The sequence below is a fragment of the Rubellimicrobium aerolatum genome, assembly GCF_017872975.1.
Lineage (GTDB): Bacteria > Pseudomonadota > Alphaproteobacteria > Rhodobacterales > Rhodobacteraceae > Rubellimicrobium > Rubellimicrobium aerolatum.
Window position 1 is genome coordinate 276,392 of sequence record NZ_JAGGJP010000001.1, and the last position, 109,487, is coordinate 385,878.

At 71.8% G+C, this 109,487-nt stretch carries 108 protein-coding genes and 4 tRNA genes (1 of these 112 cut by a window edge); 45 read left to right on the forward strand and 67 right to left on the reverse strand.

Annotated features, from left to right (window positions below; translation table 11 throughout):
- Positions 1-872: the 3' portion of an endonuclease/exonuclease/phosphatase family protein gene (locus J2Z33_RS01345; RefSeq protein WP_209837085.1), read on the forward strand. 223 nt of this gene lie to the left of the window's left edge; the window shows 872 of its 1,095 coding nt (coding positions 224-1,095); its start codon lies off the left edge, out of view; its stop codon occupies positions 870-872.
- 18 nt (positions 873-890) lie between these two features.
- On the opposite strand, the gene J2Z33_RS01350 is transcribed toward J2Z33_RS01345, so the two are convergent.
- Positions 891-1,928, reverse strand: a complete 1,038-nt coding sequence (locus J2Z33_RS01350) for an LLM class flavin-dependent oxidoreductase (protein ID WP_209837087.1) — start codon at positions 1,926-1,928, stop codon at positions 891-893.
- Positions 1,929-2,094: 166 nt separating this feature from the next.
- On the opposite strand from J2Z33_RS01350, the gene cls reads away from it, so the two are divergent.
- Complete coding sequence (cls, locus tag J2Z33_RS01355; RefSeq protein WP_209837089.1) at positions 2,095-3,531, forward strand: cardiolipin synthase; 1,437 nt, start codon at positions 2,095-2,097, stop codon at positions 3,529-3,531.
- Positions 3,532-3,544: 13 nt separating this feature from the next.
- Positions 3,545-4,264, forward strand: coding sequence for an endonuclease/exonuclease/phosphatase family protein (locus J2Z33_RS01360; protein WP_209837091.1), 720 nt, complete (start codon positions 3,545-3,547; stop codon positions 4,262-4,264).
- Positions 4,265-4,268: 4 nt separating this feature from the next.
- Here the strand turns inward: J2Z33_RS01360 and J2Z33_RS01365 are convergent, their stop codons facing one another.
- The 14 genes from J2Z33_RS01365 to J2Z33_RS01430 form a co-directional block, all read right to left on the reverse strand.
- Complete coding sequence (locus tag J2Z33_RS01365; RefSeq protein WP_209837093.1) at positions 4,269-5,738, reverse strand: mannitol dehydrogenase family protein; 1,470 nt, start codon at positions 5,736-5,738, stop codon at positions 4,269-4,271.
- A 13-nt stretch (positions 5,739-5,751) separates the two neighbouring features.
- Positions 5,752-6,543 (reverse strand): SDR family NAD(P)-dependent oxidoreductase, encoded by a 792-nt coding sequence (locus J2Z33_RS01370; protein ID WP_209837095.1) that lies wholly within the window; start codon positions 6,541-6,543, stop codon positions 5,752-5,754.
- Between the two features lie 3 nt (positions 6,544-6,546).
- A complete protein-coding gene (locus J2Z33_RS01375) occupies positions 6,547-7,314 on the reverse strand; it encodes an L-iditol 2-dehydrogenase (RefSeq protein ID WP_209837098.1) in 768 nt (255 codons plus the stop codon).
- A complete protein-coding gene (locus J2Z33_RS01380; protein ID WP_209837100.1) occupies positions 7,311-8,312 on the reverse strand; it encodes an ABC transporter ATP-binding protein in 1,002 nt (333 codons plus the stop codon). Before J2Z33_RS01380 ends, J2Z33_RS01375 begins: the two co-directional genes overlap by 4 nt.
- Before the next feature lie 11 nt (positions 8,313-8,323).
- Positions 8,324-9,154, reverse strand: coding sequence for a carbohydrate ABC transporter permease (locus J2Z33_RS01385; RefSeq protein ID WP_209837102.1), 831 nt, complete (start codon positions 9,152-9,154; stop codon positions 8,324-8,326).
- 10 nt (positions 9,155-9,164) lie between these two features.
- Positions 9,165-10,037: a carbohydrate ABC transporter permease gene (locus J2Z33_RS01390; protein ID WP_209837104.1), complete on the reverse strand. Its 873-nt coding sequence runs from the start codon at positions 10,035-10,037 to the stop codon at positions 9,165-9,167.
- A 163-nt stretch (positions 10,038-10,200) separates the two neighbouring features.
- Entirely contained in the window at positions 10,201-11,526 is a 1,326-nt protein-coding gene (locus tag J2Z33_RS01395) for an ABC transporter substrate-binding protein (protein ID WP_209837106.1), read from the reverse strand.
- Positions 11,527-11,633: 107 nt separating this feature from the next.
- Entirely contained in the window at positions 11,634-12,605 is a 972-nt protein-coding gene (locus J2Z33_RS01400) for a sugar-binding transcriptional regulator (protein WP_209837108.1), read from the reverse strand.
- Positions 12,602-13,297: an HAD family hydrolase gene (locus tag J2Z33_RS01405; RefSeq protein WP_209837110.1), complete on the reverse strand. Its 696-nt coding sequence runs from the start codon at positions 13,295-13,297 to the stop codon at positions 12,602-12,604. Before J2Z33_RS01405 ends, J2Z33_RS01400 begins: the two co-directional genes overlap by 4 nt.
- 102 nt (positions 13,298-13,399) lie before the next feature.
- A complete protein-coding gene (locus J2Z33_RS01410; protein ID WP_209837112.1) occupies positions 13,400-13,786 on the reverse strand; it encodes a DUF805 domain-containing protein in 387 nt (128 codons plus the stop codon).
- Between the two features lie 70 nt (positions 13,787-13,856).
- Positions 13,857-14,678 carry an RlmE family RNA methyltransferase gene (locus J2Z33_RS01415; RefSeq protein ID WP_209837114.1) on the reverse strand — a complete coding sequence of 274 codons (822 nt, stop codon included), beginning with the start codon at positions 14,676-14,678 and terminating at the stop codon, positions 13,857-13,859.
- Positions 14,679-15,032: 354 nt separating this feature from the next.
- Positions 15,033-16,082, reverse strand: a complete 1,050-nt coding sequence (locus J2Z33_RS01420; RefSeq protein ID WP_209837116.1) for a methyltetrahydrofolate cobalamin methyltransferase — start codon at positions 16,080-16,082, stop codon at positions 15,033-15,035.
- A 3-nt stretch (positions 16,083-16,085) separates the two neighbouring features.
- Complete coding sequence (locus J2Z33_RS01425) at positions 16,086-17,024, reverse strand: methylenetetrahydrofolate reductase (protein WP_209837118.1); 939 nt, start codon at positions 17,022-17,024, stop codon at positions 16,086-16,088.
- Positions 17,025-17,050: 26 nt separating this feature from the next.
- On the reverse strand, positions 17,051-17,347 hold the full coding sequence (locus J2Z33_RS01430) for a virulence factor (RefSeq protein WP_209837120.1): 297 nt from the start codon (positions 17,345-17,347) through the stop codon (positions 17,051-17,053).
- 160 nt (positions 17,348-17,507) lie between these two features.
- Between J2Z33_RS01430 and J2Z33_RS01435 the strand changes: the two genes are divergently transcribed.
- Positions 17,508-18,617: a Ppx/GppA phosphatase family protein gene (locus tag J2Z33_RS01435; protein WP_209837122.1), complete on the forward strand. Its 1,110-nt coding sequence runs from the start codon at positions 17,508-17,510 to the stop codon at positions 18,615-18,617.
- Between the two features lie 134 nt (positions 18,618-18,751).
- Here the strand turns inward: J2Z33_RS01435 and J2Z33_RS01440 are convergent, their stop codons facing one another.
- On the reverse strand, positions 18,752-20,422 hold the full coding sequence (locus J2Z33_RS01440; RefSeq protein ID WP_209837123.1) for an alpha-amylase family glycosyl hydrolase: 1,671 nt from the start codon (positions 20,420-20,422) through the stop codon (positions 18,752-18,754).
- Between the two features lie 162 nt (positions 20,423-20,584).
- Between J2Z33_RS01440 and J2Z33_RS01445 the strand changes: the two genes are divergently transcribed.
- Positions 20,585-21,574, forward strand: a complete 990-nt coding sequence (locus J2Z33_RS01445) for a glucokinase (protein ID WP_209837125.1) — start codon at positions 20,585-20,587, stop codon at positions 21,572-21,574.
- A 92-nt stretch (positions 21,575-21,666) separates the two neighbouring features.
- Here the strand turns inward: J2Z33_RS01445 and J2Z33_RS01450 are convergent, their stop codons facing one another.
- The 3 genes from J2Z33_RS01450 to guaB form a co-directional block, all read right to left on the reverse strand.
- Positions 21,667-23,991, reverse strand: a complete 2,325-nt coding sequence (locus J2Z33_RS01450) for an ATP-binding protein (RefSeq protein WP_342454101.1) — start codon at positions 23,989-23,991, stop codon at positions 21,667-21,669.
- 138 nt (positions 23,992-24,129) lie between these two features.
- On the reverse strand, positions 24,130-25,302 hold the full coding sequence (locus J2Z33_RS01455) for an RsmB/NOP family class I SAM-dependent RNA methyltransferase (protein ID WP_209837127.1): 1,173 nt from the start codon (positions 25,300-25,302) through the stop codon (positions 24,130-24,132).
- Positions 25,299-26,747 (reverse strand): IMP dehydrogenase, encoded by a 1,449-nt coding sequence (gene guaB / locus J2Z33_RS01460; protein WP_209837130.1) that lies wholly within the window; start codon positions 26,745-26,747, stop codon positions 25,299-25,301. The genes J2Z33_RS01455 and guaB overlap by 4 nt, the downstream gene beginning before the upstream one ends.
- 147 nt (positions 26,748-26,894) lie before the next feature.
- Here guaB and J2Z33_RS01465 point away from each other — a divergent pair, with 147 nt between their 5' ends.
- The 3 genes from J2Z33_RS01465 (at position 26,895) to J2Z33_RS01475 (ending at position 29,496) form a co-directional block, all read left to right on the forward strand.
- A complete protein-coding gene (locus J2Z33_RS01465; protein WP_342454102.1) occupies positions 26,895-28,946 on the forward strand; it encodes an ASKHA domain-containing protein in 2,052 nt (683 codons plus the stop codon).
- Positions 28,947-28,992: 46 nt separating this feature from the next.
- Positions 28,993-29,066, forward strand: a tRNA-Gly gene (locus J2Z33_RS01470).
- Between the two features lie 85 nt (positions 29,067-29,151).
- Positions 29,152-29,496 carry a RidA family protein gene (locus J2Z33_RS01475; protein ID WP_209837134.1) on the forward strand — a complete coding sequence of 115 codons (345 nt, stop codon included), beginning with the start codon at positions 29,152-29,154 and terminating at the stop codon, positions 29,494-29,496.
- 708 nt (positions 29,497-30,204) lie between these two features.
- On the opposite strand, the gene pgi is transcribed toward J2Z33_RS01475, so the two are convergent.
- From pgi to zwf, 3 genes are read right to left on the reverse strand one after another with little or no spacing between them, the layout of a single operon-like run.
- A complete protein-coding gene (pgi, locus tag J2Z33_RS01480) occupies positions 30,205-31,809 on the reverse strand; it encodes a glucose-6-phosphate isomerase (RefSeq protein WP_209837136.1) in 1,605 nt (534 codons plus the stop codon).
- Between the two features lie 23 nt (positions 31,810-31,832).
- Positions 31,833-32,504: a 6-phosphogluconolactonase gene (gene pgl / locus J2Z33_RS01485; RefSeq protein WP_209837138.1), complete on the reverse strand. Its 672-nt coding sequence runs from the start codon at positions 32,502-32,504 to the stop codon at positions 31,833-31,835.
- A gap of 51 nt (positions 32,505-32,555) precedes the next feature.
- The gene (gene zwf / locus J2Z33_RS01490; protein ID WP_209837140.1) at positions 32,556-34,010 is read right to left on the reverse strand and encodes a glucose-6-phosphate dehydrogenase; all 1,455 of its coding nucleotides are present in this window, start codon (positions 34,008-34,010) and stop codon (positions 32,556-32,558) included.
- Positions 34,011-34,210: 200 nt separating this feature from the next.
- Between zwf and J2Z33_RS01495 the strand changes: the two genes are divergently transcribed.
- On the forward strand, positions 34,211-34,417 hold the full coding sequence (locus J2Z33_RS01495; protein ID WP_209837142.1) for a hypothetical protein: 207 nt from the start codon (positions 34,211-34,213) through the stop codon (positions 34,415-34,417).
- 4 nt (positions 34,418-34,421) lie between these two features.
- Here the strand turns inward: J2Z33_RS01495 and J2Z33_RS01500 are convergent, their stop codons facing one another.
- The 5 genes from J2Z33_RS01500 to J2Z33_RS01520 form a co-directional block, all read right to left on the reverse strand.
- Positions 34,422-35,006: an HNH endonuclease gene (locus J2Z33_RS01500; protein WP_209837491.1), complete on the reverse strand. Its 585-nt coding sequence runs from the start codon at positions 35,004-35,006 to the stop codon at positions 34,422-34,424.
- Between the two features lie 137 nt (positions 35,007-35,143).
- Positions 35,144-35,821, reverse strand: coding sequence for an alpha/beta hydrolase (locus J2Z33_RS01505; protein ID WP_209837144.1), 678 nt, complete (start codon positions 35,819-35,821; stop codon positions 35,144-35,146).
- Between the two features lie 46 nt (positions 35,822-35,867).
- Positions 35,868-36,491, reverse strand: coding sequence for a DNA-3-methyladenine glycosylase family protein (locus J2Z33_RS01510; protein WP_209837146.1), 624 nt, complete (start codon positions 36,489-36,491; stop codon positions 35,868-35,870).
- Positions 36,488-37,240: a cobalt-precorrin-6A reductase gene (locus tag J2Z33_RS01515; protein WP_209837148.1), complete on the reverse strand. Its 753-nt coding sequence runs from the start codon at positions 37,238-37,240 to the stop codon at positions 36,488-36,490. Before J2Z33_RS01515 ends, J2Z33_RS01510 begins: the two co-directional genes overlap by 4 nt.
- Positions 37,237-38,292, reverse strand: a complete 1,056-nt coding sequence (locus J2Z33_RS01520) for a cobalt-precorrin-5B (C(1))-methyltransferase (RefSeq protein ID WP_209837150.1) — start codon at positions 38,290-38,292, stop codon at positions 37,237-37,239. Before J2Z33_RS01520 ends, J2Z33_RS01515 begins: the two co-directional genes overlap by 4 nt.
- A gap of 182 nt (positions 38,293-38,474) precedes the next feature.
- Here J2Z33_RS01520 and cobA point away from each other — a divergent pair, with 182 nt between their 5' ends.
- The 3 genes from cobA to J2Z33_RS01535 are packed head-to-tail and all read left to right on the forward strand — an operon-like array spanning position 38,475 to position 41,823.
- Positions 38,475-39,296, forward strand: a complete 822-nt coding sequence (cobA, locus tag J2Z33_RS01525) for a uroporphyrinogen-III C-methyltransferase (protein ID WP_209837152.1) — start codon at positions 38,475-38,477, stop codon at positions 39,294-39,296.
- Positions 39,293-40,594: a cobyrinic acid a,c-diamide synthase CobB gene (locus J2Z33_RS01530; RefSeq protein ID WP_209837155.1), complete on the forward strand. Its 1,302-nt coding sequence runs from the start codon at positions 39,293-39,295 to the stop codon at positions 40,592-40,594. Before cobA ends, J2Z33_RS01530 begins: the two co-directional genes overlap by 4 nt.
- Entirely contained in the window at positions 40,591-41,823 is a 1,233-nt protein-coding gene (locus J2Z33_RS01535; protein ID WP_209837157.1) for an MFS transporter, read from the forward strand. The genes J2Z33_RS01530 and J2Z33_RS01535 overlap by 4 nt, the downstream gene beginning before the upstream one ends.
- A gap of 2 nt (positions 41,824-41,825) precedes the next feature.
- Here the strand turns inward: J2Z33_RS01535 and J2Z33_RS01540 are convergent, their stop codons facing one another.
- The 3 genes from J2Z33_RS01540 to cysS all read right to left on the reverse strand — a co-directional run bounded on the left by J2Z33_RS01540 (position 41,826) and on the right by cysS (position 45,934).
- Positions 41,826-42,587 carry a squalene/phytoene synthase family protein gene (locus J2Z33_RS01540; protein ID WP_209837159.1) on the reverse strand — a complete coding sequence of 254 codons (762 nt, stop codon included), beginning with the start codon at positions 42,585-42,587 and terminating at the stop codon, positions 41,826-41,828.
- Positions 42,584-44,212 carry a citramalate synthase gene (gene cimA, locus J2Z33_RS01545; RefSeq protein WP_209837161.1) on the reverse strand — a complete coding sequence of 543 codons (1,629 nt, stop codon included), beginning with the start codon at positions 44,210-44,212 and terminating at the stop codon, positions 42,584-42,586. Before cimA ends, J2Z33_RS01540 begins: the two co-directional genes overlap by 4 nt.
- Before the next feature lie 264 nt (positions 44,213-44,476).
- Positions 44,477-45,934: a cysteine--tRNA ligase gene (cysS, locus tag J2Z33_RS01550; RefSeq protein ID WP_209837163.1), complete on the reverse strand. Its 1,458-nt coding sequence runs from the start codon at positions 45,932-45,934 to the stop codon at positions 44,477-44,479.
- Positions 45,935-46,152: 218 nt separating this feature from the next.
- Here cysS and J2Z33_RS01555 point away from each other — a divergent pair, with 218 nt between their 5' ends.
- Together J2Z33_RS01555 and J2Z33_RS01560 are read left to right on the forward strand one after the other, a co-directional pair.
- Positions 46,153-46,419: a hypothetical protein gene (locus J2Z33_RS01555; RefSeq protein WP_245218389.1), complete on the forward strand. Its 267-nt coding sequence runs from the start codon at positions 46,153-46,155 to the stop codon at positions 46,417-46,419.
- Between the two features lie 32 nt (positions 46,420-46,451).
- Entirely contained in the window at positions 46,452-47,654 is a 1,203-nt protein-coding gene (locus J2Z33_RS01560; protein ID WP_209837167.1) for a pyridoxal phosphate-dependent aminotransferase, read from the forward strand.
- Positions 47,655-47,684: 30 nt separating this feature from the next.
- Here J2Z33_RS01560 and J2Z33_RS01565 read toward each other — a convergent pair whose 3' ends face one another.
- Together J2Z33_RS01565 and J2Z33_RS01570 are read right to left on the reverse strand one after the other, a co-directional pair.
- Complete coding sequence (locus J2Z33_RS01565) at positions 47,685-48,314, reverse strand: outer membrane protein (RefSeq protein ID WP_209837169.1); 630 nt, start codon at positions 48,312-48,314, stop codon at positions 47,685-47,687.
- Between the two features lie 146 nt (positions 48,315-48,460).
- A complete protein-coding gene (locus J2Z33_RS01570) occupies positions 48,461-49,558 on the reverse strand; it encodes an anhydro-N-acetylmuramic acid kinase (protein ID WP_209837171.1) in 1,098 nt (365 codons plus the stop codon).
- 59 nt (positions 49,559-49,617) lie between these two features.
- Between J2Z33_RS01570 and tyrS the strand changes: the two genes are divergently transcribed.
- The 6 genes from tyrS to J2Z33_RS01600 all read left to right on the forward strand — a co-directional run bounded on the left by tyrS (position 49,618) and on the right by J2Z33_RS01600 (position 54,322).
- Positions 49,618-50,865 carry a tyrosine--tRNA ligase gene (tyrS, locus tag J2Z33_RS01575; RefSeq protein WP_209837174.1) on the forward strand — a complete coding sequence of 416 codons (1,248 nt, stop codon included), beginning with the start codon at positions 49,618-49,620 and terminating at the stop codon, positions 50,863-50,865.
- Between the two features lie 83 nt (positions 50,866-50,948).
- Positions 50,949-51,371: a Fur family transcriptional regulator gene (locus tag J2Z33_RS01580; protein WP_209837176.1), complete on the forward strand. Its 423-nt coding sequence runs from the start codon at positions 50,949-50,951 to the stop codon at positions 51,369-51,371.
- Entirely contained in the window at positions 51,368-52,264 is an 897-nt protein-coding gene (locus J2Z33_RS01585) for a DMT family transporter (RefSeq protein ID WP_209837178.1), read from the forward strand. The genes J2Z33_RS01580 and J2Z33_RS01585 overlap by 4 nt, the downstream gene beginning before the upstream one ends.
- Positions 52,265-52,319: 55 nt before the next feature.
- Positions 52,320-53,594 carry a phosphopyruvate hydratase gene (eno, locus tag J2Z33_RS01590; protein ID WP_209837180.1) on the forward strand — a complete coding sequence of 425 codons (1,275 nt, stop codon included), beginning with the start codon at positions 52,320-52,322 and terminating at the stop codon, positions 53,592-53,594.
- A 57-nt stretch (positions 53,595-53,651) separates the two neighbouring features.
- Positions 53,652-54,086 carry a cupin domain-containing protein gene (locus tag J2Z33_RS01595; RefSeq protein ID WP_209837182.1) on the forward strand — a complete coding sequence of 145 codons (435 nt, stop codon included), beginning with the start codon at positions 53,652-53,654 and terminating at the stop codon, positions 54,084-54,086.
- Complete coding sequence (locus J2Z33_RS01600) at positions 54,083-54,322, forward strand: sulfurtransferase TusA family protein (protein ID WP_209837184.1); 240 nt, start codon at positions 54,083-54,085, stop codon at positions 54,320-54,322. Before J2Z33_RS01595 ends, J2Z33_RS01600 begins: the two co-directional genes overlap by 4 nt.
- Positions 54,323-54,409: 87 nt before the next feature.
- Here the strand turns inward: J2Z33_RS01600 and J2Z33_RS01605 are convergent, their stop codons facing one another.
- The 6 genes from J2Z33_RS01605 to purC form a co-directional block, all read right to left on the reverse strand.
- Positions 54,410-57,274, reverse strand: coding sequence for an Rne/Rng family ribonuclease (locus J2Z33_RS01605; RefSeq protein WP_209837186.1), 2,865 nt, complete (start codon positions 57,272-57,274; stop codon positions 54,410-54,412).
- A gap of 425 nt (positions 57,275-57,699) precedes the next feature.
- On the reverse strand, positions 57,700-59,034 hold the full coding sequence (locus J2Z33_RS01610) for a sigma-54-dependent transcriptional regulator (protein WP_209837188.1): 1,335 nt from the start codon (positions 59,032-59,034) through the stop codon (positions 57,700-57,702).
- 14 nt (positions 59,035-59,048) lie between these two features.
- Positions 59,049-60,794 carry a sensor histidine kinase gene (locus J2Z33_RS01615; RefSeq protein ID WP_209837190.1) on the reverse strand — a complete coding sequence of 582 codons (1,746 nt, stop codon included), beginning with the start codon at positions 60,792-60,794 and terminating at the stop codon, positions 59,049-59,051.
- 46 nt (positions 60,795-60,840) lie between these two features.
- Positions 60,841-61,509: a phosphoribosylformylglycinamidine synthase subunit PurQ gene (gene purQ, locus J2Z33_RS01620; protein ID WP_209837192.1), complete on the reverse strand. Its 669-nt coding sequence runs from the start codon at positions 61,507-61,509 to the stop codon at positions 60,841-60,843.
- A 13-nt stretch (positions 61,510-61,522) separates the two neighbouring features.
- Positions 61,523-61,762, reverse strand: a complete 240-nt coding sequence (gene purS, locus J2Z33_RS01625; RefSeq protein ID WP_209837194.1) for a phosphoribosylformylglycinamidine synthase subunit PurS — start codon at positions 61,760-61,762, stop codon at positions 61,523-61,525.
- 11 nt (positions 61,763-61,773) lie between these two features.
- Positions 61,774-62,538, reverse strand: coding sequence for a phosphoribosylaminoimidazolesuccinocarboxamide synthase (purC, locus tag J2Z33_RS01630; RefSeq protein WP_209837196.1), 765 nt, complete (start codon positions 62,536-62,538; stop codon positions 61,774-61,776).
- A gap of 137 nt (positions 62,539-62,675) precedes the next feature.
- On the opposite strand from purC, the gene J2Z33_RS01635 reads away from it, so the two are divergent.
- From J2Z33_RS01635 to J2Z33_RS01645, 3 genes are all read left to right on the forward strand, one after another.
- Positions 62,676-62,993 carry a DUF1476 domain-containing protein gene (locus tag J2Z33_RS01635; RefSeq protein WP_209837198.1) on the forward strand — a complete coding sequence of 106 codons (318 nt, stop codon included), beginning with the start codon at positions 62,676-62,678 and terminating at the stop codon, positions 62,991-62,993.
- A gap of 138 nt (positions 62,994-63,131) precedes the next feature.
- Positions 63,132-64,148: a betaine--homocysteine S-methyltransferase gene (gene bmt / locus J2Z33_RS01640; protein ID WP_209837200.1), complete on the forward strand. Its 1,017-nt coding sequence runs from the start codon at positions 63,132-63,134 to the stop codon at positions 64,146-64,148.
- A 112-nt stretch (positions 64,149-64,260) separates the two neighbouring features.
- On the forward strand, positions 64,261-64,491 hold the full coding sequence (locus J2Z33_RS01645; protein WP_209837202.1) for a hypothetical protein: 231 nt from the start codon (positions 64,261-64,263) through the stop codon (positions 64,489-64,491).
- Here the strand turns inward: J2Z33_RS01645 and J2Z33_RS01650 are convergent.
- Complete coding sequence (locus J2Z33_RS01650; protein WP_209837204.1) at positions 64,473-65,552, reverse strand: PA0069 family radical SAM protein; 1,080 nt, start codon at positions 65,550-65,552, stop codon at positions 64,473-64,475. The two genes, J2Z33_RS01645 and J2Z33_RS01650, sit on opposite strands and share 19 nt — an antisense overlap.
- Positions 65,553-65,711: 159 nt before the next feature.
- Here J2Z33_RS01650 and J2Z33_RS01655 point away from each other — a divergent pair, with 159 nt between their 5' ends.
- Positions 65,712-66,407, forward strand: a complete 696-nt coding sequence (locus tag J2Z33_RS01655) for a corrinoid protein (protein ID WP_209837206.1) — start codon at positions 65,712-65,714, stop codon at positions 66,405-66,407.
- A 46-nt stretch (positions 66,408-66,453) separates the two neighbouring features.
- Complete coding sequence (locus J2Z33_RS01660; RefSeq protein ID WP_342454104.1) at positions 66,454-67,020, forward strand: DUF1638 domain-containing protein; 567 nt, start codon at positions 66,454-66,456, stop codon at positions 67,018-67,020.
- Positions 67,021-67,112: 92 nt separating this feature from the next.
- Here the strand turns inward: J2Z33_RS01660 and J2Z33_RS01665 are convergent, their stop codons facing one another.
- From J2Z33_RS01665 to purM, 4 genes are all read right to left on the reverse strand, one after another.
- A complete protein-coding gene (locus tag J2Z33_RS01665; RefSeq protein ID WP_209837211.1) occupies positions 67,113-67,523 on the reverse strand; it encodes a SufE family protein in 411 nt (136 codons plus the stop codon).
- Between the two features lie 327 nt (positions 67,524-67,850).
- Positions 67,851-69,014 (reverse strand): ribonuclease D, encoded by a 1,164-nt coding sequence (rnd, locus tag J2Z33_RS01670; protein WP_209837213.1) that lies wholly within the window; start codon positions 69,012-69,014, stop codon positions 67,851-67,853.
- Between the two features lie 42 nt (positions 69,015-69,056).
- On the reverse strand, positions 69,057-69,653 hold the full coding sequence (gene purN, locus J2Z33_RS01675) for a phosphoribosylglycinamide formyltransferase (RefSeq protein ID WP_209837215.1): 597 nt from the start codon (positions 69,651-69,653) through the stop codon (positions 69,057-69,059).
- Positions 69,650-70,684 carry a phosphoribosylformylglycinamidine cyclo-ligase gene (gene purM / locus J2Z33_RS01680; protein WP_209837217.1) on the reverse strand — a complete coding sequence of 345 codons (1,035 nt, stop codon included), beginning with the start codon at positions 70,682-70,684 and terminating at the stop codon, positions 69,650-69,652. The genes purN and purM overlap by 4 nt, the downstream gene beginning before the upstream one ends.
- A gap of 127 nt (positions 70,685-70,811) precedes the next feature.
- On the opposite strand from purM, the gene J2Z33_RS01685 reads away from it, so the two are divergent.
- Positions 70,812-70,887 (forward strand) — tRNA-Ile (locus J2Z33_RS01685).
- Between the two features lie 455 nt (positions 70,888-71,342).
- Here J2Z33_RS01685 and J2Z33_RS18620 read toward each other — a convergent pair.
- The 10 genes from J2Z33_RS18620 to J2Z33_RS01735 form a co-directional block, all read right to left on the reverse strand.
- Positions 71,343-72,029: a transposase domain-containing protein gene (locus J2Z33_RS18620; protein WP_280922864.1), complete on the reverse strand. Its 687-nt coding sequence runs from the start codon at positions 72,027-72,029 to the stop codon at positions 71,343-71,345.
- Positions 71,972-72,316 (reverse strand): hypothetical protein, encoded by a 345-nt coding sequence (locus J2Z33_RS01695; RefSeq protein ID WP_209837219.1) that lies wholly within the window; start codon positions 72,314-72,316, stop codon positions 71,972-71,974. The genes J2Z33_RS18620 and J2Z33_RS01695 overlap by 58 nt, the downstream gene beginning before the upstream one ends.
- A 228-nt stretch (positions 72,317-72,544) precedes the next feature.
- A tRNA-Ser gene (locus J2Z33_RS01700) sits at positions 72,545-72,634 on the reverse strand.
- A 412-nt stretch (positions 72,635-73,046) separates the two neighbouring features.
- A complete protein-coding gene (locus J2Z33_RS01705) occupies positions 73,047-75,485 on the reverse strand; it encodes a DUF3772 domain-containing protein (RefSeq protein ID WP_209837221.1) in 2,439 nt (812 codons plus the stop codon).
- A complete protein-coding gene (locus J2Z33_RS01710; protein ID WP_209837223.1) occupies positions 75,485-76,519 on the reverse strand; it encodes a cysteine synthase A in 1,035 nt (344 codons plus the stop codon). The genes J2Z33_RS01705 and J2Z33_RS01710 overlap by 1 nt, the downstream gene beginning before the upstream one ends.
- Positions 76,520-76,587: 68 nt before the next feature.
- Positions 76,588-77,700: an NUDIX domain-containing protein gene (locus J2Z33_RS01715; RefSeq protein ID WP_209837225.1), complete on the reverse strand. Its 1,113-nt coding sequence runs from the start codon at positions 77,698-77,700 to the stop codon at positions 76,588-76,590.
- A 132-nt stretch (positions 77,701-77,832) separates the two neighbouring features.
- Positions 77,833-79,041 carry an SAM-dependent methyltransferase gene (locus J2Z33_RS01720; RefSeq protein WP_209837227.1) on the reverse strand — a complete coding sequence of 403 codons (1,209 nt, stop codon included), beginning with the start codon at positions 79,039-79,041 and terminating at the stop codon, positions 77,833-77,835.
- 56 nt (positions 79,042-79,097) lie between these two features.
- Positions 79,098-80,549: a cryptochrome/photolyase family protein gene (locus J2Z33_RS01725; RefSeq protein ID WP_209837228.1), complete on the reverse strand. Its 1,452-nt coding sequence runs from the start codon at positions 80,547-80,549 to the stop codon at positions 79,098-79,100.
- Positions 80,546-81,787, reverse strand: a complete 1,242-nt coding sequence (locus J2Z33_RS01730; protein ID WP_209837230.1) for an aminotransferase class V-fold PLP-dependent enzyme — start codon at positions 81,785-81,787, stop codon at positions 80,546-80,548. The genes J2Z33_RS01725 and J2Z33_RS01730 overlap by 4 nt, the downstream gene beginning before the upstream one ends.
- Position 81,788: 1 nt before the next feature.
- Positions 81,789-82,766, reverse strand: coding sequence for an MDR family oxidoreductase (locus tag J2Z33_RS01735; protein WP_209837232.1), 978 nt, complete (start codon positions 82,764-82,766; stop codon positions 81,789-81,791).
- Between the two features lie 188 nt (positions 82,767-82,954).
- Here J2Z33_RS01735 and J2Z33_RS01740 point away from each other — a divergent pair, with 188 nt between their 5' ends.
- Positions 82,955-84,001 carry an ABC transporter substrate-binding protein gene (locus J2Z33_RS01740; RefSeq protein ID WP_209837234.1) on the forward strand — a complete coding sequence of 349 codons (1,047 nt, stop codon included), beginning with the start codon at positions 82,955-82,957 and terminating at the stop codon, positions 83,999-84,001.
- A 437-nt stretch (positions 84,002-84,438) separates the two neighbouring features.
- On the opposite strand, the gene speB is transcribed toward J2Z33_RS01740, so the two are convergent.
- The gene (speB, locus tag J2Z33_RS01745; protein WP_209837235.1) at positions 84,439-85,401 is read right to left on the reverse strand and encodes an agmatinase; all 963 of its coding nucleotides are present in this window, start codon (positions 85,399-85,401) and stop codon (positions 84,439-84,441) included.
- A 4-nt stretch (positions 85,402-85,405) separates the two neighbouring features.
- Entirely contained in the window at positions 85,406-86,566 is a 1,161-nt protein-coding gene (locus J2Z33_RS01750; RefSeq protein ID WP_209837237.1) for a M20 aminoacylase family protein, read from the reverse strand.
- A gap of 70 nt (positions 86,567-86,636) precedes the next feature.
- Here J2Z33_RS01750 and mazG point away from each other — a divergent pair, with 70 nt between their 5' ends.
- Together mazG and J2Z33_RS01760 are read left to right on the forward strand one after the other, a co-directional pair.
- The gene (gene mazG / locus J2Z33_RS01755; protein ID WP_209837239.1) at positions 86,637-87,416 is read left to right on the forward strand and encodes a nucleoside triphosphate pyrophosphohydrolase; all 780 of its coding nucleotides are present in this window, start codon (positions 86,637-86,639) and stop codon (positions 87,414-87,416) included.
- A gap of 93 nt (positions 87,417-87,509) precedes the next feature.
- A complete protein-coding gene (locus tag J2Z33_RS01760) occupies positions 87,510-88,514 on the forward strand; it encodes a Fe(3+) ABC transporter substrate-binding protein (protein WP_209837241.1) in 1,005 nt (334 codons plus the stop codon).
- A 36-nt stretch (positions 88,515-88,550) separates the two neighbouring features.
- Here J2Z33_RS01760 and J2Z33_RS01765 read toward each other — a convergent pair whose 3' ends face one another.
- A complete protein-coding gene (locus J2Z33_RS01765) occupies positions 88,551-90,377 on the reverse strand; it encodes an ABC-F family ATP-binding cassette domain-containing protein (RefSeq protein ID WP_209837243.1) in 1,827 nt (608 codons plus the stop codon).
- Positions 90,378-90,478: 101 nt separating this feature from the next.
- Here J2Z33_RS01765 and msrB point away from each other — a divergent pair, with 101 nt between their 5' ends.
- Positions 90,479-90,880 carry a peptide-methionine (R)-S-oxide reductase MsrB gene (gene msrB / locus J2Z33_RS01770; protein WP_209837245.1) on the forward strand — a complete coding sequence of 134 codons (402 nt, stop codon included), beginning with the start codon at positions 90,479-90,481 and terminating at the stop codon, positions 90,878-90,880.
- 344 nt (positions 90,881-91,224) lie between these two features.
- On the opposite strand, the gene J2Z33_RS01775 is transcribed toward msrB, so the two are convergent.
- Both J2Z33_RS01775 and J2Z33_RS01780 read right to left on the reverse strand, forming a co-directional pair.
- Positions 91,225-91,446, reverse strand: a complete 222-nt coding sequence (locus J2Z33_RS01775) for a hypothetical protein (RefSeq protein WP_209837247.1) — start codon at positions 91,444-91,446, stop codon at positions 91,225-91,227.
- Complete coding sequence (locus J2Z33_RS01780; protein ID WP_209837249.1) at positions 91,443-91,895, reverse strand: outer membrane protein assembly factor BamE; 453 nt, start codon at positions 91,893-91,895, stop codon at positions 91,443-91,445. The genes J2Z33_RS01775 and J2Z33_RS01780 overlap by 4 nt, the downstream gene beginning before the upstream one ends.
- 82 nt (positions 91,896-91,977) lie before the next feature.
- Between J2Z33_RS01780 and J2Z33_RS01785 the strand changes: the two genes are divergently transcribed.
- The 8 genes from J2Z33_RS01785 (at position 91,978) to J2Z33_RS01820 (ending at position 97,389) form a co-directional block, all read left to right on the forward strand.
- Positions 91,978-92,517 (forward strand): YceD family protein, encoded by a 540-nt coding sequence (locus tag J2Z33_RS01785; protein ID WP_209837251.1) that lies wholly within the window; start codon positions 91,978-91,980, stop codon positions 92,515-92,517.
- Between the two features lie 165 nt (positions 92,518-92,682).
- The gene (gene rpmF, locus J2Z33_RS01790; RefSeq protein ID WP_209837253.1) at positions 92,683-92,889 is read left to right on the forward strand and encodes a 50S ribosomal protein L32; all 207 of its coding nucleotides are present in this window, start codon (positions 92,683-92,685) and stop codon (positions 92,887-92,889) included.
- 20 nt (positions 92,890-92,909) lie between these two features.
- Entirely contained in the window at positions 92,910-94,049 is a 1,140-nt protein-coding gene (gene plsX, locus J2Z33_RS01795) for a phosphate acyltransferase PlsX (protein WP_209837255.1), read from the forward strand.
- Entirely contained in the window at positions 94,046-95,017 is a 972-nt protein-coding gene (locus tag J2Z33_RS01800) for a beta-ketoacyl-ACP synthase III (RefSeq protein ID WP_209837258.1), read from the forward strand. Before plsX ends, J2Z33_RS01800 begins: the two co-directional genes overlap by 4 nt.
- Positions 95,018-95,097: 80 nt before the next feature.
- On the forward strand, positions 95,098-95,400 hold the full coding sequence (gene ihfA / locus J2Z33_RS01805) for an integration host factor subunit alpha (protein WP_209837260.1): 303 nt from the start codon (positions 95,098-95,100) through the stop codon (positions 95,398-95,400).
- A 4-nt stretch (positions 95,401-95,404) separates the two neighbouring features.
- Positions 95,405-96,040, forward strand: coding sequence for a MerR family transcriptional regulator (locus J2Z33_RS01810; RefSeq protein WP_342454105.1), 636 nt, complete (start codon positions 95,405-95,407; stop codon positions 96,038-96,040).
- Positions 96,041-96,117: 77 nt separating this feature from the next.
- Positions 96,118-96,194: transfer RNA gene (locus J2Z33_RS01815), tRNA-Pro, on the forward strand.
- A gap of 127 nt (positions 96,195-96,321) precedes the next feature.
- The gene (locus J2Z33_RS01820; protein ID WP_209837264.1) at positions 96,322-97,389 is read left to right on the forward strand and encodes a 2'-deoxycytidine 5'-triphosphate deaminase; all 1,068 of its coding nucleotides are present in this window, start codon (positions 96,322-96,324) and stop codon (positions 97,387-97,389) included.
- A 62-nt stretch (positions 97,390-97,451) separates the two neighbouring features.
- Here the strand turns inward: J2Z33_RS01820 and J2Z33_RS01825 are convergent, their stop codons facing one another.
- The gene (locus J2Z33_RS01825; protein WP_209837266.1) at positions 97,452-97,715 is read right to left on the reverse strand and encodes a DUF2312 domain-containing protein; all 264 of its coding nucleotides are present in this window, start codon (positions 97,713-97,715) and stop codon (positions 97,452-97,454) included.
- Positions 97,716-97,842: 127 nt separating this feature from the next.
- On the opposite strand from J2Z33_RS01825, the gene J2Z33_RS01830 reads away from it, so the two are divergent.
- From J2Z33_RS01830 to J2Z33_RS01840, 3 genes are all read left to right on the forward strand, one after another.
- Complete coding sequence (locus J2Z33_RS01830; protein ID WP_209837268.1) at positions 97,843-98,058, forward strand: hypothetical protein; 216 nt, start codon at positions 97,843-97,845, stop codon at positions 98,056-98,058.
- A gap of 42 nt (positions 98,059-98,100) precedes the next feature.
- On the forward strand, positions 98,101-98,517 hold the full coding sequence (locus tag J2Z33_RS01835; RefSeq protein WP_209837495.1) for a protein tyrosine phosphatase family protein: 417 nt from the start codon (positions 98,101-98,103) through the stop codon (positions 98,515-98,517).
- An 81-nt stretch (positions 98,518-98,598) separates the two neighbouring features.
- Positions 98,599-99,147, forward strand: coding sequence for a DUF892 family protein (locus tag J2Z33_RS01840; RefSeq protein WP_209837269.1), 549 nt, complete (start codon positions 98,599-98,601; stop codon positions 99,145-99,147).
- A 61-nt stretch (positions 99,148-99,208) separates the two neighbouring features.
- Here J2Z33_RS01840 and J2Z33_RS18800 read toward each other — a convergent pair whose 3' ends face one another.
- From J2Z33_RS18800 to J2Z33_RS01865, 5 genes are all read right to left on the reverse strand, one after another.
- Complete coding sequence (locus tag J2Z33_RS18800) at positions 99,209-100,132, reverse strand: FliM/FliN family flagellar motor switch protein (protein WP_209837271.1); 924 nt, start codon at positions 100,130-100,132, stop codon at positions 99,209-99,211.
- A gap of 66 nt (positions 100,133-100,198) precedes the next feature.
- Complete coding sequence (locus J2Z33_RS01850; protein ID WP_209837497.1) at positions 100,199-102,883, reverse strand: ATP-binding protein; 2,685 nt, start codon at positions 102,881-102,883, stop codon at positions 100,199-100,201.
- Positions 102,883-103,158 (reverse strand): hypothetical protein, encoded by a 276-nt coding sequence (locus tag J2Z33_RS01855; RefSeq protein ID WP_209837273.1) that lies wholly within the window; start codon positions 103,156-103,158, stop codon positions 102,883-102,885. The genes J2Z33_RS01850 and J2Z33_RS01855 overlap by 1 nt, the downstream gene beginning before the upstream one ends.
- 2 nt (positions 103,159-103,160) lie before the next feature.
- Positions 103,161-103,529, reverse strand: coding sequence for a response regulator transcription factor (locus J2Z33_RS01860; RefSeq protein WP_209837275.1), 369 nt, complete (start codon positions 103,527-103,529; stop codon positions 103,161-103,163).
- Between the two features lie 72 nt (positions 103,530-103,601).
- Complete coding sequence (locus tag J2Z33_RS01865) at positions 103,602-104,942, reverse strand: XRE family transcriptional regulator (protein WP_209837277.1); 1,341 nt, start codon at positions 104,940-104,942, stop codon at positions 103,602-103,604.
- A gap of 147 nt (positions 104,943-105,089) precedes the next feature.
- On the opposite strand from J2Z33_RS01865, the gene J2Z33_RS01870 reads away from it, so the two are divergent.
- The 4 genes from J2Z33_RS01870 (at position 105,090) to aat (ending at position 108,225) form a co-directional block, all read left to right on the forward strand.
- The gene (locus J2Z33_RS01870) at positions 105,090-105,587 is read left to right on the forward strand and encodes a hypothetical protein (protein WP_209837279.1); all 498 of its coding nucleotides are present in this window, start codon (positions 105,090-105,092) and stop codon (positions 105,585-105,587) included.
- Positions 105,588-105,794: 207 nt separating this feature from the next.
- Positions 105,795-106,283 (forward strand): acetyl-CoA carboxylase biotin carboxyl carrier protein, encoded by a 489-nt coding sequence (gene accB / locus J2Z33_RS01875; RefSeq protein ID WP_209837281.1) that lies wholly within the window; start codon positions 105,795-105,797, stop codon positions 106,281-106,283.
- Between the two features lie 5 nt (positions 106,284-106,288).
- The gene (accC, locus tag J2Z33_RS01880) at positions 106,289-107,644 is read left to right on the forward strand and encodes an acetyl-CoA carboxylase biotin carboxylase subunit (protein WP_209837283.1); all 1,356 of its coding nucleotides are present in this window, start codon (positions 106,289-106,291) and stop codon (positions 107,642-107,644) included.
- Positions 107,641-108,225, forward strand: coding sequence for a leucyl/phenylalanyl-tRNA--protein transferase (gene aat, locus J2Z33_RS01885; RefSeq protein WP_209837285.1), 585 nt, complete (start codon positions 107,641-107,643; stop codon positions 108,223-108,225). The genes accC and aat overlap by 4 nt, the downstream gene beginning before the upstream one ends.
- Here the strand turns inward: aat and J2Z33_RS01890 are convergent.
- The 3 genes from J2Z33_RS01890 to J2Z33_RS01900 are packed head-to-tail and all read right to left on the reverse strand — an operon-like array spanning position 108,222 to position 109,344.
- Positions 108,222-108,626, reverse strand: a complete 405-nt coding sequence (locus J2Z33_RS01890) for a DUF2155 domain-containing protein (RefSeq protein ID WP_209837287.1) — start codon at positions 108,624-108,626, stop codon at positions 108,222-108,224. The genes aat and J2Z33_RS01890 overlap by 4 nt on opposite strands.
- On the reverse strand, positions 108,623-108,961 hold the full coding sequence (locus tag J2Z33_RS01895) for an MlaD family protein (protein ID WP_209837289.1): 339 nt from the start codon (positions 108,959-108,961) through the stop codon (positions 108,623-108,625). The genes J2Z33_RS01890 and J2Z33_RS01895 overlap by 4 nt, the downstream gene beginning before the upstream one ends.
- Positions 108,961-109,344, reverse strand: coding sequence for an NADH:ubiquinone oxidoreductase subunit NDUFA12 (locus J2Z33_RS01900; RefSeq protein ID WP_209837291.1), 384 nt, complete (start codon positions 109,342-109,344; stop codon positions 108,961-108,963). The genes J2Z33_RS01895 and J2Z33_RS01900 overlap by 1 nt, the downstream gene beginning before the upstream one ends.
- Positions 109,345-109,487 lie beyond the last annotated feature (143 nt).

Sequence of the window (109,487 nt, forward strand, 5' to 3'; positions counted from 1 at the left end):
GCATCCGGCCCTTCACGCCGCTCGCCCGGCGGCAGATGCGGTTCGCGCCCCGCCGCGACGACGGGGCGGAGGTCACGCTCATGGCCGCCAACGTGCTGATGGAGAACGACCGCCACGACCTCGTGCGCGACCTGATCGCGGACGTGGACCCCGACGTGCTCCTCCTCATGGAGACGGACGAGCGGTGGCTGGAGGCGCTGCGGCCGGCGCTGGCCCGCTACCCGCATCGGGTGGAGATCCCGAAGGACGACTATTACGGCATGATCTTCGCGACCAAACTGGAGGTCGTCGAATCCGAGGCCGCGCGCCTGACCGTCGACGAGACGCCCTCGGTCTTCGCCGAACTGCGGACGCGCGGGGGTCGGCTGTTCCGGTTCGTCGGGCTGCACCCGCAGCCGCCCGTCCCCGGCGTGGACACCGACGAGCGTGACGCCCAGATCCTGTATGCCGCCCGCTTCGCGCGGAAGTCGGACGTGCCGCTGGTGACCATGGGCGACTTCAACGACGCGGCGTGGTCGCCGACCTCGCGGCTGTTCAAGCATTACGGGCGCTACCTCGACCCGCGCATCGGGCGCGGGCTCTATGCCAGCTTCCACGCCAACAACATCCTGATCCGCTGCGCCATCGACCAGCTCTTCGTCACGGACGACATCGCGATGGTGGACTTCCGGCTCGGCCCCAAGGTCGGCTCGGACCACTTCCCGGTCATCGCCCGCGTCCGCATCGACCCCGAGGAGGCCCGCGCCCTGAACGTCCGTCCGCCCCCCATGACCGAGGAGGAGCGGGAGGAGATCGACGAGCGGGTGGAGGAGTACAAGCGCGGCCTGAGCCCCCTCGACCCCCGGCCCGAGCCGGAGGCCACGACGGTCTGAGCGGGCGACCTAGGCCGCCTACCGGCCCAGCGCCTTGCGGACCTCGGGCGCGACGCGGGTGGCGAACAGCTCGATCGCCTTCATCAGCTTGCGATGCTCGATGACGCCGATCGCCATCTGGATCACGAAGCGGTCGAAGCCCAGCACCTCGTGCATGGCGAGGATCTTGTCCGTCACCTCGGCGGGGCTGCCAACGAACAGCGCGCCCTTGGGGCCCCGCCCGATGTCGAACTGCGCCCGGTTCGTCGGCCCCCAGCCGCGCTCGCGGCCGATGCGGTCCATCACCTCGGCCTGCGGCAGGTAGAAGGTGTCGGCCGCCTCCTGCGAGGTCTCGCCCACGAAGCCGTGGACGTTGAGAGAGGTCTTCAGCCTGGAGCGGTCGTGCCCCTCCTGCCCCACGGCGCGGTCATAGAGCTGGAACAGCGGCTTGAACCGCGCGGGCTCGCCGCCGATCACCGCGACCGCCAGCGGCAGGCCCAGCATCCCGGCGCGGGCCACCGACTGCGGCGTGCCGCCGACCGCGATCCAGATGGGCAGGGTCCCGTTGAAGGGGCGCGGATAGACGCCCCGATCCTCGATGGCGGGGGTGTGGCGGGTCCCCGGCCAGGTGATCCGCTCGGCGTCGTTCAACTGCATCAGCAGCGCCAGCTTCTCGGCGAAGAGCGAATCGTAGTCGTCGAGGTCATGGCCGAACAGCGGGAAGGATTCGATGAAGGACCCCCGCCCGGCGATGATCTCGGCCCGCCCCTCGGTCAGGTTGTCGAGCGTGGCGAACTGCTGGAACACCCGGATCGGGTCGTCGGAGCTGAGCACCGTCACCGCGCTGGCGAGCCTGATCCGCCGGGTCCGCAACGCCGCCGCCGCCAGCGCCACGGCGGGCGCGGACACCGCGTAGTCGGGCCGGTGATGCTCGCCCAGGCCGAACACGTCGAGTCCCGCGTCGTCGGCCAGCGCGATCTCCTCCACGAGGTTGCGCAGCCGTTCGCTGGCCGTCACGACATGGCCCGTGTGGGGGTCGCGGCCCACGTCGCCGAACGTATAAAGACCGAATTCCATGCTGACCGCCCTTCCGCCACGCCGTTGGAGACGGAACGGAGCCCGGATGCGCCCCGAAGGCAAGGGCCCCACGCGCACAGCCGCTGTGAGCGGGGGTTGCGGCTGGCCCTCCGCTTGGGAAAGCATAGGTGGCAGCGGCCAACCGGGCGCGATCCAAGGACCACGAATGACCCCCTTCACGCTGGCCTACACGATCTACGTCATCGCCGCCGTGGCCTACATCGTCTCCGAGAACCGCCGCCCGCAATCGGCCTTCGCCTGGCTGTTCCTGTTTATCACCGTGCCGCTGGGCGGACTCGTCCTCTACATCCTGTTCGGCCGGATGCGCGGCGGCGTCGGCCGCACCCGCACCCTCGTCCGCCAGGACCGGCCCGAGCTTCTGGGCGACACGCTCGACCGCGCGGTGGCCGAGCACGAGCACGCCATGGCCCGCATCGCCGCGCGCCCGGCGCTGCTGCGCCAGCTCGCGACGCTCTGCCACGCCGCCTCCGGGGGCCTCGTCACCACCTCGAACCGCGTGGAGGTCCTTCAGGACGCCAGCCGGAAGTATCCGCGCCTGTTCGCGGATCTGGAGGCGGCGCGGCACAGCATCCACCTGCAATACTATATCTGGCGCCCCGACCGGCTGGGGATGCGCCTGATGGCGCTGCTGGAGGCCAAGGTCGCGGAGGGCGTGCAGGTCCGCCTCCTCTACGACCCCGTGGGGTCCTTCGGCATCAAGGGCGCGATCTACGTCCGCCGGATGCGGGCGCGCGGCATCGAGATGTGGCCCTCCTCGCCGCTCTGGCGCGTCCACACCATATCCTACCGCAACCACCGCAAGATCGCGGTGATCGACGGCCGCATCGGCTACACCGGCGGCCTCAACATCGGCGAGGAGCACCTGAAACCGGGCAAGGGCTTCACGGTCTGGCGCGACACCCATCTGCGGATGACCGGCCTGTCGGTGCGCGCCCTCCAACGGGTCTTCGCCGTGGACTGGGCCAACGCCACCGGCCAGGACCTGTTCGCGCCCGAGCACTTCCCGCCGCTCGACGACGCCGACGGCGACGGCCAGCCCGTGCAGCTCGTCACCTCCGGCCCCGATTCGGATTGGCGGGCGATCCGCACGCAATACTTCGGCATGATCTCCAACGCGCGCGAGAGGGTGCGCGTGCAGACCCCCTACTTCATCCTCGACGCCTCGCTGGCCGAGGCGCTGAAATGCGCCGCGCTCTCGGGGATCGACGTGTCGGTGATGGTGACGGCCGGCGGGCCCGACCAGAGGCTCGTCTACTGGGCCGCCCGCACCTATCTGGCCGAGATCGCGACGGCCGGGGTCGAGGTGCTGATGTTCGAGGGCGGCTTCCTCCATGCCAAGACGGTCGTGGCCGACGGCTGGGTGGCCTCGGTCGGCTCGGGGAACTGGGACATCCGCTCCTTCTCGATCAACTACGAGCTGAACGCGCTGGTCTACGACGCCGCCGTGGCTGCCGATCTGGAGGCCGCCTACGACCGCGACCGCGCCCGTTGCCGGCGGTTCGACCCCGACGCCTACCGCGCCGGCCCGCGCCTGCCGCGCTTCCGCGACTCGGTCGCGCGCCTCGTCTCGCCCGTGCTGTGAGGGGGGTGCTCTGATGGCGCGGCGTCCGGCGCGGGAATGGCGGCTGCGGCTCGCCTCCTACAACATCCGCAAGGCGGTCGGCCTCGACTGGAAGCGGCGGCCCGAGCGCATCCTGTCCGTGCTGGACGAGATCGACGCCGACGTGGTGGTGCTCCAGGAGGCCGACAAGCGCCTCGGCCAGCGCCCGGCGGCGATCCCGCTGGGGCTGCTGGCGGCGCATGGGCGCTTTGTCCATCTCGACCCCGGTCCGGGGCCGTCGCTGGGCTGGCACGGCAACGCGATCCTGCTGCGGCGGGGCCTGGGATGCGAGGTGGCGCAGCTCGTCGAGCTGCCGGGGCTGGAGCCGCGCGGGGCGATCGTCGCCCGCATCCGGCCCGAGATCGGGCGCGGCGAGTTCACGCTGGTCGCGGCGCATCTCGGGCTCCAGCGCGGCTCGCGGCACCGGCAGATGGCGGCGTTGCTGGAGGCGACGCGCGACGCCCGGATGCCCGTGGTCATCGCCGGCGACCTGAACGAGCGCGCGCCGGGCCGGCTGCTGGCGCCCTTCCCCCGCGACCTCCGTCTGGTGAGCCCCGGCCCCAGCTTCCACGCCTCGCGGCCCTTCGTGGCGCTGGACCACATGATCCTGGGCGGGGCGGTGCGGGCCGTGCGGTCGGAGGTCCACGCGAGCCCGCTGTCCCATGTGGCGTCCGACCACCTGCCGATCTGGGCGGATCTCGCGGTGGGGGCGTGACCCGCTAGCCCCTGACGTAGGCGGCGAGCGACGCCTCGACGCCGTTCGTCCACAGCGACCGGAGCTGCGCGCCGAACGCCTCGGCGAAGCGCGGATCGGCTCCGAGATCCCCGAACACCAGCGCGTTCGACAGGAAGGCGTCGGGGTCGTCCTTGGCCTTCAGCGCCCGCGCCCGCAGGTCCTCCCAGTTGTCGTCGTTGGGCGGGATATCGCGGCCCGCCTCGTCCGTCCCGGCGCAGTAGCGGCACCAGAGCGCCACCTCCAGCGCCAGCCCCTCGAACGCCCCACCCTCGGCCAGCGCGGCCTTGGCGGTCGGCAGGATGAACTTGGGCTGCCGGTTCGAGCCGTCGAGGCAGAGGCGCGGGATGGTGTCGCCGACCTCGGGGTTGGCAAAGCGGGACGCGATCAGCTCCCGGTAGGCGTCGTAGCTGACGCCCTCGATGGGGCTCAGCGTCGGCTGGATCTCGCGCCGCGTCAGCGCGTCGAGCCAGCCCGAGATGCGCGGATCGGCCATGGCGTCGTGCACGAAGTGGTGCCCGAGCAGCGCGCCGGGATAGGCGATGGCCGCATGGCCGCCGTTCAGGATGCGCAGCTTCATCAGCTCGTATTGCGCGACGTTGGCCACGAACTCGGCGCCGACCTCCTCCCAGGCGGGGCGGCCCTGCGGGAAGTTGTCCTCGATCACCCATTGCCGGAACGGCTCGCAGGCCACCGGCACGGCGTCGATCAGGCCGAAGCGGTCGGCGACCATCCGGCGCTCGCGGTCCGAGGTGGCGGGCGTGATGCAGTCCACCATGGAGTTCGGGAAGGCCACGTTCGCCTCCACCCACTCCGCGAATCCTGCGTCCTGCAACCGCGCGAGCCCGATCACCGTCCGCGCCGCGACATGGCCGTTCTCGGGGAGGTTGTCGCAGGACAGGAAGGTGAACGGCGGCAGGCCCGCATCCCGCCGGCGGCGAAGAGCGGCGAGGACCATGCCGAACACCGTCTTCGGGGACTCGGGGCTGGCCGCGTCATGCTGGATGTCCGGGTGGTCCGCCGCGAAGCCGTCCGTCTTGGCGTCCACGTAGTAGCCGCCCTCGGTGACGGTCGTGGACACGATGCGGATGGCGGGATCGCTCATCGCCGCGATGACCGCCTGCGCCTCCACCGGAACGAAGTCGATCATCGACCCGATCACCCGCGCGCTCAGCCCCGAGGGGTCCAGCTCCACCACCGTCGTCAGGCAATCCTGCGCCAGCAGCCGGTCGCGCATGCCGGCATCCGCCGCGCGCACCCCCGCGCCGACGATGGCGAAGTCGTGGTCCCGCCCCAGGCCGAACAGCCGGTCGAGATAGACCTGCATATGGGCGCGATGGAAGTTGCCGACGCCGACATGGAGGATGCCGGGCGTGAGGCTCGCGCGGTCGTAGGCCGGCCCCGCCACGCCCTCGGGCAGGCGGCTCAGGGCGGCGGCGTTCAGGGGGATGGACATGGGGAAGGACCCTTCAGATCGTGCGGAGCATTCCGCCGTCATAGAAATAGTTGCCGCCGACCGCGTAGGCCGCGCGGGGCGAGCAGAGGAAGACCATGAAGTCGGCCAGCTCCTCCACCGTGCCGAAGCGCTTGATCGCCGCGTGCTCGTCGGCGACGCCCTGGAGGTAGCCCTGCCAGTCGCCGCCCGTGGGCTCGGACAGTTGCCGCGCCGTCTTCACCCAGTCGGGGGTGAGGATCAGGCCGGGGCTTACTGTGTTGACCCGCACGTTCATGGGGATGAACTCGGTCGCCATGCACTTGGACAGCATGACGAGGGCGGCCTTGGTGGTGTTGTAGATGGGTTCGTACCAGAGCGGCTGCGTCGCGCAGATCGAGGCGTTGTTGAGGATCGCCCCGCCGCCGCGCTGCGCGATCAGGGGGGCGAGGCCCCGCGCCAGCCGCACCGCCGCCATCACGTGCAGGTCCCAGTAGGCCTGCCACTTGTCGTCGGCGGCTTCCAGGATCGTCTCGTTCGAGCCCGTGCCGGCGTTGTTCACCAGCACGTCGCAGCCGCCGAACTCGCGCCGGGCCGCGTCGATCAGCGCCGCGCAGCCCTCCGCCGTCGCCACGTCGCAGGCCTGCGCCACGACGCGGACCGGGAACTCCCCGCCCAGGGTCCGCGCCGATTCCTCGGCCCGCGCGCCGTCGCGGGCGGCGATCAGCACGTCCGCCCCCTCGCGCGCGAAGGCCCGCGCCACGCCGAGCCCGATGCCGACGCTGCCGCCGGTGACGACCGCGACCTTGCCCTTGAGACCCAGATCCATGGCTCAGGCCATCCAGTTCCCGCCGTCCACCCCGTAGGTCTGGGCGACGACGTAATCGGATTCAGGGGAGGCGAGGAAGATCGCCATGCCGAGCAGGTCCTCGGCGGTGCCCATGCGGCCGAAGGGGACGCTCTCGCCCACCAGCCGCTTCTTCTCGCCCAGCGGTCGGTTCTCCAGCCGCGCGAACTCGGCGTCCACGCCGTCCCAGTGCTCGCCGTCCACGACGCCCGGCGCGATGGCGTTGATGTTGATGCCGTGCTTGATGAGGTTCAGCCCCGCCGACTGGGTGAAGCTGATGACGGCCGCCTTGGTCGCGCAGTAGACGGCGACGAAGGCCTCGCCCCGCCGCCCGGCCTGGGAGGCCATGTTGATGATCTTGCCGCCCGTGCCCCGCGCGATCATGCCCTTGGCGACCGCCTGCGTCACGAAGAACACGCCCGCGACGTTCACCGAGAAGAGCTTGTCGTAGCTCTCGCGCGTGATCTCCACGATCGGCGCCGCCTCGAAGAGCGCGGCGTTGTTCACCAGGATGTCGATGCCGCCCAGCTCCTGCTCGACCTCGGCCACCGCCGCGTCGATGCTGTCCTGCCGGGTCACGTCCATCCGGACGGCGATGGCGCCGGGGAGGTTCGCCGCCGCCGCGCGGGCGCGGTCGATGGCGATGTCGGCGATGGCCACGCGGGCGCCCTCGCGCGTGTAGGCCTCCGCGAAGGCGAGGCCGATGCCGCGCGCCGCGCCGGTGATGAGGGCGCGCTTGCCTTGAAGTCTCATAGTCGGATTCCGTTCTGGTCGAATCTGTGAATCTTGGTGGCATCGGGCGTCAGGAACACCGTGTCGCCATGGGTCAGCCCCACCTCACCCCCCGCGCGCACGGTCATCATCGGCGCAAGGCCGGTGTCGTGGACGTGGAAGAAGGTGTCGCTCCCCAGGTGCTCGGACACCCCCACTACGCCGCGCCAGTCGCCCATGGTCGGGTGCACGCCGATGTGCTCGGGCCGGATGCCGATCGTGTGGGCGTCGAACCGCGCGGCCTCGGGGCCGGTGACGAGGTTCATCTTCGGGCTGCCGATGAAGCCCGCGACGAAGGTGTTGCGGGGCGCGCGATACAGCTCCAGCGGCGAGCCCACCTGCTCGATGCGACCGGCGTTCAGCACCACGATCTTGTCGGCCATGGTCATGGCCTCCACCTGGTCGTGGGTGACGTAGATCATCGTGGTCCTGAGCTTCTCGTGCAGCTCGCTGATCTCCATCCGCATCCCCACGCGCAGCGCGGCGTCGAGGTTGGACAACGGCTCGTCGAACAGGAACGCCGCCGGCTCCCGCACGATGGCCCGCCCGATCGCCACCCGCTGCCGCTGCCCGCCCGAGAGCTGGCCCGGCCGGCGGTCGAGATAGGACGACAGGTTCAGCACCTTCGCCGCCGCCTCCACCCGCCGGTCCTGCTCGGCCTTGTCCATCCCCGCCATCCGCAGCGGGAAGGCGATGTTCTTCCGCACCGTCATGTGCGGATAAAGCGCGTAGCTCTGGAACACCATGGCGAGGCCGCGCTTGGCGGGCGGCAGACCCGTCGCGTCCCTGCCGTCGATGCTGATGTGGCCGGCGCTCGTGTCCTCCAGCCCGGCGATCAGCCGCAGCAGCGTGGACTTCCCGCAGCCCGACGGCCCCACGAAGACCACGAACTCGCCGTCCCCGATCTGGAGGTCCAGCGGCGGGATCACCTCCACGTCGCCGAAGCGCTTGGTGACGCCCGAAAGGGTGATCTGTCCCATTGTCGTTCCCCTTACTTGACGGCGCCGAAGGTGAGGCCGCGGACGAGTTGCTTTTGCGAGAACCACCCCATGATGAGGATGGGCGCGATGGCCATGGTCGAGGCCGCCGAGAGCTTGGCGTAGAACAGCCCCTGCGGAGACGAGAAGCCCGAGATGAACTTGGTCAGCGGCGCGGCGTTGGTCGTGGTCAGCACGATGGTCCAGAACGCCTCGTTCCAGGCGAGGATGATGTTGAGCAGCACCGTCGAGGCGATGCCGGGGATCGCCATCGGCGTCAGCACATAGAGGATCTCTCGCCCCAGCGACGCCCCGTCCATCCGCGCCGCCTCCAGGATCTCGCCGGGGATCTCGCGGAAGTAGGTGTAGAGCATCCAGACGATGATCGGCAGGTTGATGAGCATCAGGACCACCACGAGGCCGATCCGGGTGTCGAGCAGCCCGAGCCACACGAAGACCAGGTAGATCGGCACCAGCACCGCCACGCCCGGCATCATCTTGGTGGACAGCATCCACATCAGCAGGTCCTTGGTCTTGGCGCCGGGCACGAAGGCCATCGACCAGGCCGCCGGGATGGCGATGACCAGCCCCAGCGCCGTCGATCCCAGCGCCAGGACGACCGAGTTCCAGAAGTAGTCGAAATAGTCGCGCTGCCTTTGGACATCGACGTAGTTCCGCACCGTCCAGTCGAAGCCGAACCACACCGGCGGCGAGGCCACGGCCTGCGGCTCCGGCTTGAACGAGGTCAGGAAGGTCCACAGGATCGGGAAGGCGATCAGGAGCGCCACCCCCCAGGCGAGAGCGGTGTTGACGGCCTTGCGTTGCGTGCTGACGGCTCGGGCCATGATGCGTTCCTTAAGCGTCGAGGTTCTTGCCGATCGCGCGCATCAGGAAGATCGCGACGATGTTGGCGAGGATGACGGCGACCACGCCCCCGGCGGCGGCGGTGCCCACATCCGAGTCGAGGATCGCCTCCTTGTAGACGAGGAAGGTCAGCGTCGTGGATTCGCTGCCCGGCCCGCCATTGGTCGTGACCAGGATCTCCACGAGGATGCCCAGCAGGAAGATCGTCTGGATCAGCACCACCACCGTGATCGCGCGGGCGAGGTGCGGCAGCATGATGAAGCGGAAGCGGTTCCAGGGGTTCGCGCCGTCCATCTCGGCCGCCTCCAGCCGCTCGCTGTCCAGCGACTGGAGCGCGGTCAGCAGGATCAGCGTCGCGAAGGGCAGCCATTGCCACGCCACGATCACGATGATCGAGGCGAGCGGCGCCTGACCCAGGAAGTCGAAGGGCGCCAGCCCGATGCCCCGGAGCGCCTCGGCGAAGAGGCCGTTCGAGGGATTGAAGAACATGTTCTTCCAGATCAGCGCCGCCACCGGCGGCATGATGAAGAACGGCGAGATCACCAGGATGCGGACCACCCCCTGCCCCCAGAGCGGCTGGTCGATCAGCAGCGCGATCAGGATGCCGCCCGTCACGGTGATGAGGAGGACGCCCCCCACCAGCAGCAGCGTGTTCAGGATGGCGAGCCAGAAGGCCGGCGAGGTCACGAAGGCCGCGTAGTTGGCGAACCACACGAAGCCCGAGCGGTCGGGCGTGAGCAGGTTGTAGCGCTGGACCGAGAACCACAGCGTCAGCGCCAGCGGCACGATCATCCAGACCAGCAGCAGGAGGACGGCCGGCGACAGCATCAGCCGGGCGGCGGAGCGGGACGCTTGCGTGGACATGGGCGCTGCACCTCGGGCGACGGCGGGACGGGACGGAACTGGGGGCGATGGCGGGGGGACGGCGGCCCGTCGTGCGGCACCGGACGGGACCCGGCCCCCGCGACGGGGCCCGGGTCGGGGCCGCGCCGATCCCCTCGGGGGGACCGGCGCAACGAGGTCGGCCTTACTGCTGGATGTAGCCGGCCTCGGTCATGGTCTGCGTGGCGATCTCCTGCGCGGAGGCCAGCGCCTCGTCCACGGTCTTCTGGCCCGCCAGCGCCGCCGAGAACTCCTGGCCGACGGTGGTGCCGAGACCCTGGAACTCGGGGATCGCGACGAATTGCACGCCCGTGTAGGGGACGGGCTGCACGGTCGGGCTGTTCGGGTCCGCCGCGTTGATGGAGTCGATGGTCATCTGCGCGAAGGGCGCCGCCGCGAGGTAGTCGGCGTTCTCATACAGCGACGTGCGGGTGCCCGGCGGCACGTTCGCCCAGCCCTCGGTCTCGGCCACGAGGTTCGCGTACTCCTTCGAGGTCGCCCAGGCGATGAAGGTCTTGGCGGCCTCGGGGGCGTCCGACGACGCCGGCACCGCCAGCGACCAGGCCCAGAGCCAGTTGGCCCGCTTGCCCTGCCCCGCGTCGGGCGCGAGCGCGAAGCCCACCTGCTCGGCGACCGTGGAGTTGTTCGGGTCGGTCACGAAGGACCCCGCCACGGTGGCGTCGATCCACATCCCGCAACGGCCCTGCTGGAACAGCGTCAGGTTCTCGTTGAAGCCGTTCGACGACGCGCCGGGCGGGCCGTAGCTGGTCATCAGCTCCAGATAGTCGGTGATCGCCGCCTTCCATTCCCGGCTGTCGAGCTGCGGCTGCCAGTTCTCGTCGAACCAGCGCGCGCCATAGCTGTTCGCCATGGTGGTCAGGAAGGCCATGTTCTCGCCCCAGCCGGCCTTGCCGCGCAGGCAGATGCCGTGGACGCCCGTCTCGGGGTTGTTCATCGCGGCGGCGGCCGCCTTGATGTCCTCCCAGGTCGGCTGGTCGGGGATGGCGATGCCCGCCGCCTCGGCGAGATCGCGGCGATACATCACGAAGGACGATTCGCCATAGAACGGCGCGGCATAGAGCGTGCCGTCCACCGACAGGCCCGCCCGGATCGGCGGCAGCAGGTCGTCCACGTCGTATTCCGCCGGCAGGTCGTCCAGCGGCGCGAGCCAGCCCTGGTTGCCCCAGATCGGGACCTCGTAGGTGCCGATGGTGATGACGTCGTATTGCCCGCCGTTGGTGGCGATGTCCGTCGTGACGTTCTGGCGAAGGGTGTTCTCCTCCAGGGTCACCCATTCCAGCTCGATGTCGGGATGCGCCTCGTTGAAGGCGTCGGTCAGGCCCTGCATCCGCACCATGTCGCCGTTGTTCACGGTGGCGATGGTGATCGTGGTGGTCTCCTGCGCCGCGGCGGCATAGCCCAAGCCGCAAAGCGCCGTCGCCCCCAGAAGGGCGCGGGTCGAGAATGTCATGAAGCCTCCCTTTGCCCATTCGGGCATTTGCTTAGGTCGTGGGCAAATACTCTACACCGCTCACGCACCTGTCAAGACGGCTTCCACGCCGCATCGCGGCGATGGCGCTAACGGCCCGGGGACGGATCGAGCAGCCGCTCGGCGGTGGCCTCGTTGGTCACGAGCCCGCTCACCAGCCCGCCGGTCAGCGCCGCGCGGATCGCCGCGACCTTGCCCTCGCCCAGCGCCACCGCGACCACCATCCGCTCGGCCGCGCGGGGCAGCGGCGCCGAGGCGACGCGCCGGTTGAACGGGCAGTCGATCACCCGCCCCGCCGCGTCGTAGATCCACGAGGTGATCTCGCCCGTGGCCCCCGCGGCCAGCAGCCCGGCCATCTCCTCGGGCGACAGGAACCCGTCCATCAGCAGCGGGGCGCCCGGCCCCATCTGGCCCACGCCCACCAGCGTCAGGTCGGCCCGGGCGCAGAGCGCCAGCGTGTGCCGCACCGGCTCCTGCCGCCGCAGCACCTCCAGCTCGGCCGAATCCCGCGCCAGCACCGGCAGCGGGAAGGGATAATGCGGCGCGCCCACGCGGTCGGCCATGCGGATCACGGCGTTGTAGGGCGTGGCCCGACCGTCCGCCATCATATTGCCCAGCAGCGACACGATGCGGTGCTGCGGGCAGTCCATCCGCGTCAGCGCCTCGACGGTCGCCTTCAGCGCCCGCCCCGTCCCCAGCGCGATCACCTTGGGCTCGGGGCTCCGCAGCACCTTCTCCAGCAGCCCCGCCGCCGCCCCCGCCACGCCCGCCAGCAGCTCCGGCGCGTCCGGGTCCGACGGCGCCACCTCGGCGAGCCGCAGCCCGAACCGCTCCGCCAGCGCCGCGCCCAGGTCCATGCAGCGCCCGATCGGATGGTCGAGCCGCACCTTCACCAGCCGCTCCGACACCGCCATGGCGACCAGCCGCTGCGCCGTCTGCCGCGACACGCCCAGCTTCTGCGCGATCTCGTCCTGCGTGTTGCCGGCGACGTAGTAGAGCCACCCCGCACGGGCGGCGTCGTCCAGTCGGGCGGGCGGGGCGTTGAAGCGCTGCGTGGTCACGGTCGCGTCTCGCAAGGGGACGGAAGCAGGATCGGGAAGGCCGCAGCGAGGTCCTCCCAGCGCCAGAATGGCGGCGGCAGGGGCTCGCTGTCAAACAGCCGCCGCAGCGCCCCCTCGTCCAAGCCCGCGTAATGGCTCCCCCCCGCGAACAGCGCCACCGCCATTCCCGCCGCCCGCGCCGCGATCACGCCGGGCCGGCTGTCCTCCACCACGAGGCAGCGCCCGGGCGCCACCCCCATCTCCCGCGCCGCCAGCAGGAACAGGTCCGGCGCGGGCTTGCCGCGCGCCACCATCGACGCCGTGAACACGCGCGGCAGCCGGCCATCGAGCCCCGCGATGGCAAGGCTCCGCGCCGCCCGCGCCGGCGAGGACGAGGTGGCCACGCAGGCCGGCACGGCCAGCCGGTCCAGCAGGCCCATGATCCCCGGCATCGGCCGCAGCTCCCGCTCGAACCGCTCCAGCAGCCGCCCGCGATAGGCCGCCTCGAAGCCCTCGGGCATCGGGCGCCCCGCCTCGGCCTCGATCCCCTTCAGCACGGTCGGAAAGCTCCGCCCGAGGAAGTTGTCCCGCACATGGGCCGCGTCGAAGGCGACCCCGGCCTCCGCCGCCACCTCGACCAGCACCTTCGCCGAGATCACCTCGCTGTCGATCAGCACGCCGTCGCAGTCGAGGATGAGAAGCTCGGGGATCATGGCACCGTCCAGTCCGGGGGGAGCGCCCCCGCTACCACGCCCCGCCGCGCCCGCCAACCGGCCCGTCGCCCGGCCCGTCGCCCGGCCCGCCGCCCGGGGGCCTCAGCCGAAGCGGTTGGGCCGGCTGTCGCCCCGCAGCGCGAACAGCACGATGAGCACGATCACGCCCACGACCGGCACCAGCCCGATCAGCAGCCACCAGCCCGACCTGTCGGTGTCGTGGAGCCGGCGCGCGCCCACGGCCAGCGACGGCAGGATCACCGCGAGCGACCAGAGCCCGCTCAGCACCGTCCGGTCCGCCCCGAACAGCCCGAGGTCCACGAGCCCGAGTCCGACCGAGACGAGGACGTTCGCCACCATGAACCACCAGTATTCGCCCCGGTTCGCCCGCCCCCGGAAGGTGGCGTAGTTGGCGAAGGCGCGGCGCAGCGCCTCGCCCGGCCCGACCCGCTCGTGGTAGTCGCGCGGCGTGCCCTCGTGGATCGACATCGCTGAGTCCCTCCCTGTCCGGGCGGGAGTGTCGCGCCGCGCAAGCCGTGGGGCAACAGCCAAGGCGGCGTCAGACGCCGCCGGCCTCCCCGCCGGCCTCCCCGTCGGCCTCCCCGTCGGCCTCCCCGTCGGGCCCCCCGTCGGGCACCCCATCGGCGGGCCGCCCCCGGAACCCCATCGCCACCACGAACTTCTCGGACGAATCCGACCGCGACGCCGGCGGCTTCACGTTCTCCACCTTCTCGAACGCCTGCTTCAGCCGCTTCTGCAACTCGCCCTCCGCGCCTCCGGCCAGCACCTTCGCCACGAAGGTTCCGCCCGGCGCCAGCACGTCGAAGGCCAGCTCCGCCGCCGCCTCGCACAGCGCGATGATCCGCAGGTGGTCCGTCTGCTTGTGCCCCGAGCTGGCCGCCGCCATGTCCGACATCACCACGTCGGCCGGCCCGCCGAGCCAGTCCTTCACCGTCCTGTCCGCGTCGTCCGCCAGGAAGTCGAGCACGTGGATCTCGGCCCCCGGCACCGGATCCACCTCCTGGAGATCGAGCCCCAGCACGCGCCCCACCGGCTTGCCGGCCCTCTCGCCCAGCGCGTTCACGCGCGGCACCGCCACCTGCGCCCAGCCGCCGGGCGCGGACCCGAGGTCCACGACCCGCGCCCCGGGCTTCAGGAAATGGAACCTGTCGTCCAGCTCGATCAGCTTGAAGGCCGCGCGCCCGCGAAAGCCCTCGGCCTTGGCGCGCTTCACGTAAGGGTCGTTCAACTGCCGCTCCAGCCAGAGCTTGGACGACAGCTTGCGCCCCTTGGCGGTCTTGACCCGCACCGTCAGGTCGCGCTGCCCGCGCCCCGAGGAGCCCTTGGCCCCCGATGTTCCCTTCGCCGGTGTCTTGCCCATCGCGCGCGCCCCTTGTCCGAGGGCCACATATGGGCCGCCGGGCACGGAAAGGGAACCCGCCCCCGGCCCAGTCCCCGGCCCAGTCCACGGTTCAGTCCCCGGCCCGCCCCATCCCGACGCCGGATCGTCCCGGCGGCCCATGTGGGCGACCCGCCCCGAATCACCGAAAACGGGCGTTGCGCGAACCGGCCCCTGACCGTTCGTTGCGGTCGGAAGCCGTTAACCCTTCACAGGCATGATCCTCGCATGACCTGGAGAAAGGAGACCCACTTGATTCGCACCGCCCGCGCCACCGCCACGCCCCCCGCCCGGACTCCGTCGCCTCGCGCCGGAGCCCGGATCGGCGCGCGTCCGTCAGGCGCGGCGGCGTCCGCCCGCGCGGCGCTGGCGACCCTCGCCCTCCGCCTGCGGGGCGCGGTTGAAGCGGATCCACTCCCCGCCCGAGGGGTCCTGGTTCATCAGGAAGTTGGCGGCGCGGATCGCCTCCATCTCCTTGCCGGGGCGGGCCTTCGTGCTCCCCAGCCCGAACATCTGCACGAAGGTTTCGTCGTCCAGGCCCTCGGGCAGGACGATCCCCGCCGCAGCGACCTCGGCCCGCTTCTCGGCGATGGCCTTCTGCGTCACCGGCAGGGCGACCGGGTTCATGATGGCGCTGGTCATCCCCGCGCCGATCGCCATGGGCAGGAAGGCGTTGTTGATCCCGTGCCGGTTCGGCAGCCCGAAGCTGATGTTGGACGCCCCGCAGGTGGTGTTCACCCCCAGCTCCTCGCGCAGGCGGCGGACGAGGGTGAAGACCTGCAATCCGGCGGTCCCCATCGCGCCCACCGGCATCACCAGCGGATCGACCACGATGTCATGCGCCGGGATGCCAAAGTCGGCCGCCCGCTCCACGATCTTCTTCGCCACCGCGAAGCGCACGTCCGGGTCCTCGCTGATCCCCGTGTCGTCGTTCGAGATGGCGACCACCGGCACGTTGTATTTCTTCACCAGCGGCAGGACGAACTCCAGCCGCTCCTCCTCGCCCGTCACGCTGTTGAGCAGCGGCCGCCCCTTGCAGACCTGCAACCCGGCCTCCAGGGCGGCGGGCACCGAGGAGTCGATGCAGAGCGGCACGTCCACCAGCCCCTGCACCAGCTCGATGATCCGGCGCATGAGCGGCGGCTCGGTCTCGTTCGGGTTGGGGTTGGAGTTGTAGACCACCCCCGCGTTGATATCGAGCACGGTCGCCCCGGCCGCGACCTGCGCGATGGCGTCCGCCTCGACGGTGGAGAAGTCGCCCGCCTCCAGCTCGGCCGCGAGCTTCTTGCGCCCCGTGGGGTTGATGCGCTCGCCGATCACGCAGAAGGGCTGGTCGAAGCCGATGATCGCGGTTTTCGTCTGCGATTCGACGATGGTGCGGGTCATTCGTTATCCGTTCGCGGCAAGGGCGGGCTGCTGCCCGGTGCGGGCGTTGGCCCAGTTGGCGGCGGCCGTTATGCCACCCAGCGGGAAGATATGCACCTGCTCGATGCCGAAGCCGGGATGGGCGGCCTTGTGCGCCGCCAGCGCGTTCACCACCTCGTCCGGCTCGTAGGGCAGCAGGAGCTTGGTCACGTCCATCGCCCGCTTCTGGAGGACGCCCAGCGAGGGGCCGACACCGCAGGCGATGGCGAACTTGATGAGGGTCTGGAGCTTCGCGGGCCCCGCGATGCCGATATGCACCGGCAGGTCGATCCGCTCGGCGGCCAGCCGCTCCGCCCACTCGATGACCGGCCCGGCGTCGAAGCAGAACTGCGTCGCCAGCGCGACCCGCGCATCGGTGCGCTCCGCGAAGGCTTGCTTCCAGCGCAGGGCCTCCATCACCAGCCGGTCGGACCCGTCGGCGTCGATGTCGCGGTTCCCCTCCGGATGCCCGGCGACGTGCAGCCGCTCGAAGCCCTGGAACAGCCCCGACTCCAGCAGCTCCATGGAGGACCGGAACTCCCCCGCCGGGTCCTTGCGCCCGCCGGCGAGGATCAGCCCCTGCGTGACGCCCGCCTCGCCCTTGTAGCGGGCGATCCAGTCGCCCAGCGTCGCCCGGTCGGGGATGCTGCGCGCCGGGAAGTGCGGCATCACGTCGAAGCCCTGCCCGGCGATCCGCTTGGCCGTCGCCACCATGTCGGCGATCTCGGTCCCGTCGATATGGGCCACGTAGACCCGCGTGCCCGGCGGCAGGATCGCGCGGAAGTCCTCCACCTTCTCGGCGGTGCGGGGCATGACCTCGACGGACCAGCCACCCAGGAACCGGGCCGTGGCCCCGTCCTTGGGTCTGTCCGTGCTCGCGGCCGGCGCATCCGCCTTGCGGCGCAGGAAGGGAAGAAGCGACATCAGGACCTCCGGAAGACGCGGGGCGATCACGCCCGGCCGTCGTTGTCGATCAGCGCCTTCAGGCGCGCGGCGTCGTATTCGGCCTCCAGCCGGGCGGCCTCGGCATGAGCGACCTCGGCCTGCTCCCCCTCCACGGCATAGGGCGTGCCCTTGCGCCACTCGGCGAGATAGGAATCGGTGTCCCGCGCGCCCGCCTTCATGGCGGCGCGGTCGATGGCCTGCTCGAAGCGCTCGGACAGCTGGACCTTGGCGCCTCGCCGACCCTGGCCAACGATGACCTGCGCCGGGATGTCGCGCCAGTAGACGATGGTGACGTCGGGCATGGGGCTCCTCGGCTCGCTCTCCCCGGCCTTGTAGGCCAATCCGCGACACCGGCAACGCCGGTTTTCGACATATCCCAAGCATCCAGCGACCGCGCGAGGCTTGCGCGGGGGCCGGTCCTGTCGCTAGTGTCGATCCAAGTTCAGATTGGAGGGCGCGCGAATGGCGCCCAGGCGTCCCGAGAGCGCGGGCGCGTTCCCGATCGCGGTCGAGCAGCCCGCGCCACAACTCCCCGACCCGGCGACGCTCTACGCGGCGCTGGACCTCGGGACCAACTCGTGCCGCATGCTGATCGCGCAGCCCAAGGGCAGCGGGTTCCATGTGGTGGACAGCTTCTCGAAGTCGGTCCAGCTCGGCCAGGGGCTGGAGGCGACGGGTCGCCTGTCGCGCACCGCCATGGCCCGGACCATCGGCGCGATCCGCATCTGCAAGCAGAAGCTGCAGCGGCACAACGTGACCCGGATGCGCCTCGTCGCGACCGAGGCCTGCCGTCGCGCGCGCAACGGCGCGCTGTTCCTCCAGCAGGTCCGCCGGGAGACCGGGCTGGCGCTGGAGATCATCCAGCCCGAGGAGGAGGCGCGGCTCGCCGTGATCTCCTGCGCGCCGCTGGTCTCCACGCGGTCCGAGCAACTGCTGGTGGTGGACATCGGCGGCGGCTCGACCGAGCTCGTCTGGATCGACCTGACCTCCGTCCCCAAGCGGGAGCGGCCCCGCGCCATCATGCGGCTTCACGCGGGCTTCCGGCAAGCCCCCGCGCCGTTCCCGGTGGCCAAGGTGGTGGACTGGATCAGCGTGCCGCTCGGCGTGGCGACGCTGCGGGACCAGTTCGAGGACGTGCAGGACGACGCCGCCCGCTTCGCCCTGATGAGCTGGTACTTCGAGGAGAACCTCGCGGCTTTCGCGCCCTCGGCGGTGCAGCAGTCGCGCGAGGGGTTCCAGATCATCGGCACCTCGGGAACGGTCACGACCGTCGCGGCCTCGCACCTGGGCCTGAAGCGCTACGACCGCGCCAAGGTGGACGGCCTGACGATGACCTCGGACCAGATCGACGCGGTGATCCGCGACTACCTGACCCTCGGCCCCGAGGGGCGTCGGATGGACCCGCGCATCGGCAAGGACCGGCACGAGCTCATCATGTCGGGCTCGGCGATCCTTCAGGCGCTCATGCGGCTCTGGCCGACCGACCGGCTGTCGGTCGCCGACCGCGGCCTGCGCGAAGGCCTGCTCTACGCGCAGATGAGCGCGGACGGCGTGCTGGAGGACACGTTGTAGGCTGCGTGCCCGCACGCACCGGCGATCCGGTCCTCGACCGTGATCCGGCGCTTCTCCTGGGGATACGGTGCCGACTCGCAGGGACCGCGGACCTTGTCCTCGGCGTGGCGCACGCGAGCACGCCTCCTGCGTCCCTACCCTTCCTTGGCCAGCAGGCAGACCTGCCACGGCCCAAGCGTGACCTCGGTCGCGCCCGCCGGCACGTCCACCCCGAGTCCCTGCCCCGCCACGCGCCAGTCGCCCAAGGGCAGCACCGCCCGGATCGTCCCCTCGCCAAGATTGGCAGCCACGAAGACCTGCTCGCCGCCGCCGATCCGCAGGAACTCGATCATGTCCCCGGCCGCCATCATGGGCGACTGCGCCCCGATCCGCAGCGCCGGGTGCCTCTGGCGGAAGGCCAGCGCGCGGCGGTAGTGCTCCAGCATGGAGCCGCCATCGCCCTCCTGCGCCGAAGCGGCCAGCGGCAGGTGCCCGGCCGGCACCGGCAGCCAGGGCTTGGCCGTCGTGAAGCCGCCTGCCTGGTTCGAGGCTTCCCACACCATGGGGGTGCGCGCGCCGTCGCGACCCTTGAACTCGGGCCAGAAGGCGATGCCGTAGGGGTCCTGCAGGTCCTCGAACGCAAGCTCCGCCTCGGGCAGGCCCAGCTCCTCGCCCTGATAAAGGCAGACCGACCCGCGCAGGCACATCAGGAGCGTGGTGTAGGCCCGCGCCGCCGCGTCCGTCAGCCCCCAGCGCGTGACGTGCCGCACCGTGTCATGGTTGGAATAAGACCAGCAGGGCCAAGCGTCCGGCGCCGCGCGGCCCAGCCGGTCGAAGGCCTGCGCCATCAGCCCCGCCGTGGCGCGTGTCGGCTGGAGCAGCTCGAACGGGTAGCACATCTGCACCTTGTCCCCGCCCGAGGTGTATTCGGCCATGATCTCCAGCCCCCGCTGGGCGTCTCCGACCTCGCCCACGGCAGCGGCGCCATAGGGCACGAGCTCGGCCCGGAAGTGGCGCAGAAAGGCGAGGTTCTCGGGCTGGTTCTTCGAGAACAGGTGGAGCTGGTGATTGTAAGGGTTCACGCCGGGCGCGATGGAGTCGTTCCGCAGCTCCTTCGGCAACGAAGGATTGTCGCGCAGGTACTTGTCGGCGAAGTAGAAGTTGATGGTGTCGAGACGGAAGCCGTCCACCCCGCGTCGCAGCCAGAATCGCGCCACGTCGAGAAGGGCATCCTGCACGGCCGGCTCGTGGAGGTTCAGGTCGGGCTGCGAGGTCAGGAAGTTGTGCAGGTAATACTGCTCGCGTCCCGGATGCCACTGCCACGCCGAGCCGCCGAAGATGGACAGCCAGTTGTTGGGGGGCGTGCCGTCCGGCCTGGGATCGGCCCAGACGTACCAGTCGGCGCGTGGGTTGTCGCGCGACGCGCGGCTCTCGACGAACCAGGGATGCCGGTCCGAGGTGTGCGACAGCACGAGGTCGATCATCACCCGCAGGCCGAGCCCGTGCGCCACGGCGATGACCCGGTCGAAGTCGGCCAGCGTGCCGAACATCGGGTCCACGTCGCAGTAGTCCGACACGTCGTAGCCGAAGTCCTTCATGGGCGAGGTGAAGAACGGGCTGATCCAGATGGCGTCCGCGCCCAACCGGGCGATGTGCGGAAGCCGCTCGGCGATCCCCGCGAGGTCGCCGATCCCGTCGCCGTCCGAGTCCTGGTAGCTGCGCGGGTAGATCTGATAGATCACAGCGCCGCGCCACCATTCAGGGTCGAGGGGCAGCGGCGCGACTCCGGGCAGGTAGTCGGGTCCGGTCTCGGGGAACGACGGCATCGCGGTCTCCTGGCTCGAACGACGCCGCCGGTGATGGCAGAGCCCGCGCCGCGCGTCCAGACCATGGGCCGACCGGATACGCGCGGAACCTTGATGCCGCGCCCCGAAGCGGCCTATGAGCGGCCGATCCGTTCCGCCCCGATCCCTTCCGCGAGGTGCCCCATGCCCCATTCCGCCGAACCGCTGACGCTCGTGGCCGATGTCGGAGGCACGAACACGCGCGTCGCGCTGGCCCGGGGGCGCGAGGTGGTCGCGGCGACGATCCGCCGCTACGCCAACAAGGAGCAGCCGAGCCTGGAGGCCGCGCTGCGTCGTTTCCTGCAGGAGACGGGCGACGCAAAGGTGGCAGCGGCCTGCGTGGCGGTGGCGGGCCCGGTCAAGGACGGGCGGGGCACCCTCACGAACCTCGACTGGAGCTTCGACCGCGAGACCCTGGCCGAGGCCACGGGCGCGGACCTGGCGGCGATCCTCAACGATCTCCAGGCGCAGGGGCATGCCCTGGGCTTCGTCGATCCGGCGCTCACGACGACCGTGATGCCCTTTCCCCCAGCGAGCCCGCAGGCGGCCAAGCTGGTGGTGAACGTCGGGACCGGCTTCAACATCGCCCAGGTCTTCGACGCCGCAGGGGGCCGGCTGGTGCCGCCCGCCGAGGCGGGCCACGTGACGCTGCCGGTCCGCTCCGAGGAGGACCTCCGGCTCGCCCGGTTCGTGGGCGCGGCGCATGGCTTCGCCTCGGTCGAGGAGGTGCTGTCGGGTCGCGGCCTCGTGCAGGTCTTCGATTGGCTCGGCCAGGAAGAAGGCGATGCGACGCGCGCGACCTCGGCCGAGATCATGGAGGCTCTGGCCCGGGGCGAGGAGGGCCGCGCCGCGCGGGCGGGGCGGGTCTTCGTGCGGATGCTGGGAGCGGTCTCGGGCGACCTCGCGCTGACGACGCTGCCCTTCGGGGGAATCTGGCTGGTAGGCGGGCTGGCGCGGGCCTTCGCGCCCCATCTCGACCGCTTCGGCTTCCGCGAGGCGTTCCGCGACAAGGGGCGCTTCTCGGAATTCCTGGACGGCTTCGGCGTCGGCGTCGTCGAGGACGACAACGCCGCGCTGACGGGATCGGCCTCGCACCTTGTGGGGCTCCTGCAAGGCGGCCGTCCGCCCGCCTGATATCTGCCGACTTCGTCGCGATCCCGTCGGGCGTGGCCCGACTCCGACCGGACCCTGGAGCCGCGCGACCTCGTCGCCTTGGCGGTGCGGGTTCATGCCAGGATCCGCTCCACGGTGCCGGTGAGTTCGACCAAGGAGAAGGGCTTGGGAAGGAAGACCGAGCCCGTCACCAGCCCCTTCTGCTCCGAGAAGGCCTCCTCGGCATAGCCGGAGGCGAAGATCACCTTGACCCCGGGGCGCTGCAGCAGCGCCTGCCGGACCCAGGTGGGTCCGTCCATGTCGGGCAGGACGACGTCGCTCAGGATGAGGTCCACCTCCAGCGCCGGATCCTGCAGGAGGGCCAGGGCGGCCTCGGCGCTGTCGGCCTCCACGACCTCATGGTCCCGCATCCGCAGGGCGCGCGCCGCGAAGGCGCGGACCGGGGCCTCGTCCTCCACGAGCAGGATGCGCGCGGCGACCGAGGAGGCGGGCGGCTTCTGCCCGGGCGGCGGGGCCGGCTGCGGCTCGGGCCGATCGTGCGCCGGGAACCAGAGCGTGAAGGTGGTGCCCTGCCCGACCGTGCTGTCGGCGAAGATGTAGCCGCCGGTCTGCTTGACGATGCCGTAGGCGGTGGAAAGGCCCAGGCCCGTCCCCTCGCCGGGGCGCTTGGTGGTGTAGAAGGGTTCGAAGATCTTGGGCAGGCGGTCGGGCGGGATGCCGACGCCCTGGTCGAGCACCCGGACCTGCACGTAGCGCCCCGGCGGAATTGTGGCGCGGCCGTGGGCTTCGGGCGCGTCGAGCGTGACGTTGCCGGTCGCGATGCGGATCTCGCCGCCCTCGGGCATGGCGTCGCGGGCGTTCACGACAAGGTTCATCACCACCTGCTCGAGCTGCCGGCGGTCGGCGCGGATGCAGAGCAGGGACGGGTCGTGGTCGAGGGTCAGCCGCACCCGCTCCCCCACGAGGCGGTCGAGGAGGTGCGTGAGGTCCGCCAGCGCGTCGGGCAGGTCGATCGTCTCGGGCATCATGCTCTGCTTGCGCGAGAAGGCGAGGAGCTGTCCCACGAGGCTCGCGGCGCGGTTCACGTTCTGCCGGATCTGGGTCAGGTCGGCGTATTCGGGGTCGCCCTGGTCGTGCCGCAGCAGCAGGAGGTCGCAATGGCCCGAGATGGCGGTCAGCAGGTTGTTGAAGTCGTGAGCGACGCCGCCGGCGAGCTGGCCCAGCGCCTGCATCTTCTGGCTCTGGGCGAACTGGGCCTCCAGGGCCTTGAGCTCGCTCACGTCGTCGAGCACGCCGATCAGGTGGCGGTCCTCGGGGGGACCGGCCGGGCTGAGGGTCAGCCGGACCACGGTGTCCTGGTGCGGGCCCGTGCCGCGCAGCACCTGCGGGCCCGAGGCCGGGCGGCCCTCGGCCACGTCGGAGATCCATTCGATCATCGGCCGGCCCATGCCCTCCAGCACCTCGGACATGCGGGTGCCGGGCTCGGCGGCCATCGGGAGGAGGAGGCGGGCGGGACGGTTCGCGGCCAGGATCTCCCCGGTCGGCGCGATCCTGAGGAGCGGCACCGGCAGGTCCTCGACGGCCTCCCAGGCGTCGAGGCCGTCCCGCGGGGCGGGCGCGGGAAGGAAGAGCACGCTGCGCTGCCCGTCCTCGTCCGAGATCTCGACCACGAGGCATTCGATCGGCCGGGCGATCGGCCGGACGCGGGCGAGGACGGCCTGGGTCCGGCCGAGGACCAGGGGAGGCTTGGCCGCGAGCTCGTCGAGGTGGTGGGCCGGGAGGCCGAAGGCGCGGTGGAACGCCCCGTTCGCGGACAGGACGACCCCGCCCTCGTCCACGTCGAGGCAGGGCAGCGCCGGCGGGTCGCCGGCCCGCCGCTGGTCGAGCCGCCACAGGAGGGTGTCGCCGTCGATCCGGTCCGCCTGGAGGCGGCGGAGCATCCGTCGGCTCCCCCCCTCCTCCTCGGCGGAGCCCAGCGTCACGGCGCGGGCCTGGAGGCGGGCGACGGCGGCCGAAGCGTCCGCGAGGCGGGGCGACAGCGCCGCGTCCAGGGAGGCGCCATCGACGCCCTGCCCGGCCGCGCCGGCCGATCGCGCCAGGATGGCGCCCGCGCCGTCGGCCAGGAGGGCGACGGACGGGTCGCGGCGCAGGGCGGCGACCGCCCCTTCCCGTCGCAGGCGCGTCGCCCCGGCGCGACGCAGGGCGAGCGCCGACCGCAGGATCGCGACGCCGAAGAGGAGGGCCGAGGTCAGGACCAGCGAGTCGCCCAGCCATCCCGGTCGCAGGAGGGTGGCGGGGCCGAGGATCGCCACTGCGGCCACGAGGACCGGCAGGCCGGGGGAGCGCCGGGCCGTCCGGCCGAGCCGGTCGGCCAGCATCGGCACCATCCCCTGCGCGGCCATCGGGCGCGGCGCGCCGGCGTTCTCAAGCTGTGTCACGTCCTGGCCCCCCTGTTCGCTGATTCCCAGGCCCTCATCCTACCCGATCAGTCCTAACGCCCGATTAACGGCGAAACTGCGGCCGAGGATTTCGCGAGCCGCCGGACCAGGGCGGGCCGGCCCTGGGCGGAGGACGGATCAGCGTCCGGGCCCGGCCCGCCGCAGGATGATCTGGAAGAAGCCGTCGCCCCGGTCGTCGGGGCGGGCGACGAAGCGGTCGACGGGGGTCCAGCCGGGATGGCGGGCGAGGAAGGCGGCCACGCGGTCGTCGCCTTCCTCGGGGAGGATCGAGCAGGTGGCGTAGGCGAGGTGGCCGGTCGGGGCGACCAGGGGGGCGGCCTCGTCGAGGATGCGGTCCTGGAGGGCGCAAAGGCGGTCGAGGTCGTCGGGGCTCAGGCGCCACTTGGCGTCGGGGCCGCGCCGCCAGGTGCCGCTGCCCGAGCAGGGGGCGTCCACGAGCACGAGATCGTAGGGGGCGGCGCGAGCGGGATCGGCGGCAAGGTCCACCTTGAGCCCGGCGCGGTCGGCGCGGGCGGGGAGGTCGGCCATGCGGCGGGCGTCGGCATCGTGGGCGGCGAGCGTCAGGCGTTTCAGCGCGCCCATGGCGAGGGTCTTGCCGCCGCCGCCCGCGCAATGGTCGAGCACGCGGTCGCCGTCGCGGAGCGGCAGGCGCAGGACGGCGGCTTGGGAGGAGGCGTCCTGAAGCTCGACGAGCCCCTCGGCGTAGGCGCGCGACTGGGCGACCCTGGTCGCTCCGGCGGTGACGCGGAGGGCGGTCGGCACCTCGGGGTCGGGGTGGGTCTCGATGCCCTCGGCGAGGAGGCGGGCCTGGGCCTCGTCGCGGGTGGTCCGGGCGAGGTTGGCGCGCAGCGTCACCGGGCCACGGGCGGCGAGGGCGGCGCAGGCAGGTTCAAGGCCGTCGCCCAGCGCGGCCTGAAAGCGGGGGAGCAGCCAGTCGGGGAGGTCGAGGCGCACGGCCTCGGGGGCGTCGGAAAGGGCGCGGCCCGTCTCCTCGGGCGTGGGGGGCGGGAGGGCGTGGCCCTCGCCGGTCATGAGGCTGGCGGGGTCGGTCCCCGCGAGGCGCAGGAGACCGAGGAGGAGGCCGCGCCCGGTCCCGGCCCCGCCGACCCAGGCGAGGGAGCGGCGGCGGCGGAGCGCGTCGTAGACGAGATCGCGGACGGCGGCGCGGTCCTTGCTGCCGGCGTAGCGCGCACCCCGTGCCCAGTTCGTCAGGGTCCGCTCGGCGGGGCTGCCCGCCAGCACCTCGTCGAGGATCTGGGCGGCGGCGGCGAGGCGCGCTCCGGGCGTCATCCGACGCGGTAGTTGGGGGATTCGCGGGTGATCTGCACGTCGTGGACGTGGGATTCGCGCAGGCCCGCCGACGTGATCTTCACGAACTGGCAGTTGTGGCGCATCTCCTCGACCGTCGCGCAGCCGGTGTAGCCCATGGCGGCGCGCAGGCCGCCGACGAGCTGGTGGATCACCGCATGGGCCGAGCCCTTGTAGGGCACCTGACCCTCGATCCCCTCGGGGACCAGCTTGTCGGAGGCGGCGTCCTTCTGGAAGTAGCGGTCGGCGCTGCCGCGCGCCATGGCGCCGAGCGAGCCCATGCCGCGGTAGGATTTGAAGGAGCGGCCCTGGTAGAGGATCACCTCGCCGGGCGATTCGTCGGTGCCGGCGATCATGCTGCCGACCATGGCGCAGGAGGCCCCGGCGGCGATGGCCTTGGCGAAGTCGCCGGAATACTTGATGCCGCCGTCGGCGATCACCGGCACGTCGCCGGCCGCCGAGGCGGCGTCCATGACGGCGGTGAGCTGGGGGACGCCCACGCCCGCCACCATGCGCGTCGTGCAGATGGAGCCGGGGCCGATCCCGACCTTCACGCCGTCCGCGCCCGCGTCGATGAGGGCGCGCGTGCCCTCGGCGGTGGCGACGTTGCCGGCGATGACCTGCACCTCGTTCGAGAGGGCCTTGAGGCGGCTCACGGCCTGGCCCACGCCCTCGCTGTGGCCATGGGCGGTGTCGATCACGACGATGTCCACGCCGGCCTCGACGAGGGCCTGGCTGCGTTCATAGCCCGCGTCGCCCACGGTGGAGGCGGCGGCGACGCGCAGGCGGCCGAGGGCGTCCTTGCAGGCGATGGGGTTCAGGACCGCCTGCTCGCTGTCCTTGAGGGTCAGGAGGCCGGTGAGCACCCCGGTGCCGTCGGTGATGAGGAGCTTCTCGATGCGGCGGGCCTTCATGAGCGAGCGGGCGGCGTCGAGATCGGCGGGCTCGGTCAGGACGGCGAGGTTGTCGGCGGTCATCATCACGTGGACTGGCGTGCGGTCGTCGTGGGCGAAGCGCATGTCGCGGTTGGTGACGATGCCGACGACGCGGCCCCGGTCGTCCACCACGGGAAAGCCGGTGACGCCGTGGCGGGCCTGGAGCGCCTTGGCGTCGGCAAGGGTCTGGTCGGGGCGGAGCGTGATCGGCGCGTCCACGATGCCGGACACGAAGCGCTTGACCATGCGGACCTCGGCGGCCTGGGCCTCCACGTCGAGGTTGCGGTGGATGACGCCGAGGCCGCCCGCCTGCGCCATGGCGATGGCCATGCGGCCCTCGGTCACGGTGTCCATGGCCGAGGACAGGAGCGGGATGTTCATGGCGATGCCGCGCGTGACGCGGGTGCGGGTGTCGGCGGTCGAGGGCAGGACCGAGGAGGCCGCCGGCACCAGAAGCACGTCGTCGAAGGTGAGGGCTTCGCGGATTTGCATGGGGGCGGACTCCTTTGGCCGTGGAATCAGCGCCTCTTGTCATGGAACGGCGGCTGACGCAAACCGCCCCTGGGCCGCCGCTGGCGGGCCATGCCGGGGCCGTCGCGCGTCGTAGGACGGTCCCGCCGTTCCCAAGGAGCTTGCCCCGTGACCCAGACCGCGCCCCTGCCCCATGCCGACGCCGACGCGCTCGTGGTCTTCACGCCATCCGGCAAGCGCGGGCGATTCCCGGTGGGAACGCCGGTGCTGACGGCGGCGCGGCAGTTGGGCGTGGACCTCGATTCGGTCTGCGGGGGGCGGGGCATCTGCTCCAAGTGCCAGGTGACGCCGCAGTTCGGGGAGTTCCCCAAGCACGGGGTGACGGTGACGGCGGACGCGCTGTCGGCCTGGAACGCGGTCGAGGAACGCTATGACCGCGTGCGGGGGTTGACGGCGGGGCGACGGCTGGGGTGCCAGGCGCGGGTCGAGGGCGACGTGGTGATCGACGTGCCGCCCGAGAGCCAGGTGCACCGGCAGGTGGTCCGCAAGGAGGCCGACGCGCGCGAGATCGTCATGGACCCGGCGACGCGGCTGCTGCTCGTGCAGGTGGCCGAGCCCGACATGCACGAGCCGAGGGGCGACCTGGAGCGGCTGGCCGAGGCGCTGCGGGCGGAGTGGGGCGTGGGCGCCGTGACCGCGCCGCTGCCGGTGCTGGCGAAGCTGCAAGGGGCGCTGCGGAAGGGCGGGTGGCAGGTGACGGTGGCGCTGTGGACGGGCGACGCGGGGCCGGCGAAGGTGCTGGACCTGTGGCCGGGGTTCCACGAAGGGCGGGTCTACGGGCTGGCGATCGACCTTGGCTCCACGACCATCGCGGCGCACCTGACGGACCTGCGGAACGGGACCGTCAAGGCGAGCGCGGGGGCGATGAACCCGCAGATCCGGTTCGGCGAGGACCTGATGAGCCGGGTCTCCTATGCGATGATGAACCCCGGCGGGGACCGCGAGATGACCTCCGCCGTGCGGGCGGCCATCGACGGGCTGGCGAAGGGGCTGGCCGAGGAGGCGGGGATCGGGGCGCGGGATATCCTGGAGATCACGGTCGTCTGCAATCCGGTGATGCACCACCTGCTGCTCGGGATCGATCCGGTGGAGCTGGGCCAGGCGCCCTTCGCGCTGGCGACTTCCTCGGCGGTGGGGCTGGAGGCGCGGGACCTGGGGCTGTCGCAGGTCAACGAGGGGGCGCAGGTCTATGTCCTGCCGCTGATCGCCGGGCACGTGGGCGCGGACGCGGCGGCGGTCGCGCTGGCGGAGCGGCCGGACCAGTCCGACGACCTCGTGCTGACGGTGGACGTGGGGACCAACGCGGAGATCCTGCTGGGGGACCGGAGCCGGGTGCTCGCCTGCTCCTCGCCGACGGGGCCGGCGTTCGAGGGGGCGCAGATCAGCTCGGGCCAGCGGGCCGCGCCGGGGGCGATCGAGCGGGTCGAGATCGACCCCGCGACCAAGGAGCCGCGCTTCAAGGTGATCGGCAGCGACCTCTGGTCGGACGATCCGGGCTTCGCCGAGGCCACCGGGGCCACGGGCGTCACCGGCATCTGTGGGTCGGGGATCATCGAGGCGGTGGCCGAGATGCGGATGGCGGGGCTGCTGGACGCGGGCGGGCTGATCGGGTCGGCGGAGCAGACCGGGACCGCGCGCTGCGAGCCTGTGGGGCGGACGAGCAGCTATCTGCTGTGGGACGGGACGGCGCAGGGCGGGCCGCGCATCAGCGTCACGCAGGGCGACATCCGGGCGATCCAGCTCGCCAAGTCGGCTCTCTATGCCGGGGCGCGGCTGCTGATGGACGAGATGGGCCTGGACAAGGTGGACCGGGTGACTCTGGCGGGGGCCTTCGGGGCGCATATCAGCCCGAAGCACGCGATGGTGCTGGGGATGATCCCGGACGTGCCGCTGGATCACGTCCGCAGCGCCGGGAACGCCGCCGGGACGGGCGCGCGGATCGCGCTGTGTTCCGTGGCGGCGCGGCGGGAGGTGGAGGGGCTGGTCTCCCGGATCACCAAGGTCGAGACCGCCATCGAGCCGCGCTTCCAGGAGCATTTCGTGGCGGCCAACGCCATCCCGCACGCGAGCGACCCCTTCCCGAACCTCCGGGGCGTCGTGACGCTGCCGGAGCCGTCGTTCAACGCCGGCGGCGGCGAGGGACGGCGGCGGCGGCGCTGACGGCTTGACGAGGCCCGGAGGGATCGTTACCTCCGGGCGCATCACCGCGGGTATGGTGAAAAGGTATCACGAAAGCTTCCCAAGCTTCAGTTACGGGTTCGATTCCCGTTACCCGCTCCACTCCTTCTCCGCTCCGAAGCTCCCGTCTGGCGCCGGCCGTCGCGCCGGTCTAAGCGGGCGCTGACTTAAGACAAGGGAGAGTCGCATGACCGAGATCCGCCGCATCGGCCCCGGCCCGCGCATGAGCGAGGCCGTGGTCCACAACGGGATCGTGTATCTGGCCGGGCAGATCGCCAAGGGCGCGAGCGTGACCGAGCAGACGCGCGGCGTGCTGGCCGAGGTGGACCGGCTGCTGGCCGAGGCGGGCACGAGCAAGGCGCGCATCCTGACGACGCAGATCTGGCTGGTGGACATCGGCACCTTCGGAGAGATGAACGCGGTCTGGGACGAGTGGGTGGACCGCGCGAACCCGCCGGCGCGCTGGACGGGCGAGGCGAAGCTCGCGACGCCGGAGTATCTGGTGGAGATCATCGTCACGGCGGCGGTCTGAGCGGGACCGTCGAGGGGGGCTCTGCCCCCCGCTTCGCTCCCCCCGGGATATTTGGAGCCAAAGAAGGAGGGGGAGTCTCGGACAGACTAAATCCCCGCGAAGCCTCCGGGTTCACTCCCAGGCTCGCGGGGACCAGGCGCGCGCGAGCGGGAGCACCGGCCGCCATTGGGCGGGCTGGGTCTCAGTGGCATCGAGGGAGAACGCCCGTAGGGCGCCTCGGTCTCCCTGGCCGGGTATCTGGCCGCTCCTGGCCCATCGCGTGCGTCTGCCCCCGGCCTTGTCGGGGCCGGGCTCGCTCTTCGTCTCTCGTCTCTCCTTTCCGCCCCCCGCCGTCGGTGCCGGCGTCTCCGCCCCTGGGGAGCGCCGGGCCGTGCGGACGGGGGCCGCTTGCGTGTGGTCGTGCGGGGGAGAGAATGCCAGCCAGGCGTTAACGCCGTCCGACAGCAACGAACGCTCAGCCCCCGGTTCGCGCAACGCCCCCGGGGCGACGAGGACGGGGCCACGGTGGCCGCTGGCGCACCCAAGGCAGGCCATTCGTCGGGCGGGGGTTCCCCCCTCGCAGGGCGGGACCGTGGCCGGGGGAACCCCGCCCTACGAGGGAGGAACCGGCGCGCTTCTCCTTGCCCGCGCCTGGCCCTTCTTTGGCTCCAAGTATCCTGGGGGGAACGCCGCAGGCGTGGGGGGCAAAGCCCCCCCGCGACGTGGGGTCTAGGCGCCGTGGGCGCGGAGGAAGCTCACCAGCCCGGCCGTGGAGGCGTCCTTGCCGTCCGTGCCTTGCTCGCCGGCGACCATGGGGGCAAGGGTGCTCGCCAGCTCCTTGCCCAGTTCGACGCCCCACTGGTCATAGCTGTTGAGGCCGAGGATCGCGCCCTCGACGAAGACGCGGTGCTCGTAGAGGGCGACGATCTGGCCGAGGGTGAAGGGGTCGAGGACAGGGTAGGCCAGCGTCGTGGAGGGGCGGTTGCCGGGGAAGACGCGGTGGCTGGCCTGACGCTCCAGCTCGGCGCCGGTCAGGCCCTTGGCGGCCATGAGGGCGCGGGCCTCGTCCAGGGAACGGCCGCGCATCAGCGCCTCGGACTGCGCGAGGCCGTTGGCGAGGAGGAGCTGGTGCTGGTGGTGGAGGTCGTCCTCGTGGCCACGGGCGGCGAGGAGGAACTCGCAGGGGATGACGCGGGTGCCCTGGTGGATGAGCTGGTAGAAGGCGTGCTGGCCGTTGGTGCCGGGCTCGCCCCAGACCACGGGACCGGAGTCCACCGTCAGGGGGGTGCCGTCCATGGCGACGCGCTTGCCGTTCGACTCCATCTCCAGTTGCTGGAGATAGGCGGGGAGGCGCGACAGGCGGTTGTCGTAGGGGAGGACGGCGCGGGTGGCGTGGCCGCAGACCTGGTTGTGCCAGATCCCGACCAGGGCAAGGAGCGCGGGAAGGTTCTCGTGCCACGCGGCGCTGCGGAAGTGCAGGTCCATGGCCTGGCCGCCGCGCAGGACGGCGCGGAAGGCGTCGGGGCCGATGGCGATCATCAGGGACAGGCCGATGGGCCCCCACATGGAGTAGCGCCCGCCCACCCAATCCTCGAAGCCGAAGACGCGTTCGGGCGAGATGCCGAAGGCGGCGGTCCTGTCGCCGGCGGTGGAAAGGGCGGCGAACTGGGCGGCGGGGTCCCGCACGGTCTGGCTCATCCAGGCCTTGGCGGTCTGGGCGTTGGCCATGGTCTCCTGGGTGGTGAAGGTCTTGGAGGCGACGATCACCAGCGTGGTCGCGGGGTCGCAGGCGCGCAGCACGTCGGCGATGTCGGCGGGGTCGACGTTGGAGACGAAGTGCGTGCGGGGGCCGTCGGCATAGGGGGCGAGCGCGATGGCCCCCATCTTCGGCCCGAGGTCGGAGCCGCCGATGCCGATGTTGACGACGTCGGTGTAGGGACCGCCCTGCCCTGCCTCCCGTCCCTCGCGGATGGCGGTGGCGAAGGCCTCCATGCGGGCCAGGGTGTCGAGGACGCCGGGCATGACGTCCTGCCCGTCCACCAGCACCGGGCCGCCGTCGAGGTTGCGGAGCGCGGTGTGGAGGACGGCGCGGCCTTCGGTCTCGTTGATCTTCGCGCCCGCGAACATGGCATCGCGCTTCTCGGCGACGCGGGCTTTGTCGAGGAGAGCGAGGAGGAGGCGCAGGCCTTCGGCGTCGAGGTTGGTCTTGCTGTAGTCGAGCAGGAGGTCCCCCAGGCGGGCGGAGAAGGTCTCGGCGCGGGCGGGGTCGTCGAAGAGCGACAGGATCGGGCGGTCGCGGGTGGCCTCGTGATGGGCGCGGAGATCGTTCCACATGGTCGGCGTCCTTGTCATGGGAGTCAGCTTTCGGCCCAGTGGACCACCGCGCCCTTGAGGACGGCGGCGACCGGGGCCTCCTCGGGCGGCAGGGAGCGCGCGCGGTCGAGCGCCTCGCGCTTGGCGGGCCCGACGATGACGAGGTGGCGGGAGATGGCGCGGGACAGCACCGCCGCCGACAGGGTGACGCGCGGCTCGGGCGCGCCGGGCGCGCGCATCGGGACGAGGATGGTCTCGGCGGTGAGGGCCTCCTCCAGCCGGTCGGCGCCGGGGAAGATCGAGGCCACGTGCATGTCCTCGCCCATGCCGAGGAGGCAGACGGTGAGGGGCAGGACCTCGGCGATGGCCTCGGCCAGGGGGAGGATGCCCTCCTCGGGCGTCTCGGTGGGGGCGTGGAGTGGAAGGTAGCGGGCGCTCGCCGCCTTGCCGGTGAGGAGGCGCTGGCGCAGCAGGCGGGTGTTGGAGCGGGGGGATTCCTCGGGGACCCAGCGCTCGTCGGTGAGCAGGACCGAGACGCGGTGCCAGTCGAGGTCGGCGGCGCAGAGGGAATCGAAGATGGGGCCGGGCGTGGTGCCGCCGGGGACGGCGAGCGAGGCCCGGTCGGAGGACTGGAGCGCCTGCCGCAATTCGCCGGCGAGGCGCTGGGCCAGCTCGATCATCATCATCTCGGAGTCGGCGTAGGTGACGAGTTCCATGGTCGGTCCCTGTTCAGTCCGCGCGGAGCATAGGCCCCGCGCCAGCCGCGCCTAGCCCCTGATCTCGCGCCAGCGCCGGCCCTCGCGGTGCAGGAGCATCAGCGAATCGTCGGGGCCCGAGGTGCCGGGGTCGTAGAGCTTGGGGACATCGTTGCGCCGCTCCCAGCCGGCGATGATCGGGTCGGTCCAGGCCCAGGCGGCCTCCACCTCGTCGCCGCGCATGAACAGGGTCTGGTTGCCGCGGATCACGTCCATGATGAGCCGCTCGTAGGCGTCGGGGGCCTCGGCGGCCTCCTCGCCCAGCGCGGTGGCGAAGGTCATGTCGAGCGGGCGGTCGATGAGGCGCATCCCGCCGGGGCCGGGCTCCTTGATGGTCACCTGGAGGTCGATCCCCTCGTTCGGCTGGAGGCGGATCGACAGGATGTTGCGGTGCCGCTTCTCGTCGCCCTCGAAGATGGAATGGGGGAGGTCCTTGAAGACGACCGCGATCTCGCTGTGCCGCGCGCGGAGCTTCTTGCCGGTGCGGAGGTAGAAGGGGACGCCGGCCCAGCGCCAGTTGGCGATCTCGGCACGGAGCGCGATGAAGCTCTCGGTGAAGCTGCGGGGGTTGTCGGCCTCCTCGCGGTAGGAGGGGCCGTCGCCGTTCGAATCGTACTGGCCGCGCACGATGTGATGGGCGGCGATGGGCTTGAGGGCGCGGATGACCTTCAGCTTCTCGTCGCGCACGGCGCCGGCCTCGAAGAGCGAGGGGGGCTCCATGGCGATGAGGCAGAGGAGCTGCATCAGGTGGTTCTGCACCATGTCGCGCATGGCGCCGGACTTGTCGTAGTAGCCGCCGCGCCCCTCGACGCCCACGGTTTCCGCGACGGTGATCTGGATGTGATCGACGTAGTGGTGGTTCCAGAGCGGCTCGAACAGGATGTTGCCGAAGCGGACGGCCATCAGGTTCTGGACCGTTTCCTTCCCGAGGTAGTGGTCGATGCGGTAGATCTGCCCCTCGCGGAAATGCTCGGCGAGCGTGTGGTTCAGGGCACGGGCCGAGTCGAGGTCGCGGCCGAAGGGCTTTTCGACCACGATGCGGGAGTCGGGGTCGGCGATGCCGTGCTGGTGCAGGCGTTCCGCGAGCGCGCCGAACAGCGCAGGCGCGACCGAGAAGTAGAAGGCGCGGATGACGCCGGGGCGCATCAGGCCGGAGAGCTGCTGCCAGCCGGCCTCGCCGGTGGCGTCGATGGACACGTAGTCGAGCCGGGCGAGGAACTGGGCGAGGCCGTCGCCGTCGGTCGATTCGGGTCCGCCGAATTCGGCGATGCCCTGGCGGATCATGTCGCGGTAGCCCTGGGCGTCGAGATCGGCGCGGGCGGCGCCGATGATGCGCGAGTCGGGGGTCATCTGCCCGGCCAGGAAGCGGCGGAACAGGCCCGGCAGGATCTTGCGCCGCGCGAGGTCGCCCGTGCCGCCGAAGATCACGAGGTCGAAGGGCTCGACCGGGATGACGCGCGAGACCATTCCGATACTCCTCTGCGGGACCGTTAGCGCTAACGGCTTCGCTCTATCCCGGATGGGCGGCCGCGTCCAGCGCGGGGCCCCGGCGCCGCCCTTGTCCGGCCCGGGTCGCCGGGATGTCAAGCGCGGCCGGGGCGGTGAACCCGGAAGGGCGTCCCGGCGTTGCCCCCAGGAATGGCAGCACAAGGCAAGGAGAGAGGGCGATGAGCGCCTCGAAGCATCCCAAGACCCACGAGCCCAGCGACGCGGACCTGAAGGGCAACCCTGGCATCGGCAGCAGCGCCGGGACGGCGGGGGCGGACGACGAGGATCTGGCGGACGGGGACACCACGTTCGAAGGGGACGTGATGAACGACACGACGCCGCAGGGTGGCGTGGACCCGGAGCAGACGGGGCGCACGAACAAGTAGGGCGTCACGCCTCCAGCTCGGCGTCCCAGTACAGGTAGTCGGCCCAGGAGTCGTGCAGGTAGTTGGGCGGGAACTTGCGGCCGACGTTCCGCAGCTCCTCCGACCCTGGACGGCGGGGCGGGCGGCGCAGGCTCATGCCCGATTGGCGGAGCGAGCGCGATCCCTTGCGGAGGTTGCAGGAGGCGCAGGCGGCGACGACGTTCTCCCAGCTCGTGACGCCGCCCTTGGAGCGGGGCACCACGTGGTCGAAGGTGAGGTCGCCCCGCGTGCCGCAATACTGGCAGCAGAACTCGTCCCGCAGGAACAGGTTGAAGCGGGTGAAGGCCACCTGCTTCTGCGGCTTGACGTAATCCTTGAGCACCACGACCGAGGGGATTCGGATGGTGGTCGTGGGCGAATGGACGCATTCGTCGTAGGTGGCGACGATCTGCACCCGGTCGAGGAAGGCGGCCTTGACCGCCTCCTGCCAGGGCCAGAGCGAGAGCGGGTAGTAGGAGAGCGGGCGGTAGTCGGCGTTCAGGACCAATGCGGGATAATGGCGAAGCGCGGCCGGGTCGCGGACGAAGGTGGTCCGGAAGTCGTCGTCGATCGCCAGTGCCGTCATGCTTGCCCGACCTCCGTCATCCGCATGGCCGTCGCCTGTCACTATATCTCGGGCCAACCCTGCGGCAAGATTCGCAAGATGTGGCGACGGGCTATCGCGGCGACGTGACGGAAGCGTGACGGTCAGGCCACGCCGAGCCGTTCCCGCAGGAAGGCGAGCGCCACGGACAGGCCGTCGGGGGCGATTCCGTGGGGGGTGCCCTTCATGACGTGGGCGTAGACCTCGGTCCAGCCGGCGGATTCGAGGGCGCGGGCGGCTTCGGGGAGCGCCTGGACCGGCACCACGTCGTCGCGGTCGCCGTGGATGAGGAGGACGGGCGGGCGGGACTGGGCCTCGTCGGCCAGCAGCTCGGGTTCGAGGAGGCGGCCGGAGAAGGCGACGATGGCGGCGACGGGCTCCTCGCGGCGGGGGGCGGCGTGGAGGGCCATCATGGACCCTTGCGAGAAGCCGAGGAGGGCCACCTGCTCGGGCAGCAGGTCCTCGTCCACCATGACGCCGTCGAGGAAGGCCTGGAGGTCGGCGGCGGCGGCGAGGAGGCCGTTGCGGGCCATCTCCTCGGAGGAGCCGTCGATCCAGGGGATCGGGAACCATTGCAGGCCCATGGGGGCGCCCTCGCAGGATTCGGGGGCGTCGGGCGACAGGAACAGCGTGTCGGGCAGATGCTCGCCCAGGGGCTCGGCGAGGCCGATGAGGTCCCGGCCGTTGGCGCCGTAGCCGTGAAGCAGGATCAGCGCCGAGCGCGTCTCGCCCGAGAGCGGCTCCACCCGTTCGGCGCGGAGCCTGCGCGTGCCCTTGGCCATGTCGTCCCCCTTGCTGGTTCGCGGGCGAGATAGCGCGAGGGGCCGGTCAGCGCACCCCCTCGCGTTGCTTCACGACGTGGTAGTAGCCCCAGAGGATGCGGGCGGCGACGGCCCGCCAGGGGGACCAGGCCTCGGCCATGTCCTTGAGGGCGCGCTCGCGCGGGCGGTCGGGGAGGTCGAAGAGGAGGCGCACGCCCTCCTGAAGGGCGAGGTCGGCGGGGGCGAAGACGTCGGCGTGGCCGAGGGCGAACATCGCATACATCTCGGCGGTCCAGCGGCCGATGCCGGGGACGTGGATTAGGCGGGCGATGACCTCCTCGGTGGGAAGGGCGCGTAGGGAGTCGTAGTCGATGCCTTCGGCGGCGAGGGCCTTGGCGTAGCGGACCTTCTGGCGGGAGAGGCCCTGCGCGCGGAGGAGGTCGTCGGGGGCCGCGAGGACGGATTCGGGGGTGGTGAGCCCCTGCCCTTCGAGCCGGTTCCAGATGGCGGCGGCGGCGGCGGTGGAGACCTGCTGGCTGACGATGGCCGAGAACAGGCGGTCGAAGCCGTCCGGGGTGCGACGGAGCGGGAGCGGCGCGGCGAGGGCGTAGGCCGTGGCGAAGCGCGGCTCGCGCGCGCCGAGCCAGGCGGCCCCTTCGGCGACGCAGGCGTCGGAATGGATGATCCTCATGGGCCGGAGGTAGGGCCGGAGGAACGAAATGGCAACACCTTGGCCCAGGCGAGGGCCTCCTCGACGGTGAAGACGGGGACGAGGCCGGGCGGCGCGGGCGGGCGGCGAAGGATCAGCACGGCGAGGCCGAGGTCGCGGGCGGCGTCGAGCTTGGGGCGGGCGTCGGCGGCGCCGGAGTCCTTGGCGACGAGGTGGGTGACGCCGAGGTCGCGGAACAGCGCCGTCTCGGCGGCGCGGTCGAAGGGCGGGCGGGCGAGGATGGGGCCGCCGGGGAAGGGGAACGGGCCTTCGGGCGGGTCGATGCTGCGGAGGTGGACCTTTCGGGCGCGCAGGCCGGTCCAGGCAGGGAGGCTCTGGCGGCCGGTGGCGAGGAAGACGGTGGCGGTGGCGGGGATGAGGCGGATGGCCTCGGATTCATCGGTGACGGTGGTCCAGCCGGGCTCGGGCGGCCAGCCGGGGCGTTCGAGGCGGAGGTGAGGCAGGCCCTTCGCCGCGCAGATGGCGTGGGTGCGGGCGCTGATGCGGGCGGCGAAGGGGTGGGTGGCGTCGATGACGGCGGTGATGGTCTCGCGGTCGAGGTAGGTCGCGAAGGCCTCCGGGCCGCCGAAGCCGCCGTGGCGGGTGGGGAGCGGGAGGGGCGCGGGCTCCCGCGTCGCGCCAGCGAGGGACGCGAGGGCGGGGATGCGCTCGGCGGCGAGGCGCTGGGCGAGGCGGCGGGCGTCGGAGGTGCCGGCGAGGAGGAGGATCACGGGCCGGCCCGGCCGACGATGGTCCCGGCGCGGTCGATGACGACCACATCGGACAGGGTGCCGGTGCCGGCGAGCATGGCATCGAGGCGGGTCTTGGCCTCGCGCGCCACCGCCTCGGCGAGCGGCGGGCCGGCGAGGGTCAGGGCGGAGAGGGCGGTCGGGGCCTCGGCCACGCGGGGGTCGCCGGCGAGGGCGGCGAGGGCCGCCATGTCGAGCTGGGACCGGCCCGAGTGGAGGTCTATCGCGCCTTGGGCGAACTTGGCGATCTTGCCGAGGCCGCCGCCGAGGGTGACACGCGGGACCGGGTGGCGGCGGAGGTATTTCAGCATCCCCCCGGCAAAGTCGCCCATGTCGATCATGGCGACCTCGGGGAGGTGGTGGAGGGCGCGGACGGCGGATTCGCTGGTGGACCCCGTGCAGCCGGCGACATGGGGGAGGCCGCTCGCGCGGGCCACGTCGATGCCGCGGTGGATGGAGGCGATCCAGGCGGCGCAGGAGAAGGGGCGGACGATGCCGGTGGTGCCGAGGATGGACAGGCCCCCCTCGATGCCGAGGCGGGGGTTCCAGGTCTTCTTCGCGATCTCCTCGCCGCCGGGAACGGAGAGGGTGATGGCGATGTCGGGCGCGCGGCCGAAGTCGGAGGCGAGGCTCGCGACCTGCTCGTCCATGAGGGCGCGGGGGACGGGGTTGATGGCGGGCTCGCCGGGCGGGATGGGGAGGCCGGGGCGGGTGACGGTGCCGACGCCCTCGCCCGCGTGGAAGGTGACGCCGCCCAACGAGGGCGCGACGCGGGCGAGGATCAGCGCGCCGTGGGTCACGTCGGGGTCGTCGCCGGCGTCCTTGACGATGCCGGCCTCGGCCCAGCCCTCGCCCGCCGCGCGATGGGCGAGCGGGAAGGTGGGCGTCTCGCCGCGCGGGAGGGTGATGGTGACGGTCTCGGGGAAGGCCCCCCCCCAGAGGCGCAGGAGGGCGGCCCGCGTCGCCGCCGTCGCGCAGGCGCCGGTGGTCCAGCCCCGGCGGAGGGGCCTGTCGGGGGGAACGGGATCGGTCACGGGGACGATGATGGGGGCCGGCGGGGGCGCCCGCAAGGGGAGCGGCGGCGCGGGCGGAACGGTCGCTTGCGTATTTGAGCCAAGTTGATGGGCCAGGGATGGGCGCGTCGGGGGTCGCGCGCGAGGGCGGAGGGGTCGGGTTCCGGCTTTTCGGGCGGGGGCGACGGGATTATGAGGGCGTCATGGTTGAGCTTCCTTCCTTTGACTGGCCCCGTTTCCTGCCCGGATGGGTGTGGCTCGTGGGGGCCGGGCCGGGCGATCCGGGGCTGCTCACGCTTCATGCGCTGAACGCGCTGCGGCAGGCGGATGTCGTGGTCTACGACGCGCTGGTGGAGCCGGCGATCCTCGACTGGGCGCCGGGGGCGGAGCGGGTCCATGCCGGCAAGCGCGGGGGCAAGCCGTCGCCCTTGCAGCGGGACATCTCGCTGCGGCTGGTGGAGCTGGCGCGCGAGGGGCGGCGCGTGCTGCGGCTGAAGGGGGGCGATCCCTTCGTCTTCGGGCGGGGCGGCGAGGAAGGGCAGACGCTGGTGGCCCATGGCGTGCCGATCCGGGTGGTGCCGGGGATCTCTGCGGGCATCGGCGGGCTGGCCTATGCGGGCATCCCGGTCACGCATCGGGACGTGAACCAGTCGGTGACCTTCGTGACGGGGCACGACCAGACGGGGCAGGCACCGTCGTCGCTGGACTGGCAGGCGATCGCAAGGGCTTCGGAGGTGATCGTGGTCTACATGGGGCTGAAGCACGCGGCCCGGATCGCGGCGGAGCTGATGGCGGCGGGGCGCGAAGGCTCGGAGCCGGTGGCCATCGTCACGGACGCGACGACCCCCCGGCAAAGGGTGCTGGAGACGGTGCTGGCGCGGCTGCCCGAGGATGCGGCGCGCGTGGAGCCGCCGGCGATCCTCTGCATCGGGCGCAACGTGCTGCTGCGGCAGGTGCTCGACTGGCGCGAAGGAGGTCGCGACGCCGATCCCCTGGGGACGCGGGCGCGGCCGGACAGCGCGTGAGGGGGCTCGTCGTCGCCGCGCCGGCCTCGGGGTCGGGGAAGACGACCGTGGTGCTGGGGCTGCTGCGGGCGCTGCGGCGGCGCGGGGTCGCGGTGCGGGGGGCGAAGTCGGGGCCGGACTACATCGACCCGCGATTCCATGAGGCGGCCTGCGGGGTGCCTTGCGTGAACCTCGACGCCTGGGCGATGGGCGCGGGGCGGCTGCGGGCGCTGGCCTCGGGCGACGGGCTGCTGGTGGTCGAGGGGGCCATGGGGCTCTTCGACGGGGCGCCGCCGGAGGGGCGCGGGTCCACGGCGGAGGTCGCGCGGGTGCTCGGGCTGCCGGTGGTGCTGGTGGTGGACGCGGGGCGCATGGGGCAGTCGGTGGGGCCGCTGGTGGCGGGCTTCGCGCGCCATGATCCGGGCGTTCGGGTCGCGGGAGTGATCCTGAACCGGGTGGGGTCGGAGCGGCACCGCCGGATGCTGGAGCGGGCGGTCGGAGCCGTGGGGCTGCCGGTGCTGGGGGCGCTGCCGCGCGAGGCGGAGCTGGCGCATCCGTCGCGGCACCTGGGGCTGGTGCAGGCGGAGGAGCGGCCGGACTTGGGGGCGTTCCTCGACCGGGTTGCGAGCTTCGTCGAGCAGCACGTTGATCTGGATGGGATTCAGATACTGGCCATGGAGGGGCTGGGCGGGACGGGGCCGCTCGTTCCACCGCCGGCGCAGAGGATCGCGCTGGCGCGGGATGCGGCGTTCGCCTTCGCCTATCCGCATCTGCTGGCCGACTGGCGGGCGGCGGGAGCGGAGATCGCGGTATTCTCGCCGCTGGCGGATGAGGAGGTGCCGGAGGCGGATCTGGGCATCCTGCCCGGAGGCTACCCGGAGCTTCATGCGGGGCGGCTCGCGGGGGCGGATCGGTTCATGACGTCTCTGAGGAGCGCAGCGGAACGCATGGACATCTATGGAGAATGTGGCGGCTATATGGTGCTGGGCGAGGCGCTGGTCGATGCCGAGGGGCGGGCGCATCGGATGGCGGGACTGCTGGGATTGGAGACTTCGTTCGCCAAGCGGCGGCTGCATCTGGGCTATCGGCGCGTCGAGGCGCTGGGCGGACCGTTTCCGGGGTGCTGGGCGGCGCACGAGTTCCATTATGCGACCACGCTGAAGGCCGAAGGGGAGCCGCTGTTCCGGGCCTGGGACGCGGAGGGCGTGGAGCTGCCGCCCATGGGGCTGCGGCGCGGAGGTGTCGCAGGGTCCTTCGCGCACCTGATCGACCGGGCGGATGGACTTGACGCCGGGGCGGGGCTAGGGGACGGGGCATGACCGCCCTGCCCGCCTCCGACCTCGCCGCTCCCGACGACCGCCGCGCGCGGCGCAACGTCCTCGTCCTCGTCGCCACGCAGGCGGTGCTGGGGAGCCAGGTGACGATGGTCTTCGTGGTGGGGGGGCTTGCTGGGAACATGCTTGCACCCGTGCATTGCCTCGCGACGCTGCCGATCTCGATGATCGTGCTGGGCGCTGGGCTGACCGCGCCGTGGCTATCGGGGTTCATGCAGCGGCACGGGCGGCGGGCGGGGTTCTTCGTCGGCGCGGCGGGGGGACTCGTGGGTTCGGGGCTGGCGGCCTGGGCGCTTTCGCTGGGGAGCTTCTGGCTGTTCCTGGCGGGGAGCTTCCTGACGGGGACCTACATGGCGGCGCAGGGCTTCTACCGGTTCGCGGCGACGGACGCGGCGTCGGAGGCCTTCAAGCCCAAGGCGATCTCCTGGGTGATGGCGGGGGGACTGGTGTCGGCGCTGACCGGGCCGCAGATCGTCAAGGTGACGAACGGGCTGTTTCCGGTGCCATTCCTGGGGACCTACCTCGCCGCGATGGCGGTGACGCTGGCGGGGATGTGGCTGTTCCTGCTGCTCGATCTGCCGGCGCCGCCCAAGGGCGAGGCGCGGACGGTCAAGGGGCCGTCCTGGGGCGAGCTGCTGCGGAGGCCGGCGGTCCTGGTGGCGGTGATCTGCGCGATGGTGTCCTACTCGCTGATGAACCTCGTGATGACCTCGACGCCGCTGGCGATCGTGGGCTGCGGATTCACGCCGGGGAACGCGGCGGACGTGATCTCGGCCCATGTGCTGGCGATGTTCGTGCCGTCGTTCTTCACCGGACACCTGATCGCGCGGTTCGGGGCGCAGCGGATCGTGATGGCGGGGCTGGTGATCCTCGCGGTGGCGGGGATGGTCGGGCTGTCGGGGGTGGAGCTGGGGCATTTCTTCGGGACGCTGGTCCTCCTGGGGCTCGGGTGGAACTTCGGCTTCATCGGGGCGACGGCGATGCTGACCTCGGCGCATTCGGCCTCGGAGCGGGGGCGCGTGCAGGGGATGAACGACGCCATCGTGATGGGATGCGTGACGCTGGCGTCGCTCGCCTCGGGCGGGCTGATGAACTGCGCGGGGGGGACGGCGGTCGAGGGCTGGCAGCTCGTCAACATCGCCATGGTGCCGTTCCTGACGCTGGCCGGAGCGGCGCTGATCTGGCTGGCCTTCCAGCGGCGCGCGGCGCGCTGAGGCTACCAGCCGCCGCGCAGGGTGGCCCAGAGGAGGCGGAGGCGCTTCGGCCCTTCGGGTGGAGCGAGGCGGCCCTGGAGGGCGGCGTCGGGGTCGTGCCGGGCCGCCCTCAAGACCGGAGCGGCGAGGGTGGCGGCGCGGAGCGCGGGGGTGCCGGGGCCGAAGCGGGTGCGGCGGGCTTTGGCGAGCGCGGCCAGCGCGTCGGTCGCGAGGGCGCGGATGGTGGCCGGGGTCTCGTCGGCGAGGCCTCGGTTGCGGGCCGAGAGTTCGGGCAGCGCGAGGAGCCAGGAGGCGAGGCCGCTGGCGAAGCCGGCCTGGAGCGCGGCGGGGCGCGTGGGCTCGGGAGAGCCGAGCGCCTTGGCCCCGGCCCAGAGGAGGTTGCCGGCGGTGCCTTCGAGGTAGGTCCGCAGATCATCGGCCAGGAAAGGCTCGGCCTCGATGTCGCGGCGGCGGGTTTCGATGAGGGCGTCGAGGGGGGCAGGGTCGAGGCGGCTTTCGCGGAGGAGCTGGCCCAAGGGGGTCAGGACCTCGTGCGGGGGCGGGAGCATTCCGGCGGCGCAGGCGGCGACCTGATCGCGCCACCATTGCAGGCGCATCTCGGCCAGCATCGGCTCCCGCGTGGCCCAGGGGGCGCGGGCGATTTCGAGGTTGAAGGCGTAGAGCGGGAACAGGATCTCGCGCGCGGGGGGCGGCGCGGCCATGGCGACGCGGAAGCGGTCGGGGTCGCCGCGTTCGACCAGGGCGGCGCAGGCCTCGAGGCTCATGCGGGCACCGGGGCGCGGTCGCGGACGAGCTTCCAGGTGATCGCGTCGATCAGGGCGTCGAAGCTGGCGTCGATGATGTTGGCGCTGACGCCGACGGTAGTCCATTGGCGGCCCTGCCCGTCCTCGCTGTCGATGACGACGCGGGTCACGGCCTCGGTGCCGCCGTCGGTGATCCGCACGGCGAAGTCGGTCAGGCGCATGTCGTCGATATAGCCTTGCAGCTCGCCCAGGTCGGCGGCCAGCGCGCGGGAGAGGGCGTGGACAGGGCCCTGGTCGGCCTCCTCGGGGGTGTGCACGTTCTCGTGGAAGCTGGTGATGCGCCGGGCGCCGATCTGGACGGTCACGACGGCCTCGGAGACGGTGACGATGTGGCCCTTGGCGTTGCGGCGGCGCTCGGAGATGACGCGGTAGCGGTCCACGTCGAAGTAGCGCGGCAGGAGGCCGAGCTCGCGACGGGCGAGCAGCTCGAAGCTCGCCTGCGCGGTGTCGTAGGCGTAGCCGCGCGATTCGCGGTCCTTGACGGAGGTGAGGATCAGCGACAGGCGCGGGTCGGCGGGCGCGACCTCGATCCCGGCGTCGTGGAGGCGGGAGCGGAGGTTGGACTGGCCCGCCTGGTTGGACATGGGGATGATGCGTTCGTTGCCGACGCGGGCGGGGTCCACGTGCTCGTAGGTGGTGGGGTCCTTGGCGATGGCGCTGGCGTGGAGGCCGGCCTTGTGGGCGAAGGCGGAGCCGCCGACGTAAGGAGCCTGCCGCGCCGGGACGCGGTTCAGGATGTCGTCGAGGGTGCGGCTGGCCTTGAGGAGGCCGCGCAGAGCGTCCTCGGTGACGCCGGTGTGGAAGCGAGACGCGAAGGGCTCCTTGAGGAGCAGCGTCGGGATCAGGGTGACGAGGTTGGCGTTGCCGCAGCGTTCGCCCAACCCGTTCAGGGTGCCCTGGATCTGGCGGGCCCCGGCCTCGATGGCCGCGAGGGAGTTGGCGACGGCGTGGCCGGTGTCGTCGTGGGTGTGGATGCCGAGATGGGGGCCGGGGATGCCGGAGGCGATGACGGCCTCGACGGTGCGGGCGACCTCCCCGGGCAGGGTGCCGCCGTTGGTGTCGCAGAGGACGATCCAGCGCGCGCCTTCGGAGAACGCGGCGTGGAGGCAGGCCAGCGCGTAGGCGGGGTCGGCGCGGTAGCCGTCGAAGAAGTGCTCGGCGTCGAAGATCGCCTCGCGGCCACTGGCGACGACATGGGCGAAGCTGGCGCGGATGTTGTCGAGGTTCTCGTCCAGCGGCACGCCGAGGGCGGTGCGGACGTGGAACTCGTGGGACTTGCCCACCAGGGTCACGGCAGGGGTGCCGGCGTTCAGGACGGCGGCGAGAACGTCGTCGTTCTGGGCGGAGCGGCCCGAGCGCTTGGTCATGCCGAAGGCGGCCATCGTCGCGCGGGTCGCGGGGGCCGTGGCGAAGAAGTCGGAGTCGGTGGGGTTCGCGCCGGGCCAGCCGCCCTCGATCACGTCCACGCCGAGAGCGTCGAGGACCTGCGCGATGCGGATCTTTTCCGGCGTGGTGAACTGGACGCCCTGGGTCTGGGCGCCGTCGCGGAGCGTGGTGTCGTAGAGATGCAGGCGTTCAGTGGTCATGGCGTGGTCCTCCTTTCTGCGGAGGAAGATCGCAGGTGGCGGTTAAGGGGATCTGACAGCAACGGGCGTTGCGTGGGGTGGGGGGTGCCGTTAACCGGGGGTGAGCGCGGTCAAGGGGTTGGGGGGTGTGGGGGTTAACGGGGGGGTGGCGGGGCGCGGAGCCGGAGGGCGAATCGGGGTAACGGGCTGAAGCCCGCCCTGGGGTTGGGGTGGGCGGGATAGAAAAATCTTCGTTCGAAGATTTTTCGTGGGGGGCGCAGGGACTCATGGCGCAGCCTCGGCGTCGAGGGCGACGAGGCGGCGGGTGTCCACGCGGGGGCCGGGGTGAAGGGTGATCCCGGCCTTGGACATCCGCACCTCCACGCCGGATTCGATCAGCGCGGCCTTGAGGCGGTCCACGGCGGAGAAGTCCTTGGAGGTCATCGCCGCCTCGCGTGCGCGCGTGAGCGCGACCGTGAGACGGTCGAGCATCACATCGAAGGAAGACTGAGACGTGGTGCCGCTTCCAAATCCCGACAGTTCAAGAATTCCTCCGCCCGATCCGACTGCGGCAGGAAGTGTCCACCCTCGCAGGTCGTCGGTCAGGAATCCCATCAACTGAGCCGATGCCTTGAAGACGACCGGATCAGCCGAGGCCAATCTGTGAAGTTCGCCGATTGCAGCAGGCGTATTCAGGTCGTCTGCCAAGCATTGCACAATCTCCTTCGAAGGCTCGGAAACACCATCCACTTTCGAAGCAATTTCTCGCCATCTCCAGAGAGTAGAACGCGCCGTGTCAGCCTTCTCAGCGGTCCAATCCATCGGCTTACGGTAATGCGTTCCCAGCAGAACGAAGCGGATGATCTCGCCGGCAACCGCCCTCTGTGTCCGAAGTTCATGGACGGTGAAGAAGTTGCCGAGGGACTTGGACATCTTCTTGCCCTCGACCTGCAACATCTCGTTGTGGAGCCAATAGCGGGCAAAGCCGCCCTCGGGGTGGGCGCAGCGGGATTGAGCGATCTCGTTCTCGTGGTGGGGGAACTGGAGGTCCAGGCCGCCGCCGTGGATGTCGAAGCTCTCGCCCAGAAGCTCGAAGGCCATGGCGCTGCATTCGATGTGCCAGCCGGGGCGGCCCCGGCCCCAAGGGGAGTCCCAGCCGGGGGTGGCGGCGTCGGAGGGCTTCCAGAGGACGAAGTCGAGCGGGTCCTCCTTGAAGGGGGCGACCTCGACGCGGGCCCCGGCGATCATGTCGTCGAGGGAGCGGCCGGAGAGCTGGCCGTAGTCCTTGTAGGAGCGGACGCGGAACAGGACGTGGCCTTCGCGTTCATAGGCGTGGCCCCTGGCGATGAGGTCTTGGGTCATCGCGATCATCGCGCCGATCCATTCGGTCGCGCGCGGCTCGTGGGTGGGCCGCAGCGCGCCGAGGGCGTCCATGTCGTCGTGATACCAGCGGATCGTCTCGTCGGTGATGTCGCGGATCGGGCGGCCGGTGGCGGCGGCGCGGGCGTTGATCTTGTCGTCCACGTCCGTGAAGTTGCGGACGTAGGTGACGTGCGCCTCGCCGTAGACGTGGCGGAGGAGACGGAAGAGCACGTCGAAGACGACGACAGGGCGGGCGTTGCCGAGGTGGGCGCGGTCATAGACCGTGGGGCCGCAGACATACATCCGCACGGCCTTCGGGTCGATGGGCTCGAACGGCTCCTTGCGGCGGGTCTTGCTGTTGGTCAGGCGGATGGTCGTCATGGGTCGCCTCGCGGTGGGGCCCGCGGGCTTGTCTCGATCTCACCGGAGGAGTGCGACGATGCGGCCCGCGTGACGTGGAGTCAGCAGGGAATGAGGCAGAGGAGGATGCCACGGGTCGTCATGGCGGGCGGCATAGCAGCGCCCTGCCCCGGCGTCCATCGGATTCGGGCCATGGACTCGGGCTGGATCGGGGGGCAGCGCGCCCCATGTGCATGGGCATGAGCCGCGAGACCGTCAACCTCATCTGCGCCGAGCTGCCGGGGGCCGACAAGGTCGCGGGGCCCGAGGGCGACCTGTGGGCGCTGGCGCGCGAGCCCTTCGCGCGGGTGGGCGCGGTCGTGGAGGTGCGCGAGGCGGCGGGCTGGGCCGTCCTGCCGCCGCTGGACGATCACGCCGCGCGGGAGCGGATCGTGGAGGCCTACCGGCTGGTGCGGGCGTCGTTGCCCGCCGGGGTGCGGATCACTCTGGACCGGACCAGCGGTTGACTTCGCGCGGGGGCGGAGCGATGCCCCGCGCCATGACCAAGCCATCGAAGCGCATCCGCGCCATCACCGGCGAGGGGTCGGACGGGTGGGACCTGTTCTACCGCGCCAAGGACCTGATCCGGCAGGGGGTTCCCGTCGTCGAGCTGACCATCGGGGAGCACGACGTGAGGACCGATCCCGCCATCCTCGATGCCATGCGCGAGGCGGCGCGGGCGGGGGCCACGGGGTATGCGTCGATCCCCGGCATCCCGGAGCTGCGGGCCGCCGTGGCCGAGCGGGTGGAGCGGGTGACGGGGGTGGCGACCGGGCCCGCGAACGTGATCGTGACGCCCGGCGGGCAGGCGGCGCTGTATGCGGCGCATCAGTTGGTGGGCGATCCGGGGGACCGGGCGCTGCACGTCGATCCCTATTACCCGACCTATCCGGGCACGATCCGCGCGGCGGGGCTGGTGCCGGTGGCGGTGCCGGCGCGGGCTGAGGCGGGGTTCGAGCCGGTGGAGGCGGACCTGATGGCCGCGCCGGAGGCCCGGTCGCTGCTGGTGAACTCGCCCAACAACCCGACGGGGGTGGTGTATGGCGAGGCGACGCTGGCGGGGATCGCGCGGGTCGCGGTGGCGCGCGACCTGTGGGTGATCTCAGACGAGGTGTACGACAGCCAGATCTGGGAAGGGCGGCACCTTTCGGTGCGGGCCTGGCCGGGGATGGCGGAGCGTTGCCTCGTGGTGGGCTCCTTGTCCAAGAGCCACGCGATGACGGGAAGCCGGCTGGGCTGGATCGTCGGGCCGGCGGAGGCGGTGGAGCTGCTGTGGGACCTGTCCACGGTGTCGAACTACGGGATTCCGGGGTTCATCCAGGAGGCGGGGGTGTTCGCTCTAGCGCAGGGGGCGGCCTACGAGGCGGGGATCGCCGAGCCGTTCCGGCGGCGGCGGGGGATCACCCAAGGCGTGCTGGCGGGCCAGGACGTGGTGCGGGCCGCGCCGCAGCGGGGGGCGATGTATGCGCTGCTCGACGTGCGGGCGACGGGGCTGACCGGCGAGGGCTTCGCGCTGCGGCTGCTGGAGGAGGAGCGGATCGCGGTGCTGCCGGGGGAAAGCTTCGGGCTCGCGTCGGCGGGGCACGTGCGGGTGGCAATGACGGTGGAGGATCGGGCCTACGAGGATGCGCTGCGGCGGCTGGTGCGGCTCGCGGGCCGGATCGCGGCGCAGCGGGCGCATTTCCCGGCCGAGCTGGGGTGAGGGCCGGCGCGGGGCCGGCCCTTCGGAGGCTCAGAAGCGGATGGAGCCGCGCAGGCCGATGGTGGTGACCTGCGTCTCGATGCCGGTGTCGGCGAGCTCGTCGAAGTCGTGGCGCAGGACCTCGGCGCCGACGTCGAAGCGGTCGGTGAGCTGGTAGCTGACGCCCAGGCCGTAGAAGGTGCCGTCCACGCCCTCGTCGTCGTCGAAGCCGTCGGAGGACAGCGTGGCGTGGGCCCAGCCGCCGGTGACGTAGGGCAGGAAGCGCCCGGCGTCGTAGCCGGCGCGGAGCTTGGCGCGGGCCACGCGGTCGAGCGTCACGTCGTCGGCGAGGCCGGCGTCGTCGATGGCGATGTTGCCCCAGTCATGCTCCAGCTCGGCGCCGAGGACGAAGCGGCCGAAGTCGCGCTGGTAGCCGGCGTGGAGGCCGGTCAGGTGGCCGTCGGCCTCGGTGTCGATGTCGTCCGAGTCGAACTGGCCGTAGGACAGGTCGCCCCCGACGTAGAAGCCGGTCCAGTCGGGCGTGGCGGCGGGCGGGGTCGCCGTCACGGTGATGGGGGCCACGGGCGCGGCGGGCGTCGTGGCGGGGGCGAAGCCGGCGGCGAAGGCCGGCGACGCGGCGAGGAGGGCGGCCGCGGAAATGAGCGACAGGCGATTAAGCATTTGAGTCTACCTTTCTTGTCCAAATGGACGGGCCGGCCGGATGCGTCGGGAAGGCATCCTCGGCCCGTCCGAGGTATGTGCGGCAGGCGGGCCTTCAACGGAAGTCGGGTTTCCCCGACCTTGCTGTTGCAGGACTGCAACAGGGGTCAGGGGCGGCTCAGGCGGCCCCCCGTGACCGGGCGGGGGACGCCGGTCGTGCCGGGCGCGGAGGTCGGAAGGCCGCGCCGGACACGGACGGCGAGGAAGGCGAAGGCCTGCGCCTCCAGCATGTCGCCGTCGAGGCCGACGGATTCCACGGGGGCCACGTCGCAGGCGGCGCGGGCGGCGATCATCGCCATGAGGGTCGGGTTGCGGCGGCCGCCGCCGGTCACGAGGAGGCGGGCGGGCGGCGCGGGGCAGAGCCGGAGCCCCTGCCCCACCGCCGCCGCCGCGCAGGCGGTGAGGGTGGCGGCGGCGTCGGCGTCGGGAAGGGACTCGACGGCGGCCAGCAGATGCGCCCAGGCGTCGCGGTCGAGCGACTTGGGCGGGGGCCTGGCGAAGAAGGGGTGGGACAGGAACGCGGCCACGAGGGGCTCGGAGACGGTGCCTGCGGCGGCGAGGCGGCCGTCCTCGTCGCGGGGCAGGCCCCGGCGGCGGTGGAGGAGGTCGTCCACGGGGGCGTTCGCGGGACCGGTGTCGAAGGCGAGGAGCGCGCCGGGGGCCTCGGGGCAGTCGGCGCGGGGGTCGATCCAGGTGAGGTTGCCGACGCCGCCGAGGTTGAGGACCGCGAGCGGCTCGGTCGCGCCGATGCGGCGGGCGAGGGCCCAGTGGAAGAAGGGGGCGAGCGGGGCGCCCTGCCCGCCCTGGCGGACGTCCTCGGAGCGGAAGTCCCAGATGACGGGGCGGTTCAGGGCCTTCGCGAGCGCCGCGCCGTCGCCGACCTGCAACGTCCCCCGCCCGCCGGGGTCGTGGGCGAGGGTCTGGCCGTGGAAGCCCACGAGGTCCACGGCGGGGAAGCGGGACAGGATCTCGATATGCGCGGCCTCGACGACGCGGGCGGCGGCTTCGACCTCCTCGCCGTCCCAATGGCCCAAGGCGGCGCGGAGGGTGGCGCGTTCGTCGGGCGTGTAGGGGCGGTAGGCGGTGGGGCCGAAACCGGCGATCCGCTCGCCGTCCGTCACCAGAACCGCCGCGTCCACGCCGTCGAGCGAGGTGCCGGACATCGCGCCGAGGGCGGTAAGGGGCGCGGCGAGGGCTTCGGTCATCTTTCCCTCCGGGGACGCGGGGCCTATAGACTGCGCCGACCGAATGCGGGGAACAAGCCATGACCTTTCAGCCCAAGTCCGACTTCCTGAACGTGCTGATCGAGCGTGGCTATTACGCCGACTGCACCGACCTGTCGGCGCTGGACGCCAAGCTGACGGCGGGCGTGGTGCCGGCCTACATCGGCTATGACGCGACCGCGGCCTCGCTCCATGTCGGGCACCTGATGAACATCATGGTGCTGCGCTGGCTGCAGAAATGCGGGGGCAAGCCGCTGACGCTGATGGGCGGGGGGACGACCAAGGTGGGCGACCCGTCGTTCCGCAGCGAGGAGCGGCCGCTGCTGACGACCGGGCAGATCGACCGCAACATCGAGGGTTTCAAGGGCGTCTTCGGCAAGCTGATCGCCTATGGCGACGGGCCGACCGACGCGCTGATGCTGAACAACGCCGAATGGCTGGACGGGTTGAACTACCTCGACTTCCTGCGGGACATCGGGCGGCACTTCAGCGTCAACCGGATGCTGTCCTTCGAGAGCGTGAAGTCGCGCCTCGATCGCGAGCAGTCGCTGTCGTTCCTGGAGTTCAACTACATGATCCTCCAGGCCTATGACTTCCTGGAATTGAACCGGCGCTATGGCTGCGTGCTCCAGATGGGCGGGTCGGACCAGTGGGGGAACATCGTCAACGGGATCGACCTGACGCGGCGGGTCGATGGGGCCGAGATCTGGGGGTTGACGACGCCGCTGCTGACCACCTCGGACGGGCGGAAGATGGGCAAGTCGCAGGGCGGCGCGGTCTGGCTGAACGGCGATATGCTGAGCCCCTACGAGTTCTGGCAGTTCTGGCGCAACACCACCGACGCGGACGTGGGGCGGTTCCTGAAGCTGTATACCGAGCTGCCGGTGCAGGAATGCGACCGGCTGGGGAACCTGGGCGGGGCGGAGATCAACCACGGCAAGGTCGTGCTGGCCAACGAGGTGACGGCGCTGCTGCACGGCCGCGCGGCGGCGGAGGCGGCGGAGCGGACGGCGCGCGAGGTCTTCGAGGCGGGCGGCGTGGGCGAGGATCTGCCCACGGTGGTCGTGACAGCGGCGCAGGTAGGCGCGGGGCTCGCCAACACGGCGCTGTTCGTGCAGGCGGGGCTTGCGGCTTCGGGCAAGGAGGCGAAGCGGCTGTTCGCCGAGGGCGGCGCGCGGATCAATGACGAGGTGGTGACGGAGCCGCGGCTGCTGTCGCTGGACGAGCTGCGCGGCGGGCTGAAGCTCACGGCGGGGCGGAAGCGGCACGCGCTGGTGCGGGTGGAGTGACCCGCCCGGTGCGCGCGTCCCGGCTGGCGTCGGGATGCGCGAGGGGCTAATCGGCCTGCGTCCCCTTCCCGGAAAGGCCCGGCATGGCCCCGACGATCCTTGAGCGCTGCGAGGCGCATGGCCTGAGGCTCACCGAGCAGCGGCGGCTGATCGCCCGCGTGCTGGAGGAGTCGGGCGACCACCCGGACGTGGAGGAGCTGCACGCGCGGGCGGCGCGGCTCGACCCGGGCCTGTCCATCGCGACGGTCTACCGGACGGTGAAGCTGTTCGAGGAGGCGGGCATCCTGGAGCGGCTGGAGTTCCGGGACGGGCGCGCGCGCTACGAGCCCGCCGACCGCGACCACCATGACCACCTGATCGACATGAACAGCGGCGAGGTGATCGAGTTCGTGGACCCGGAGATCGAGGCCCTCCAGGAGCGCATCGCCGAGCGGCTGGGCTACCGGCTGATGGGGCACCGGCTGGAGCTGTATGGCGTGCCCGTCGGACGGAAGGCGCGCGGATGAGCGGGAACGGGCGCGGCATCCTTTACATGGTCCTTGCCATGGGCGGCTTCGCCGTGGAGGACACGTTCATCAAGCTGCTGGCGCAGCGGGGGATGCCGCCGGGGCAGATCCTCCTCGTGCTGGGGCTGCTGGGGATGGCGGGCTTCGCGGTGGCGGCGCGGGCGCGGGGGCAGCGGTTCCTGTCGCGGCGGCTGCTGCATCCGATGGTGCTGGGGCGGAACCTCGGCGAGATGCTGGGGACCTTCGGCTACGTTCTGGCGGTGGCGCTGGCGCCGTTGACCACGGCGACGGCGATCTTCCAGGCGACGCCGCTGGCGACCACAATGGCGGCGGCGCTGATCCTGCGGGAGCCGGTGGGCTGGCGGCGCTGGACGGCGATCGGCGTGGGCTTCGCGGGGGTCCTGCTGATCGTGCGGCCGGGGACGGAGACGTTCCAGGCGGCGTCGCTGCTCGCGCTCCTCGCGGTGGTGGGGCTGTCGGCGCGGGACCTGTTCACGCGGCGGGTGCCACCGGCGACGGATTCGATCCTGCTCGCCGGCTGGGGCTTTGGCGCGGTGGCGCTGGTGGGGGCGCTGCAACTGGTCGTCACGGGGGGCGCGGTGCGGCCAGTGGGGGCGGAGGGGCCGTGGCTGCTCGCCGCGACGGTGGCGGGGGCGGCGGGCTACTGGCTCCTGACCGAGTCGACGCGGATGGGCGAGCTGTCGGTCATCATGCCGTTCCGCTATTCGCGGCTGCTGTTCGCGATGGGGATCGGGATCGTCGTCTTCGCCGAGCGGCCGGACCTCTGGACGCTGGTCGGGGCCGTGATGATCGTGGGATCGGGGGTCTACAGCCTCCTGCGCGAGAGGGCGCGGGCCCGCGCGGCCCTTTCCCCGGCGGCCGTCGCGCGCTAGGGACACGCGACCGTTACCCGATGCCCCAAGGATGGGCGCAGACCAGGAGGCCCCCATGAGCACGATCATCGACGTCCACGCCCGCGAGATCCTCGACAGCCGGGGCAACCCGACCGTCGAGGTCGACGTGACGCTGGAGGACGGGACGCAGGGCCGCGCCGCCGTGCCCTCGGGCGCGTCCACGGGCGCGCACGAGGCGGTGGAGAGGCGCGACGGCGACAAGGCGCGCTACAAGGGCAAGGGCGTGCTGGAGGCCGTGGCGGCGGTGAATGGCGAGATCGCCGAGGCCGTCATGGGCATGGACGCGACCGAGCAGGCGAGCCTCGACGCCCTGATGATCGAGCTGGACGGCACGCCGAACAAGGGGCGGCTCGGGGCGAACGCGATCCTGGGCGTGAGCCTCGCGGTCGCCAAGGCGGCGGCGGAGTTCACGACGCAGCCGCTGTATCGCTACGTGGGCGGGCCGGCGGCGCGGGTGCTGCCGGTGCCGATGATGAACATCATCAACGGCGGCCAGCACGCCGACAACCCGATCGACATCCAGGAGTTCATGATCATGCCGGTCGCGGCGGAGAACATCCGCGAGGCCGTGCGCATGGGGTCGGAGGTGTTCCACACGCTGAAGAAGGAGCTGCACGATCAGGGGCTCGCGACCGGCGTCGGTGACGAGGGCGGCTTCGCGCCCGGCCTGCGGTCGGCCCGCGAGGCGCTGGACGTGATCCTGCGGTCCATCGAGGGCGCGGGCTACCGCCCCGGCGAGGACATCTTCCTGGCGCTCGACTGCGCGGCGACGGAATACTTCAAGGGCGGCCGCTACGTGATGGAGGGCGAGAACGCCTCCATGACCTCGGAGGAGAACGTCCGCTACCTCGAGGGGCTGGCGACCGATTATCCGATCCTCTCCATCGAGGACGGCATGAGCGAGGACGACTGGGACGGCTGGGCGATGCTGACCGAGGCGCTGGGCGACCGCGTGCAGCTCGTGGGCGACGACCTGTTCGTGACCAACCCCGACCGGCTGCGCGACGGCATCCAGCGGGGCATCGCCAACTCGCTGCTCGTCAAGGTCAACCAGATCGGCACCCTGACCGAGACGCTGCGCGCTGTCGAGATGGCGCACCGCGCGCGCTACACCTCGGTCCTGTCGCACCGCTCGGGCGAGACCGAGGACGCCACCATCGCCGACCTGGCGGTGGCCACCAACTGCGGGCAGATCAAGACCGGCTCGCTGTCGCGGTCGGACCGGCTGGCGAAATACAACCAGCTCATCCGCATCGAGGAGATGCTGGGCGACGTGGCCGAATACGCGGGCCGCAGCATCCTGCGCTGACCGCCGTGGCGCGGCGGGGCGGCGCGGGCCTCCCCGCCGCGCCATGATGGAGGAGCCATGACCGCCGACGAGATCATCGCCCATCTGTCGCTCGCCCCGCACCCGGAGGGCGGCTGGTACCGGCAGACCTGGGCGGCGGAGGCGGGTCCGGGCGAGAGGCCGGCGGGGACCGCCATCCTGTTCCTGCTGCGCGAGGGCGAGCGGAGCCACTGGCATCGGGTGGACGCGGCGGAGATCTGGCACTTCCACGCCGGCGCTCCGCTGGTGCTGTCGCTGGCCGACAGCGAGGTTGGGCCGGCGCGGGGCATCCTGCTCGGGCCCGAGGTGCTGGCGGGCCAGTCGCCGCAGGGGATCGTACCGGCGGGCTGGTGGCAGGCGGCGCGGAGCACGGGGGCCTGGACGCTGGTCGGCTGCACGGTCAGCCCGGGCTTCCGGTTCGAGGGGTTCGAGCTGGCCCCGCCTGGCTTCGACATCCCGGGGGGGTCGGCATGACACCCGATCGCGAGATCGACGCGCGGGGGCTGATCTGCCCCCTGCCTGTCCTGCGCGCCCGCAAGGTCCTGCTGGCGATGCGGCCCGGCGAGGTGCTGCGGGTGCTGGCGACCGACGCCATGGCGGCGATCGACCTGCCCCACTTCTGCGCCGAGGCCGGGCACGAGCACCTGGGCCAAGTCGTCGAGGACGGGGCGCAGGCGCACCTCATCCGCCGGGGGCCGGATCGGGGCTGAGGCCCCCTCGCTTCACCTTCGATGCGACATGAAAAGGGCCTCGCCTTGCGGCGAGGCCCTTCATCGCTTCCGGTTGCCGCGTTCGGGTCAGCGCGCCCACCAGCCGCGCCGCTTGGGCTTGTCGGGCTCGGGCTCGGCCTCGGTGTTGGCCGGGGCGGGCGTGGACTCGGGCTGCGCCTCGGGAGCGGGCTCGAACAGGCGCTGGGCCTCCTCGCGCGCGGCCTCGGGCGTGGCGGGCGCGTCGCCGGGGGGCGCGGGCACGTCCACCGCCGGCTCGTCGTCGAGCGCGAGCGCGGCCTCCACCTCGTCGTCCGGGTTCGCCGGGGCGGGCAGCGGCACCTCGGCCTCGCCGGCCGTCGCAGCGGCGGAGCGCGAACGGCGGGCGCGGGCCGGCTTGGCGGGCTTCTCGGCCTGCGGCGCGGCCTCGGCGGGGGCGGCGTCGGCCTTGCGACGCGTCCGACGCTTGGGCGCGGGCTCGGCCGGGGCCTCTTCGGCAACCGGGGCCTCGGCGGGCGCGGCCTCGACGGCCTTGCGGCGCGTCCGGCGCTTGGGCGCGGGCTCCGCCATGGGGGCGGGTTCCGGCGCGGGGGCGGCCTCGGCGGTCAGAGGCTCCTCGGCGGGCTCGGGAGAGGGCTCCGGCTCCGGCGCGGGGGCCGGCTCCTCGACGGCGGAGTCGGACTCGGCAGACTCGGACTCGTCCGCCTCGTCCGCCTCGTCACCCTCCTCGTCGCCTTCGGCCCCCTCGCCTCCAGCGGCGAAGTCGGCCCGGTCGCCATTGCGCCGGCGACGCCGGCGGCGGCGCTTCTTGCGCGGGCGGTCGTCCTCGCCGTTGGCGGCGGGCGCGGCTTCGGCCTCGGCCTCGGTCGTCTCGGCCTCGGGGGCCTCCTCGGCCTCCTCCTCCGCCTCGACCTCAAGCTCGATGGTCTCCTCCTCGATGAACTCCTCCTCCTCGGGCATCAGCGCGGGCTGGCCGGCCATGACGATAGCCGTGGGCTCGGGGACGGCGCGGGTGGCGGTCTTGAACTTCTCGATGGCGAAGTCGGGCGAGACCAGGCGCGGGTCGGCCTCAACGCGGACGGCCATGCCGTAGCGCTGCTCGATGATGGCCACGTGCTCGCGCTTGTGGTTCATCAGGTAGTTGGCGGTGCCCACGGGCACGCGCAGCAGCACCTCCTTGGTGCGGCCGCGCACGCCCTCCTCCTCCATCTGGCGGAGGATCATCAGGGCCACGCTCTCGTCCGAGCGCAGGTGGCCGGTGCCGTGGCAGTGCGGGCAGGGCTGCGTGGTCGATTCAAGCATCCCCGGGCGGAGCCGCTGGCGCGACATCTCCAGGAGGCCGAAGCCCGAGATGCGGCCCACCTGGATGCGGGCGCGGTCGTTCTTGAGCTTGTCCTTGAAGCGCTTCTCGACGGCGGCGTTGTTCTTGCGCTCGTCCATGTCGATGTAGTCGACGACGATGAGGCCCGCGAGGTCGCGCAGGCGCAACTGGCGGGCGATCTCGTCGGAGGCCTCCAGGTTGGTCTTGAGCGCGGTCTGCTCGATGGAGCCTTCCTTGGTGGCGCGGCCCGAGTTCACGTCGATGGCGACCAGCGCCTCGGTGACGCCGATCACGATGTAGCCGCCCGAGGGGAGCTGCACCGTGGGGTTGAACATGGAGGCGAGGTAGCTTTCCACCTGGTAGCGGGCGAAGAGCGGCATCGGATCGCCGTAGGGCACCACGTTCTGCACGTGCGCCGGCATGATCATCTTCATGAAGTCGCGGGCGTTGCGGTAGCCCTCGGCCCCCTCGACGATGACCTCGTCGATCTCCTTGGAGTAGAGGTCGCGGATCGACCGCTTGATGATGTCGCCTTCCTCGTAGATCTTGGCCGGCGCGATGGATTTCAGCGTCAGCTCGCGGATCTGCTCCCACAGGCGCTGGAGGTATTCGTAGTCGCGCTTGATCTCGGGCTTGGTTCGCTGGCTCCCGGCGGTGCGGATGATGAGGCCGGCGCCGTCCGGCACCTCCAGCTCGGCCGCGATCTCCTTGAGCTTCTTGCGGTCCACGGCGTTGGTGATCTTGCGGGAGATGCCGCCGCCGCGCGCGGTGTTGGGCATCAGCACGCAGTAGCGGCCCGCCAGCGACAGGTAGGTGGTCAGCGCCGCGCCCTTGTTGCCGCGCTCCTCCTTGACGACCTGGACCAGCATGATCTGCCGGACCTTGATGACCTCCTGGATCTTGTAGCGGCGGGCACGCTGCGGCTTCTGGCGCGGGCGGAGGTCGAGGTGGTCGTCCTCCTCGGCCACGGTCTCGATGGTGTCGTCCTTCTCGACGACCTCCACGCCCGAACCGCCATTGGATTCGTCCTCGGCCCCCTCGTCGGCGGCGGGGGTGTCCACGGGCGTCTCCGGCACGGTGTCCATGTGGGACAGGCCCTCGGAGTCGGGCTGGTCGCCCTCCTCGCCGAGGTCGATGGTCTCCATGCCGGCGGGGTCGGCGCCCGCGTCCTGCGTCGCGACGGCATCGCCCTCGCGGTTCAGGGGACGCGAGCGGCCGCGGCCGCGCACGCGCTGACGGCGGCCCTCGCGGCGGTGGCCGTTGCCGTTGCCGTTGCCGTTCTCGGAGCGGGGCTCGTCGCCGCCCTCCTCCTGGGCTGCGTCCTCGTCGTCGGCCTGCTGCTCGGCGAGGGCGCGTTCCTCGGCGAGGAGTGCCTGACGGTCTGCGATGGGGATCTGGTAGTAGTCGGGATGGATCTCGGCGAAGGCGAGGAAGCCGTGCCGGTTGCCGCCGTAATCGATGAAGGCCGCCTGGAGCGACGGCTCTACGCGCGTGACCTTGGCGAGGTAGATGTTGCCGGCGAGCTGGCGCTTGCTGGCGGATTCGAAGTCGAAGTCCTCGACCTTGGTGCCGTCCACCACGACGACGCGAGTTTCCTCGGCGTGGGTGGCGTCGATGAGCATTTTCTTGGCCATGTGATCCTGCACGCGCGGCCAGGCGGCGCCCCCTGGAGGGCGCTGGCGGGCGGGGCGTGTCCATTAAGGGCGACGGCTCGCGCGGACGCGGGGCCGGGGTCCCGGGGGACCCGACCCTGGCGTCGGTCGTCGTGCGCGAGCTGCATCGCGGGTTCGTCTCCGACGCCGCGAGGATCGCGGCGCCCGTTCAGGCCCCCTTGGCGCCGCCTTGGGGGCGGCGCGTCCGGGGATTCAGTCAGGCCGGTGCGGCCCAGTCCAGTCCGTCGCATCCGTGGCCGCGTCGGGCCTGAGGTCGGATGCGCGGAAATTCAGCGACGGGCGGCGCAGGTGCGACCGCCCGTTCCCCCCTTCATAGCGAAGGCGGGGCGGCCTGCACAATGGCTAACCGTTCGAGGCTGACCATTCGGAGGCCCGGCGATCACGGGTCAGAGGTAGTCCGACCGGCTCAGGTTGTACTTGGCCATCTTCTCGTTGAGGGTGCGGCGGGGGAGGCAGAGCTCCTCCATGACCGCGACGATGCTGCCCTTGTGGCGTCGCATCGTGTTGTCGATGAGCATCCGCTCGAACGCCTCGACGAACTCCTTCAGGGGCTTGCCTTCCGTCGTCATCGCCGGTCGCGAGCTGTCGTCGGTGTCGGCCATCAGGAGCGAGGCGATGGTCCCCGTCCCGCGCCGGTTCTGGAGCACGGCGCGCTCGGCGACGTTGATGAGCTGGCGCACGTTGCCCGGCCAAGGCGCCTGGAGGAGCTGCGCCGCCTCCTGCGCCGAGACCTCGGGCGTGTCGCAGCCGTATTCGTCGGCGAACTGCTCGCTCAGGCGGGTGAAGAGGGTGAGGATGTCCTCGCCGCGCTGGCGCAGCGGCGGCACGGTGATTCGCAGGGCGGCGAGCCGATAGAAGAGATCGGGCCGCAAAACCGATTCGCAGGTCTTGCCCTCATCCTGAAGGTTGCAGATGCCGATGATCCGCGTCTCGGCCGGGGAGCCCTGCTCGTTGATGGCGGTCAGGAGGCGGGCCTGCATGGCGGGCGACAGCGCCTCGATGTCCTCCAGCACCAGGGTGCCGCCGCGCGCCTCCTCCATGGCGGCCACCGGCTCGTCCTGCTGGGGCGGGCCGAACAGGCGGCGGCCCAGCGTCTCCTCGTCAAAGGCGGAGCAGCTCATCAGGACGAACTTGCGCGACGACCGGGCGCTGACGGCGTGGAGCGCGTGGGCGACCAGGGTCTTGCCGGTCCCGGTCTCCCCCTCGATGAGGATGTGGCCCTCGGCCTGGCCAAGGTCGAGGATGTCCTCGCGCAGCCGCTCCATCGCCGGGGAGGCGCCGATGAGCTTGCGCATCAGCGCATCCTTGTCCGACAGCTCGCGCCGCAGGGCGCGGGAGTCGAGCGCGAGGCGGCGGACCTGCGACGCCTTCTTGGCGAGGTCGGTCATGCGGTCGGGGTTGAAGGGCTTCTCCAGGAAGTCGAAGGCGCCGACGCGCATCGCCTCCACCGCCATGGGCACGTCGCCGTGGCCGGTGATCATGATGACGGGCAGCGTCGAGTCCACGCTCTTGAGCTTGCGGAGGAACTGCATCCCGTCCATGCCCGGCATCTTGACGTCGCTGACGACGATGCCCGGATAATCGGCGTTGATGCCCTTGAGGGCATCCTCGGCCGAGGCGTAGGTCTCGGTGTCGAAGCCGGAGAGCGCAAGCCATTGGCTGATCGACTGGCGCATGTCCTTCTCGTCGTCGACGATGGCGATCTTCATGGATTTCGACACGGCAGGATCCTTCCCTATTCGGCGGCGGCGGCCGAGGCGTCCAATGCGGGGAGGACCACCTCGAAGACGGCCCCGCCGCCGGCCCCGTTGCGCGCGGTCAGCCGCCCGCCCAGGTCGTTCACGATGCCGGACGAGATGGCCAGCCCCAGGCCAACTCCGTCGCCGGGCTGCTTGGTTGTATAGAAGGGCTCGAAAAGCGCGTCCAGATCCTCGATTCCGGGCCCATTGTCGCGCACCGTGAGACGGACGGCCTGCCCGGCGGCCAGGAGGATGTCGATGGCGGGCTCCTTGACCTCGCGCGTGGCGTCGAGCGCGTTCCGGAGGAGGTTGACGATGACCTGCTCCAGCCGGAGCCGGTCGCCGAGGACCGTCGCCGGCCCCTCGGGCATTGTGCGGTCGATGGCGACGCGCCGGGCCTTGAGCTGTGGCTCCATCATGGCGAGCGCCGAGGACACCGCGTCGCGCACGTCGAAGGGCTCGAAAGCATCGGAGCCCTTGCGGGCATAGGACTTGAGCTGCCGGGTGATCGCGCCCATGCGGTCGATCAGGTCGTCGATCCGCTGGAACGAGGCCAGCGCCTCCTCGGGCCGCTTGCGCTGGATGAGGAGCCGCGCGCCGGCGAGATAGGTCTTCATCGCGGCGAGCGGCTGGTTCAGCTCGTGGCTCACGGCGGCCGACATCTCGCCCAGGACGGCGAGCTTGGAGGACTGCGCCAGCGTCTGCTCGGCGACCTGAAGGGTCTTCTCCATCCGCTCGCGTTCCGCGATCTCGCGGGAGAGGCGTGCGTTCAATAGCCGCAGCTCGGCCGATTCGCGCTGGGTGCTGACGAGGCGCGAGGCGGTCTTGCGGTTCGACATCCAGAAGGCCAGCGCCAGGAGGATGGCGAATCCCATGATCTCGAGGGCGAGGACGCCGTTCACCCTCTCGCGCACGCTGGCATAGGCGGTGAAGCCGACCATGCGCCAGCCCTGGAAGGGGACGCGCAGCTCGCGCCGGAGCACGGCCTCGCCGCTCAGGTACGCGTCCACGGGCAGCGTGGCCCAGTCCTGGGTGACGCGCAGCGCCCTCTCGATGGAGGAGGGCGCGGAGGTGAGGCCCAGCGCTTCGGCCTCGGCCAGCCCGCGCCAGCGCCGTTCGGTCGCGAGGACGACGGTGCCCTGGCTGTCCAGCACCATCACCGCGTCCTGGGTGCCGGCCCAGTTCCGTTCCAGCCGGGCGAGGTCCACCTCGACCGAGATGACGCCCAGCGTCTCGCCCCCGTCCTCGACCCGGCGGGAATAGAGGAACTCGTAGGCGCCGCTCGGCCCCTGGAGGGTGGTGAAGACGGTCGAGCTGGAGCGGAGCGCGCCGGTGAAGTAGCTGGCGTCGCGGTGCCCCTCGCCCAGGCGGGTCCGCTCGGTCGCGGCGACGACGCGGCCGTCGCGGTCGTAGAGCATGATGGAGGCGGCGCCGATCTCGTCCACGAGGCTGAGAAGCCGCTGGGTGGACTGGGAGAAGTTCTGCGACAGCAGCGCCTCGATCAGCTCCGGGTCGCGCACGAGGAGCTGGGGCACGATGGAGTTGCGTTGCAGCTCGGAGACGAGCTGGCCCACGTAGAGCGTGTAGCGCACCTCGGCCCGGTTCTTGGTCGTCTCGGTGAAGCGCTGGGTCAGGACTTGGTTGGTGATCCAGATGATCGCCACCGCCGCGAGGCAGAACAGGCCCAGCGCGATGCGGGGCCACCAGGACCGGCCGGGAGGGGTGTCACGGGCGACGTTCATGCGGCCCGGCTTACGCCGGGTGACGGCGCGTCTCAAGGAAGCGATGTCAGGCCGGGGCGAGCTGATCCACGAGCCCGCGGAAAAGCGCCAGCCCATCGGTGCCTCCGTGGCCGGGATCCGCCACCCGCTCGGGGTGCGGCATCAGGCCCAGCACGCGGCGGTTGGCCGAGAGCACGCCCGCGATGTCGAGCACGGAGCCGTTCAGCGAGGAGGCGTAGGTGAAGGCGATGCGGTCCTCGCCCTGGAGGCGGGCCAGCGTCTCGGCGTCGGCGAAGTAGTTGCCGTCGTGGTGGGCGACGGGGAAGCGGACCTCCTGGCCTTGGGCGAAGTTCCCGGTGAAGGCGCTGTCCGCCGTGGCGACGTGCAGCCGCGCCGTGCGGCAGATGAACTTGAGGCCGGCGTTCCGCATCAGCGCCCCGGGCAGGAGGCCCATCTCGGTCAGGACCTGGAAGCCGTTGCAGACGCCCAGCACGTAGCCGCCGCGCCGGGCATGGGCCTGGACGGCCGCCGCGATGGGCGATCGCGCCGCGATGGCGCCGCAGCGCAGGTAGTCGCCGAAGGAGAAGCCACCCGGCACCGCCACGAGGTCGGTTCCCGGGAGCAAGGCATCATCCTTGTGCCAGGCCATGGCCACGTCGGCCCCGGCGGCGCGAAGCGCCACCGCGAGGTCGCGGTCGCAGTTGGAGCCGGGGAAGACGACGACGGCGGCCTTCATGGCGCTGCTCCTGTCAGGCGAGCTCGATCCGGTAGCTCTCGATCACGGTGTTGGCGAGGAGCCTCTCGCACATGGCGCGGACCTCGGTCTCGGCGGTCGCGCGGTCCTGAGCGGCGAGGTCGAGCTCGATCACCTTGCCCTGGCGGACGCCCCCGACGCCCTCGAAGCCCAGGGAGCCCAGGGCGCGGCGCACGGCCTCGCCCTGCGGGTCGAGCACGCCGGTCTTGAGCATGACGGTGACGGTGGCCTTCATCGCGCGAGCCTTCAGTTGATGAGCGTGGGCTTGGGGCGGTGCGTGACGTTCGAGGGCAGCACGCCCAGCCGCCGCGCGACCTCGGTATAGGCCTCGGTCAGGCTCCCCAGGTCCTTGCGGAACACGTCCTTGTCCAGCTTGCGGCCGGTCTCGATGTCCCAAAGGCGGCAGGAGTCGGGGCTGATCTCGTCGGCGACGATCAGCTGGGCGAAGTCGTTGTCCCAGATGCGCCCGATCTCGATCTTGAAGTCCACGAGCCGGATGCCGACGCCCATGAACACGCCCGACAGGAAGTCGTTCACCCGCAGCGCCAGCGCCACGATGTCGTCGAGGTCCTGCTGCGCCGCCCAGCCGAAGGCGATGATGTATTCCTCGGGCACCAGCGGGTCGCCCAGGCGGTCGTCCTTGTAGCAGAACTCCACGATGGGCCGGGGAAGCTGCATCCCCTCCTCGAGGCCGAGCCGCTTGGCCATGGAGCCGGCGGCGTAGTTGCGGACGATCACCTCAAGCGGGATGATCTCCACCTGCCGCACGAGCTGCTCGCGCATGTTGAGGCGCCGGATGAAGTGCGTGGGCACGCCGATCTGGTTGAGGCCGGTCATGAAGAACTCGGACAGGCGGTTGTTCAGGACACCCTTGCCCTCGAACACCTCCTTCTTGGCGCCGTTGCCGGCGGTGGCCTCGTCCTTGAAGTACTGGATGATCGTCCCGGGCTCGGGGCCCTCGTACAGGATCTTGGCCTTGCCTTCGTAGATCTTCTTGCGGCGCGGTGCCATGGGGGCTCCTCGGGTCGGGGGACCCGCTCATGTGAGGTTGGGGGCGTCTTACGGCAAGGCCCCCTTGCGGGCAAGCCACCCCGGGGCCATACCCAAGGCGTGACGCCGCAGCGGCTAGGGAAGGAAAGGCCCAGGACATGACCACGTTCGACGATCGCGAGCACGCTTTCGAGGCCAAGTTCGCCCACGACGCCGAGATGCAGTTCCGGGCCGAGGCGCGGCGCAACAAGCTCCTGGGCCTCTGGGCCGCCGGGCTCCTGGGCAAGTCCGGCGACGAGGCCGAGGCCTACGCCCGCGAGGTCATCAAGTCCGACTTCCAGGAGGCGGGCGAGGAGGACGTGTTCCGCAAGATCCGCGCCGACCTGGGCGACCGGGCCGACGAGCCGACGCTGCGCGCCAGGATGCGGGCGCTGCTGGCCGAGGCCAAGGCGCAGATCATGAACGAGGTCGGCTGAGGCCGCCGCGCGCGCCCGGCTGGACAGGCGCGGCCCCCGACCCATCTCGGACCTCCGGGCCGCCCTTCCAATGGGGCGGCCGTCCCTGCCGCGCTGGTCCCGATGCCGGGCCGCGCCCTCCCCGAAAGGCCAAGACCCATGACCGACGCCCTGTCCCGCCTGCTCGAAACCCGCGATTGGCTGCTGACCGACGGCGCGACCGGAACCAACCTGTTCAACATGGGCCTGACCTCGGGCGACGCGCCCGAGCTTTGGAACGTCGATCACCCCGACCGCATCCGCGCGCTCTACCAGTCCTGGGTGGACGCGGGGTCGGACATCTTCCTGACCAACACCTTCGGGGCGAATGCCTCGCGCCTGAAGCTCCACTCGGCGCAGGGCCGGGTGCGCGAGCTGAACATGGCGGCGAGCGCCATCGCCCGCGACGTGGCCGACCGGGCGGGCCGCCCGGTGGTCGTGGCCGGCGACGTGGGCCCCACCGGCGAGATCATGGCGCCCATGGGCTCCCTCACGCACGAATCGGCGGTGGAAATGTTCCACGAGCAGGCCGAGGCGCTGAAGGAGGGCGGCGCGGACGTCCTTTGGATCGAGACGATCAGCGCCGCCGAGGAGTTCAAGGCCGCCGCCGAGGCCTTCCGGCTGGCGGGGATGCCCTGGTGCGGCACCATGAGCTTCGACACGGCCGGGCGGACCATGATGGGCCTGACCTCGGCCGAGCTGGTGAAGCTGGTCGGCAAGCTGCCCCACCCGCCCATCGCCTTCGGCGCGAACTGCGGCGTGGGGGCCTCGGACCTGCTGCGGACGGTGCTGGGCTTCGCCGCCGCCGGGCCGGAGCGGCCGATCATCGCCAAGGGCAACGCCGGCATCCCGCGCTATCACGAGGGGCACATCCACTACGACGGCACGCCGGAGCTGATGGCGGACTACGCCGTGCTGGCCCGTGACGCTGGGGCCACGCTGATCGGCGGCTGCTGCGGCACCATGACCGACCACCTGCGGGCGATGCGCGAGGCTCTGGAGACCCGTCCGCGCGGCGAGCGTCCGGCCCTGGAGACCATCGTCGAGCGGCTGGGCCCCTTCTCCTCGGCTTCGGACGGCACGGGCGAGGATGCCTCGGCCGCGCCCCGCCGCGGTGGACGGCGCGGTCGGGCCTGAGCCACGCCCGGCCTTGTCGAAGGACGTGAGAAACGTCCCTCAAATCCTCGCCAGACCTTACATTTCGGCCTCTGCATCCCCATATTCCTCCTGTTCAGCCAGGAGAGAAACGATGACATTGGAAGGCCACAAGGTCCTTCGGAAGGGCCACAGCCGCCGCCGTTATGGCAAGGTCGATGCGAGCGTGACCACGCGGCTCAGCGACGATGGGACGGAACTGCTGTTCGAGTCCTCGATCCCCGTGTCCAAGGGGTTCTCGGACGTGTGCTTCGTGCTGCCGGTAGGCGCGCTGCCGGACCTCGTGCGGCTCGCCGTCGAACGTCCTCAGAACAGCGAGAGCTGAGGGTCGGGCGCCCTCGGCACCCGGAACAGGTCGGTGCGGAGCGGTGGCATCCCGCCCAGTCCCAGCCGCCGGGCCGCCAGGTCGAAGCGCGCCCGCATCAGCCGCGCCCATTCGCCCTGCCCCGTCATGCGCGTCCCCCAGCCGGAGTCATAGTCGCTGCCGCCGTGCAGCTCCCTAACGCGGTTCATCACGCGGGCTGCCCGGTCCGGAAACCGCTCGTCCAGCCAGTCGCGGAACAGGTCCGCGATCTCACGCGGCAGGCGCAGGACGATGAGGCTGGCGGCCCGCGCCCCGGCGTCGGAGGCAGCGGCGAGGATCGCCTCGATCTCATGGTCGGTCAGCGCCGGGATCACGGGCGAGACCATGGCCCGCACCGGAACGCCGGCTTCCGACAGCCGCCGGATCGTCTGGAGCCGACGGGCCGGCGCGGGCGCGCGGGGCTCCATGGCGCGCGAGAGGGACGGGTCGAGCGTCGTCACCGACACGCCGACCTTGACGAGGCCCTCGGCCGCCATGGGCGCGAGGAGGTCGAGATCGCGCTCGATCAGCGTGCCGCGCGTGGCGAGGACGACCGGGTGACGATGCGACCTTAGCACCTCCAGCAGCGCGCGGGTGATGCGGCGGTCGCGCTCGATCGGCTGGTAGGGGTCGGTCGCGGTGCCGAGCGCGATGGGCCTGGGGACGTAGCCCTTCGCCCCCAACTCGCGCACGAGGGCGGCGGGGGCGCCGGGCTTGGCGATCAGCCGCGTCTCGAAGTCGAGGCCGGGCGACAGGCCCAGCCAGGCGTGGGTCGGCCGCGCGTAGCAGTAGATGCAGCCGTGCTCGCAGCCCCGGTAGGGGTTGAGGGAGCGGTCGAAGGGAATGTCGGGCGAATCGTTCGCGGCCAGCGCCTTGCGAGTCCGCTCCTCCGTGACCTCGGTGCGGAGCGGTGGCAGGGGCTCGCGCTCCCAGCCGTCGTTCAGGGCCTCGCGGGCATAGGGCTCGAACCGGCCGGCGGCGTTGGCGGTCGCGGCCCGGCCGGGGCGGCGGTCGGTGGGGATGTGCGAACCTTCGGCGTCCATGGCCCGATGATTAGAACATATCATGAACATGGCAAGGCGGTTCGCGGGAACCCCCTTGTCCTTTCGTCGGTTGCGGGGCAGGCCGTGTCGCAATCCGCCGCGCGGCCGGCGCCCCTCGGGCGCACAAGGGGGCGCGACCACCAAACCGCAGGAGCCGCCATGGCCGACGACGAGATCATCCTCAGCGAACTCGACGACGAGGAGCTCGTCGCGCAGATGTTCGACGACCTTTACGACGGCCTCCGCGAGGAGATCGAGGAAGGGGTCCGCATCCTGCTGGATCGTGGCTGGACCCCTTACGACATCCTGACCAAGGCGCTGGTCGGCGGCATGACCATCGTGGGCGCGGACTTCCGCGACGGCATCCTGTTCGTGCCCGAGGTGCTGCTGGCTGCCAACGCCATGAAGGGCGGCATGGCGATCCTCAAGCCGCTGCTGGCCGAGACAGGCGCCCCGCGCGTCGGCAAGATGGTGATCGGCACCGTCAAGGGCGACATCCACGACATCGGCAAGAACCTCGTGTCGATGATGATGGAGGGCGCCGGCTTCGAGGTCGTGGACCTCGGCATCAACAACGCCGTCGAGAAATACCTGGAGGCGCTGGAGACCGAGAAGCCGGACATCCTGGGGATGTCGGCGCTGCTCACCACGACGATGCCCTACATGAAGGTCGTGATCGACACCCTGAAGGAGAAGGGCATCCGCGACGACTACATCGTGCTCGTGGGCGGGGCCCCGCTCAACGAGGAGTTCGGGCGCGCCATCGGGGCGGACGCCTATTGCCGCGATGCCGCCGTCGCCGTGGAGACCGCCAAGAGCCTTGTCGGACGCAAGCACAACCAGATCGGCGCCTGACGCGACGCTGACCACGGACGGCCTTGCCCCCGAGGGGCGGGGCCGCGTGCTGCTCATCGCCTGCGGGGCGCTGGCGCGCGAGATCCTGGCGCTCAAGGCCGCGAACGGCTGGGAGCACCTGGACCTCCAGTGCCTGCCGGCGATCCTCCACAATGCGCCGCAGCGGATCGTTCCGGCCGTCGAGGCGGCGGTGGAGGCCGCGCGCGGGCGGTATGCGCGGGTCTTCGTGGTATATGCGGATTGCGGCACGGGCGGTCTCCTTTCTGCGGCTTGCGCCCGGTTGGGCGTGGACATGGTCGAAGGGCCGCATTGCTACAGCTTCTTCGAGGGGAACGAGGTATTCGCGGCCAAGGGCGAGGCGACGGCCTTCTACCTGACGGACTTCCTCGTGCGGCAGTTCGACGCCTTCGTCTGGCGTCCGCTGGGCCTGGATCGGCACCCCGAGTTGCGGGACGCCTATTTCGGCCACTACGAGAAACTGGTCTATCAGGCGCAGACCGACGACCCGGACCTGACCGGGAAGGCGATGGATTGCGCGGCGCGGCTGGGCCTCGCCTTCGAGAGGCGATGGACCGGCTACGGGGACCTGTTCTGGGTCCTGGACCGGTTATAGCGCGAACTGGTTAAGGACCGGTTCACGGCGCGAGGATTTTTCGTGGGTCGCGAGGTTTTCTCGCGTCGGGAGTGGGGAGGAGGTCCCCTGCCCTACGCGGCCTCGCGGGCCGATTCGCGGATGCGCTGGATCATGGCGCGGACGCCGTTCGACCGCTGCGAGGACAGGTGGCTGTCGAGGCCGAGGCGGGCCAGTTCCTTGCCGGCGTCCACCTCCGGCACCTCCTGCACGGGGAGGCCGGCGTAGAGCGCGTGCAGGATGGCGATGAGGCCGCGCACGATGCTGGCGTCGCTGTCGCCGGTGAAGCCGAATCGGCCCCCGGCGATCTCGGGGTGAATCCAGACCTGCGAGGCGCAGCCCGAAACCTTGGTGGCCGGGACCTTCAGCGCCTCGGGCATGGGCTCCATGGCGCGGCCGAGCGCGATGACCTCGCGGTAGCGCTCCTCCCAGTCGGGGAGGAACTCGAAGGTCTCGGCGATCTCCTCGAAGGCGGGGGTGGCCATGGGCGGGGCTCCGGTGATGACCGGGCACAGGTAAGGGCGCGCGGGGGCGAGGTCCAGAGCGGGGACGTTCGGGCCGCATGACGGGATGGCGCTTGGGCGCGCGGTTCCGGGATCGCGCATCGAGCCGCCTTCGGGGACCGGGCGTGATGCGCCATGCCCATCAACTTGGCCCCAAATACGCAAGCCGCAGGGTCCACCCGCGCCGCCGCGTCGGGGCTCGGAGCAACGTGTCGTAGGGTGGGTGGTTCTTCGCGGAACGCGAAGGTTCACCTACCGGGAACGGCGGCTGGTGGGTGAACCCTCGGCAGAGCCGAGGAACCATCCACCCTACAGGCGCACCGTCACGACGTTCTGGCCCTTGGCGGCCAGCGCGACCTTGCCCTCGCAGAGCTGGACCGCATCCTCGCCGAAGACCTCCAGCCGCCAGCCGTGCAGGGCGGGGAGGTTGCGTTCCCCCGCCGCGATGGCGTCGAGGTCGGCGGAGGAGGCGATCAGGCGGGCGGCGACCCCCTCCCCTTCGGACTTGGCCTTGAGGAGGACCCGCAGGAGGTCGGCCAGCGCCGGGTTGACCTGCAACTGCTCGCGCGAGTCGTTCATTCGCGGCAGGTCCTCGGGGCGCAGGCCCGCCGCGCGCCTGACCGCCGCCAGGATGCCCTCGGCGATGTCGCCGCGCCGGCCCTCGCGCAGCAGCAGCCGCGCCTTGGCGAGGTCGGCCTCGGACGCGGGGCGGGTCGTCGCCAGCTCGATCAGGGCGTCGTCCTTGAACACGCGCGAGCGGGGCACGTCGCGGCTCTGGGCGTAGTCCTCGCGGAAGCGGGCGAGCTCGATCAGGGCCGCGAGCATCTTGTTCGATCCGGGGCGGGTGCGGATGCGCGTCCAGGCGTCGGCGGGGTCGGTGCGGTAGGTGGCGGGGTCCAGGAGGATCGCCATCTCCTCGGCCACCCAATGCTCGCGCCCGGTGCGCTTCAGCCGCTCCGCGAGGTGGACGTAGACGGCGCGCAGGTGGGTCACGTCGGCCAGCGCGTAGCGGAGCTGCGCCTCCGACAGGGGGCGGTGCGACCAGTCGGTGAAGCGCGAGGACTTGTCCACCTCGGCCTTGGCGATCTTGCGGACCAGGGTTTCGTAGGAGACCTGATCGCCGAAGCCGCAGACCATGGCCGCGACCTGGGTGTCGAAGAGCGGCGCGGGGATCACGCCGGCGTCGACGAAGAAGATCTCCAGGTCCTGCCGGGCGGCGTGGAAGACCTTCACCACGTCCGGGTTGCGGAACAGCTCGTAGAGGGGGGCGAGGCTGAGGGCGTCGCCGCCGGCGATCGGGTCCACCACGGCGGCCGAGTCCTCGTCGTCGCCGGGATACGCGATCTGGAGGAGGCAGAGCTTGGAGTAGTAGGTCCGCTCGCGCAGGAACTCGGTGTCCACGGTCACGAAGGGGTGCCGGGCGGCTCGGTCGCAGAAGGCGGCCAGCGCCTCGGTCGTGGTGATGATCTGCATGGCCCCGCGCCTTAGCGCAACATCGTTGCGTTGGAAAGCCCGTCAGGGCAGCCGGACGGGGGTCCGGTCGCCGGCGGCGTAGCGGCGCAACACGGCGGGATAAAGGCGGTGCTCCTGCCCGAGCACGCGGGCGGCGAGGGTGTCGGGGGTGTCACCGGGCAGGACGGGCACGCGGGCCTGCCCGAGGAGGGGGCCGTGGTCCAGCTCCTCGGTGACCTCGTGGACGGTGCAGCCGTGCTCGGCGTCGCCGTTCGCCAAGGCGCGGGCGTGGGTGTGCAGGCCGGGGTAGAGCGGCAGGAGCGAGGGGTGGATGTTGAGCATCCGGCCCGCCCAGGCGCCGACGAAGCGGGGGGTGAGGATCCGCATGAAGCCCGCGAGGCAGACGAGGTCGGGGGCGTGGGGGGCCATGGCGGCGAGGAGCGCCTCCTCGAAACCCGTGCGGTCGCGACCGAAGGGGCGGTGGTCGATGGCGGCGGTGGGGAGGCCGAGGTCGCGGGCCTTGGTCAGGCCTCCCGCGTTGGGGTCATTGGACAGCACGAGGACGGGCCGCGCCGGGTGGTCGCCGGTCATGGAGCGGGCCAGCGCCACCATGTTCGAGCCGCCGCCCGAGAGGAGGATGGCGACGCGCCTTTGGCTCACGCCAGCGCGCCCCGGTAGGTGACCCCCTGCCCCGCCGTCACGGTCCCCAGCGGGATCACCGTCTCGCCCGCGTCAGTGAGTTGGGCCGCCAGCGCCTCGGCCCGGTCGGCGGCGGCCACGACGACGAGGCCGATGCCGGAGTTGAAGGTCTTGAGCATCTCGGATTCGGCGATGTCGCCAGCCTCGCGCAGCCAGGCGAAGACGGGGGGGAGGTGCCAGGCGGTGAGGTCGATGGTGGCGCCGAGGCCGTCGGGGAGGACGCGGGGGAGGTTCTCGGTCAGGCCGCCGCCGGTGATGTGGGCGAGCGCGTGGACGCCGCCGGCGCGGATCGCGGAAAGGGCGGGCCTGACGTAGAGGCGGGTGGGGGTGAGGAGCGCCTCGCCCAGCGTGCCCTCGGCGAAGGGCGCGGGGGCGTCCCAGGACAGGCCCGCGACCTCGGCCACGCGGCGCACGAGGGAGAAGCCGTTGGAATGGACGCCGTCCGAGGCGAGGCCGAGGAGGACGTCGCCCTCGGTGACGCCCTTGGGGAGGTCCGCACCCCGCTCCATCGCGCCCACGGCGAAGCCCGCGAGGTCGAAGTCGCCGCCGTGATACATCCCCGGCATCTCGGCCGTCTCGCCTCCCACCAGCGCGCAGCCGGAGCGGGCGCAGCCTTCGGCGATGCCGGCGATGACGCGGGCGGCCTCCTCCACCTCCAGCTTGCCGGTGGCGAAGTAGTCGAGGAACAGGAGCGGCTCGGCCCCCTGGCAGACCAGGTCGTTGACGCACATCGCCACGAGGTCGATGCCGACGCCGTCCAGGTGCCCGGTCTCGATGGCGACGCGGAGCTTGGTGCCGACGCCGTCGGTGGCGGCGACGAGGATGGGGTCCTGGTAGCCGGCGGCGCGCAGGTCGAAGAGCGCGCCGAAGCCGCCGAGGCCCGCCATGGTGCCGGGCCGCTCGGTGCGTTTCGCGTGGGGCTTGATCCGCTCCACGAGCGCGTTGCCCGCGTCGATGTCCACGCCCGCCTGCGCGTAGGTCAGCCCGCTCATGCCCGTCCCCTTGCCCGTTGACGCGACCCCGTTAGCCGATGCGGGCGTGGGGGGCCAGAGCCGCTGGCGTGGCGGAGGCCGGAGCCGCTTGACGCGCGGGCGGGCGGATGCGACGGGAGGGACCGGCGGGCCGGTAGCTCAATGGTTAGAGCCGAGCGCTCATAACGCTTTGGTTGGGGGTTCGAGTCCCTCCCGGCCTACCAATCCCCTTCAAGACGCCTTGTTTCGTTGGGGGTTTCCGCTGCTTCTGGACCACGAATCCGGGGGCTTGGTCCATGTCGGACCCGATATGACTCGGCCGGCGGCGGTTGAGGCGGCCCATGGCTTTCGTCTCAGGGACGGTCCGCTCGACGTCGACGGTGTGGATTTCGCTCGTCTGGGCCTCGGCGAGGGCCATGGCTGCCATGAGTTCGCACCGGCTCGCGCCCATGCGGGCTCCTGCTTGGTGACCTTGCGGACGCCGTGCTGCGATCGGTCGGCCTTGCCTTCGGCATTCGTCAGGTCCGCCTGGATGCACCGCTTCTGCACCCGGTTCCGAAAGGCCTCCCTCGACGCGAACGGTTGCCCCTTCTCGTTGTAGGGATGCGTGGCTGGCCGCTCCTTGTCATTCAGCAGCTCCTTCGCGAGATCCTCCTTAGCCATCCGGCGAAGGCTGCGGTCAGGCCGCGTTCTGTCGATCTGAGGTGGGAGCCCAGTTCCACGACAGGAGCTTTGGCAGGCGTGACATGAGCAGGCTCGGCATGCGGGCGAGGACGTCGGCGAGCCAGGCCTGCGGGTCGATGTCGTTGAGCTTGGCGGTGACGATCAGCGCGTGAAAGAAGGCGGCCCGACGGCCACCGCGGTCGCAGCCGGCGAAGAGCCAAGCTTTTCGTCCAAGGGCCACGCCGCGCAGGGCGCGCTCGGCGCTCGCCATTGTCCTCGGACCAATGGCGGACAAAGGCTCGCTGTTCGAGAGGCAGATGCGGCCGTCCTCCAGGAAGCGGCTGAAGGCGGGCCAGCGGTCCTTGTCGAGCACGTAGGCAATGGCGCGGGCCATGCCGCAGCGCATGGCGATGGCGCGCCAGTCCTTGAGGCGGGCGAAGGCGTTCTCGATGCGGCAGCGCTTTTCGTGGAGCCGACGGTTGTGGGTGGCGGGGCGTGTCCGTCCGTTGCGGGCGGGCCTGCAGGCACGGACCCCACGGGCCTTCAGGTCGTCCCGCAGCCAGTCGGCGTCATGGCCCTTGTCGCCGAGCAGGCGCTTCGCGAGCGGGAGTCGCGCCACAACCGCCAAGGCGCCCCTGGCGTCGCTCATCCGGCCGGGCGAGAGGACGAAGGTGAGTGGCCGCCCCTTGCCGTCCCCGACCATGTGCAGACTGGAGTTCGGGCCTCCTTCCGTGCGGCCGGTCGCACGCGGGCGGAGCCCCCTTTTCTCGGGCTTGCCGCCGTGTGGCGAGCCCTCAGGCGAGTGCCGTCGATCATGGGCGTGTCGCCCGCGGGCCCCGGGCGGGCCAGGTCGCGGACGATCCGGGCGAACACACCCAACCGCGGCCAGCGAGCGAAGCGGTTGCAGGGCGTCTTGTGCGGCCTATGGATGGACGGTGCATCCTGCCACCCCGGACGGTTGCGAAGCACGTGGAGGATGCCGCTCAGCACCCGTCGATCATCCAGTCGTGGCTTGGCCCCGAGCCTTCGGGACGTGCGGCCGCAGACGCTCCACCTGCTCCTCGCTCAACCAGAACTGACCGCCCGTGCCACCCCCGGAAGACAGCCCGCATGAATCAGCTAAGCCGCAGGAACGTTGGGGCGCCTATAGGTCTGGACCCTTGTGCAAAAAGGAAAAGACCCCGCGAGCGGCCTGATTTCGGGTTTGCGGCGTGCAAGTGGCGGAGCGGGAGGGATTCGAACCCTCGAGACGGTTTCCCGCCTACACACTTTCCAGGCGTGCGCCTTCGACCACTCGGCCACCGCTCCGTTGGCGCCCCTTTGCCCCGTGCGGCGCATGAGCGCAAGACCTACCGATGTCGGGCCGGATACTTTCGCGAGGCCTCCGCTCATAAGTTGAAGGCTCCAGCCACGCTCGTCGAACGGACAGGCGGGCCGGAGCGACCGGTCGGGACAACGGCTCGTTCCAGGCGGCGCTGGTCGATCCAACTGAGCGAACGCCGTCCGCCTTCGAGGCCGGCATCGGGCCCTCCGCAGGAGGAACATGGCCGCAGCAGACAGAGAGACGGCGTTAGCCTGCCAGTGCCCTGGCGGTCCCTTCCTCTGGGCCAAGCAGACTTGCCGCGCGGGGCCGGGCCCCGCCCCCATGTCGCAGCGCCCGGCCGTGAGCCGGTCTCCGGTGGCAGGCATGTCCGCCGGAGCCACGAGGCCCGGGATCGCCTCAGGCGATCGGCTTGGGAGGCGGCGCGGGCTGGGCGGCCGTGTGGATGCTCTCGGCCGTGAACCGTCGGGCGATCTCCTGATTGATCTCGCTTCGCACCGTGGTCCCAAAGTTCACGTCGCGGATGATGGCGCGGATCTCGAAGTTGAGCACGTCCGCGCCGAAGCCCGCCAGCACCACCGCCGGCGGCGGCGACAGCAGGACCATGGGATTGGCCTCGGCGATCTCGCGCAGGACGCCGGTCACGTGGTCCACGTCGTTGCCGAAGCCGACCGACACCGGCAGGACCAGCCGCCCCACCAAGTTGCCCCGCGTCCAGTTGACAACCTGCCCTGACACCAGGTCGGCGTTCGGCACGATCACATGGGTGCGGTCGAAGGTCTCGATGCGGGTGGAGCGGACGGAAATGTCGCGCACGTAGCCCATGCGCGGCCCCACCTCGATCCAGTCCCCCTCGTTGAACGGCCGCTCAATGAGGAGGATGATGCCGGACACGAAGTTCGACACGATGTTCTGCAGGCCGAAGCCGATCCCCACCGACAGCGCGCCGGCGACGATGGCCAGGTTCGACAGGTCGAGCCCCGCGACGGTCACCGCCAGGAGCGCCGACAGGGTAAGCCCGAGGTAGCCCAGCCCGGAGATGACGGCCGTCTGGGCTCCGGGATCAAGGCGCGTCCGGGGAAGCACGGTCGAGCGTAGCGCACCCTGCAGCAGCCGGGTCAGGAACCAGCCCACGGCGAAGATCAGGCCGAAGGTGGCGAACTGTCCGGGCGAGAGGCGCGTCTCGCCGATGGTGATGCCGGTCAGGAAGCGGGTCCAGGCCTCGGCGAGGTCCTCGGGCCGCGCGCCCCAGATCAGCGCCAGGACCGGCAGGGCGAGCACGAGCAGCGCAAAGCCCACCAGCACGGGCAGCAGGGCGTCGCGGATGGTATCCTCGCGCCGCAGCAGGAGCGCATAGAGGTCGGTGGCGAACCACTGGAGCACGATCAGCACGCCCAGCAGGCCCAACGTGATGACGCTGGGCAGGAGGAGCGCCCCTCCCGCCCGATAGAAGCCAAGGAGCGACAGGACCGGAGCCACGACGGCGACGACCATGAGGGCCCGCCCGACGAAGGTGACGATCCGGCGGCGGAACTGCACCCCCTCGTCCTCGCCCGAGGCTCCGCCCGTCGTGCCCGCCTGGGCGAGGCAGCGCGCGAAGCGGAACACCACCAGCGCCAAGAGGATGTCCGTTGGTAGCAGCAGCCCCGAGCGCACCTCGGGCGCGAGGTCGCCTACCGACAGGAAGGCGCGGACGACGATGGCGGCCGCCAGGATCCAGCCGGCCTGCCGCAGCCGATGATGCGATGCGGCCTTGATGTCGGGCGGGAAGTCGAAGGGCGCCGGGTTCGCGCGATCCGATGCGAAGAATCGCCCTGCCAGCCAACCCGACGCTCCCACGCAGGCCCCGCCCAGCGGCACCGACTCGACCAGCGCCATGGCCCGGGTGCCGAACAGGCCGGTGGCCTCGACCGCCCAGGCCAGCATGAGGAGACCGCCCAAGGGAAGCAGGAGGTTCCCGACCGACACGGCGAGGTTCAGGATGCTGGCGGCAGGCCGGCCACGGAACCGTCCCTTGGGTCGACTGGCCGAGAAGCGGGCGCCGAACCGGGCGATCCAGGCCCTGCCCTGTCCGAGCAGGAGCGATCCGAGGACGAGGAACAGGAGCGCCACGGGCCAGTTTCGCGCGAAGCCGTCCCACCGGGCCGAGCTGCGGACGGAGGTCGTCACCTCCTTGACCAGTCCCAGGGCGCGACTCGTCAGGGCATCGGCCATCTCGGGCCAGAGACGCGGATCGAGCGGCGGCTGGCTGCGGACCAGGAGAGCGGCAGCCTGTCGGCTGCGGGACAGGCCGTCGATTTCGCCGACCAGCCCGTCTGCGTGGGCATGGGCCTCCTGGGCAAGGAGGCCGGGCGCGCGCAGCCGGGCGAGATCCTCGGTCAGCGCGGCCCGGCGCTCCGCCACGCGGGGATCCTCGGCGGGCTCGCCTTCGGCGGGCGCGGGACCAAGGGCGGCGATCTGCGCCTCGACGGTGGCGATCCGGGCACCGTTCGCGGCCTGCGCCTGGGCGAAGATCTCGCGCCAGCCCACGAGTTCCTCACGCAGCCGGCTCAGGGCGAAGACCGAGCCGCGCCCGGCCTCGGACAGCGCCTCGGCCCGGGCCGCCGTCTCCTGCCAGGCCTCATGGTTCGGCGTGCCGTCGGGCAACAGGGGTTCGGCTTCGGCGGTCTCCGAGGCGGGGGCCACCTCGACAGCGGACTCCCCGGCCGGACCCTGGCTCTCCGTCGGCGGGGCCTGCTCCTCTGGTGCCACGGTCCCGGCCGGCGGCACGGCGTCCTGGCCAAGGGCCGGCCCGGCCAGCGTCAGGAGGACCGCCAGGAGCGCTCCGGCCCGCGGCATCAATCCTCGAACACCCCCGGAATCGAGGCCGGCGCGCGGTCGAGCCAGCCCGGCACCGGCAGCCCGCGTTCGCGCAGGAAGTCCGGGTTCCAGAGCTTGGACTGGTAGCGGGTGCCGTAATCGCAAAGGATCGTGACGATGGTATGCCCCGGCCCCATCTCGCGTGCCATGCGGATCGCCCCTGCGACGTTCACCCCCGACGAGCCGCCGAGGCACAGGCCCTCGTGCTCCAGCAGATCGAAGACGATCGGCAGCGCTTCCGAGTCCGGGACGCGCCAGGAGAAGTCGGGCGCGACCCCGTCGAGGTTGGCCGTGATGCGGCTCTGGCCGATGCCTTCGGTGATCGAGTTGCCGGGCATCTCGTAGCTGCCCTCGGTGTAGAAGCTGTGCAGCGCGGAGCCCTCGGGATCGGCGAGGCCGACCTTGACCCCACGGGGTTGCAGCGCCGCCGCGAGGCCGGCCAGCGTGCCGCCGGTCCCCACGGCGCAAACGACGCCGTCCACCTTGCCCTGGGTCTGCTCCCAGATCTCGGGGCCTGTGCCTTCTATATGCGCCTGCCGATTGGCGAGATTGTCGAACTGGTTGGCCCAGATCGCCCCCTCGGGCACGCTCCGAGCCAGCTCCGCCGCGAGGCGGCCCGAATAGCGGACATAGTTGTTAGGGTTCCGGTAGGGTGCCGCCGGCACCTGCACGAGATCGGCCCCCGCCAGCCGGAGCATGTCCTTCTTCTCCTGGCTCTGGGTCTCGGGGATGACGATGACCGTCTTGAACCCCATCGACGCCCCGACCAGCGCAAGCCCGATCCCCGTGTTCCCGGCCGTGCCCTCGACGATGGTCCCGCCCGGCTTCAGCTCGCCCCGTCGCACCGCGTCGCGGATGATCCAGAGCGCGGCACGGTCCTTGACCGACTGGCCGGGGTTCATGAACTCGGCCTTGCCGAGGATCTCGCAGCCGGTCATCTCAGAAGCCCGGCGGAGCCGGATCAGCGGCGTGCCACCCACGGCGGCGGCGAGGTCGGGCTTGATGGGGGACATGGGAAACGGCCTCTCGTTGCGTTCCCCTGTCTAGGGAGCGCGGTCGCGGAACTCAAGGCGAGCGGCGCTCAGCCCCGCCCGGCCCGCCAGCGGTCCAGCCAGAGCAGCATGGAGATCAGCGGCATGGCGTTGGCCTCGCCGCTCTCGACTAGCGCCATGGCCTCGTCGAAGGGCAGCAGGTGCAGCTTGAGATCCTCGTGCTCGGCCTCCAGGCCGCCGCTGGCGGCGTGGTCGTCGGGCAGGTCGCAGAGCGCGAGATAGGCGTAGAAGTGGTCCGTCGCGTTCCCGGGCGAGGAGTAGCCGGCGAACATCGGCACCAGCTCCTTCAGGTCGAGATGCGCCTCCTCCTTGGCCTCGCGCCGGGCGGCCTCCTCCGGGGTCTCGCCGGCGTCCACCAGGCCGGCGACCGGCTCCAGGATCCAGGGCTGCGGGTCGCCGCGCCGGGCGGGGCCGGGGCGGAACTGCTCGACCAGCAGGAGGCGGTCTCGCCCGCGGTCGTAGGGCAACACCAGCGCCGCGTCGGCGCCGACGAAGACCTCGCGCGGGAGGCACGTGGCCCGCTCGCCGTCGAACCGCCGGTGGTCCGCCTCCAGACCCTCGAACTGGAAGAAGGTGCCGACCGGCGGCCGCACGCGCCGCAGGGCGAAGTCCTGAGGGCTGGCATGGGTGCGCCGCGTTGTCGGGGCGGGGCGGGCGCGCAGCGAGGCGGCGGCGCGGTGCTCGATCATCGGGGACTGCCGTTGCTGCGCCTCCGCGTCGAGCGGCGGATCATGGGCCGCGATCTCAGCCGCGCGCCGCATGGGCAAAGGAAGGGAGTGACGCAGCCAGCCCTCGAACGACCAGTCCTCGCCGCTCGCCTCCAGGGACTCGGGCGGGTAGTAGGCCTGCGCCTCGACGGGCTCGGAGCCGACCTCGACCGTCACCGCGCGGCGGACGTAGCCGAAGGGCAGCTCGTAGGCGTCCAGCCGCTCGCGCGCCTCGGTGGGCAGGCTCCAGACCACGCCTGCCGCGCGGGCGGCGGGATCGGGGACGAGGATCGGCAGGTCCCCCTCGACCGAGCGGAGCACCCGGTGGCCGGGCAGCACGGCCTCGCGGCCATCGGCCCCGCCGGTGCCGCCCGAGAGCAGCTCGAGCATCGGTCGGTGGCGGAGGGTTCCGTAGAAGAAGAATGTAGTTTGCATTTATAGTTACGAGCCGTTCCTGAAGTGAACTCCGAACCTGCGCGATCCCGGCGGGACCGTCGCTGCGCGGAGGTCGGCGGCGACGCGCCTGTTTTCGGTCATATCGCTCGAAGCGTCCATCGGCTCCCGCCGTCACGCGGGGCGGGTCATGGTGATCTGCGTCACGTCGCAGCTTCCGCCATGGAACGCGCCGGCGCAGGAGGCGAGATAGAAGTTCCACATCCGGCGGAAGCGGTCGTCGAAGCCGAGACGCGTCACCTCGTCCCAGCGGGAATTGAAGGTCTCGTGCCAGCATCGCAGGGTCCGGCTGTAGCTCTCGCCGAACTCGAAGGAATGGAGGAGCCGCAGGCCCGCCCTCTCCACCTCGTCCCGCAGCGCCTTGGGGCTGGGCAGCATCCCGCCGGGGAAGATGTACTTCTGGATGAAGTCCACGCTGGACCTGTAAAGCTCCCAGCGGCGGTCGGCGACGGTGATGATCTGCAGGGTCGCGCTCCGCCCCGGCTTGAGGCAGCGCCTCAGCGTCTCGAAATAGACGGGCCAGTATCTCTCGCCCACGGCCTCGAACATCTCGATGGAGGCTATGCCGTCGTAGAGCCCCGTCTCGTCGCGATAGTCCTGCAGCTTCAGCGTCACGCGGTCCTCCAGGCCCGCCCGCCGGATGCGCTCCCGGGCATAGGCGAGCTGCTCCCGGGAGATGGTGAGGCCGGTGACCCGCAGGCCCCGCTCCCCGGCGGCGTATTCGGCGAAGCCGCCCCAGCCGCAGCCGATCTCCAGCACGTGGTCGCCGGGCTGCGCGCCCATGCGGTCCACCAGGCTCTCGTACTTGCGGCGCTGCGCGGCCTCCAGGCTCTGCTGCCCGCCGTCGAAGAGCGCGGAGGAGTAGGTCATCGTCTCATCGAGCCAGAGGCCGTAGAACTCGTTCCCGAGGTCGTAATGGTGGCTGATGTTCCTGCGGGCCTGCCGCTTGGTGTTTCTCTGGAGCCAGAACCGCAGGCGTTCGTAGGCGCGCAGGAAGAAAGCGCCGGGAAAGCCGTCGTAAAGGTTGTCCGCATCGTCGTTGAGGAAGTCCATGAAGGCCATGAGGTCCGGCGTCGACCACCAGCCGTCGAGATAGGCGTCGCAGAAGCCGAGGTGCCCCTCGCGCAGCAGCCGCGCGAAGAGGTCTGGGTTGTGCACCGTCACCTCCGCCACGTAGCCGGGCTGCGCGCCCTCGGCCCGGAACCGCCGCCCGTCGGGCAGCACGATGTCGAGCCGCCCCTTGGGCAGCCCCCGCGCCATCGCCAAGACCTGCGCCAAGTAGCGCGGCAGGTCGGCCTGCCCCTCGGTCGTCGTCAGAACCATTCGCCCGGCCCTCGCTGTCGATCCTTGGCCGAAAGCTAAGAGATTGCGCCGCTTTGTCACGGGTTTCCCTCCGCCTCGCCCGACGATTCCCGTCTAGCGCGAAAAGCGGCCAGCGCGGCGGCGCGTCCCGCCGCGAGATCGAGCACCGGCTCGGGATAGGCCTCCCGGGGCGACATCCGCCACGACCGGGGGATCGCGTCGAAGTAGGCCAGCGCTGTCGCGGGCGGCGCGGCCTGCCCCTCGGCGATCCAGGTCCGCTCGTAGAGGCCTTGCCGGTCGTAGGACTTCGACTGCGCCTCGGGGCTGAAGATGCGGAAGAAGGGCGAGGCGTCGGGGCCGGAGCCCGCGACCCATTGCCAGTTCACCGCGTTGCTGGCGGGGTCCCAGTCGGTCAGGCAATCCTCGAACCATTTCAGCCCGACCCGCCAATCGACCATCATGTGCTTGGTCAGGAGCGAGGCGGCGATCATCCGCGCCCGGTTGTGCATCCGGCCGGTGACATACATCTCGCGCATGGCGGCATCGACGAGGCGGATGCCGGTCCGGCCCCGCTGCCACGCCTGGACCAGCGGCGTGTCGGCGTCGCGCGACCAAGGGAACGTGCGCCATTCGGGGCGCCAGTGGTCGGTCGCGATCCCGGGCGAGTGGAACAGCAGATGATGGGAGAAGTCGCGCCACGCGACCTCCTTGAGGAACTGCTCAGCCCCGGCCTCGCCGCGCTCCAGCGCCGAAAGGCCCGCGTGCCAGCAGGCGCGGGGGCTGATCTCGCCCAACGTCAGGTTCTCGGACAGGCGCGAGGAGCCATCCTGCGAGGGGTAGTCGCGGGCGGTGGCGTAGCCGCCGATCCGTTCGGCGATGAAGCGGTCGAGCCGGTCGCGCGCCCGCGCCTCGCCGGGGTGCTGCCAGGCGGCGACGATGGGGCCGCCCCGGTTCATGGCCGCGTCGAGCCGCCAGTCGGGGAGGCGGTCGGAGGCGGGCCAGCGGTCGGGCGCGGGGGGGCGCTGCGGCGCGGGCAGGGGCTCGCCGGGGTCGCGGGCGCGCAACGCCTTGAAGAAGGGGCCGTAGATGCGGAAGGGGCCGCCCGCGCCGGTTCGGACCGCCTCGGGCTCGTGGAGGAGGTGGCCGGGGAAGGCGCGGGCCTCAGTCCCCTGCCCCGTCAAACCGTCGGTCACCGCGTCGTCGCGATGGCGCGACAGCGGGTCGTGGAGGCGGGTCCACCAGACCGCGCCTGCCCCGGTCTCGGCCACCAGGGCGCGCAGGGTGTCCAGCGCCGGGCCGCGCCGCAGGATCAGGCGGCTGCCGAGGGATTCGAGGCTCCGCGCCAGTTCGGCGAGGCTGAGGCCGAGGCGCTGGCGCGGCGCGGCGCCCAGCGCCTCGACGCCCTCGTCGCAGAGGGCGACGGGGATCACCGGGCGGCCCGAGGCGGCCGCGGCGTGAAGCGCCGGGTGGTCCGCGAGGCGCAGGTCGCGGCGGAACCAGAGCAGGATGGGGGAGCGCGGGTCGGTCATCGCGTCGCCCCCGGCAGCACGGCGGAGAGCGCGCGGAGAAGGCGGTCGATGTCCTCCTCGGAGGTGTAGTGCGTGAAGCTGAGGCGCAGGACGCCCTTGGCGGGGTCCACGCCCATCGCGCGGAGCGGGCGCACGGCGTAGAAGTCGCCGCCGCCGGCCATGATGCCGTGGGGGGCGAGGGCCGCCGCGACCGGCTCGGCGGGGCCGGGCAGCTCCAGGGCCACGGTGGGCGCGCGGCGGTCCGGGTCCGTCGGGCCGAGGAGGCGGAGGTCGTTGCGGCCCGCGAGCGCGGCGAGCAGCGGGCGGAGCAGATGGACCTCGCGGGCGCGCATCAGGTCGTGGGCGAAGCGGGCGGCCGGGGCTCCGGTGGCGGGGCCGCCGTGGTGGGCGGAGAGCGACTCCAGGTAGTCGGCGATGCCGGCGGAAGCGGCGATCTGGGCGTGGTCGGGACCGGCGGGGGTGAGGCGCTTGTAAAGGGTGTCGCCGTTGAAGAAATGGGCCTGGTTCGGCAGCTCGCGGCCCCAGTCCTCGCGGATCGTCATGATCCCCTGATGGGGGCCGTAGACCTTGTAGGCGCTGAACAGGTAGACGTCGCAGCCCAGAGCGCCCACGTCGGGGAGGCCGTGGGGGGCGTAGCTCACGCCGTCCACGCAGGTCCGCGCGCCCGCCGCCCTGGCGATGGCGCAGATGCGTGCCACATCATTGATTTCGGCGACGACGTTCGAGCAGTGGGGGAAGCAGACGAGGCGCACGCGCCCGTCGGACAGGAGATCGGGCAGCGCCTCGGGGTCGAGGTGGCCGGTCGCGGGGTCGATCCGCCACTCGCGGATTTCCACGCCATCCTCGGCAAGGCGGCGCCAGGGGCCGGAGTTGGCTTCGTGGTCCTGGTTCGTCACCACGATGGCCTCGCCGGGTTTCAGCCATTTGCGGACGGCCTGGGCGAGGACGTAGGTGTTGGCAGTCGTCGAGGGGCCGAAGGACAGCTCGTGCGTCTGCACGCCCAGCATGGCGGCCAGACGCGCGCGCGCTTCGTCCATCTCCGCGCCCGCGAGCTGCGAGGCGGCGTAGGGCGCGTAGGGCTGGACCTTCCGCTCGGTGTAGAAGCGGGTCAGGCGCTGGACCACGGGCGCGCAAGGGAAGGAGCCCCCCGCGTTCTCGAAGAAGGACTGGTCCCGCAGGGCGGGCACGGCGAAGGCGGGGAACCGGGCGCGGACCCAAGGTGCGTCGAAGGCGGTCATGTCAGAGGTCCACCACGACGCGGCCCTGCACCTGGCCCTTGAGGATGGCGCGGCCGAGGTCGGGGAGGTCGGCGAGCGTGGCGGGGCGGGTCATGGCGTCGAACTTGTCCTTGGGCAGGTCACGGGCGATGCGGGCCCAGGCGGCCTCGCGTTCGGGGATGGGGGCCATGACCGAGTCGATGCCGAGGAGGCTCACGCCGCGCAGCAGGAACGGGATCACGGTCGCGGGGAGGTCCGCGCCGCCGGCGAGGCCCACGGCGGCCACGGCGGCGCGGTAGCGCATCTGGCCGAGGACGCGGGCCAGCATCGCGCCGCCCACGGCGTCGATGCCGCCGGCCCAGGTCTCGGATTCGAGGGGCCGGGGGCTGACCTCGGAAAGGTCGGCGCGGGGGACGATGCGGGTGGCGCCGAGGTCGCGGAGGTAGCCCTCGGTCTCGGGGCGGCCCGTGACGGCGGCGACCTCGTGGCCCGCCGCAGACAGGAGCGCGACGGCGACGCTGCCCACCCCGCCGGACGCGCCGGTGACGAGGACGGGGCCTTGGCCGGGTTCCAGCCCATGCGCCTCCAGCGCGAGGATCGCCAGCATGGCGGTGAGGCCGGCGGTGCCGACGGCCATGGACTGGCGGAGCGTCAGGCCCGGAGGCAGGCGCACGAGCCAGTCGGCGCGGACGCGGGCCTTTTCCGCGTAGCCGCCCCAGCGCGATTCGCCGACGCGCCAGCCGGTCAGGATCACCTCGTCGCCGGGGCTCCAGCGCGGGTCGGTGGAGGATTCGACCACGCCCGCGAAGTCGATGCCGGGGACGTGGGGATAGGTCCGCACGAGGCCGCCGCCGCCCGTGAGGCAGAGCCCGTCCTTGTAGTTCAGCGTCGAGTGGCGCACGGCGACCGTCACCTCCCCCTCCGGGAGGCGGTCCTCGGGGACGTCGGTGACGTGGGCGCGGACGGCGGTGTCGTCCTTCTCGACCAGCAGGGTTTTCATGCGGGGCTCCTTTCGGGGGCGGGCTTGCGTTGGTTGCGCCGCGGTTGGGCGGCAGGGTGGCAGGCGGGGCAAGGCCCCGCAAGCACGGCGTTTTCATCGGCGGCGCGGCGCGACCGCCCTTGAAGGCGGGCGGCGCGGTTCCTAACGTCGGAGCAGACCGCCACGCTGTCCAACGGGAGACACCCCCCATGAAGTTCGCGACCCTCCTGGGCGCCGCGTCGCTCGCCGCCGTAGCCCTGGGCCAAGCCGCCCTGGCGCAGGACGCCGAGCTGACCGTGCTCGACTACCCCGGCTTCGAGACGCCCGAGTTCCACCAGTCCTACGTCGCCAAGAACGGGGCCTCGCCCACCTTCTCGTTCTTCGGGGACGAGGAGGAGGCGTTCCAGAAGGTCCAGGCGGGCTTCCAGGCGGACGTGGCGCATATCTGCTCGGGCTCGGTCAACAAATGGCGCGAGTCGGGGCTGCTGGAGCCCTGGGACACGACGAGGATCGAATCCTTCGCCACGCTCGACGCGAACCTGACGGGCACCGCCATCTCGGGCGAGGGCGAGACGCTGTTCATCCCCACCGACTGGGGCACCACCGCCATCGCCTACAACCCCGACGAGGTGCCGGCCGAGGACGTGGCCTCGCTGGCGGTGTTCCAGAACCCCGCCTATGCCGGCCGCATCGCCATCCCGGACAACGTCGATGACGCCTGGGCGCTGGCCTACCTCGCGACCGGCGTGACCGACTGGACGAACGCCACGGACGAGCAGTTCGAGGCCGCCGCGCAGTGGCTGCGGGACGTGCACCCGTCCCTGCGGACCTACTGGACCGATCCGGCGGAGCTGGCGCAGCTCATGTCCACCGGCGAGGTGCTGGTCGCCTGGGCCTGGAACGAGACCTTCCCCACCATGAAGGAGGAGGGCCGTCCCATCGGCTTCCAGCGCGAGCCCGCCGAGGGGTCGAGCGTCTGGCTCTGCGGCCTCGTCAACATGACGAACGGGCCGGGGTCCGAGGACAAGGTGTATGACTACGCCAACGCCTTCCTGGCGCCCGAGACGGCGACCGCGCTGGTCGCGGCGGGCTGGGGCAGCGCCAACACCGCCGGCATGGAGGGGATCGGCGACGAGGAGCTGACCGCCTCGGGGCTGGGCGTCATCGACGCGCCGATCTTCGCGCAGCTCCCCATCTCCATCGAGTCGCGGGAGCGGCACGCCCAGACCTTCGAGGAGATCAAGGCGGGCTTCTGAGCCCGCCAGGGCGAGGAGATCAAGGCGGGCTTCTGAGCCCGCCAGGGCGGGGAGATCAAGGCGGGGGTCCGAGCCCGTGACGGGCCGCGCGGCGGAGGACGCCGCGCGGCTGATCCGCGCCCATGCCGGACGGGCCGCCCGCGCGGGGCGCGGGGCGGGTCGGTCGGCTTGGGATATGGCGGCGCGGACGGGCATGGAATCACTCCTCTGGGTTCATGCGAGGAGATTGCCCGAGAGGGATGAACGGCGTCCTACAGGACCGGGCGTTGCGTTGACGGAATCTTAGCGGTTCGTCCGGGCAGGGTCGCGAATCGGCGATCCCCCCATCGGCGGCCTGCGACGGCGCGGTGTCCGATCCGGTTGCGACAGGGCAGAGACCTTGTCGGGTGGGCTAAGGCCCGCCCCGCGACTCGCGTCCGGCCGAACCGGATGATGCCTCACCGCCCGAGGCGATACCAGGCGTAGAGGCACAGGATCTCGGTCGCGACATGGGCGCCGGCGATGGCGGTCGCGCCGGTGGTGTCGTAGGGCGGCGAGACCTCGACCACGTCGCCGCCGACGACGCGGAGGCCCGCGAGGCCGCGCAGGATCGCCGCCGCCTGCCAGGAGTGCAGGCCCCCCCAGACCGGCGTGCCGGTGCCCGGCGCGAAGGCGGGGTCGAGCGCGTCGATGTCGAAGGTGAGATAGACCGGCGCGGCGCCGACGATGCGGCGCACCTCCTCGGCCACGGCGTTGGGGCCGTCCTCGTGGACGGCGCGGGCGTCGATCATGGGCATCCCGAGGCGGTCGGGCGTCACGGTGCGGATGCCGATCTGGACCGAGCGATCCGGGTCCACGAGGCCCTGCTTCACCGCCTTGTAGAGGAAGGTGCCGTGGTCGATGCGGTCCATGTCGTCGTCGCGCCAGAGGTCGGAATGGGCGTCGAACTGGACGACGGAGATGGGGCCGTGCGTGTCCGCGTAGGCGCGCAGGATCGGCAGGGTGATGGAATGGTCGCCGCCGAGGACGACGGTGCCCATGTCCTGCGCGAGGATCTCGGCCACGCGGGCGGTCAGGGTCGCGGGGAAGTCGGCGGGCCTGGCGTAGTCGAAGGCCACGTCGCCGGCGTCCACCACGGTGAGTTCCGACAGGGGGTCGAAGGGCCAGCCATAGGGCGGGTCGTAGGGCTGGAGGGTGGAGGCCTCGCGGATGGCGCGCGGCCCGAAGCGCGCGCCGGGGCGGTGGGTCACGGCCTGGTCGAAGGGGACGCCGAGGATGGCGAGGTCGGCCCCCCTCACGTCCTTGCCGTAGCGGCGGCGCAGGAAGGAGGTGACGCCGCCGAAGGCGTTCTCGAAGGCGGGGCCGCGGTCCTGGGGGCCGAGGGCGCGGTCCACCTCGGTCTTGGCATCCTCGAGTCCCATGGGTTCACTCCGTGACGGGAAGGGCGCGCTCGATCACGCGGGCGAGGTAGCTCGCGCCCAGCGGCAGGGCACGGTCGTCGAAGACGAAGGCGGGGTGGTGGCACATCGGCGTGTCGCCGTTGCCGAGCATGACGAAGGCGCCGGGGCGCTGTTCGAGGAGGAACGAGAAGTCCTCGGCCCCCATCTCCGGGGTCATGCGGTCCTCGACGCGGGTGCCGACCTCCTGCGCGACCTCGACGGCGAAGGCGGTGCGGGCGGCGTCGTTGATGGTGGGCGGGTAGCCCTCGATGAACTCCACCGTCGCGGAGAGGCCGAAGGCGGCGGCGGTGCCCTGGGCGACCTCCCCGAGCCGGCGGCGGGCGAGGGCATGGAGCGCCTTGTCGTAGCTGCGGATCGTGCCGCCGACCGTCGCCCGGTCGGGGATGACGTTGAAGGCGCTGCCGGCGTGGACCTGCGTCACCGACAGGACGAGCTGCTTCATCGGGTCGGCGTTGCGGCTGGGGATGGTCTGGAGCGCGCCGACCAGCGCGCAGGCGGCGGGGACCGGGTCGAGGGCGTCGTGGGGATAGGCGGCATGGCCCCCCTGCCCCGTCAGCGTCACCGTGAAGTCGTCCACGGCGGCCATGATCGGGCCGGGGGTGGTCGCGAACTCGCCCACCGGCACGCCGGGGGCGATGTGGAGGGCGTGGACCTCGCGGACGTGGAAGCGGTCGAGGACGCCCTCCCGCACCATGACCTGACCGCCGCCACCCTGCTCCTCGGCCGGTTGGAACAGGAGGACGGCGGTGCCGGCGAAGTTGCGCGTCTCGGCGAGGTAGCGGGCCGCGCCGAGGAGCATGGCCGTGTGGCCGTCGTGGCCGCAGGCGTGCATCCGGCCGGGGATCTCGGAGGCGTAGGGGACGCCGGATTGTTCGTCCATGGGGAGGGCGTCCATGTCGGCGCGCAGGGCCACGGCGGGGCCGGGTCGTTGGCCGTGGATGAGGGCGACGACGCCGGATCGGGCGATGCCCTCGTGCAGCTCGTCCACGCCGAACTCGCGCAGGCGCTCGGCGACGAAACGGGAGGTCTCGGGGAGGTCGAAGCCCAGCTCGGGGCGGCGGTGGATCGCGTGGCGCCAGGCGGCCATGTCGTCCGCGAGGGCAGCGATGCGGTTGACGACGGGCATGGGTGGACTCCGTTGGGCGGCCATGCGACGGCCGGCGGCGACAGCTACCCATGCCAGGGGGGAAACCGCAATGGCCGACGCCGCGACCGAGATGGACCGGCTGCTGGGCATCATGGCCCGGCTGCGCGACCCGGAGACGGGCTGCGCCTGGGATGTGGAGCAGACCTTCGCCACCATCGCGCCCTATACGATCGAGGAGGCCTACGAGGTCGCGGACGCGATCCAGAAGGAGGACTGGGCGGGGCTGAAGGGGGAGCTGGGGGACCTGCTGTTCCAGTCGGTGTTCCACGCACGGATGGCCGAGGAGGCGGGGCTGTTCGACTTCGGGGACGTGGCGCGGGCGATCTCGGACAAGATGGTGAAGCGGCATCCGCACGTGTTCGGGGACGAAGGGGGGCGGACGGCGGAGGAGCAGACCGTCGCCTGGGAGGCGCAGAAGGCGAAGGAGCGCGGCGGGCGGGTGCTGGACGGCGTGGCGCTGGCGCTGCCGGCGCTGAAGCGGGCCGAGAAGTTGCAGGCGCGGGCGGCGCGGGTGGGCTTCGACTGGCCGAACGCGGGGCCGGTGCTGGACAAGGTGGCCGAGGAGGCGCGGGAGGTGGCCGAGGCCGAGGGGCTGGAGGCGCGCGAGGAGGAGGTGGGGGACCTGCTGTTCGTGGTGGCGAACCTCGCGCGGCACCTGGGCGTGGACCCGGAGGCGGCCTTGCGGCGGGCCAACGCGAAGTTCGAGAGGCGCTTCGCCGCCGTCGAGGACGGGCTGCGCGCGCGGGGGAAGAGCCCGGCGGAGAGCACGCTGGCGGAGATGGACGCGCTCTGGGACGAGGTACGGGCGGCGGACAAGCTTCGGACTTAGGTCCGAACGGCCGGCGGGCGATCCTGTCGGGCGTTGATCCGAGCGAAATAGTCGGATTTAAGGCGCCGCATCAACGACCGACTGGAGCTTTCGATGAGCCTGCGTTCCTTCCTCCTTGCCACTGCCGCGAGCGCCGTCGCGTTCCCGGCGCTGGCGGACGTCAACGTCTACACCACCCGGCAGCCCGAGCTGATCCAGCCGGTGATCGACGCCTTCACGACCCAGACGGGGATCATGGTGAACCTCGCCTTCGTGGAGGAGGGCATCGTCGAGCGGCTGGTGGCCGAGGGCGACCGCTCGCCCGCCGACCTCGTGATGACGGTGGACATCGCCAACCTGAGCCAGATCGTGGACGCGGGCGTGATCCAGCCCGTCGAGAGCGAGGTCCTGGAGGCGGCGGTGCCGGCGGAGCTGCGGTCGGCGGACGGGCGGTGGTTCGCGCTGACGACGCGGGCGCGCATCGTCTACGCCAGCAAGGAGCGCGTGGCGGACGGCGAGGTGACGACCTACGAGGACCTCGCGGACCCGAAGTGGCAGGGGCGCATCTGCACGCGGTCGGGGGTGCACAACTACAACCTCGCGCTGCTGTCGGCGGTGATCGCGCATCACGGCGAGGAGCAGGCGAAGGCCTGGGCCGAGGGGCTGAAGGCCAACCTCGCCAAGAAGCCGCAGGGCGGCGACCGCGATCAGGTGCAGTCGATCTGGCAGGGCGAGTGCGACATCGCGCTGGGAAATACATACTATATGGGTCAAATGCTCGAAGACCCGGAGCAGCAGGACTGGGCGAACTCGGTCCGCATCGTGTTCCCGACCTTCGAGGGCGGCGGGACGCACGTGAACGTGTCGGGGATCGCGATGACCAACGCCGCGCCGAACCGCGAGGAGGCGCTGGAGCTGATGGAGTTCCTCGTGTCGCCCGAGGCGCAGGCGATCTACGCCGAGGAGAACAACGAGTATCCGGTGCGGGCGGACGCGGAGCTGTCGGATCTGGTGGCGTCCTGGGGGCCGTTCACGCCGGACACGCTCGACCTGACCGAGCTGGCGGGGCACCGGGCCGCCGCGCTGCGGATCATGGAAGAGGTGAACTTCGACGGCTGAGCCAGGGCTTGAGCCGACGGCGGCCGGGGGCTGGGGTCAGCCCTCGGCCTTCTCGGCCAGCAGGAGCCATTCCTCCTCGGCGGATTCGAGGGCCTTCTGGCGCTGGGCCAGCATCTCGGAGGCCTTGCGGAACTTGACCGGCTCGCGCGTGAAGAGGTCGGGGTCGGCGAGGAGGTTGCCGAGGCGGTCGATCTCCTCGGTGAGGCGGTCGATCTCGACGGGGAGCGTGTCGAGGCGGTGCTTCTCGGTGAAGCTGAGGCCGTTGCGCTTTGGCGCGGGAGCGGCCTGCGGGGCGGGCGACCCGGCCGGTCCCGGCGCGGGCGCGGTGGAGGCTTCAGGGCGGTGGCCGAGCGGCTGGCCGCCGCGCTGGGCCATCATGTCGGTCCAGCCGCCGGCGTAGGGGGTCGCCGTGCCGTCGCCCTCCATGGCGATGGTCAGGGTCGCCACGCGGTCGAGGAAGTCGCGGTCGTGGCTGACGAGGATCACGGTCCCGTCGTAGTCGCCCAGCACGTCCTGGAGGAGGTCCAGCGTCTCGATGTCGAGATCGTTGGTGGGCTCGTCGAGGACGAGGAGGTTCGAGGGCTTGGCCATGATGCGGGCGAGCAGCAGCCGCGCCTTCTCGCCGCCCGAGAGGGATTTGACGGGCGCGCGGGCCTGGGCGTCGGCAAAGAGGAAGTCCTTGAGGTAGGCCACGACGTGCTTGGGCTGGCCGCGCACCATCACCTGATCGGAGCGGCCGCCGCGCAGGTCGGGGTCGGAGGTCAGGCTGTCCCAGAGCGTCGCCTCGGGGTCGAGCGCGGCGCGGGACTGGTCGAGGACCGCGACCTCGAGGTTGGTGCCGTGGGTGACCGACCCTGCGTCGGGGGCGAGGCGGCCGAGGAGGAGGTTGACGAGCGTCGTCTTGCCCGCGCCGTTGGGGCCGACGAGGGCAAGGCGATCGCCACGCTGCACGGTCAGGTCGAGGCCGCGCACGATGGGGCGGCCGTCGAAGGATTTGGTCAGGTTCTTGGCGAGGATCACCCGCTTGCCCGAGGTCGGGCCGGATTCCATGGCCAGCGCCGCCGTGCCCTGGCGGCGGATCTGGTCGCGCCGCTCCTCGCGCATCGCGTCGAGCGCGCGGACGCGGCCCATGTTGCGCTTGCGCCGGGCCGAGATGCCCTCGACCGCCCATTTCGCCTCCAGCTTGATGCGCTGGTCGAGCTTGTGGCGGGCGGTGTCCTCGTCGTCCCAGACCTGATCGCGCCAGGTCTCGAAGTTCTCGAAGCCGCGGTCCTGGCGGCGCACCTCGCCCCGGTCGATCCAGAGCGTGGCGCGGGTGAGGTTCCGCAGCACGGCGCGGTCGTGGGAGATGAGGACGAAGGCGGAGCGCGTCTCGGAGAGCTGGGATTCCAGCCATTCGATGGCGGCGATGTCGAGGTGGTTGGTGGGCTCGTCGAGGAGGAGGAGGTCGGGCTCCTCGGCCATCAGGCGGGCCAAGGCGGCGCGGCGACGCTCGCCCCCGGAGGCGGAGGCGGTGGGGCGATCGGGGTCGAAGCCCAGCCCCTCGGCGGCGATGGCGACGCGGTAGTCCTCGCCCGGAGGGAGGGTGGCGGTGGCGTAGTCGCCCAAGGTGGCGAAGCCCGAGAGGTCGGGGTCCTGCTCCATGTAGCCGACGCGGGTGCCCGGCGCGGTGGCGCGGAGGCCCCGGTCGGATTCGACGGTGCCGGCCATGACCTTCATCAGCGTGGACTTTCCGCTGCCGTTGCGGCCCACGAGGGCGATGCGGTCGCCCTCCTGCACGGCGAGGGAGAGGCCGTCGAACACGGGATCGCCGCCGAAGGTGAGGGCGATGTCGGAGAGCTGGAGGAGGGGTGCGCGCGCCATGGGGGCCGAGGTATGGGGCGCGGGCGGCGGCGTCAACCGGAGGGGGTTGGTCGCCGGGGTCCGCGCCCCTACATCGGGAGCGAGCCGATCAGGAGGATGCGATGGAGAAGGTGGTCAAGAGCGACGAGGAGTGGCAGCGGGAGCTGTCGCCCGAGGCCTACCGCGTGACTCGGGGGCACGGGACGGAGCGGGCGTTCTCGCATCCGGGATTCCCGGAGGGAGAGGGCACGTTCCGCTGCGTGGCCTGCGGCGCGCCGCTGTTCGATTCGGAGACGAAATACGAGAGCGGGTCGGGCTGGCCGTCGTTCTGGCAGCCCATCGACGGGGTGGAGAGCCAGGCCGTCGAGGAGACGGTGGACCGGAGCCACGGGATGACGCGGACCGAGGTGCATTGCGCGCGCTGCGCGGCGCATCTGGGGCACGTGTTCCCGGACGGGCCAAAGCCCACGGGGCTGCGCTACTGCATCAACGGGGCGGCGCTGACGTTCGAGCCGGAGGAGTGAGGTCGGTCGCGGCCGCCGTCCGACGAGCCCGGGTCGCGGCGTATCCAGAATCGGGGGATGCAAGGACGGCACCTGCGTCGCCCGAGGGGGCCGCCTTGCGCCGCGCCGCGCGTTCCGGCGGATGGCGATGCTCATACAGGACCAGCGCGCCGGCCCCCGCCAGGATCATCAAGGCAGCGCGAGAGGGACCAGGTCCGACAGCACGGCGGTCCCCGTCCCGGTAAGCCGTCACTCGGCGGGGTGGTGGGGCTTCTTCTCGGGGCGGGTGGCGAGCCAGTAGGCCCAGGCGCCCAGGATCAGCCCGCCGGCGGGGATCGTCATGAAGACGAGGAATTCGTCGAGGGTCATGGCACGAGTCCCTTCAGGAGGCGTCTCGCTCCGAAATGTAGTGCGCCGGAGGCCACGATACAAACGGCGATTCCAACAAGGATCAGGAGCGTGGGCCGCCGGTCCCCGTAGAGGATCGACAGGACGGGCGTCAGGGTGCCGACCGCGAAGAGCGCGATGGCCACCCCGTTGAGGAAGGTGGCCGTGAGCTTGGCCTGCTCGTTGCGGACGAGGCTCACTCCGCGTCGTCACCCAGGAGCGAGCCGGCGTCGAAGCGGCCGACGTTGCCGAGGAGCTGGTTGATGAAGGTGCGGTCGGCGAAGACCTCGGCGGTCACGTTGCGCGAGAGGGGGACCACGCGGCCCTCCTCCAGCCCGAACCGCTCCACGTTGCCGAGGGTTCCGTCGGCGGCGAAGCTGATGGCGAGCACCTGGCGGTCCACCTCCTCGGTGGCGGCGAGGCCGACCTGCTGGAAGCGGCTTTGCACGTAGTAGAAGCTGCGGTCGCCGTTCAGGCCGGTGGTCGTCGGGCGGCCGACCTTGGCCGCCACGCTCTCGGGCGTGTCCACGCCGGGCGCGAGCGTGGCGAGGGCCGAGTCGCTGGGGACGTAGCCGTGGTTGCGGACGATGGGCGCGCAGGCCTGAAGGAGGAGCGCCACAGCCATGGCGCCGGCCAAACTCGTCCGCATCAGTGCCCCCCTTGCCTTGTCCCGGATCGCCTCATATCGCGGCTTAGGGCATGGAGCGAGCCCCTTCAAGAAAGGAAGCGCCATGAGCGACGCCACCCCCCTCCCCCGTCACGTCCTCCGCCTGTCCGAGGGCAACCAGCGGCAGGCGATCGCCTTCGCGCTGGTTCCCGAGGCGGACGCGCGCGCCGCCGTCGCCGCCGAGCTGGGCATCCCCGGCGTCCGCAAGCTGCGCTTCGAGGGGCGGCTGTCGCCCAGCGGGCGCAAGGACTGGCGGCTGGAGGCGCATCTGGGCGCGACGGTGGTGCAGGACTGCGTGGTGACGCTGGAGCCGGTGACGACGCGGATCGAGGAGGGCGTGGACCGGCTCTACATGGCCGACCTGCCCGAGCCGGAGGCGGCCGAGGCCGAGGTGCCGGAGGACGACGTGGAGCCGCTCCCCGCCAGCCTGGACCTGGGCGAGGTCATGCTGGAGGCGCTGGCGCTGGCGCTGCCGGCCTATCCGCGCGCGGCAGGCGTGGAGCTGGGCGAGGTCGTCGTGACCGAGCCGGGCTCGGAGGCGCTGACCGAGGAAAAGGCCAGACCCTTCGCCAGCTTGCGCGACGCGATCAAGCCCAGGGAATGACGCCATCCGAGGGTTGCGGACGGCGCGGAATCCGCTATGTTCGCGGCCTTCCGTCGAGGCTCGACATCGCGGCGGGGAGGGCGTATTGCCGCCCCCCGTGACGCGAGCATTCGCCGAACTTTCACCGATGGGCCATGCGCCCTGCCAGAACGCCGAGGTTGTGACATGGCCGTCCCGCAGAACAAAGTCTCCAAGTCGCGCCGCAATCAGCGCCGCGCGCATGATTTCGTGGTCGCCGCGAACCCCAACGAATGCGGCAACTGCGGCGAGCTGAAGCGCCCGCACCACGTCTGCCCGTCCTGCGGCCACTACGACTCGCGCGAGGTCGTGGCGCTGGCGAGCGCCGTCGAGATCGACGAGGACGCGGCCTAAGCTCACGGCATCCGCCCGGAATGGCTGACCCTCGACCGTCCAGCGGGACCGAGCCGCCGCGCGCCGGCGGCCTCGTCCTGTCGCTGGACGCCATGGGCGGCGACCGGGGGCCGGAGGCGGTCGTCGCGGGGCTGGGCCGGTTCCTGGCCAAGCAGCCCGAGGCGCGCGTGCTCCTGCATGGGCCCGAGGGGCTGCTGACCCCCCTCGCCCGTCCCCTGGGCGAGCGGGTTCGGGTCGTGCACGCGCCCGACGTGGTCGCGATGACCGACAAGCCGTCGCAGGTGATGCGGAACGGCAAGGGCACATCCATGTGGTCCGCCGTCGATTCGGTGCGCGACGGCGAGGCGCAGGCCGTCGTCTCCTGCGGGAACACCGGCGCGCTGATGGCGGTGTCGATGCTGCGGCTGAGGAAGCTCCCCGGCGTCAACCGCCCGGCCATCGCCTGCCTCTGGCCCTCGCTGAACCCCATGGGCTTCAACGTCATGCTGGACGTGGGCGCGGACATCCGCGCCGACGCCGAGGACCTGCTGGTCTATGCGCTGATGGGCACCTCCTATGCCCGGCAGGGCCTGGGCATCGCCCGGCCGCGCGTGGGCCTGCTCAACGTCGGCACCGAGGAGCACAAGGGCCGGCCGGAGCTGAAGGACGCCCACGATCTGATCGGCGGCGCGACGGCGAAGGGCGAGTTCGACTACGTGGGATTCGTGGAGGGCGGGGACATTCCGTCGAACCGGGTGGACGTGATCGTGACCGACGGCTTCACCGGCAACGTCGCGCTCAAGACCGGCGAGGGGACGGCGACGCTGATCTCCACGCTCCTGCGCGAGGCCTTCGGGCGCGGGCCGCTGAGCAAGATGGCGGGGCTGCTCGCCCTGCCCTCGCTCCAGCAGTTCCGCAAGCGCGTGGACCCGCGCCGGGTCAACGGCGGCGTGTTCCTGGGGTTGAACGGCACCGTCATCAAGAGCCACGGCTCGGCCGACGAGACCGGGGTCGCGGCGGCGCTGCGGCTGGCCGGGCGGCTCGGCGCGGCCGGGTTCGCGGAGCGGATCGCGGCGCGGGTTGCGTCGGCGGTCGCCCTCGCCCAGGATGGAACCCCGATGGACGGGGGAGCCACCCCCGCCGGCGGCCCCGAGGCGCCGGAGGAGCAGCAGCAGTCATGACGATCAGGGCGACGGTGACGGGCGTCGGGCATTACCTGCCCGAGCGGGTGGTGCCCAACGCCGAGTTCGAGCGCACGCTCGACACCTCGGACCAGTGGATCCGCGAGCGGACCGGCATCGAGCGGCGGCACTTCGCCGCGCCGGGCCAGACGACCTCGGAGATGGGGGCGCGGGCGGCGCGGGCGGCGCTGGCGATGGCGGGTCGAGAGGCGTCCGAGGTGGACGCGGTGATCGTCGCCACCTCCACGCCGGACCTCACCTTCCCGTCGGCGGCGACGATGGTGCAGAAGGCCATCGGCATGACCGGGGGCTTCGCCTTCGATATCCAGGCGGTCTGCGCGGGCTTCGTCTACGCGCTGACCACCGCCAACGCGCTGATGGTCACGGGGCAGGCGCGGCGCGTGCTGGTGATCGGGTCCGAGACCTTCTCCAAGATCCTCGACTGGACGGACCGGACGACCTGCGTGCTGTTCGGCGACGGCGCGGGCGCGGTGCTGCTGGAGGCCGAGGAGGCCGAGGGCACCTCGCGGGACCGGGGGGTGCTGGCCACCGACCTCCGCTCGGACGGGACGTTCAAGAACCTGCTGTATGTGGACGGCGGCATCTCCACCGGCACGGCGGGGGTGCTGCGGATGGAGGGCAAGGAGGTCTTCCGCCACGCCGTCGCCAAGCTCGCCCAGACCGCCGAGGCGGCGCTGGAGCGGGCGGGGCTGACGGCGGCCGACGTGGACTGGATCGTGCCGCACCAGGCGAACCTGCGGATCATCAAGGCCACCGCGCAGAAGATGGGCCTGCCGATGGACCGGGTGGTCGTCACCGTGCAGGACCACGGCAACACCTCGGCGGCCTCGATCCCGCTGGCGCTGTCGGTGGGCGTGCAGCGCGGGCAGATCAAGCGCGGCGACCTCCTGGTGATGGAGGCGATCGGCGGCGGCCTCGCCTGGGGGTCGGTGGTCCTGCGCTGGTGAGCCCCGCTCACGGGCGCGCGATTGACCCCGTGACTCCCCTGCCCTAATCTCGGCTCCACACCGGCGGGGGGATGGCAAGAATGTCCGACAAGACCTTGACACGCATGGACTTGGCGGATGCCGTCCACCAGGAGGTGGGCCTGTCGCGAAACGACAGCGCCGCGCTGGTCGAGGCGGTGCTGGGCCACATCTCGGACGCGCTGGTGCGCGGGGAGACGGTCAAGATCTCCTCCTTCGGGACCTTCTCGGTCCGCGAGAAGGCGGCGCGGGTCGGCCGCAACCCCAAGACCGGCGAGGAGGTGCCGATCCACCCCCGGCGCGTCCTGAGCTTCCGTTCCTCCCATCTCATGAAGGACCGCATCGCCCATGGCAACCGGAGCTAGGCCCGTGGGGAAAGCCCCGGACGCCTTCCGCACCATCAGCGAGGTGGCGGCCTTCCTCGACACCCCGGCGCACGTGCTGCGGTTCTGGGAATCGAAGTTCCCGCAGGTCCGGCCCGTCAAGCGGGCGGGCGGGCGGCGCTACTACCGGCCGGACGACATCGCCCTGCTGGGCGGGATCAAGATCCTGCTGCACGAGCAGGGCATGACCATCCGGGGCGTGCAGAAGCTCCTGCGAGAACGGGGGCCGCGCTACGTCGCCGGGCTGTCGTCGCTGCCCTGGGAGGGCGAGGGCGTCGAGGAGCCCGCGCCGGCCGAGGATCCGGTGATCGTCGGCCCCTGGCCCGGCGCGCGGGAGGAGCTGACGGCGCGCCCGTCGGTGCTGGAGGCTTTCGTGGCGGGCACCGTCGCGCGGATGGAAGCGGAGGAGGAGCCGGAGGCCGGGGAGCCCCCGGTCGAGTCGGAGCCCGAGTCTGCGCCCGAGTCTGCGCCCGAAGCCGGGCCGGAACCCGAGCGGGAGAGCCGGGTCGAGCGGCTGCGCGCGGCGCTGTCGCGGGCCGACCTCCCGCGCCTGCGCGAGAGCGCGCCCCGGCTCGCGCCCTTGGTCGCGCGCCTGCGCGAGCTGCGCGCCGGGCGGGGCTGACGCTTCGGAAAGCCCGGCGGCGCGGATCGTTTTGCCCCTTGCCCCCGTCCCGTGAATCGGTCAGAAGGCCCCCACGTCGGGCTATAGCGCAGTCTGGTAGCGCGTCCGTCTGGGGGGCGGGAGGTCGCAGGTTCAAGTCCTGCTAGCCCGACCATTCATCCTCCCCCGGCAAGGTCACCCTGGTTCCAGTCGTTCCCTTCGGGGCCCCGCAGGCGGGGCCTTGACAGTCCGGGGCCGGGCCGTGCCTCTGGCCGCGAGGCCCAAGACCGGGAGGGAGCGCCGTGGGAGTCCTGCCAAGCCAGCGCCTGCGCGCCCTGATCGACGGAGGCGCCATCGCCGCCGAGACACCGGTCGCGCCGGGTCAGGTGCAGCCGGCCTCGCTCGACCTGCGGCTCGGGCGCTTCGCCGTGCGGGTGCGGGCGTCGTTCCTGGCGGGAGCGGGCCGAACGGTGGAGGCGCGGCTCCCGGACTTCGAGATGCACCGCTTCGACCTGTCGGGGGGCGCGGTGCTGGAGAAGGGCTGCGTCTATCTCGTGCCGCTGATGGAACGGCTGGCGCTGCCGGAGGGGTTGGAGGGCGTGGCGAACGCCAAGTCCTCGACCGGGCGGCTGGACCTGCTGACGCGGACGATCTGCGACGGGGGCGTGGAGTTCGACCGCATCCCCGAGGGCTACCGGGGCCCGCTCTGGGCCGAGATCTGCCCCCGGTCGTTCAGCGTGCTGGCGCGGCCGGGGATGCGGCTCAACCAGCTCCGGCTGCGCGAGGGGGCGAGCACGCTGTCGGACGAGGAGCTGCGGGCGCTGCACGGGCGGGTGCCGCTGGTGCACGGCGCGGACGCGGCGATCGACGAGGGGCTCGCGTTCTCGGTGGACCTGTCGGGCGTCGGGCGCGTGGGCTGGCGGGCCAAGCCGCACGCGGGGGTGATCGACCTCGACCGGATCGGGCATTACGCCCCCCGCGCCTTCTGGGAGGAGATCCGGGCCGAGGACGGGCGGATCATCCTCGATCCGGGAGCCTTCTACATCCTGATGAGCCGCGAGGCGGTGACGATCCCGCCCGACCACGCCGCCGAGATGGCGCCCTACCTGGCGATGGTGGGGGAGTTCCGGGTGCACTACGCCGGGTTCTTCGATCCGGGCTTCGGCCATGGGGTGGCCGGCGCGGGGTCGCGCGGGGTGCTGGAGGTGCGCTGCCACGAGGCCCCCTTCGCGCTGGAGCACGGGCAGGTGGTGGGGCGGCTGCTGTATGAGCGGATGGCGGCGGTGCCGGACGAGCTTTACGGCCAGGGGATCGCGTCGAACTACCAGGGGCAGGCGCTCAAGCTGTCCAAGCATTTCGCGGAGCCGTGAGGCGGCTCCACCCGGAACGGACGGGTGCGCGAACCAGGGCGGCCCGGTCCGCGCGCCGCGTCTCAGGCCATGCCGAGAGCCTGCTTGTAGAGTTCGAGGATCGCCTCCTCCTCGTCGATGTCATCCTTGTCGCGCTTGCGAAGGGCGATGATCTTCTTGAGGATCTTGACGTCGTAGCCGCGGCCCTTGGCCTCGGCCATGACCTCCTTCATCTCCTCGGCTAGGTCCTTCTTCTGGGCTTCCAGCGCCTCGAAGCGCTCGATGAACTGGCGGATCTCCTCGCCCGGGAGGGGCTCGGTCTCGACCACGGACAGGTGGGGGGGCATGGCGCGATTCCTCTTTTCGGGACTGCTCGTCCCCCCGGCGTAGCCCCCGGCCGGTCCCGCCCGCAAGCGCTTGCGCGGCGCGGGCGGCCAAGGTAGGCGCGGAAGGCACAGCGGCGGAGGATCGCGCATGGACATCCTGGTGTGGATCGGCGTGGCCGTGGCGCTGCTGGGCCTCGTCGGCATCGTCTGGAGCGCGCTGATCGCCATCCGCGCCCGCCGCGCGGGGCTTGACGACGCGGCGCTGCGGGCGCGGCTGCAACGGGCGCTGCCGATCAACCTCGGCGCGCTGCTCCTGTCCACGCTGGGCTGCATGCTGGTGATCGTCGGAGTCTCGATCGGCTGAGCGCGCTGGACGGGGCCGGACGCCGATCCTATGCTCCGCGCCATGGACATCCGCCGCATCACCCCCGACTACGCCGTATCTCCGCAGATCGCCCCCGAGGACGTGCCCGCCCTCGTCGAGGCCGGGTTCCGCACGGTGATCTGCAACCGCCCCGATTCGGAGAATCCGGCGGAGCTGTCGGCGCGGGCGATGCGGGCCGCCGTGGAGTCGGCGGGCCTGCGCTTCGTCGAGAACCCGGTGACGCATCCCACTATGACGCCCGAACGGATCGCCGCGCAGGCCGAGGCCATGGCGGGTGGCCCGGTGCTGGCCTACTGCGCCTCGGGCACCCGCTCCTCGATCCTGTGGTCGCTGGCGCAGGCCGGGCGGCTGCCGGCCGACGAGATCCTCGCGGCGACGGCGCGCGCGGGCTATGACCTCTCGGCGCTGCGGCCCCGGCTCGGACCCGCCGGGGCCTGACCGCATAACAACCGCGCGAGGAGTGAACCTCCGCCCGGCCTTGGCGTTCGTCGTGCGAGACACCGCCACAGGAGAGCGTTCATGGCTTACGATCAAAGCGCGGCCCACGGGTCGCTCCAGGCCTCGGAGCAGGCCAAGCAGGACTACATCATGGGCATCCAGAGCGCCCATGCCCTGGAGAAGCAGGCGACCCAGCTCATCAACCGGCAACTGGAGCGGATCGAGAGCTACCCGGAGGTGGCCGCGCTCCTGCGCCAGCACGGGGCCGAGACCGAGGCGCAGATCCAGCGGCTCGACGGCATCCTCCAGGAGTTCGGGACCAGCAACTCGGCCTTGAAGGACATGGCCACGATGTTCTCGGGCAACATGGCCGCGATGGCGCACACGGTCATGTCCGACGAGATCATGAAGAACCACTTCGCCAACGTCGCCTTCGAGGCCTTCGAGCAGGCGACCTACCGTTCGCTGATCGCGATGGCGCAGGCGACCGGGCACCAGCACCACGTCCCGATCTACGAGGCGACGCTGCGCGAGGAGGAGAAGACGTTCCAGACGCTGCTCGGGATGACGGAGCAGCTGACCGCGAAGTTCATGGCGCTGTCGGCGGCGGGCGAATCGGCCAAGCGCTGAGGCGTCTCGCGGATGCGGATGCGAAGGCGAAGGCTCTCCCACGGGGGAGCCTTTTCCGTTCTCAGACAGGTCCAAGGGCACTCTCCAGCATGGGCGGCAGGGACTCGGCCGGGATGGGAAGCTGGTCCAGCGCCGGGGGAGGCGGCTGCTCGATGCGGATGGCGCGCATCCCGGCGACCTGGCCCAGCCGCGCGGAGCCGAGATCGACGCCGCCGCTCCCTTCGAGCCGGACCGAGGCCACGGTGACGCCCGGCAGCGGCAGGAGCTGTCCCACATGGAGCGCCTCGGCCTCGGCGAGGGGAAGGGACAGGCGGTGCAGCACGGCGTCGAGCGCGACCTGCGCGGCCAGGACCTGGGGCGCGACGGTCGGCGCGGGGACGGCCTCGGCGGGCGTGGGCCGGGCTTGGCCCGGCAGCCGGACCATCAGGAGGATGAGGCCCTGCCGCCCCCCGGCGTCGAGGTCCAGGCTGAGGCGCACGACGCGGTAAAGGCCGTCGCCCAGCAGCATGGTCGCCTCGCGCGGGCCGGGCAGGCGCGCGGCGAGGGCGGGTCCGTGCAGCCACCCCGCGAGCGAGGTGCCGGCGATGGCGGCCTCGGCCTCCTCCAGGAAGGCGGAAAGGAGGGGGCGGGCCAGGGTCACGTCGGCGACCGTGATCTCGCGCGGCTCGGGCGGGAGGGGCGAGACGCGGCCCAGGGCCTGCACCTCGATGGCGGCGGCCCGCGCCTCGGCGTCGAGCGCGATGAGGCCCACCGGCTCCTCTCCCTGGGTCAGGGCGACGATCATCAGCCCCTCCTCCAGCCGGGAGAGCAGGTCGTCGAGCGGCCCCTCGTCCTCGCTGACGCCCAGCACGGCGAGGGGGAGCGAGATGGAGCGTTCCGCCGCGCGGGTCATGGCGATGCGGAGCGCCCGCGCGGGCGTGAGCGGCGCGGGGGCCGGCGAGGGCCGCACAAGGCGGCGAAGTAGCGTCGCGGTCGTCTGTTCCACCTTGTGCCTCCTTTCCATGGGTCGACTCACCCTAGCACCGAGTCGTTGACATCCGGTGAACGGCCCTCACTCCGCGGCGGCGGCGAGGCCCTGGGGGAAGGCCACCCGGAAGGCCGCTCCGCCCTGCCCCGGCAGGTAGGCGATGGAGCCGCCCAGCCGCGCCATGACCTCGCGGCAGATGGCGAGTCCGAGCCCCGCGCCCGAGGGCTCGGGCCGGCCCGAGCGGCGGCCCGAGAGGCGGGCGAAGGACTCGAAGATCACCTCGCGCTCGGGCACGGGGATGCCGCTCCCGTTGTCGGCGAAGTCCACGATCACCTGCCCGCCCCTGCGGTGCACGGAGATCCGCAGCTCGGGCCGGTCGGCGTCGCAGTATTTCGCGGCGTTCGAGGCAAGGTTGATGAAGACCTGCGCCAGCCGGTCGAGGTCGGTGCTGATCGCCACCGCCTCCTGGCCCGGGTCGCGCAGCACCCGCAGCCCGGCGCGGGCGACCCCGGCCGACAGGAGCGCACGGTCGATGACGTCCGCCAGGAGGCCGTGCTGCCGCTTGAGCGACACCTGCCCGTCGCGCAGCACCGACAGGTCGAGGAGGTCGTCGAGCAGGCGGGTCATCCGCTGCGCCTCGGCCTCGACGATCCGGGCGAATCGCTGCGCCTCCAGAGGGGACAGCCCGTCCTCGGCCAGCAGCGAGGAGAAGGAGCGGATCGCGGTCATCGGCGTCCGCAGCTCGTGGCTGATTCGGCTCAGGAAGGCGTCCTTCTGGCGGGCGAGCTGGGTGAGCTTGTCGTTGGCCTCGCGCAGGGCGCGGGCGGTGCGCTCCTGCTCGGCGGACTTCTGCTCCAGCCGGGCGGAGTATTCGAGGATCTGCGCCGTCTCGCCCGCCACGGCCATCAGATCCTCGACCGAGACGCCGGGGCCCTGCACGAGCTGGCCCACCAGGGCGTGCGCGGCGGCGGCCCCGACCGAGCCCGCGAGCTCCCGCTCCAGCCGCTGGAGGAAGGCGGGGGTCGGGTCGGGCAGGTGGCCGGACTTGCCCTGCCGTCCGGCCTCGGCGCCGAAGAGGTCGAGCGCCGCCTCGGTGCCCAGGACGCGCTGCGCGAGCACGAGGAGATCCTCGACCTCGGCGCCGCTGCGCGACCAGGCGCGGCCGGGCTGCGCCCTCTCGAACACGTTGACGAACTGCGCGCCCTGGAGCCGTTCGAGCGGCTTGGGGAAGGTGAGGAGCGAGACCAGCGTGAAGGCCGTGGCGTTGAGCAGCAGCGACCAGATCACCGCGTGGAGGAGCGGGTCGAGCCCCGCCAGCCCGAAGAGCGCGCGGGGCCGGAGCCAGTCGAGACCGTAGGGGCCATTCTCGAGGACGGTCGCCGGGATGACGGCCAGCCCGAACGAGGGCAGGAACAGCGTCCAGGCCCAGACCGTCGCGCCGATGGCCAGCCCGGCCCCGGCCCCCTTGGCGGTGCCGCCGCGCCAGAACACGCCGCCCAGCAGCGCCGGCAGGATCTGCGCCACCCCGGCGAAGGCGATGAGCCCGATGGAGGACAGCGCCACGCCCGAGCCGGTGATCTGGAAGTAGACGTAGCCCAGCGACAGCACGCCGCCCACCGAGGCCCGACGCGCCAGTAGGATCGTGCCGCGCAGGTCGCGCGAGACCTGATCGGGGCGCCGCGTGGACAGCCAGAGCGGCGCGACGATGTGATTGGAGACCATGGTGGCGAGCGCGATGGTCGCCACGATCACCATGGAGGTCGCCGAGGAGAAGCCCCCGAGGAAGGCCAGCAGCGCCAGCCCGCCATGCCCCTCGGAGATCGGCAGGGCCAGCACGAAGAGGTCGGGATTCGAGCCCTCGGGCAGGCGGTCGAGCCCCACGACGGCGATGGGGACGACGAAGAGGCTCATCAGGAGGACGTAGAGGGGGAAGGCCCAGCTCGCCACGGCGAGGTGGCGGTCGTCATCGTTCTCGACCACCAGGACGTGGAACATCCGGGGCAGCGTCAGGAAGGCCGCCGCCGACAGGAAGGTCAGACCGACCCAGCGCCCGCCGTTGCCCTGCCACATCGGGATCGGCGCGCGGTCGATCCGGTCGAGGATGCCGCCCACGCCGCCGCCCAGGCCCCAGACCACGAAGACCCCCACGGCGAGGAGCGCGAAGAGCTTGACCACCGCCTCCACCGCCACCGCCATGACGATGCCATGGTGCCGCTCGGACGGGTCGAGGTTGCGGGTGCCGAAGAGGATCGTGAACACGGCGAGCCCGATGGCCGTCCAGAGCGCCACGAAGTCCACGTCGGCGCGGCCGCCCTCCAGCCCCTCGGTGAAGGCCGCGAAGGTGAGCGAGATCGACTGGAGCTGGAGCGCGATGTAGGGCGTGACCCCCGCCACCGCGATGAGCGTCACCAGCGCGCCGATGGGGACCGACTTGCCGAAGCGCGAGGACACGAGGTCGGCGATGGAGGTGATCCGCTGCGCCCGCCCGATCCGCACCAGCTTGCGGACCACCCACCACCAGCCCACCATCACGAGGCTCGGGCCGAGGTAGATCGTCAGGTATTCGAGCCCCGACCGCGCCGCGTAGCCGACCGCGCCGTAGAAGGTCCAGGCGGTGCAGTAGATCGACAGCGACAGCGTGTAGATGAGCGGCGAGCGCAGCCAGCCGCCGCGCCCCGCCCGCGCCCGCCGGTCCGCCGCGAAGGCCACGGCGAAGAGCATCGCGACATAGCCCAGCGACACCGCGACCAGCGTGTTGAAGGTCAGGATCACGGCGGCCCCTCCCCGCCCTCCTCCTCGGCGTCGAGCCGCAGGAGCCACGCCAGGAGCCGGGCCCCCGCCACCAGCGCCGCCCAGACCCCGAAGACGTAAAGGAGCGCCGCCGCGTTGCCCACGCCCTGCGGGGTGCCGGAGGGCTTCCAGAGCAGCGGGATCAGGAGAAGGACGATCCCCGCGACGGGGAGCAGGCGGGCCGCGTCGCGCAGCCGCCGCTGCCGGTAGCCGGCCGGGGGCAGGAACACGGGCCGCCGGGGCGCGCGGGCCACCCCTACCCCCCCGCGAGCCGGCGCACCTCGGCCACGACCTCGGCGTTGGCGAAGGGCTTGGTCATGAACTCGGTGGCGCCGAGGCGCAGCGCGAGCTCGCGGTCCTTCTCCTGACCGCGCGCGGTCAGCATCAGGACCGGCACTTGGGCCGTCGCCGGGTCGGCGCGGAGGTCGCGCAGGATGTCGAAGCCCGACCGGCCCGGCAGCATGGCGTCGAGAACCACGACCTCGGGCGAGCCGGCCTTGACGCGGGCGGCCGCCGTCAGCCCGTCGGCGTGCGTGTGCACGGTCCAGCCGTCGCGCGTGAGGATGAAGCTCAGCGCCTCGATGATGTTGGGCTCATCCTCGATGAGCAGCACGCGACGTGCCAACGGTGTCCTCCCCAGGCCCCGTGCCGCCCGAGTATCGCGGGCGCGGGGCAAGGAGTCAAAGCGACAAAGGGTTTAGGCGAGGATCGACGGCTCGCGCCGCGCCGGGCAGGGATCGCGCGGGCAGAGCCGGCAGGTCGGCCCGACGAGGCGGTCGTCCGGCGCGGGATTGGGCGGCGCGGGATCGGGCGACGCGGGATCGGGCGGCGCGGGCGTCAGGAGCATCGTGGCCTCGACCAGGGGCGGACGGCCCCAGTCGGGCTCCTCCCGCCGGGAGGCGACGGCGTGGCAAAGGAAGCGCGGCGCGTCCTCCCCCGGCAGCGCCGCATGGGCGCGCAGGGCCCGGCCGGGCTGCGCCAGCGCCTCGAACAGCGGCCACAGCGGGCAGGCCCCGGCGCGCGGCAGGTCCGCCCCGTCCAGCGCCTTGAGGTGGAGGAGCGTGCCGCTCGCGTCGCAGATCGCGAGGCCGGTCGCCGGATGCCCCTGCCCCGCCGGCAGGGCCGCCAGCCGTCGCAGCACCCGGTCGATCGGGGCGCGGAAGCGGCGGGCCAGCCGGGCGGGATCGTGCGCCTCCTCGCGGGCGGCCCCGGCGAAGGCGGCGAGCGGCAGCGCCGCCGCGTCCTCGGCGTAGCGCGCGGCCCAGTCGAGCACGATCCGGCCCGCCGGGCCTTCGGGCAGGTCGTCCGGCATCCCGCCGGCCTCGGCCTCTGGGAGGTGGTGGTCGCGGGCGTCGAGCCAGGCCCCGGCGGCCTCGCGGGGGGAGGCGGCCTCGGGGGCGACGCTCTCGGGAGCCTCCAGGAAGCGGACAAGGGCGCGGCTCGATTCGGCGAGGCCCTCGCTGTCGGCCAGGATGTTGCGGAGGAAGCGGTCGCGCCAGTCGCGGTCGAGGTCCGGATTCTCGACGAGGATGCTGGAGGTGGCGCGGATGGAGGTGACGCCCGACAGGACCCGGTGCAGCGCCTGGGCGAGGCCGCGGTCGTGGCTCAGGCGGCCGGACAGTTCGGTGACGCGCCGCTCCAGCGCGGCGATGCGGGTGCCCTGCACCGAGACGAGCGCCGCCCAGCCGGGAAACCGGTCGGCGAAGTCCTGCGCGCGCGACATCTCGGGCGCGATGCGGGCGATCTCGGCCACGCCCGCGACCGCCGCGCGGAGCGCCTGGAGGCGGCCCCGATCCGGCCCTTCGCCCAGCGCGGCGGGGTCGAGGTCGAGCGCGCGGGCGATGTCGCCCAGGAGCTTGCCGCCGATCCGCCGGCGTCCATGCTCGATGAGGTTGAGATAGGAGGGCGAGATGCCGACGCTGGCCGCGAGCTCGGCCTGGCGGAGCCCGCGCTCCTGCCGCCGCTCGCGGATGCGGATGCCGGTGGGCTGGCGTTCCGGGCCCCGCTCGGGCCCACGCTCCGGCTGGCGCTCGCTCATGCGATCCTCCCTCGGGCGCAGGCTAGGTCGCCCGCGCCGCGCCGGCAAGGCATGGGCTCCCGCGTTAACGGGGCGTTAGTCCGGGCGTGATAGGACGAGGGCGGGGGTTTGCAACCTTGGAGTGGGAGAACGAACTTGGATCTATCAGTGACAGTCGCGGCGCCGCGTCCGGTCCCGGACCTGCGGCCCGCCGCGGACGCCGAGGCGACCGAACGCATCACGGCGCCGCCGGCCCAGCTCGCCTGGGGCGGGCCGGCCATCGCGCCCGCCTCGGCCAGCCAGATCGGCTGGGCGGCGCGCAGCCTCCTGGACCCGGCCTCCGCCGCGTCCGAAGCGGGGGCCCCGACCGGGGAGGAGGGGGAGGGGCCGAAGCGCGTGCTCAAGCCCTACGACATCCCGATGCTGCCATCGGACGACCCCGACCGCAGGCCGGCCGAGGAGGCGCGGGCCAAGGTCGCCTCCCCGCCCTCCGAGCCCGAGCCCGAGCCCGAGCGGGCCAGGGCCACGAATGGCGCGGCCCAGCCGCGCCGCGCCGCGCCATCGGCCCCGGCCGACGTGGCCGATCCGGCGCCGGACGCCCCGGCCCCGGACCCCGAGGAGCCGGCACCCGAACCCGGCGACGCCGAACGTCGAGGGGCCGGGTGAGGCCTTGCCCATCCGGGGGCGGCGCAGGTCGCCCCCGGATCCCGGCCCGCGCCGCCGGGCCCGCCCTTCCGTCGCGACTTTCCAGCCCGGGCCGCTTGCCGTATAAGCCCCGACCAATCGGCCTCCGGCCGCCGGGCTTGCCCGGGCGGGAGAGCCGGGCAACGGCCGCGCGACGGTCGATGGCAAGGACGAGGCGAAAGGCACTTCATGAGCGACAAGACCCCCCATGACAGCGACGTGAGCTTCATCCGCGCGCTGGCCGAGCTGCTGCGGGCCAACGATCTGACGGAGCTCGAGGTCAAGCGCGAATACGGCGACAACGACCGGCTGAACGTCCGGGTGTCGCGTCGGGGAGAGGTCGTGACGGTGGCCGCCCCGGCATCCCTGTCCGCGCCCGTCATCGCTTCGGCCCCGGCCGCCCTGGCGCCGGCCCCGGCCGCCCCGAGCGACCCCGCCTCGCATCCCGGCGCGGTGACCTCGCCCATGGTCGGCACCGTCTATCTCCAGGGCGAGCCGGGCGTGCCGCCCTTCGTCTCGGTCGGCCAGTCGGTGAAGGTGGGCGACACGCTCCTCATCATCGAGGCGATGAAGACGATGAACCAGATCCCCGCGCCCCACGCGGGCGTCGTCAAGCGCATCCTGGTCGAGGACGGCGCGCCGGTCGAATACGGCGCCCCCCTCGTCATCGTCGAGTGAGCGGGATGTTCGACAAGATCCTGATCGCCAACCGGGGCGAGATCGCGCTGCGCGTCGTGCGCGCCTGCCGCGAGATGGGCATCCAGTCCGTCGCGGTCCATTCCACCGCCGACGCCGATGCCATGCACGTCCGCATGGCCGACGAGGCCATCTGCATCGGCCCGCCGCCGTCCTCGCAAAGCTACCTGAGCTTCCCTTCCATCATCTCGGCCTGCGAGATCACCGGCGCGCAGGCCATCCATCCGGGCTACGGCTTCCTGAGCGAGAACGCCGCCTTCGTGCAGGCGGTCGAGGACCACGGCATCACCTTCATCGGCCCCACGGCGGAGCATATCCGCATCATGGGCGACAAGATCACCGCCAAGGAAACGGCCAAGGCGCTCGGCATCCCGGTGGTGCCCGGCTCGGACGGCGGCGTGCCCACGCTGGCCGACGCCAGGCGGGTCGCCGGGGAGATCGGCTATCCGGTCATCATCAAGGCCACGGCGGGCGGCGGCGGGCGCGGCATGAAGGTCGCGCGCGACGAGGACGAGATCGAGACGGCGTTCCAGACCGCGCGGAGCGAGGCCAAGGCCGCCTTCGGCAACGACGAGGTCTACATCGAGAAATACCTCACCACGCCGCGGCACATCGAGATCCAGGTCTTCGGCGACGGCAAGGGCCAGGCGGTCCACCTGGGCGAGCGGGACTGCTCGCTCCAGCGCCGGCACCAGAAGGTGCTGGAGGAGGCGCCGGGCCCCGTCATCACGCCCGAGCAGCGCGAGCGGATCGGCAAGGTCTGCGCCGAGGCCGTGGCGAAGATCAACTACATCGGCGCCGGCACCATCGAGTTCCTGTTCGAGAACGGCGAGTTCTACTTCATCGAGATGAACACCCGCCTGCAGGTGGAGCATCCGGTGACCGAGGCGATCTTCGGCGTGGACCTCGTGCGCGAGCAGATCCGCGTGGCCTGCGGGCTGCCCATGTCCTTCGGGCAGGACGACCTGAAGATCAACGGTCACGCCATCGAGGTGCGGATCAACGCCGAGAAGCTGCCGAACTTCGCGCCCTCGCCCGGCAAGATCACCCAATATCACGCGCCGGGCGGCCTGGGCGTGCGGATGGATTCGGCGCTCTACGACGGCTACCGCATCCCGCCCTACTACGATTCGCTCATCGCCAAGCTGATCGTGCACGGGCGCGACCGGCCCGAGGCGCTGGCGCGGCTGTCGCGCGCCCTGTCCGAGCTGATCGTGGACGGCGTGGACACGACCATCCCGCTCTTCCACGCGCTGACCGCGGACCCGGCGATCCAGGCGGGCGACTACGACATCCACTGGCTCGAGCGCTGGCTGCGGGAGAACATGGCTGCCCCCGCGTGAGAGGGGCGGACCTGTCGCCCGAGCTGCTGCTCGCGGCGTATCGGCAGGGGGTCTTCCCCATGGCCGAGAGCCGGGACGACCCGGAGGTGTTCTGGGTCGATCCCCGGCAGCGGGGCATCCTGCCGCTCGACGGCTTCCGCGTCTCGCGCAGCCTCGGCCGCACGCTGCGGCGGGGCACCTTCCGGGTCAGCGCCGACACGGCCTTCGCGGAGGTCGTCGCCGGCTGCGCCGACCGGCAGGACACCTGGATCAGCGAACCCATCGCGCGGGCCTATGTCGCGCTGCACCGGCGGGGCTGGGCGCATTCCGTCGAGGTCTGGGACGGCGAGGCTCTGGCGGGCGGCGTCTACGGCGTGGCGATCGGCGCGGCCTTCTTCGGCGAGAGCATGTTCTCGCGCCGGACCGACGCCTCGAAGATCGCGCTCGCGCATCTGGTCGGGCGGCTGCGGGCCGGCGGCTTCACCCTGCTCGACACGCAGTTCCTGACGCCGCACCTCCAGAGCCTCGGCGGGGTCGAGATCCCGCGCGCGGCCTACCGGCGACTTTTGGCAGGGGCGCTGGCGCGGGAGGCGCGGTTCTAGGAGGTCCCCAGGCAGCGGAGCACCCAGACGTCGTAGCGCGGGTGGTCCACGGCGGAGAGCGCGGGCGAGGAGGCGAGGAGCCAGCCCTCGAAGACCGGGGCGTCGTCCGGCAGGGCGCGGACGCCGACCAGCGCGTAGGCGTCGCCCGAGGGATTGTCGGCCGGGTAGCGGCATTCCGAGAGCGTGACGCGGATGCGGCCGATCTCGCCCGTCTCGCCGTCGCGCAGCTCCAGGTCCGAGGTGGTGCCGTTGATCTTGTCTAGGACGCGCAGCACGGCCCCCGGCGCCGAGACCGCCTCGGTTCCGGCCGACGGCCGGGCGGCGGGGTCGAGCGTCAGGGTCGTCTGCGCCCCGGCCGCGAGCGGCGCGGCGAGGAGCGACAGGAGAAGCGCCCGCCTCATGGCGCGGAACCTTCTCCGCCCGAGACGTAGCGCAGCAGGAGATGCGACAGGCTGAGCGCGTCCCGCGCGTCGCGGATCCCGCCGCCGTCAGGCAGGCTGTCCGGGGAGCCGCCGGGGACGATCTCGATGAAGGCGCCGCCGAGGAGCCCCTCGCTCGCCACCACGGCCGCCGAGTCGTCGGGGATCGGCACGGCGGCGTTCACGGCCATCCGGGCGGTGGCGCGGTAGGTCCGGGGGCCGCCCTGGCCGGTGGCGCGGGCGGCGTGAAGCAGGAAGCCCGCGGCGACCAGCACGACGGGCGCGCCGGCCAGCACCTCGACCGGGCTTTCGCGCATCACTCGGGCGTCCAGGCTTCGTAGTCCTGGCGCTTCACGGGATCGACGCGGCGGAGCGAGCCGGGCGGCGCGTAGGCGTGCTGCGTGCCGGTGAGGTTGGGGAGCGAGGGCTTCTCCCAGGCGCGGCGGACGAGGGGCCGCTCGGTCGGGGGCTCGTCCCAGGTGCGGTGGAGCCAGCCGAACCATTCGTTGGGCACGCGGGTCGCCTCGACCTCGCCGCTGTAGATGACCCAGCGCGAGGAGTCGTCGGCGGTGCGGTAGTAGACATTGCCGACCGCGTCCTCGCCCACGCGGACGCCCCGGCGGGCTGTCCAGATCTGGGTGCCGAAGGTCTGGCCATTCCACCAGGTGAAGGTGCGCTTGAGAAGGTCCGAGATTGCCATGGTGCGACTCCGCCGACTGCGCCTTCCATGCCCCGGATGGGGAGCGGGGTCAATGTCGGCCCGGGGCGAATGCCCAGGTGCGGGCGCGGCTGGGCGCACGGTAGGGGCTCTGCCCCTCGCCCCGTCGGGGCTTCACCCCGGGA

Bases quoted from the DNA above. Each gene is read 5' to 3' on its own strand.
- J2Z33_RS01350 (WP_209837087.1), bottom strand. From the start codon at position 1,928: ATGGAATTCGGTCTTTATACGTTCGGCGACGTGGGCCGCGACCCCCAC.
- cls (WP_209837089.1), top strand. From the start codon at position 2,095: ATGACCCCCTTCACGCTGGCCTACACGATCTACGTCATCGCCGCCGTG.
- J2Z33_RS01360 (WP_209837091.1), top strand. From the start codon at position 3,545: ATGGCGCGGCGTCCGGCGCGGGAATGGCGGCTGCGGCTCGCCTCCTAC.
- J2Z33_RS01365 (WP_209837093.1), bottom strand. From the start codon at position 5,738: ATGTCCATCCCCCTGAACGCCGCCGCCCTGAGCCGCCTGCCCGAGGGC.
- J2Z33_RS01370 (WP_209837095.1), bottom strand. From the start codon at position 6,543: ATGGATCTGGGTCTCAAGGGCAAGGTCGCGGTCGTCACCGGCGGCAGC.
- J2Z33_RS01375 (WP_209837098.1), bottom strand. From the start codon at position 7,314: ATGAGACTTCAAGGCAAGCGCGCCCTCATCACCGGCGCGGCGCGCGGC.
- J2Z33_RS01380 (WP_209837100.1), bottom strand. From the start codon at position 8,312: ATGGGACAGATCACCCTTTCGGGCGTCACCAAGCGCTTCGGCGACGTG.
- J2Z33_RS01385 (WP_209837102.1), bottom strand. From the start codon at position 9,154: ATGGCCCGAGCCGTCAGCACGCAACGCAAGGCCGTCAACACCGCTCTC.
- J2Z33_RS01390 (WP_209837104.1), bottom strand. From the start codon at position 10,037: ATGTCCACGCAAGCGTCCCGCTCCGCCGCCCGGCTGATGCTGTCGCCG.
- J2Z33_RS01395 (WP_209837106.1), bottom strand. From the start codon at position 11,526: ATGACATTCTCGACCCGCGCCCTTCTGGGGGCGACGGCGCTTTGCGGC.
- J2Z33_RS01405 (WP_209837110.1), bottom strand. From the start codon at position 13,297: ATGATCCCCGAGCTTCTCATCCTCGACTGCGACGGCGTGCTGATCGAC.
- J2Z33_RS01410 (WP_209837112.1), bottom strand. From the start codon at position 13,786: ATGTCGATCCACGAGGGCACGCCGCGCGACTACCACGAGCGGGTCGGG.
- J2Z33_RS01415 (WP_209837114.1), bottom strand. From the start codon at position 14,678: ATGGGCAAGACACCGGCGAAGGGAACATCGGGGGCCAAGGGCTCCTCG.
- J2Z33_RS01420 (WP_209837116.1), bottom strand. From the start codon at position 16,082: ATGACCCGCACCATCGTCGAATCGCAGACGAAAACCGCGATCATCGGC.
- J2Z33_RS01425 (WP_209837118.1), bottom strand. From the start codon at position 17,024: ATGTCGCTTCTTCCCTTCCTGCGCCGCAAGGCGGATGCGCCGGCCGCG.
- J2Z33_RS01430 (WP_209837120.1), bottom strand. From the start codon at position 17,347: ATGCCCGACGTCACCATCGTCTACTGGCGCGACATCCCGGCGCAGGTC.
- J2Z33_RS01435 (WP_209837122.1), top strand. From the start codon at position 17,508: ATGGCGCCCAGGCGTCCCGAGAGCGCGGGCGCGTTCCCGATCGCGGTC.
- J2Z33_RS01440 (WP_209837123.1), bottom strand. From the start codon at position 20,422: ATGCCGTCGTTCCCCGAGACCGGACCCGACTACCTGCCCGGAGTCGCG.
- J2Z33_RS01445 (WP_209837125.1), top strand. From the start codon at position 20,585: ATGCCCCATTCCGCCGAACCGCTGACGCTCGTGGCCGATGTCGGAGGC.
- J2Z33_RS01455 (WP_209837127.1), bottom strand. From the start codon at position 25,302: ATGACGCCCGGAGCGCGCCTCGCCGCCGCCGCCCAGATCCTCGACGAG.
- guaB (WP_209837130.1), bottom strand. From the start codon at position 26,747: ATGCAAATCCGCGAAGCCCTCACCTTCGACGACGTGCTTCTGGTGCCG.
- J2Z33_RS01475 (WP_209837134.1), top strand. From the start codon at position 29,152: ATGACCGAGATCCGCCGCATCGGCCCCGGCCCGCGCATGAGCGAGGCC.
- pgi (WP_209837136.1), bottom strand. From the start codon at position 31,809: ATGTGGAACGATCTCCGCGCCCATCACGAGGCCACCCGCGACCGCCCG.
- pgl (WP_209837138.1), bottom strand. From the start codon at position 32,504: ATGGAACTCGTCACCTACGCCGACTCCGAGATGATGATGATCGAGCTG.
- zwf (WP_209837140.1), bottom strand. From the start codon at position 34,010: ATGGTCTCGCGCGTCATCCCGGTCGAGCCCTTCGACCTCGTGATCTTC.
- J2Z33_RS01495 (WP_209837142.1), top strand. From the start codon at position 34,211: ATGAGCGCCTCGAAGCATCCCAAGACCCACGAGCCCAGCGACGCGGAC.
- J2Z33_RS01505 (WP_209837144.1), bottom strand. From the start codon at position 35,821: ATGGCCAAGGGCACGCGCAGGCTCCGCGCCGAACGGGTGGAGCCGCTC.
- J2Z33_RS01510 (WP_209837146.1), bottom strand. From the start codon at position 36,491: ATGAGGATCATCCATTCCGACGCCTGCGTCGCCGAAGGGGCCGCCTGG.
- cobA (WP_209837152.1), top strand. From the start codon at position 38,475: ATGGTTGAGCTTCCTTCCTTTGACTGGCCCCGTTTCCTGCCCGGATGG.
- J2Z33_RS01535 (WP_209837157.1), top strand. From the start codon at position 40,591: ATGACCGCCCTGCCCGCCTCCGACCTCGCCGCTCCCGACGACCGCCGC.
- J2Z33_RS01540 (WP_209837159.1), bottom strand. From the start codon at position 42,587: ATGAGCCTCGAGGCCTGCGCCGCCCTGGTCGAACGCGGCGACCCCGAC.
- cimA (WP_209837161.1), bottom strand. From the start codon at position 44,212: ATGACCACTGAACGCCTGCATCTCTACGACACCACGCTCCGCGACGGC.
- cysS (WP_209837163.1), bottom strand. From the start codon at position 45,934: ATGACGACCATCCGCCTGACCAACAGCAAGACCCGCCGCAAGGAGCCG.
- J2Z33_RS01555 (WP_245218389.1), top strand. From the start codon at position 46,153: ATGAGCCGCGAGACCGTCAACCTCATCTGCGCCGAGCTGCCGGGGGCC.
- J2Z33_RS01560 (WP_209837167.1), top strand. From the start codon at position 46,452: ATGACCAAGCCATCGAAGCGCATCCGCGCCATCACCGGCGAGGGGTCG.
- J2Z33_RS01565 (WP_209837169.1), bottom strand. From the start codon at position 48,314: ATGCTTAATCGCCTGTCGCTCATTTCCGCGGCCGCCCTCCTCGCCGCG.
- J2Z33_RS01570 (WP_209837171.1), bottom strand. From the start codon at position 49,558: ATGACCGAAGCCCTCGCCGCGCCCCTTACCGCCCTCGGCGCGATGTCC.
- tyrS (WP_209837174.1), top strand. From the start codon at position 49,618: ATGACCTTTCAGCCCAAGTCCGACTTCCTGAACGTGCTGATCGAGCGT.
- J2Z33_RS01580 (WP_209837176.1), top strand. From the start codon at position 50,949: ATGGCCCCGACGATCCTTGAGCGCTGCGAGGCGCATGGCCTGAGGCTC.
- J2Z33_RS01585 (WP_209837178.1), top strand. From the start codon at position 51,368: ATGAGCGGGAACGGGCGCGGCATCCTTTACATGGTCCTTGCCATGGGC.
- eno (WP_209837180.1), top strand. From the start codon at position 52,320: ATGAGCACGATCATCGACGTCCACGCCCGCGAGATCCTCGACAGCCGG.
- J2Z33_RS01595 (WP_209837182.1), top strand. From the start codon at position 53,652: ATGACCGCCGACGAGATCATCGCCCATCTGTCGCTCGCCCCGCACCCG.
- J2Z33_RS01600 (WP_209837184.1), top strand. From the start codon at position 54,083: ATGACACCCGATCGCGAGATCGACGCGCGGGGGCTGATCTGCCCCCTG.
- J2Z33_RS01605 (WP_209837186.1), bottom strand. From the start codon at position 57,274: ATGGCCAAGAAAATGCTCATCGACGCCACCCACGCCGAGGAAACTCGC.
- J2Z33_RS01615 (WP_209837190.1), bottom strand. From the start codon at position 60,794: ATGAACGTCGCCCGTGACACCCCTCCCGGCCGGTCCTGGTGGCCCCGC.
- purQ (WP_209837192.1), bottom strand. From the start codon at position 61,509: ATGAAGGCCGCCGTCGTCGTCTTCCCCGGCTCCAACTGCGACCGCGAC.
- purS (WP_209837194.1), bottom strand. From the start codon at position 61,762: ATGAAGGCCACCGTCACCGTCATGCTCAAGACCGGCGTGCTCGACCCG.
- purC (WP_209837196.1), bottom strand. From the start codon at position 62,538: ATGGCACCGCGCCGCAAGAAGATCTACGAAGGCAAGGCCAAGATCCTG.
- J2Z33_RS01635 (WP_209837198.1), top strand. From the start codon at position 62,676: ATGACCACGTTCGACGATCGCGAGCACGCTTTCGAGGCCAAGTTCGCC.
- bmt (WP_209837200.1), top strand. From the start codon at position 63,132: ATGACCGACGCCCTGTCCCGCCTGCTCGAAACCCGCGATTGGCTGCTG.
- J2Z33_RS01645 (WP_209837202.1), top strand. From the start codon at position 64,261: ATGACATTGGAAGGCCACAAGGTCCTTCGGAAGGGCCACAGCCGCCGC.
- J2Z33_RS01650 (WP_209837204.1), bottom strand. From the start codon at position 65,552: ATGGACGCCGAAGGTTCGCACATCCCCACCGACCGCCGCCCCGGCCGG.
- J2Z33_RS01655 (WP_209837206.1), top strand. From the start codon at position 65,712: ATGGCCGACGACGAGATCATCCTCAGCGAACTCGACGACGAGGAGCTC.
- J2Z33_RS01665 (WP_209837211.1), bottom strand. From the start codon at position 67,523: ATGGCCACCCCCGCCTTCGAGGAGATCGCCGAGACCTTCGAGTTCCTC.
- rnd (WP_209837213.1), bottom strand. From the start codon at position 69,014: ATGCAGATCATCACCACGACCGAGGCGCTGGCCGCCTTCTGCGACCGA.
- purM (WP_209837217.1), bottom strand. From the start codon at position 70,684: ATGAGCGGGCTGACCTACGCGCAGGCGGGCGTGGACATCGACGCGGGC.
- J2Z33_RS18620 (WP_280922864.1), bottom strand. From the start codon at position 72,029: ATGGTCGGGGACGGCAAGGGGCGGCCACTCACCTTCGTCCTCTCGCCC.
- J2Z33_RS01705 (WP_209837221.1), bottom strand. From the start codon at position 75,485: ATGCCGCGGGCCGGAGCGCTCCTGGCGGTCCTCCTGACGCTGGCCGGG.
- J2Z33_RS01710 (WP_209837223.1), bottom strand. From the start codon at position 76,519: ATGTCCCCCATCAAGCCCGACCTCGCCGCCGCCGTGGGTGGCACGCCG.
- J2Z33_RS01715 (WP_209837225.1), bottom strand. From the start codon at position 77,700: ATGCAAACTACATTCTTCTTCTACGGAACCCTCCGCCACCGACCGATG.
- J2Z33_RS01720 (WP_209837227.1), bottom strand. From the start codon at position 79,041: ATGGTTCTGACGACGACCGAGGGGCAGGCCGACCTGCCGCGCTACTTG.
- J2Z33_RS01725 (WP_209837228.1), bottom strand. From the start codon at position 80,549: ATGACCGACCCGCGCTCCCCCATCCTGCTCTGGTTCCGCCGCGACCTG.
- J2Z33_RS01730 (WP_209837230.1), bottom strand. From the start codon at position 81,787: ATGACCGCCTTCGACGCACCTTGGGTCCGCGCCCGGTTCCCCGCCTTC.
- J2Z33_RS01735 (WP_209837232.1), bottom strand. From the start codon at position 82,766: ATGAAAACCCTGCTGGTCGAGAAGGACGACACCGCCGTCCGCGCCCAC.
- J2Z33_RS01740 (WP_209837234.1), top strand. From the start codon at position 82,955: ATGAAGTTCGCGACCCTCCTGGGCGCCGCGTCGCTCGCCGCCGTAGCC.
- speB (WP_209837235.1), bottom strand. From the start codon at position 85,401: ATGGGACTCGAGGATGCCAAGACCGAGGTGGACCGCGCCCTCGGCCCC.
- J2Z33_RS01750 (WP_209837237.1), bottom strand. From the start codon at position 86,566: ATGCCCGTCGTCAACCGCATCGCTGCCCTCGCGGACGACATGGCCGCC.
- mazG (WP_209837239.1), top strand. From the start codon at position 86,637: ATGGCCGACGCCGCGACCGAGATGGACCGGCTGCTGGGCATCATGGCC.
- J2Z33_RS01760 (WP_209837241.1), top strand. From the start codon at position 87,510: ATGAGCCTGCGTTCCTTCCTCCTTGCCACTGCCGCGAGCGCCGTCGCG.
- J2Z33_RS01765 (WP_209837243.1), bottom strand. From the start codon at position 90,377: ATGGCGCGCGCACCCCTCCTCCAGCTCTCCGACATCGCCCTCACCTTC.
- msrB (WP_209837245.1), top strand. From the start codon at position 90,479: ATGGAGAAGGTGGTCAAGAGCGACGAGGAGTGGCAGCGGGAGCTGTCG.
- J2Z33_RS01780 (WP_209837249.1), bottom strand. From the start codon at position 91,895: ATGCGGACGAGTTTGGCCGGCGCCATGGCTGTGGCGCTCCTCCTTCAG.
- J2Z33_RS01785 (WP_209837251.1), top strand. From the start codon at position 91,978: ATGAGCGACGCCACCCCCCTCCCCCGTCACGTCCTCCGCCTGTCCGAG.
- rpmF (WP_209837253.1), top strand. From the start codon at position 92,683: ATGGCCGTCCCGCAGAACAAAGTCTCCAAGTCGCGCCGCAATCAGCGC.
- plsX (WP_209837255.1), top strand. From the start codon at position 92,910: ATGGCTGACCCTCGACCGTCCAGCGGGACCGAGCCGCCGCGCGCCGGC.
- J2Z33_RS01800 (WP_209837258.1), top strand. From the start codon at position 94,046: ATGACGATCAGGGCGACGGTGACGGGCGTCGGGCATTACCTGCCCGAG.
- ihfA (WP_209837260.1), top strand. From the start codon at position 95,098: ATGTCCGACAAGACCTTGACACGCATGGACTTGGCGGATGCCGTCCAC.
- J2Z33_RS01825 (WP_209837266.1), bottom strand. From the start codon at position 97,715: ATGCCCCCCCACCTGTCCGTGGTCGAGACCGAGCCCCTCCCGGGCGAG.
- J2Z33_RS01830 (WP_209837268.1), top strand. From the start codon at position 97,843: ATGGACATCCTGGTGTGGATCGGCGTGGCCGTGGCGCTGCTGGGCCTC.
- J2Z33_RS01835 (WP_209837495.1), top strand. From the start codon at position 98,101: ATGGACATCCGCCGCATCACCCCCGACTACGCCGTATCTCCGCAGATC.
- J2Z33_RS01840 (WP_209837269.1), top strand. From the start codon at position 98,599: ATGGCTTACGATCAAAGCGCGGCCCACGGGTCGCTCCAGGCCTCGGAG.
- J2Z33_RS01865 (WP_209837277.1), bottom strand. From the start codon at position 104,942: ATGAGCGAGCGCCAGCCGGAGCGTGGGCCCGAGCGGGGCCCGGAACGC.
- accB (WP_209837281.1), top strand. From the start codon at position 105,795: ATGAGCGACAAGACCCCCCATGACAGCGACGTGAGCTTCATCCGCGCG.
- accC (WP_209837283.1), top strand. From the start codon at position 106,289: ATGTTCGACAAGATCCTGATCGCCAACCGGGGCGAGATCGCGCTGCGC.
- J2Z33_RS01890 (WP_209837287.1), bottom strand. From the start codon at position 108,626: ATGAGGCGGGCGCTTCTCCTGTCGCTCCTCGCCGCGCCGCTCGCGGCC.
- J2Z33_RS01895 (WP_209837289.1), bottom strand. From the start codon at position 108,961: ATGCGCGAAAGCCCGGTCGAGGTGCTGGCCGGCGCGCCCGTCGTGCTG.
- J2Z33_RS01900 (WP_209837291.1), bottom strand. From the start codon at position 109,344: ATGGCAATCTCGGACCTTCTCAAGCGCACCTTCACCTGGTGGAATGGC.